Source organism: Stenotrophomonas sp. OVS01A, from assembly GCF_019969775.1.
GTDB classification, from domain to species: Bacteria; Pseudomonadota; Gammaproteobacteria; order Xanthomonadales; family Xanthomonadaceae; genus Stenotrophomonas; species Stenotrophomonas indicatrix.
Map to the genome: position 1 here is coordinate 111,667 of NZ_JAHXYV010000001.1, position 114,767 is coordinate 226,433.

Sequence of the window (114,767 nt, forward strand, 5' to 3'; positions counted from 1 at the left end):
GCGCAAGGTAGGGGGGGATTGCCGAACGCATCCTGAATCGTCCGGCTTGACATTCAGCTTTGGGGGCCGGTGACGGAAATCACATTCCGGCCCCCATTCAGGTGCTCATCAGAGCGCGGCGGCGAGTCGGCTGCCCTGATCGATCGCACGTTTTGCATCGAGTTCGGCGGCCACATCTGCACCACCGATCAAGTGTGCGGTGATGCCCGTGGCCTGCAGTTCGGCCTGCAGCGCGCGCTGCGGTTCCTGGCCGGCACAGATCACCACGTGGTCGACCGGCAGCAGCTGTTCGCTGCCGTCCACGCGGATGCGCAGGCCCGCATCGTCCACGCCCAGGTACTCGACACCACCCAGCATGCGCACGCCCTTGGCCTTCAGCGTGGCGCGGTGGATCCAGCCGGTGGTCTTGCCCAGGCGTGCACCGGGCTTGCCGGCACTGCGCTGCAGCAGCCACAGCCTGCGCGGCGACGCCTCCACAACCGGGCGGGCCAGTGCACCGCGGGCCTCGAAGGTGGCATCCACGCCCCATTGGGCCATCCAGCGTTGCGGGTCCAGCGATGGCGAGGGGCCGTCATGGGCAAGGAACTCGCCGACATCGAAGCCGATGCCACCGGCGCCGATGATGGCGGCGCTGGCACCCACCTCGACCCGGCCCAGCAGCACGTCCAGGTAGTTGACCACCTTGGCGTGGTCGGCACCGGGGAAGTCGACCTTGCGCGGCAGGATGCCGGTGGCCAGTACGACCTCGTCGAAGCCGGCCAGGCTGGCCGCGTCGGCACGGGTGCCCAGGCGCAGCTGCACGCCGGTCTCGCCCAGCTTGTGGCGGAAGTAGCGCAGTGTCTCGTGGAACTCTTCCTTGCCGGGAATGCGCTTGGCCACGTTGAACTGGCCACCGATCTCCTTGCTGGCGTCGAACAGGGTGACCTGGTGGCCGCGTTCGGCAGCGACCGTAGCGCAGGCCAGGCCGGCCGGGCCGGCGCCGACCACGGCCACCCGCTTCGGTGCGGTGGTCGGGGTGTAGACCAGCTCGGTCTCGTGGGCGGCACGCGGGTTGACCAGGCAACTGGCCAGCTTGTTTTCGAACACGTGGTCCAGGCAGGCCTGGTTGCAGGCGATGCAGGTGTTGATGGCCTCGGCACGGCCGGCGCGGGCCTTGTTCGGCCACTGCGGGTCGGCCAGCAGCGGGCGTGCCAAGGACACCATGTCGGCACCGCCATCGGCGAGGATGCGTTCGGCGACCTCGGGCATGTTGATGCGGTTGGTCGCCACCAGCGGCAATGACACATGCGGCTTGAGCTTGGCGGTGACCGCGGCGAATGCGCCACGCGGTACCGAGGTGGCAATGGTCGGAATGCGCGCTTCATGCCAGCCGATGCCGGAATTGAGGATCGTCGCACCGGCGGCCTCGATGGCCTGGGCCTGCTGCACGATCTCTTCCCAGTTGCTGCCGTCTTCGACCAGGTCGACCAGCGACAGGCGGTAGATGATGATGAAATCCGGGCCGCAGGCTTCGCGGATGCGGCGCACGATCTCCACCGCAAAGCGCATGCGCTGTGCGGCATCACCGCCCCAGCGGTCATCGCGCTTGTTGGTGCGCGGGGCGATGAACTCGTTGATGAGGTAACCCTCCGAGCCCATCACTTCCACGCCGTCGTAGCCGGCTTCGCGGGCCAGCTTCGCGCTGCGTGCATAGTCGGCGATGTGTCGCTCGACGCCGCTGGCCGACAAGGCGCGCGGGGTGAACGGATTGATCGGCGCCTTCAGCTTCGACGGCGCTACCGACAGCGGGTGATAGGCGTAGCGCCCGGCATGCAGCAGCTGCAGGCAGATCTTCGCGCCGTGCTGGTGCGCGGCGGCGGTCAACTGCCGATGCGGGCGCACTTCCCAAGGCCAGGACAGCTTGCCGCCGAACGGCTTGAGCCAGCCGACCACGTTCGGCGCGAAACCACCGGTGACGATCAGGCCGACGCCACCTTCGGCGCGCTCTGCGAAGTAGGCGGCCAGGCGCGGGAAGTCGCGTGCGCGGTCCTCCAGGCCGGTGTGCATCGAGCCCATCAGCACCCGGTTGCGCAGCTGGGTGAAGCCCAGGTCCAGCGGGGAGAACAGGTGGGGGTAGGCGCTTTCGTTGGCTGGCGACATGTCGATACGCTTGCGTACGGAAGCGCGAAGGGTGCCGCGAAACGGCGCCCGGGGCAAGGGCTGCCTCGCTCGGTAGCGCCGGGCCATGCCCGGCCTACCGGTCAGCTCAGGGCGATTGCGGTTGCCGGCCAGCGGCCGGCACTACCGGTGCGCGGCCGATCCCGAACCAGCCAAGCGTGACCCCGCACAACGGTCCGATCAGCAACGCGAAGGCGAGCGTGCCGACGCCGACATTGCCGCCCAGCCACCACCCCAGCAGCAGCACGCTGCCTTCAATCAGGCTGCGCACCTTCCAGATTGGCCAGCCGGTGCGCGCGTGCAGTCCGGTCATCAGGCCATCGCGCGGGCCAGGGCCGAGCTTGGCGCCGATGTACAGGCCGGTGGCCAGCGCCACCAGCAGCATGCCGGCGCAGAACATCGCCACTTGCCAGCCGAGGCCGACCGCCGGGGGCAGCAGCCATAGTCCGAACTGCGCCGAAGGACCGATCAGCATCACGTTGAGCACGGTACCGACACCTGGCTTCTGCCGCAGCGGCCACCACAGCAGCAGCACCAGCGCGCCGATCACGTTGGTGGCCAGGCCGAACGACAACGGCGTTTGCGCGGCGATGCCCTGCGACAGCACGTCCCACGGCGCGACACCGATGGCGGCGCGGATCATCAGCGAGGCGCCGAAGCCGTAGAGGAACAGGCCGATGATCAGTTGCAGCAGGCGCAGGGGCAGGGCGGAGGGCATGACGGGCTCGGGGGAGTGGGATCTGTTTCCACCCTAGTCCCGAAACGGAGCGTTCAATAGATACAGATGCCGGCCAATCCACTGCGACAGGCTGTGGGGGGTGAATCAGTCGTCCCAGCCGGCCAGCGCCAGCTTGCCGATGGTGCGGCCGCCGGCCAGACGCTGATGCGCGGCATCCAGGTTGGCCGCATTGATCGGGCCCAGCACTTCGCTCAGCGTGCCGCGCAACTGGCCCGCGTCGATCATGCTGGCGGCGCGGTTGAGGATGCGGTGCTGCTCAATGCGGTCGGCGGTGGCAAAGCGCGCGCGGGCGAACATGAATTCCCAATGGATGCCGATGCACTTGGCCTTGTAGGGATCGCCGATGCGCAGCGGGCCGCGGGGTTCCACGATCAGGCCTACATGTCCCTGTGGTGCCAGCAGCTGGCCCAGTTCGTCCCAGTAGTGATCGGTGTCGGCCAGGTTGAGTGCCACCTGCACTTCGTCGACGCCAAGCGCCTGCAGCTGCGGCAACAGGGGCTGGCGATGGTCGATGACATGCTGGGCGCCCATCCGCCGGCACCAGTCGATCGAGGCTTCACGCGAGGCGGTGGCAATGACCTCAAACCCCGCGTGGTGGGCCAGCTGGATCGCCATCGAGCCGACACCGCCGGCACCACCGATCACCAGCAGGCGCTGGCCGGCGTGGCGGCGATCATCAAGCTGCAGGGGCATGCGCTGGAACAGCAGTTCCCAGGCAGTAAGGGTGGTCAGCGGCAGTGCGGCTGCTTCGGCGAAATCGAGGGTGGTCGGTTTGCGTGCCACCAGCCGCTCATCCACCAGCTGATACTGTGCATTGCAGCCAGGGCGGGTGACATCTCCTGCGTAGTAGACCTCGTCACCGGAGGCGAACAGGCTGGCCTCCTCGCCCATCGCTTCGACCACCCCTGCCGCGTCCCAGCCGAGAATGCGCGGGGTATCCAGCGACGCGGCCGACGCGGCTGCACGCAGCTTCCCGTCGACGGGATTGACGGAAAGTGCTTCGACACGGATCAGCAGGTCACGGCCACGCGGCGGCTGCGGCGGTGGCAACACCAGGTCGCGCAGGGCAGGGGCGGAGTCACGGCACAGGGCGACGGCTTTCATTGCAGCTCCAGCTCGGTTCCTGTCTGCATCATAAGGTTCCTCACCTCGATGGGCGCGCGCTGAACCGCTTTGGGATAACCCGCGCCAAATCTGACGCATCTGGCCGTTAAACCCTTCCAAACCCTTGTGGTGCGTGGGTCTTGCGGATTTTCATCATCCTGTATAGGGTTTCAACGTCGGACCGGTGGCCGGTCGTGCGCGGCGCTTCACATGTTACGGGACTGTTAACATGACCTTCACCCGCCTGAGCATAATGTTCGCGGCGGTGGCGTGCTGAATCGGCTGTCTGAACATCGACGCAGTAGTGCTGGCCCATGCCTCTACCGGTTTCATACCCCCGAAATAGGAGCTGTACTCAATGAACAAGAAGATCCTTACTGCCGCGCTGCTGGGCGGTCTGGCTTTCGCCCAGGCTGCGTCGGCGCAGGAGTTCGATGACCGCTGGTACCTGACCGGTTCGGCCGGCTTCAACTTCCAGGACAACGACCGCCTGACCAACGACGCTCCGTTCGTGACCCTGGGTCTGGGCAAGTTCATCAGCCCGAACTGGTCGCTGGATGGTGAGCTGAACTACCAGAACCCGAACTTCGACGCCAACCAGGATCAGAACTGGTCGCAGTACGGCGTGTCGTTCGATCTGCGTCGCCACTTCATCAAGGAAGGCCGCGGCTGGAACCCCTACATCGTGGGCGGCCTGGGCTACCAGAAGTCGGAAGAAGAGTACCCGGCTCTGGACACCAACGGTCCGCGTGAGCGCAAGGACGGCAACCTGGCTGCCAAGCTCGGCGTCGGCCTGCAGACCACCTTCGACAAGCGCGTTGCTGTCCGCGCCGAAGTGGCCTACCGCGCTGACTTCGACGACCAGAGCATCGCCGCGCGCGACGAAAGCTGGTTCGGCGACGTGCTGGCTTCGGTCGGCGTCGTGATCCCGCTGGGCCCGGCCCCGGTGGCTGCTGCTCCGGCTCCGGCTCCGGTTGCCCCGAGCTGCGCCGACCTGGATGACGACGGTGACGGCGTCAACAACTGCGACGACAAGTGCCCGAACTCGCAGCCGGGTCAGACCATCGGTCCGGACGGTTGCCCGGTGCCGGTCTCGATCGACCTGAAGGGCGTGAACTTCGACTTCGACAAGTCGAACCTGCGTCCGGACGCTGTGGCCATCCTGAGCGAAGCCACCGAGATCCTGAAGCGTTACCCGGATCTGCGCGTTGAAGTTGCCGGTCACACCGACTCGAAGGGTACCGACGCTTACAACCAGAAGCTGTCGGAGCGTCGTGCTACCGCGGTGTACAACTACCTGACCAAGAACGGCGTCGACGCTGGCCGTCTGGCCGGTCCGATCGGCTACGGCGAGAGCCGTCCGATTGCGCCGAACACCAACCCGGATGGTTCGGACAATCCGGAAGGTCGCGCCAAGAACCGTCGTACCGAGCTGAACGTCCAGAACTAAGTTCTGACGCTCTGCCAGTAAGACACAGCAGGACCCGGCTTCGGCCGGGTCTTGTTGTTTGTGCGGTCCGCAATGATGAATCAGCGCTGGAATGGTGACCGTTCGTCGGTAATTTGCTTATTAAACCAATGAGTTGCCGTATTCATTGAAAGTGGCGCTTGAAAGATGACGCGGCATTGCTAAACTCGCCGCGTCACTTCCTTTCGTGGATGCCCTCATGCTGCGCTCTGCATCGGCTGCCGTTCTGGCGCTGGCCCTGGTTCCTGCTGCTCACGCTGCGGTCGATTGCTCGGTCAACACCAGCGCTTCGCCGCTGCCGTTGCCGGCCACGGCCGTCGCCCCGGTGGCCGACGAGCTGTACATCCGCAGCAGCCAGCTGGGCATGTCCAGCGGCGTGCTGGGCAGCAGCTACGATCCGTCGCAGTCGCTGGACCAGGTGCTGCAGCGCTTGCGCATCGATGGCTGCCAGAACATCGCCAAGGCGATTCCGAGCGCGCCGGCGGTGAAGCCGAATGATCCGGCCGCGTACAAGCCGCAGACCGAGTTCGACAACACGCCGTGGCGCTTTGACATGAGCCAGAACGGCAAGCGCATGACCGCCGAAGAGTTCGACGCCTGGATGAAGGCGCGCGGCGTACGCGTGGTCAAGGCGCGTCCGGTTCCGGCAGCCACCCCGGCCGCAGCCGAAGTGCCGGCTGAGACCAAGCCGGTCGACAAGAAGTAAGCGCGGCGGGGAGCAGAGGCTTGCGCACGCGCCGCCCACCTGCCGCCCCCGCTGCCCGCTCCCACGCTGCGCGTGGGCGTGCGAATCCCCCTGCGGTTTCCGCTGGCGTGCGCCATGGCCTGGCGCGCGTGCTGTCCAAGGCGGGTGTGTGCTCGCGCAGCGAGGCCGCGCGCTGGATCGCTGATGGCCGCGTTCGTGTCGCCGGGCGCATCGTCCGTGATCCGGAATTCCCGATTGCCAGCCCGGCGCCACCGATCGAGGTCGACGGCCAGCCGATGGGCGCACCGCAACGTCTGTACCTGATGCTCAACAAACCGCGCGGGGTGGTCACCACCGTGCAGGATGAGCGTGGCCGCGACACCGTGTACCGCTGCTTCGATGGTGCCGGCCTGCCGTGGATCGCGCCGGTCGGTCGCCTGGACAAGGCCAGTGAAGGCCTGTTGCTGTTCAGCAATGATCCGCAGTGGGCTGCGCGCCTGACTGATCCGCAGACCGGCCCGCACAAGACCTACCACGTGCAGGTGGATCGCCTGCCCGACGAGGACACCCTGGCCGCGCTGCGCGCCGGTGTCGAAGACGAGGGCGAGTTCCTGCTTGCCCTGGCCGTGCGCGTGCTGCGCAGCGGCGACAAGACCGCCTGGCTGGAGGTGGTCCTCGACGAGGGCCGCAACCGCCATATCCGTCGCCTGCTGGCGGCCTTCGACCTGCAGGTGCTGCGCCTGGTCCGCGTTGCGATCGGAGAGCTCACGCTCGGCGATCTCGGCAAGGGCCAGTGGCGGGCGCTGGAGGTCAGCGACCAGCAGCGGCTGGGGGCCGCTGCACCGGGCTGAGTGATGCCCACGGCCGGCGCTTGCCGGCCACCGTTCCAGGCGTAGGGGGCGCCTGGTTGTCGAATGTCCAGAACGGAGCCTGTCATGTATCACCCGACCCTCAAGCAAACCCTGCGCTGCGCCAGCCTGTTGTTGCCGATCGTGCTGTTGACGGCCTGCGGCGGCCACAAGAAGACGGCCAAGGCCGATCGCCCCGCCGAAACCCCGGTGGTTGAAGTGAAGACCCCGGAGCTGGATGGCCGCGGCAGCTATCGCTTCATGATGAGCAACGGCGACCAGAAGATGACCGCCGACCAGTTCGATGCCTGGATGAAAGCCAATGGCATCCGCGTTGCCAAGGGCAACGGGCAGGACGCTGCCGCCAAGCCGGTGGTGGTCGCCAGCAAGGACGAGCCCAAGGACAAGAAGAAAAAGAAGAAGTAAGGCCTGGCAGGTGCCGACCTTGGTCGGCACGTCCTGATGGGTAGCGCCGGGCCGTGCCCGGCCAGCGCATGGCGCGGCTATCGGGAAACCGCCGGGCATGGCCCGGCGTTATCCGTGGGTGATCAGCCCTTGATCACGCCCAGCTCGACACCGATGCGGGTGAATGCATCGATCGCGCGGTCCAGGTGCTCGCGGCCGTGCGCGGCGCTGATCTGGGTGCGGATGCGGGCCTGGCCCTTGGGCACCACCGGGAAGAAGAAGCCGATCGCATAGATGCCTTCTTCCAGCAGCCGCTCGGCGAATTTCTGCGCCAGCGGTGCGTCGTACAGCATCACCGGGCTGATCGGATGCACGCCGGGCTTCACGTCAAAGCCGGCAGCGGTCATCTTCTCGCGGAAGTAGGTGGTGTTGGCGGCCAGGGTGCTGCGCAGGTCATCGGCCGCGGCCAGCATCTCGAACGCCTTGATGCCGGCGGCGACCACGTGCGGCGGCAGCGAGTTGGAGAACAGGTACGGGCGCGAGCGCTGGCGCAGCAGCTCGATCACTTCGGCGCTGGCGCAGGTGAAGCCACCCAGTGCGCCGCCCATGGCCTTGCCCAGGGTGCCGGTGATGATGTCGATCTTCTCCAGCACGCCCTTGACCTCGGCCGAGCCGCGGCCCGTCGCGCCGAGGAAGCCGGTGGCATGGCATTCGTCGATGTGGACCAGCGCGTTGTACTTCTTCGCCAGCGCGGTGATTTCGTCCAGCGGCGCGATGAAGCCGTCCATCGAGAACACGCCGTCGGTGGTGATCAGCTTGGTCTTGCAGCCGGCCGCATCGGCGGCCTGCAGCTGCGCTTCCAGATCGGCCATGTCGCAGTTGGCGTAGCGGAAGCGCTTGGCCTTGCACAGGCGCACGCCGTCGATGATCGAGGCATGGTTCAGTGCATCGGAAATGATCGCGTCGTTCTCGCCCAGCAGCGGTTCGAACAGGCCGCCGTTGGCGTCGAAGCAGGCCGCGTACAGGATGGTGTCCTGCTTGCCGAAGAAGTCGGCGATCTGCTTCTCCAGCTGCTTGTGCAGGTCCTGGGTGCCGCAGATGAAGCGCACCGATGCCATGCCGAAACCGTGGCTGTCCAGCGCGTCCTTCGCGGCCTGGATCAGGTCAGGATGGTCGGCCAGGCCGAGATAGTTGTTGGCACAGAAGTTCAGCACCTTGCGGCCGTCCTCCAGGGTGATCTCGGCGGACTGCGGGCTGGTGATGATCCGCTCGGACTTGAACAGGCCCTGAGCGCGGATGGCGTCCAGTTCCTCAGCATAGTGGCGGGTCAGGGCGGAGGAGTCGGTCATGGCGTGGGCACGGCTCAGCACGGGGAAACCGCTGATTCTACCGGGCATCGACGGCTGCGGACCGGGCCGGATGGGGCACCGCCATGGCCGGCACATGTTGCATCGCAATAGCAAACGGGTTAAAAATTCGTGAACCGGGGCTGTCTGGCTCCGGTTGCTGCGCCCGCTGCAGATCCCCGCCTTCCACGCCACCGACCCCACCGGAGACGCTCATGAAGCACGCCCGTGCCTGCCTCGCCATTGCCGCCGCCCTGACCCTCGCGCCGTTCGCCGCCAGCGCCCAGGACAACGAATCTCCGTACAGCTGGAACGTCACCGCCGTCTCGGACTACCTGTTCCGTGGTGTGTCGCAGACCGATGAGGATCCGACCCTGCAGGCCGGCTTCACCTACACCAGCCCGGTTGGCCTGTATGCCGGTGTCTGGGGTTCGGGCGTGGACTTCGGTCCGGGCGATCCGAATACCGAGGTCGACTACCTTATCGGCTACGGCGTGGACGTGACCGAGCGCGTCAACTTCGACGTGCTGTTGAACCGTTACACCTACCTCAAGGCCAGCCACCAGAACTACAACGAGCTGATCACCACCACCACGCTGGACGACACCTACAAGCTGACGGTGGCCTACAGCAACGATGTGTGGAACAGCAGCACCGACGGCTGGTACTTCGGCCTGGGTGGCAGCTGGGGCCTGCCGAAGGACTTCACGCTCAACGCCAACGTCGGCCGCAGCACCTTCGAGGACGGTATCGCCAAGGACTACACCGACTGGAACGTCGGCGTCGCCCGCCAGTTCGGCCTGTTCAATGTCGGCCTGGGTTACTACGGCACCGATGGCAACGGCCGCGACAACTCCGGCAAGCTGGCCCACAGCCGGGTGATGCTGAGCGTGGCCGTAGGCAAGTAACGCCGCAGGCGTTACGGTAGGTGCCTGGCTTGCCTGGCACGCTTCACGAAAAAGGCGCCCAATGGGCGCCTTTTTCGATTCCGCAGCGTTCTTGATCCCATCTGGGGGAGAGCCCCCTTGTTGTTCAAGGGGGCGCGCCGACGGCGCGGGGATAAGGAAACCTGCGGGGGAATTGACCCGAAGGGTCAATTCCAGCTGAGGACCACCTTGCCGGCCTTGCCTTCTTCCATCAGGTCGAAGCCCTTCTGGAAGTCGTCGATCGGCAGCTGGTGGGTCATCACCTTGCCGAGCGGGAAGCCGGACAGCACCAGCTGGGTCATCTTGTACCAGGTCTCGTACATCTTGCGGCCGTAGATGCCCTGCACGGTCAGGCCCTTGAAGATGATCTTGTCCCAGTCGCAGCCGGCGCCCTTGGGCATGATGCCGAGCATGGCGATCTTGCCGCCGTGGTACATGCAGTCGAGCATGTCGTTGAACGCACGCGGGTTGCCGCTCATTTCCAGGCCCACGTCGAAGCCCTCCATGTGCAGTTCCTTCATCACGTCCTTCAGCGACGTGTTGGCGACGTTGACCACGCGGGTGGCGCCCATGTCGGCGGCCAGCTTCAGGCGGAAGTCGTTGACGTCGGTCACCACCACGTTGCGTGCACCGATGTGCTTGCAGATGCCCGCCGCGATGATGCCGATCGGGCCGGCGCCGGTGATCAGCACGTCTTCGCCGATGACGTTGAATTCCAGCGCGCAGTGCGCGGCATTGCCGTACGGGTCGAAGAAGGCGGCCAGCTCGGAGGGGATCTGGTCGGGGATCGGCCACAGGTTGCTGGCCGGCATCACCATGTATTCGGCGAACGCACCGTTGACGTTGACGCCGATGCCGACGGTGTTCGGGCACAGGTGCGGACGACCGCCGCGGCAGTTGCGGCAGTGGCCGCAGACGATGTGGCCTTCGGCCGACACGCGCTGGCCGATCTCGTAGCCGGTTACGCCCGGGCCGATCTCTGCGATGCGGCCGACGAACTCATGGCCGATTGTCAGGCCCGGCTTGATCGTGCGCTGGCTCCATTCGTCCCACAGGTAGATATGCAGGTCGGTGCCGCAGATCGCGGTCTTTTCCAGCTTGATCAGGACCTGGTTGGGGCCCGGAGTCGGCACCGGAACCTCTTCCATCCAGATGCCCTTGGCCGCTTCGCGCTTGACCAGGGCCTTCATCGTTTGCTGCGCCATCGGGGTGGAACTCATCAGGGGGAAAGCGCGGATTATAGGGCGCCACGCAGAATTCCCATGCTGCGCTGCGGGCGCAGCGGTGGAACGAAAGCTGTGCGCACGCGGGCGTTTCGAACAGCGCCACTGCGTTCGCCGGGCATGGCCCGGCGCTACCGGCAGATCGTGCGGGTAGCGCTGGGCCATGCCCGGCGGGCCGGGGGCCATGACTTCCGGGGTTCGGGCCGGGGCAGGGCGGCGGGCTACAATCGAGGGTTCCACTACCAGGGGCCGCTCCATGCGCTCGAACCTGCTTGCATTCTCCGTCGTCGCCAGCCTTGGGCTGGTCCAGGTCGCCCATGCCGCTGAAGGCATGTGGGTGCCGCAGCAGCTGCCGGAAATCGCCGGCCCGCTGCAGAAGGCCGGCCTCAAGCTGTCCCCGGAACAGCTGGCCAACCTGACCGGCGACCCGATGGGCGCGGTGGTCGCGCTGGGCGGCTGCACCGCCAGCTTCGTCTCCCCGCAGGGCCTGGTGGTCACCAACCACCACTGTGCCTATGGTGCGATCCAGCTGAACTCGACCGCACAGAAGAACCTGATCAAGGACGGCTTCAACGCGCCCAAGCTCAGCGATGAACTGAGTGCCGGCCCGAACGCCCGCGTGTTCGTGCTCGACCAGATCACCGACGTCACCGCCCAGGCCAAGGCGGCCATCGCCGGCGCCGGCAAGGACCCGCTGGCCCGCAGCCGTGCGCTGGACGCTTTCGACAAGGCCCAGGTCGCCGCGTGTGAAGCCGATGCCGGCTTCCGCTGCCGCCTGTATTCGTTCTCCGGCGGCAACACCTACCGCCTGTTCCGCAACCTGGAAATCAAGGACGTGCGCCTGGTCTATGCACCTCCGGGCAGCGTCGGCAAGTTCGGCGGTGACGTCGACAACTGGATGTGGCCGCGCCACACCGGTGATTTCTCGTTCTACCGTGCCTACGTCGGCAAGGATGGCAAGCCGGCCGCGTTCTCGGCCGACAACGTGCCCTACCAGCCCAAGCACTTCCTGAAGTTCGCCGATACGCCGCTGGGCGCCGACGACTTCGTGATGGTGGCCGGCTACCCGGGCCGCACCAACCGCTACGCGCTGGCCGGCGAGTTCAACGAGACCGCCAGCTTCACCTACCCGACCATCGCGCGCCACTACAACGCGGTGCTGAAGATGATCGCCGACGCCGGCAAGGCCGACGCCGACGTCAAGGTGAAGTACGCCGCCACCGCGGCCAGCATGAACAACGTGGCCAAGAACTACCTGGGCCAGCTGGAAGGCTTCAAGCGCATCGATGCCGCCGGCCAGAAGCAGGCCGAAGAAGCGGCGGTGCTGGCCTGGCTGAAGAAGCAGGGCGCTGCCGGCAAGCCGGCACTGGCTGCACACGCGCAGCTGCTGCAGCACCTGCATACCAGCAAGTCGACGCGCGAGCGCGACCTGTTCGTCGGCCAGTTCAACAACACCTCCGCGGTGGGCGCGGCCATCACCCTGTACCGCCTGTCGATCGAGCGCAGCAAGCCCGACGCCGAGCGCGAAGCGGGTTACCAGGACCGCGACCTGACCACCATCGAGGGCAGCCTGAAGCAGATGGATCGCCGCTACGTGGCGAAGATGGACCAGCAGCTGCAGACCTACTGGCTGGACCAGTACGTGGCCCTGCCAGCCGCCCAGCGCGACAACGAGGTGCTGAACACGTGGTTGGCCGGCAGCGATGCCACTGCGGTGAAGTCGCTGGTGACCAAGCTGGGCGGCACCGGACTGGGCAGCCTGGACAACCGCCTGAAGTGGTTCAAGGCCGATCGCGCTGCGTTTGAAGCCAGCAATGATCCGGCCATCCAGTACGCGGTGGCCGTCATGCCGGCGCTGCTGAAGCAGGAAGAGCAGAAGAAGATCCGCGAGGGCGAATCGCTGACCGCTCGTCCGCTGTACCTGCAGGCCGTGGCCGACTACAAGAAGAGCCAGGGCGAGTTCGTCTATCCCGATGCCAACCTGTCGCTGCGCATCACCTTCGGCAACGTGATGGGCTATGGCAAGGACGGCGTGAAGTACACCCCGTTCACCACCCTGGAAGGTGTGGCGGCGAAGGAAACCGGTGAGGATCCGTTCGACTCGCCGAAGGCCCTGCTCGATGCGGTCAAGGCCAAGCGTTACGGCGGTCTGGAAGACAAGCGGATCGGTTCGGTACCGGTGAACTTCCTGTCCAACCTGGACATCACCGGCGGCAACTCCGGTTCGCCGGTGCTCGATGCCAACGGCAAGCTGGTCGGCCTGGCCTTCGACGGCAACTGGGAATCGGTCAGTTCCAACTGGGTGTTCGACCCGGTGATGACCCGCATGATCGCCGTCGACAGCCGCTACATGCAGTGGATCATGCAGGAAGTGGCGCCGGCGCCGCAGCTGCTGAAGGAACTGAACCTGGCGAAATGAACCGGTTGCGGTAGTGCCGGCCGCTGGCCGGCAACCTCGACCAGATAGCCGGAGTTTCTGAAACCCCGCGACGTCTGTCGCGGGGTTTTTTCATGCCCCGACCGGCCGGGTCCGCCGAACAGGTATCATCCCTGTTCCGCGCACTTCACAGGATGTGAACAATGCGCCGGAACTCCTCCCCCAAGGACCCCTTGTTCGCATGCGCATCCTGCTTGCCCGTCACGGCGAAACGCCGTGGAACGCCGAAGGCCGCTACCAGGGCCAGATCGACATCCCGCTTTCGCCCATCGGTGAGGCCCAGGCCCAGGCGCTTGGCGCCCGCCTGGCTTCGGTGGACATCACCCGCGCGGTGGCCTCGCCGCTGTCACGCGCCCAACGCACCGCGCAACTGGCCCTGGGTGCTGCACGCGCCGACATGCTGCTGACCGAGCCGGAGCTGCAGGAAATCGCCCACGGTGAGTGGGAAGGCCTGCTGGCCAGCGAAATCAACGAAAAAGACCCGTCGCGCCTGCAGGCGTGGCGCAATGAACCGGACACCGTGCTGATGCCCGGTGGCGAATCGCTGCGCCTGGTGCTGGAGCGCAGCTGGCGCGGCCTGGCCCGCGCCGCCGAAGGCCTTGGCGAACACGACACCCTGCTGGTGGTCGCCCACGATGCAGTCAACCGGGTGATCCTGTGCAAGGTGCTGGGCCTGCCGTTGTCGCGGCTGTGGACCTTCCGCCAGGCACCGACCACGCTCAACCTGCTTGAAGGCGCCGACCTGGACAGCCTGGAAGTGGTGCGCCTGAACGACTGCGCCCACCACACGCCGTTCTTCGGTGAAGCCAAGCACCGCGCACTCTGAATCTTCTGCCCTGAACCACCTGCACCTGTTGGAAGCCTTGCCGTGAAGAACACCCCGACCACTCTGGCCGAATGGCTGGACTACATTGAACGCCAGCATCCAGCCAGCATCGACATGGGACTGGAGCGCGTGCGCACCGTGGCCACCGCGATGGGCCTGGGCACGCCGGCCAGGCACACCATCGTGGTCGGTGGTACCAACGGCAAGGGTTCCACCGTCGCCTTCATCGAGGCCATCGCGCGTGCTGCGGGCTGGAAGGTCGGCGCGTACACCTCGCCGCACCTGCTGCGCTACAACGAGCGCGTGCGCATCGATGGCCAGGATGTCGATGACGCCGCACTGGTGGCCGCGTTCAACACGGTCGAGGCAGCGCGCGGTGATGTGACGCTGACCTACTTCGAGTACGGAACGCTGGCCGCGCTGCAGTTGTTCGCCGATGCCGATCTTGATCTGGCCGTGCTGGAAGTGGGCCTCGGTGGCCGCCTGGATGCGGTCAACATCGTCGACGCCGACGTGGCGGTGATCACCACCGTGGACATCGATCACGCCGAATGGCTGGGCGAGGACCGCGAGGCCATCGGTGCCGAGAAGGCCGGCATCATCCGCGGCTGGAAGCCGGTGATCCTGGGCGAGACCGATCCGCCGTCGAGCGTGCTGGCGCGCGCCTACCTGGTGGGTGCCAATGCGATCCGCGGCGGCAGCGACTATTTCTACGAACCGATCGACGCGCAGCGTTGGCGCTGGCGCGATGTCGGCACCCGCCTGGAACTGCCGACGCCGACGCTGGCCGGGCCGATCCAGCTGGCCAACGCCGGTGCGGCGATCGCGGCGCTGCGCGCGTTGGACAAGCCGGTGCCGCGCGCGGCATGGGCCGCAGGCGTGGCAGCGGCGCGCATCGCCGGGCGCCTGCAGGCGTTCGAGCGCGATGGCGTGCAGGTTCGCGTCGATGTCGGCCACAACCCGCAGGCAGCCGGCCAGCTGGCGCGCGCGCTGAAGGCCGAGGCATCCCCCGGGCGCACCCTGGCGGTATACGCCGCGCTGCAGGACAAGGACGCCGTGGGCGTGGTGCAGGCCCTGCAGGAGGTGGTGAGCGACTGGACCCTGGCCGGGCTCGATGGCGCGCGTGGGCAGAGTGCGGCGGAACTGCAGGCACGGCTGGCAGATACTGCGGCAGCCACTGCGGCGCTGGCCGGCACGGTCGAACAGGCGATGGCGCAGGTGCTGGCCCGCGCCGAGCGCGGCGACCGGGTGCTGGTATTCGGTTCCTTCCATACCGCCGCCGCTGCGCTGCAATGGCTGCAGGCCCACGCCTGACCGCCGTTCAGCCATTACCGACGCCGTGCGGTCGCGCACCCGTATAATCGACCGCAACGTCCAGCCTGCCGCCTGCCCTACGTGGATACGCCCCTGAAACAGCGTCTGATTGGTGCCATCGTCCTGGTGGCCTTGGCCGTCATTTTCCTGCCGATGCTCGTCAAGGGCCCGGCCCCGGACAGCGGTGTCGCTTCTGTGCCGATCGCCGCGCCCGATGCGCCGGCCGATGGCCAGTTTGAAACCCGTGAACTGCCGCTGGTCGCACCGGCCGGTGGCGCCACCGGGTTGCAGAGTGGCCAGGCCCGTCCCGTCGAGGAGGCTGCCGCCCCGGCAACACCGCCGACCGTGGACACTTCGCCAGCCGTCGCCGCCGGTAACTACGCGGTGACGTTCGGCGCCTATGGCAGCCAGGCCGACGCCGATGCGGTGATCGCCTACCTCAAGCGTTCGCAGCTTCCGGGCTTCATCGAGACCGCATCGATCAACGGCCGCCCGGCCTGGCGCGTTCGCGTTGGGCCGTATGCCGACCGTGCCCAGGCCGAAGCGGCCCGGCTGCAGGCGGTGAAGGTGCGTGCCGACGTGAAGGCAGAAGTCATCACGCTCGATGCGAAGCCCTCGACCAGCGCACCGGTGGCAAGCACACCGACGCCCGCGCCGAGCGCCAGTACTCCCGTCGCGGCGGCCACGCCGTCGGCGACCGGCAACCCGGTGCGCAGTGAAAGCCTGCCGCCGAGTACGCCGACCGCAGCAGCGCCGCCGGCCGCCAAGCCGGAGCCGGTCAAGCCGGTGGCCAAGCCGGAACCGAAGCCCGAGCCCAAGCCGGAAGCGACCGCCAGCAAGCCGGCCACGCCGCCGACCACGCCGGCCGCACCGGCCGCCAGCGGAGTGGGTTTTGCCGTACAGCTCGGCGCATTCGGCCAGGCCAACGATGCCAACGCCCTGCGCGACAAGGTCCGCGCGGCAGGCTTCAGCGCCTTCGTCGAGCAGGTGCGTACCGAAAAGGGCAGCCTGCACCGTGTCCGTGTCGGGCCGGTCGCCAACCGCGCCGATGCTGAACAGTTGAAGGCGCAGGTCGCCGCCAAGGTCGGCGTGGCCGGCATGGTGCGACCGCACCCATGACCTGTACGCAGCCCCGTTGCCAGCGCCGCCGAAGGAGCGGGGCGCCATGATCGACGTGGTGCTGCTGATCGTGATCGCCGCCTCCACCCTGCTTGGGTTGCTGCGCGGCTTCGTGGGCATCGTCATCGGCACCGTATCGTGGCTGGTGGCCGCCTGGGCGGCCTTCGCCTTCGGCAATGACGCCGCACGCTGGTGGGCCGCACCGGCTGCGCCCGGCGGCGAGCATTTCATCGGCGGCTACCTCAGTGTCGGCATCGGCGTGATGGTCGTGGTCGCCGTGATCGGCATGGTCATCAAGGCCATCGTCCACCGCAACATGCTGGGCAGCCTGGACCGCCTGCTGGGCGGGGTCCTCGGTGCCGTGCGTGGCGGGCTGATCGCGGCCGTGCTGCTGTTGCTGGCCGGCTTCACCCCGCTTACCGCCGAACCCTCCTGGCGCGGCTCAGCGCTGCGCCCGGTGCTGAACCCGGCCGTGGCCTGGATGAACAGCAAGCTGCCGCAGTGGCAGGTGCCGGGCACCGACCTGCTGCCCAAGGCCTTGCCGATGGACGCGCTGTCCCCATCTGCGTTGATGGAGCTGGGCAAGAGCGCCGGCGCCGGAGTGGGCAAGCCGGGGGCGACAGGCGATAATGGCGTACTCGGTCAGATAGTGGCGGGCAGCGGATGGCTGCGGCCTGCGAAGGCGGAACAGGGTGAGGCATACGATCCGGCCGAAGTGCGCCCGGACGCCCCAGCACTACCGGGCAGCATCGAGCCGGACGACCCGGCCAATGTCGACCGCAGACGCGGCGACAACTCTGGCCAGGTACGGCCACCTTCCTTGTAACTGGGCACAGCCCAGCGGAGACCTCGCATCATGTGTGGCATCGTCGGAATCGTCGGCAACCAGAACGTCGCCGGGCAGTTGTATGACGGCTTGACCGTCCTCCAGCATCGCGGCCAGGACGCGGCGGGCATCGCCACCGTCAACGGCAGCCGCCTGCGGGTGCAGAAGGCCACCGGCCTGGTCCGCGATGTGTTCGATGCACGCACCATGTCCACCCTGGAAGGCAGCGTCGGCATCGCCCATGTGCGCTATCCGACCGCCGGTTCGGAAGGCATGGACGAGGCACAGCCGTTCTACGTCAATTCGCCGTACGGCATCGCGCTGGCCCACAACGGCAACCTGATCAACACCGAGGACCTGCGCCAGCAGGTGTTCGAGCAGGACCGCCGCAACGTCAATACCGATTCGGACAGCGAAGTGCTGTTGAACGTGTTCGCCTACGAACTGGAACAGCAGCGCCAGCTCAGCCCGGAAGCCGCCATCCGCGCGGTTGCCGGCGTGCACCGCCGCTGCAAGGGCGGCTATGCGGTGGTGAGCGTGGTGCTGGGCCTGGGCCTGGTCGCTTTCCGCGATCCGCATGGCATCCGCCCGCTGGTGCTGGGCAAGCGCAGCCATGCCGAGGGTGACGAATACATCGTTGCCTCCGAGTCGGCCGCGCTGGACGTGCTGGGCTTCCAGCGCGTGCGCGACGTGCAGCCGGGCGAAGCACTGGTGATCACCGCGCGCGGCGAGTTGTTCTCGGAAATCTGCGCCGAGCCGGCCGAACACACCCCGTGCATCTTCGAGTACGTGTATTTCGCACGCCCCGATTCGATGATCGACAACGTGTCGGTGCACAAGGCGCGCATGCGCATGGGCATCAAGCTGGGCGAGAAGATCCTGCGCCTGCGCCCGGACCACGACATCGACACCATCATCCCGATCCCGGACACCTCGCGCGATGCCGCGCTGGAGATCTCCAACGTGCTCGGGGTGAAGTACCGCGAAGGCTTCATCAAGAACCGTTACATCGGCCGCACGTTCATCATGCCGGGGCAGGGCGAACGGGTGAAGTCGGTGCGCCGCAAGCTCAACCCGATCCACCTGGAATTCCGCAACCGCGTGGTGCTGCTGGTGGACGACTCGATCGTGCGCGGCACCACCAGCCAGCAGATCGTGCAGATGGCGCGTGACGCCGGCGCACGCAAGGTCTACCTGGCCAGCGCCGCGCCGCCGGTGCGTTACCCCAACATCTACGGCATCGACATGCCGGCCGCTGAAGAGCTGGTCGCGCACAACCGCAGCATCGAGGAAATCGAAGCGCACCTAGGCTGTGACTGGCTGATCTACCAGGACATCGAAGACATGGAAGCGGCGGTGAGCGAGGGCAATCCGGCGCTGCGCAACTTCGATTCCTCGTGCTTCAACGGCCATTACCCGACGGGCATCGAGCCGGGCTACTTCGAACGCATCCAGCAGCTGCGTTCGGACGACGCCAAGCACAAGCGCCGCGCCTGAGGTCCATGCGGTGATCGACGTGCCTGACGTCGGCGGCAATCTGCTGCGCGCCGCGCAGCAGTGCCTGGCCGAAGCCGATCCGCTGCGCAAGGTCGCACTGACCCAGGCCTACGCTGCCGCGTTCCGCGCGGGCCGCTTGAACGTACCGGCCGATGCACCGCCGGCCGATCCGATCCGCATGCCGGGCCGGCCGCCGCAGCTGGTGATGGTGCATCCGCGTGAAGTGCCCCGGCGCGGCCTGGGCGGGGTGGAAGGGCGTGCGGCGTTCATCCATGCCATCGCCCATATCGAGCTCAATGCGATCGACCTGGCCTGGGACGCGGTGTACCGCTTCCGCGGTCTGCCGGCGGCGTTCCATGCCGACTGGGTGAGCTGCGCCGACGACGAATCGCGCCACTTCATGCTGCTGCGCGAGCGCCTGCTGGCACATGGCCATGAGTACGCCGATTTCCCGGCGCACAACGGCCTGTGGGAAATGTGCGAGAAGACCGCGCACGACGGCCTGGCGCGCATGGCGCTGGTGCCGCGCGTGCTGGAAGCGCGCGGGCTGGACGTGACGCCGGGCATGATCGACAAGCTGCGCAACGTCGGCGATGGCGAAACCGCCGACGTGCTGGAGGTGATCCTGCGGGAGGAAGTCGCACACGTTGCCGCTGGATCGCGCTGGTTCCGCTGGTACTGCGAGCGCGCCGGCGTCGAGCCACGAGCGCGTTTCAAGGAACTGCTGGTCGAGTATGCGGGTGGCTACCTGCACGGGCCGTTCAATATCGAGGCCCGCCTGCTGGCCGGGTTCGATGCGGATGAGCTCGCCAACCTGGTCGAACAGGCGGGTTGAAGGAAAAGGGGACGGAGGAAATCAAGTCGTTTGTGCCACAAACGGCTTGATTTCCTCCGTCCCCTTTTTGGTTCTCATGCGTTCGGCAACACCACGCGTCTGCCATCCACCGTCGGCCGGTTGATGTAGAACAGCCCCGGCCCGGGGCGATACGGCAGCTCGCTGACACCGGCGTCGGCAGTGTAGGTCAGGGCGGTATCGCCCAGCGCATCGAAATTCCAGTGTGCGGACTGCATCAGGTAACGGCGGCGCAGCAACGCTTCCTGCGTCGGGGTCAACGGCTGGCCGGCAATCAGGCGGCGCGCGATCGGCTGCAGCGCGCTGGGCAGTTCCCAACCCGCCACCTTGGCCGCGTCGGTAGTCCAGGTCACGCCGGCAGCGATGGCGTGCTGCTGCATCACCTGCAGCGCAACCAGCTGGTAGCGCCAATCGATGCGCCGGTGCAGCACCACCGCAGCTGTCACGTACAGCACCGGCGACATCAGCACGCTGCGGCTGCCCGCGCGTCGCTGCTGCTGCCACTGGTGCCAGACATCGACCCACACTTCCTTCGGGTTCAACCCCAGCTGCTGCCGCCAGCGTTCGGCGTCGGCCTGTGCTTCAGCGTACGCGGTGGTCGCCTGCAGTAGTGCCAGGGGCGGTGTCTGGTAGTCCTCCACGCCAGGCCGGCGCAGTTGCTGCCGCCGCGGCCGGCTGAGCAGCTTGGGCCCTTCTTCCACCTGGTCGTAGCCACCACCGATGTTGGCGTGCACGCCGGGCAGTGCGATTTCGGGATGGGCCGGTGCCACCGTGGTCAGCGCATAGTGCTGGCGATGCTCGTCGCGCGCACTGAGCTGCAGCACGGCCTCGGCGATGCCTGCGGGCAGGGCGATGCGGGGGTGTTCGTCGGCGCGGCCGCCGTTGACGGCGACCACCGTGTCGAACAGGCCGATGAAGCGCAGTATCGGCCGCGGCAGGGCGAAATCGGCGCTGCATGAAAACCCCGCCTGCTGCAGCAGCTGCCGCCAGCGCGCGCCGTCCCATCCGCGCAGATGGTTGGCCACATCACGCGCGGAGGCCGCGCCGCGCGAGTAGCCGAACAGATCCAGCTGCACGCTGTGCAGGGGCGCGCGCCACTGCGTCGCAAGCGCCGACAGTGCCGCCGGCAGCAGCACCTGCAACGCACGCTGCACCTTCGCCTGCACGCCACTGGCGCCGATACCGAAGGCCAGGCCGATCAGGTCGTCCTCGGCATCATCGCGGGTGCCGACGCCTTCCACGTAGATCGCCAGCGAAGGTGTACTGCCGGGCGTGCGCCGGCTGTCCGGATACAACTGATGCAGGCGCGCGATGTTGGTGGCGCCGTTGTCGTAGCTGCTGGTCAACCGGCTCTGGTAGGTCGAATCATCATCGGCACGGAGCAGGGCGGGGCGCGGTCGCGGCACCTGCCGGTGGCCCTGCGCCAGGTTGTGTGCGTTGTTGCGGGTGCCATCGAAGAACAGGCCGATCCGCAGCAGGCCCGGATCAGCCGTCGTGTCACCGCTGTGCTGCGCTGGCGCCATGTGCATCCCCTGTCGTGGCCACGTCACGGTAGCGCGAAAGCCGTGTGTTGGCGAAGTGTACTGACGCTTTTGACCTGACTGAACGCAGATGCGGTCGATCACAGATCCCGATTTCCATTCCTCTCGTCTATTGAATTCACACGCCCTGCGCAGGCCTGATGGCCGGACCCGGCACCCCGGGTCGTGCTGCATCAACGCTGTCCACTTCACTTCAAGGAGCGACAAGATGATGTCCAGATCGATAGGTAAAGCGACAGGTGGTCTGTTGTTGGGATTGTCGGTAGCGGCGGCCGCCCATGCGGCGCCGCTGTTCGAGCCGGTCACCGTGCTCAGCCGTGCATCGGCCACCAGCGAGCCGGCACTGGGGCGATTGCTGGCCACCCCGTCCACCGCCGCCGTACAGGAAGTGCGTGTCGATGCTGCCGCCACCGCGCAGCCGCAGCTGGAATTCGAGCTGCTCGGGCAGAAGGTGCAGGCCGTTCGCAGCAAGGTCGAGGCGCTGCCCGATGGTGGCAGCATCTGGTACGGCCAGTTGCGCGCGCCGTCCGATCGCCTGCAGGCGGCCACGTCCAATGGCCAGGACGATCCGGGCAATTCGCTGATCCTGGTGCGCTCGGGCAATACCCTCACCGGCTCGATCCGCAAGGACGGCAAACTCTATCGTCTGCGTCCGCTGGGCAATCGCCACGTGCTGGTCGAGGTGGATGAATCGCGGATGCCGGCCGATCATCCGGCCGACTACAACCAGTTGCCGAAGATCGCCATGCCTGCCAATGATCGCCTCGGCACTGCGCAGGCCTCCTCAGGCAGCCCGGCGACCATCCGCGTGCTGGTGGTGGCAACCAACGCTGCAGTGACCGCCTATGGTGGCAACATGCAGTCGCTGGTGCAGTTGGCGGTTGCCGAATCCAACCAGGGTTACACCAACAGCAACGTAGGCCTCACCCTGCAGCTGGCCGGTTATGAAACCACCAACTACACCGAGTCCGGCAATTTCACCACCGACCTGTCGCGCTTCCGTGGTACCAGCGACGGCTACATGGACAGCATCCACACCAGCCGCAACAACACCGCCGCCGACGTCGGCGTACTGCTGATCAACAACACCAGTTACTGCGGACTGGCGTCGGGCATCGGTTCCACCGCATCGACCGCGTTTGCTGCGGTGTACTGGGATTGCGCCACCGGCTACTACTCGTTCGCCCATGAAATCGGCCACCTGCAGAGCGCACGGCACGACATCGCCAGTGATCCGAGCACGTCGCCGTATGCCTATGGCCATGGCTATCGTTATGAGCCGGCCAGCGGATCGCGCTGGCGCACGATCATGGCCTATGACTGCTCGGCCGGCTGCCCGCGGCTGAACTACTGGTCCAATCCGAACATCAGCTACAACGGCGTGCCGATGGGCATCGCCAGCAGTGCCGACAACCAGCGCGTGCTGGTCAATACCAAGGCCACCATCGCGGCCTTCCGCTGAGTCCAGGCGCCGACCAGGGTCGGCGTCTACCAGGGCGCGTGCACCTGCTCTGGTAGATGCCAACCTTGGTTGGCATCCTGCGATCCATCATGCGCGGCTGAGCGTATCCAGGGTCCAGCCGTTGGCATCCACGCGCAGCACCGAACCCTGTTCGTACCAATCGCCCAGCACGATGCGGGTGCAGCTGCGTCCGCCGGCCTGCAGGGTGTGGATCGCCGGGCGATGGGTGTGGCCATGGATCATCGTGTCCACGCCATGGCGCACGTAAGTGGCTTCCACTTCGGCCGGGGCCACGTCGGTGACTGTCTCGAACTGCGCACGGTCGCCCTGCTTCATTTCCGACTGGCGCGCCTGGCTGGCATCACGCGCCTTCTGCGCGAAGGCGATACGCGCTTCCAGCGGCTGCGACAGGAACTGCGCCTGGAAGACCGGGTCGCGGGTCTGGGCACGGAACTGCTGGTAGGGGATGTCATCGGTGCACAGCAGGTCACCGTGCTGCAGCAGCACCGGGCGGCCGTACAGCTCGATCATGCACGGGTCCGGCAGGATGCGCAGGCCGGCGCGGCGGGCATAGTCTTCGCCCAGCAGGAAGTCACGGTTGCCGCGGATGAAGAAGACCGGCACGCCGCTGTCGGACAGTACCTTCAGCGCATCGGCCACCGCGTCGGCTGCGGCCGAGGGGGTGTCATCGCCGATCCAGGCTTCGAACAGATCGCCGAGGATGTACAGCGCATCGGCGCCAGGCGCTTCCTCGCGCAGGAAGCGCAGGAACAGGTCGGTGATGGCCGGACGGCTGGGGTCCAGATGCAGATCGGAGATGAACAGCGTGGTCATGCGGACATTCTAGGGCATCACACCGGCAACGGCAGCCAGGCCAGGCTGGCCGAGGCCAGCAGTGCAGCAATGCCGGTGGCAGCCAGAACGTCGCTTGGGTAGTGCAGGCCCAGCACTACGCGCGACAGGCCCACGCCGAAGGTGAACGGCACCAGCAGCGGCGCCAGCCAAGGGTAGTAGGCCAGCGCGACGATGGTGAACGACACCGCGTGCAGGGTATGGCCGGACGGGAAACTGAACTCATCCAGCGGCGCCACCCAGGCACGGATACGCAGGTCGGCCGCGTACGGCCGTGGCCGCCGGGTCCAGCGTTTCAGGCCCTTGTACAGCAGCAGCGCGGCCAGGCCGGTGGCGGCCATGTGCACTGATGCGCGCAGGCCGTCGAAGCCATCGATGAGCACCAGCGCGCCCATCAGCACATACCAGAACACGCCATCGCCGAGCCGGCTGATGATCGAAAAGACGCGCCGCACGCGGCGACGTCGGCAGTAGTGGTTGGCGCGGCGGCACAACCGGGCTTCGCGACCGGCCAGCAGCTCAAGCGGCGTGGTGCGCATGTCCGCTCCTCCGCGCGCTGGCCAGTTCCGCCAGCAGGCTTTCGAACTCCGCCACCACCTGCTGCGGGTGCAGCCGCTTCATCGCCCGTGCCGCGTTGCCACCCAACCCGCGGCGCTGGACATCATCGGCAGCCAGTTGCACCGCTGCCTGCACGAACTGCTCGTCGTCATCCACTGCGGCACCGTTCTCGCCGTTGCGCAGGTACTCGCGGGCCGCGCCGTAGTCGAAAGCGACCGTGGCCAGGCCGCTTGCCATGCTTTCCAGGGTCACGTTGCCGAAGGTCTCGCTGCGGCTGGGGAACAGGAACAGATCGCCACTGGCGAAGTGTCGGGCCAGGGCATCGCCGCGCTGGATGCCGCAGAAGATGAAATCGGGATTCTCATGCGCCAGTTTCTCGCGCGCCGGGCCATCGCCGACCCAGATGAAACGCGCTTTCGGGCGCACCTGCTGCAGCTTGCGGAAGGCCTTCACCGCCAAGCCGAGGTTCTTTTCGGCGGCGATGCGGCCAACGTAGATCGCCGCCAGGCCCGTGCCATCGATACCCCATTCCTCGCGCAATGCCGGGTCGCGGCGTGACGGGTCGAACTGCTGGCTGTCGACCGCACGGGCGAGCAGGCGCACGCGCTCGAAGCCCTGGTCGCTCAGGAATTCCTGCAGTTCGCGGGTGGGCACCAGGGTCGCGTCGGCCTGGTTGTGGAAACGGCGCATCCAGCGCATTGCCGCCGACTGCAGCCACGCCACGCCATAGTCGGGCAGGTATTCGTCGAAGCGGGTGTGGAATCCGGTAGCCACCGGAATGCCGAGGCGGCGCGCGGTGCGCAGTGCCGACCAGCCCAGCGGACCTTCGGTCGCCACGTAGACCGCATCGGGGCGCTGCTGTCGCCAGTGCCGGCCCAGCCGGATCGGTGCCGGCAGGCCGAAGCGCAGGCCGGGGTAGCGCGGCAAGGCCGCGCCCGGTACCAGCAGGGTGCCCGGCGCCGCATCCAGTGCTTCGCTGACCTGTCGCGGACGGATCAGGTCGACCTCGTGGCCGGCGGCGCGCAATCCCTGCTCCAGGCCCTGCACGGTCAGTGCGACGCCGTTGATCTCCGGCGGGTAGGTTTCGGTGACGATGGCATAGCGCATGGCGGGCCTCCGGTTTTACGCATGCTCGGGCCTGGGGATGTAGCCGACATGACCGCTTTGCGACAACGCGATGACGACCGGGCAAGGCGGTGCCTGCGCAGTTCAGCGGCACAAAAAAACCACGGCCCCGAAGGGCCGTGGTCGTGGTGTTGCGACAGCGCGAGGATCAGAAGCGCTGGGTGTACTTCATGTAGATGAAACGACCGATGTCATAGCCGCCGTAGTACGAGAAGACCGAGCGCGGCTTGGTGTACATGACCGGGCCCTGCTTGTCGAACACGTTGTTGGCGCCGACCGACACGGTGGCATCCCACGGCAGGTTGTAGCGGAACTGGACGTCGTGGAAGGTGACCGAACCACGCTCGTTGTAGTTGCGCGTGCCCTTGTACCAGGGAGCTGCAACGTTCAGGTCCGAGCACTCGTCGGCGTACTTGCCCGGGTTGACGCACTGTTCCTTGACGCTGGAATAGTAGCGTGCGGTCCAGCTGACGCCGAAGTTCTCCAGATCCCAGCCCACGGTCAGGTTCGAACGCACGCGGAAGCCGATGCCGGTGTTGGTGGCGATGCCGTTGTTGACGGTCGGCACGATCGTGCTGTCGTTGGACGAGCGGAAGACGTCCTTGGCCACGTAGGTGGTCGACCACGAGGTGCTCAGCTTGCCGTAGTCGGTATCCAGGCGGTACGTCAGGTCCATGTCGTAGCCTTCCGTTTCCATGAAGCCGGCATTGCGGTTGCCGAACTTCAGGCCGGTGACGATACCGGTGGTCGCGTTGCGGGTGAAGCGCGCGCAACGGTCGGCCAGGCCCTGCTCATAGCAGTCGATCAGGATCTGGTTCGGGCTGTCGTCGACGATGGTGTCGTCGATGCGGATCTTCCACCAGTCCAGCGAAACGTTGAAGTTGCTGATGAAGGTCGGGCTCCAGACCACGCCCAACGTGCGGCTGGTCGAGGTTTCCGGCTTCAGGTCCGGGTTCGAGCCGGAGGTGAACGGCGTCGGCGTAGCGGCGACGGAGCCTTCGGTCGGCTGGTTGCGGTTGTCCAGCTGGCGGAAGTTGGCCACATCGGCGATGTCACGTGCACAGCGGGCACGCACTTCGGCGCTGCTGCGGGCCGAGCCGTACTTGCTGTCACACGGGTCGGAGAAGTTGGCGAAGGTTTCCGAGCCACCGCCGTACAGGTCGGAAATGGTCGGAGCGCGGAAGCCCTGTGCCCAGGTGCCACGCACCAGCAGCTGGTCGATCGGCTTCCACTTGAAGCCGAACTTGCTGTTGAGCGTATTGCCGAAGGTGTTGTAGTCCGAGAAGCGGGTCGCCGCGTTCAAGCTCAGCTCACGCGCACCCGGCAGGTCGGCCAGCACCGGCACGTTCAACTCCAGGTAGGCTTCCTTCACCTTGTACGACCCACCGGTCGGGCCGGCGGCCAGGTTGGTGGTGGCACCGGTCTGCGCCAGCGGGTCCGGTACGAACTTGCCGGTTTCCTCGCGGTTTTCGACGCCGAAGGCGAAGCCCAGGTCGCCGGCCGGCAGGGTGAACAGGCTGCCGCTGATGGTGGCGAAGGCGTTCTTGGAGGTGGTGCGGCCGGTTGCGTTCTCCGGCGGGAACAGCCAGTCCTGCAGGGCCTGGTTGTTGGTCATGCCGTACGGGCTTTCCACGCCATAGGGAATCAACGGATTCCACGGCATGCAGTTGGCGATCGGCGCACCCGGCGCACCACACTCGACCTTGCCCGTTGCCGGGTTCAGGTAGGACTTGCCGGTAGCCTGTTCGACGCGGCCCTTGTGCAGGTTGCCGAAAGTGCTCTGGCGCAGTTCGTTCTTGTTGTACTGGTAGCCCACTTCCCAGTCGAAGTAGCGCTCACCGATGTCGAACGAGCCCTCGAACGCAGCCACGGCGCGGTAGGTCTTCAGCTCGCTGGTGCTGGTGCGCGGCACCTCCCACAGGCGGCGGTTCCAGCTCACCTCGGTGGGCTTGGCGTAACCGTGCTGGTTGCCGAACGGGTTGAAGTAGCTGTCCACCGACATGCCCTTGATCTTGGCGGTGGCGGTGTCGAACGGATAGCCGGCGGTGACGCGGGTCGAGGAGCGCTTGTTGTAGCCCAGCTCGGCCTTGAAACGGACGTTGTCGGTGATGTTGGCCGTGCCCGAGAAGTACAGCGAATCACGCTTGATCGGGTAGCTCAGGTGCATCTGTTCATTGGTGTTGCTGACATCACCGGTGAACGCGGTCGGATCGGTGAAGTGGTAGTTCGCCGGGTTGGTCGGGTCGGTGCCGCGGTTGAGCGCGTAGTCGCAACCGGCTGCCTTGGTGCAGCCCGGGCCGCCCTTCACGCCGTAGAACTGGCCCCACTGGCTGTTGGTGGTCCAGCCATCGGTCGGGTGGCGGTCAGTGTTGCCGTAACGGCTGAAGCCGCGGTCGCGCGCCCACACGGCCTTTTCTTCCGAGTGTTCGGCAGCGAAGGTGGCCGAGAAGCGGTCGTTGGACCAGCCGGCAACCACGTCGACGCGATCACGGGCGCCGTCGCCCTCGCTGTACTGGCCGTGGTAGACGTTGGCGGTGACGCCGTTGACGTTGGTGCGGGTGATGATGTTGATCACGCCGGCCATCGCGTCGGAACCGTAGATGGCCGAGGCGCCGTCCTTCAGTACTTCAATGCGTTCGACCGCAGACACAGGCAGGGTCGACACGTCCTGGTAGCCGGAGGTGCTGATGCCCAGGCGCTTGCCGTTGACCAGCACCAGCGTGCGCTGGGTGCCCAGGTTGCGCATGTTCACGTAGGTACCACCGGCATCCTCACCGGCCGACAGCACGTTGGCACGGCTGATGGTCGGGCTGCCCATCGCGGTCACGTTCTGCAGGATATCCGACACCGAGCTGAAGCCCTGGCGTTCGATGTCGGCGCGGGTCAGCGCCAGTACCGGCTGCGACGTTTCAACGTCCACCTGGCGGATACGCGAACCGGTGATCTCGATGCGGTCCAGGTTGGTCGGCGAAGCGGTGCTGCTGCTCTGGGCGAACGCCGGCAGCGCAGCCAGCGTCGCGGTGGTTGCCAGGGCGTAGCGGATGGCCTGCCCCAGTGCGGTGGTGCGTGAAGTCATGACGAGCTCTCTCTCTCTCGGGTCGTGCAAAGGACGCCAAAACGGGCGTCGAAGGAATCGGCCGGTCCATGACCGAGCCGATGACCCGATAGTAGTCTCGTTGGTTAATGCCCTGTAAAGAGCGTGTGTCGGTTTGTGTCGCTACACATCGCGTGGTTTCACGAAATGTGAACAAAAGCAGGGGTTTACGTGAAGACGCGGCAGGCACGACCACCGCCAGCTGCTGCGTTGCAGCAGAAATTGGCGGTCGATTGCGCGAACTGTAACGAAATGTAATCGGGCGCCGGCCGGCGATCGGACGGCGTCCCGTCGCCCTGCTCAGACCACGAACGGACGGAACTGGATGCCGAGTCCAGCGATGCCCTCGGTCTCGCCGATCAGATCGGCGCGCAGCAGCGGGCGCGCATCGATGAAGTCCTGCGGCACGATCAGCGACAGGCGGCTGTCGTCGGCAGTCAGTTCCAGCACCGGCAGCGGTGCGTCCTCATGCGCGCGGTTGAGCAGGACCGCCAGGCGCAGCAGGGCAGCCAGGCGCCGTGCGGTCAGCAGCAGGCGTTCGGGAATGGCATCGAAGGCGGTCTTGCTGATGCCGCGGCGGTGATTGCGCACCAGCGTCGCCAGCATCTGCTGTTCCTGCCGCGAGAAGCCGGCGATATCCGAGTTTTCCAGCACGTAGCTGCCATGCACGTGGTAACCGCTGTGGGCGATCATCAGCCCCAGCTCATGCAGGCGCGCGGCCCAGCCAAGCATGCGTGCGTCATCGGCATCCAGCTTCCAGCGCTCCTGCACCTGCTCCAGCAACGACAGTGCGGTGTCCTGCACGCGGCCGGCCTGCACCGTGTCGATGCCATAGCGATGGGTGAGCGCGGCCACCGATTCATCGCGCGGGTCGTTGTCGCCGGCACGGCCGAGGATGTCATAGAGGATGCCCTCGCGCATCGCGGCCTTGCTGACCAGCAGCTTCTGCAGGCCCAGCGCCTGGAAGGCGGCCTCCAGCACCAGGATGCCGCCGGCGATGATCGGGCGGCGATCGCTGGACAGGCCAGGCAGCACGATGTCGTCGATCTTCTTGGCCTTCAACAGCTCATCGCGGAGCTGCGGCAACGCCTCGGCGGTGATCGCACCCTTGCTCAGCTTCATCGTCGCGCAGATTTCGCTGATGGCCTTGTGGGTACCAGACGACCCCAGTGCCTCCTGCCAGCCGAGCGCGCGGTATTTGCTGGCGAAAGGCTGGAACTCCCGGCCAATCTCGGCCAGTGCGTCCTTCCAGCGCTTCTTGCTGAGTTTGCCGCCCGGGAAAAAGCGACGGGTGCTGGCGATGCAACCGGCCTGCAGGCTTTCGCGCTCCAGGGTCTGCATGCCCTTGCCGATGATGAACTCGGTAGAGCCGCCGCCGATGTCGATCACCAGGCGATGCTGGTCGGGCTTGGGCGGTTGCGCATGGGCCACGCCCAGGTAGATCAGACGCGCTTCCTCGCGGCCACTGACCACTTCGATGGCGTGCCCGAGCGCGGTTTCGGCCGGCATCAGGAACGCCTGCGGCGAGCGCAGCTGGCGCACGGTGTTGGTGGCCAGTGCACGCACGCGATGCGGCGGGACGTTGCGGATGCGCTGGCCGAAGCGGGCCAGGCACTCCAGCGCGCGCTGTCGCGCTGCTGCGGAGAGTCCGCCCTTGCCGTCCAGGCCGTCGGCCATGCGCACGGTTTCGCGCAGGCGGTCGATCACCCGCAGCTGGCCAAGCGTGTAACGCGCGATGACCATGTGGAAACTATTGGAGCCAAGGTCGATGGCGGCCAGCAGGTCGCCATCCTGCAATGCGGGCGGAGTCGTGGTGGTATGCGGCATGGGCGAATGTTAGCCGAAGGGGCGGTGAACTCGTCACCGCGCGGCCTTCACATTTTGGAGGGGGAGTGCGGCAGGGCTGCGCCCTGCACCCGCCGAAGCGGTAGTGCCGGCCGCTGGCCGGCAACCTCAACGTAACAGCAACAGCAACAGCAACAGCTGGCTTCCTGTGGGATGGCGGGGTGGGTCCGGTTGCGGGGGACGCCGTAAACCCGTCCATGGGGGCTTGACCGCGGCATCCATGCCGCGGACACCCCCGCAACCGGACCCACCCCGCCTTTGACAGTTTTTCGCGATCTGTCGGAATGGCATGGCCTGCGCATGGTGGGTGTCGACCTTGGTCAACAAGGTGGATCCACGCCATGCGTGGATGAATCCAAACGTGCCAACCGAGGTTGGCATCTATCGGATCAAAGGGCCTGCATATGTCGACCTTTGACAGGTTCACGCGGCTGTTGGTGGGTGTCGACCTTGGTCGACACGGTGGATCCACGCCATGCGTGGATGAATCCAAACGTGCCAACCAAGGTCGGCATCTACCGGATCAAAGGGCCTGCATATGTCGACCTTCGACAGGTTCACGCGGCTGTTGGTGGGTGTCGACCTTGGTCGACACGGTAGATCCACGCCATGCGTGGATGAATCCAAACGTGCCAACCAAGGTTGGCACCTACCTGGCCACCTACCGGGTCAGAGGCCCTGCATCAACGCCATCTGCGCCGAATGCGGGGCTTCGTCGTGGGCCGGTGCGCGCTTGTGGTAGATGCCTTCGGCATCCAGCTCCCAGGCGTTGAGGTTGTCGTCCAGGTAGTTCTGCAGCACTTCGCGGTACACCCGCTTGGCCAGCGCCGGGTCGAGGATCGGGAAGCAGGTTTCCACCCGGCGCAGCAGGTTGCGTTCCAGCCAGTCGGCGCTGGCGCAGTACAGCTCCGGTGCGCCGTCGTTGCCGAACCAGTAGACCCGGCTGTGTTCCAGGAAACGGCCGACGATCGAGCGCACGCGGATGTTGTCCGACACGCCCGGTACGCCCGGGCGCAGGGTGCAGGCGCCACGGATGATCAGGTCGATCTGCACACCCGCCTGCGAGGCGGCGTACAGCGCACGGATCACCTGCGCTTCGTTGAGGGCGTTCATCTTGGCGATGATCCGCGCCGGTCGCCCGGCGGCGGCGATGCGCGTCTCGCGCTCGATCCTCGCCAGGATCCCGGTGTGCAACGTGAAGGGCGACTGCAGCAGGCGCTTGAGCTTCATCTTCGACGCCAGCCCGGACAGCTGCTGGAACAGCAGGTGCACGTCGTTGCCGATGTCCGCATCGGCGGTGATCAGGCTCAGGTCGGTGTACGCGCGCGCGGTACCGCTGTGGTAGTTGCCGGTGCCCAGGTGCACGTAGCGGCGCAGCTTGCGGCCTTCGCGGCGCACGATCAGCAGCATCTTGGCGTGGGTCTTGTAGCCGACCACGCCGTACACCACCTGCACGCCGGCTTCCTGCAGCCGATCGGCCAGGCCCAGGTTGGCCTCTTCATCGAAGCGCGCGCGCAGCTCGACCACCACGGTCACGTCCTTGCCGGCGCGCGCCGCCTGGATCAGTGCATCGACGATCAATGAGTCCTTGCCGGTGCGATACAGGGTCTGCTTGATCGCCAGCACGTTCGGATCGAGCGCGGCCTGGCGGATCAGGTCCAGCACCGCCGCGAACGCGTCGAAGGGGTGGTGCAGCAGCAGGTCCTGGCGGGCCACGGTCTCGAAGATGCCGTCGCTGTCGCGCAGGGTGCGCGGGGTCATCGGCGGATACTTCAGGTCCGGCTGGGCGATCAGGTCGTACAGCTGGATGATGCGGTTGAGGTTGACCGGTCCGTCGATGCGGTACACCGCGTTCTCGGTCAGGCCGAAGTTCTGCAGCAGGGTGCGTACGATGTCGCGCGGCATGTCGTGGGCGATCTCCAGCCGCACTGCAGGCCGGTAGCCGCGGTCCACCAGCTCATCGCGCAGGGCCAGCGCCAGGTTTTCCACTTCCTCTTCATCCACCACCAGCTCGGAGTTGCGGGTGACACGGAACTGATAGGCGCCCAGCACTTCCAGCCCCGGGAACAACTCGTCCACGAAGGTGGACAGCACCGAGGACAGGAACACGAAATTCTGCGGGCCGCCGAGTTTTTCCGGCAGCTGGATGATCCGCGGCAGCGAACGCGGTGCGCGCACGATGGCCAGGTGGCCGCTGCGGCCGAACGCATCGGTGCCCTTCAGCACCACCACGATGTTCAGCGACTTGTTGAGGATCTTCGGGAACGGATGCACCGGATCCAGGCCCAGCGGCGACAGCACCGGCATGATCTCGTTGCGGAAATAGGCACGCAGCCAGCGCTTCTGGCGATGGGTCCAGGAGTTGCGGCCGAGCACGCCGATGCCGGCCTCCATCAGCGCCGGGCGCAGCGTCTGGTTCCAGCAGCGGTACTGCTGGTCCACCAGCTCGGCGGCGCGCTCGTGGATGGCATTGAGAATGGCCTGCGGGCTCATGCCGTCCGGCGCCGGCGGCAGGCCGAACTCCTGTGCATGACGGACCGCAGCGGCGCGGATCTCGAAGAATTCATCCAGGTTGGTGCAGGAGATGCACATGAAGCGCAGGCGCTCCAGCAGCGGCACCTGCGGATCCATCGCCTGCGCCAGCACGCGGAAGTTGAAATCCAGCTGCGACAGTTCGCGGTTGATGTACAGCGCCGGGTCGCGCAACGGATCGCTGTCCGTGCTCACGGGGAGGGGGAGGGATCCGAGGCTGCTCATGGCGTCATTCTTCGAAGGAGGTCAGGGGGGCGGACTCACGCGGTCGCACGTGGTCGGCATCGAAATGGCAGGCGAACACCGAGCCCTTGCCGACCTCGCTGTCGATTTCCAGGCGTGCGTGGTGCAGACCGAGGATGTGCTTGACGATCGACAGGCCCAGGCCGGTGCCGCCGCTTTCGCGCGAGCGGCTGCTGGAGACGCGGTAGAAGCGTTCGGTCAGGCGGGGCAGGTGGGTGGCCGGAATGCCGTAGCCGGTATCGCGTACCGCCAGCACCACGCCGTCGCCCTCGCGGCGGAACTCCACCGCGATGCGGCCACCGGCCGGGGTGTAGCGGACCGCGTTGGTGACCAGGTTGGAGAACGCGCTGTGCAGTTCCTTGGTCGAGCCCTGCAGGTCCACGCCGGCCAGGTCGTCGATGCTGATCTGGTGCCGGCCCTGGCTGTGCGCTTCGGCTTCGCGGCGCAGGGTGGCCAGCATGGGCTGCATCGCCACCGTCTCGGCCTCGCTGTGTTCCTGCGATTCCAGCCGCGACAGGGTCAGCAGGTCCTCCACCAGCTGGGCCATGCGCTGGCTCTGCTTGCGCATTTCCTCCAGCATCGGTCCGGTTCCCGGGAAGTCCTCCGGGTCCATCATGTCCAGGTAGCCGTGGACCACGGTGAGCGGGGTGCGCAGCTCATGTGAAACGTTGGCCACGAAGTCGCGGCGTACCTGTTCCAGGCGCAGCAGCTTGCTGACGTCACGGGCGATCAACAGCCAGTAGTCGGACGAATAGGGAATCAGGCGCAGGTTCAGGCGGATCGCAGGATCGACCGGCGAGGGCACGTCCAGGATCGGTTCGGCATTGCGGCCACCGGCCAGCCAGTGGGCCAGCGGCATCGGCTGCAGGCGTTCGACCAAGGCCTCACCCAGGTCGCCCGGATGATGCAGGCCGAGCAGGGCCGTGGCCGCTTCGTTGAACCACTGCACGCGCTGGCTGTTGCGGTCCAGCACCACCACGGCGTCGGGCAGCGCGGCCGCTGCAGCGCGATAGCTGCGCAGCATGTCCAGCAGTCGCCGCTTGCGCACGCGCATCTCGACCTGGTTGCGGTACAGCAGGCGGTCCAGCTCGTTCCAGACGCCGGTGCCTTCGGCGGCGGTGTCCCAGCGCTGGCGCGCGGTCAGCCGGCGCAGCACGCGGCGCAGCCGCCAGTAGTGCCAGACCAGCGTCGCCAGTGCCGCCAGCGCGATGCACAGCCACAGGTGGCCAGTGAACCAACCGACCAGACCGGCCAACAGCAACACGGTGGCCACGGTGGCCAGTGTCTTCAACCAGGCAGAGCGGATGTGGCGGGGCATTGCGGTCTCGTCGTGGGTTGCGGCGGTTCACGCAGGTGAACCGGAAGTTATAGCAGAGTTGCCGACGCCGGCACCGTGGGGTGCACGGCGCCGGCACGACGAGGCTCAGGTTGCGGTGGAGAAGCGGTAACCGGCGCCGCGCACGGTCTGCACCATGTTCTCGGCGTTGAACGGTTCCAGCGTCTTGCGCAGGCGGCGGATATGCACGTCGATGGTGCGTTCTTCCACATACACGCTGCCGCCCCACACGTGGTCCAGCAACTGCGCGCGGGTATACACGCGCTCGGGGTGGGTCATGAAGAAGTGCAGCAGGCGGTACTCGGTCGGGCCGATCGGCACCGGCTGGTCGTTGGCGAACACGCGATGGGCGGCACCGTCGATGCGGATCGCACCCACCGCCACGCTGCCGTCCTCGTCATCGTCGCGGGCGCGGCGCATGACCGCGCGGATACGCGCCAGCAGTTCGCGCGCCGAGAACGGCTTGACCACGTAGTCGTCGACACCGGCTTCGAGGCCGCCGACGCGGTCGTTCTCTTCGCCGCGCGCGGTCAGCATGATGATCGGCACTTCGCGGGTGAGGGTTTCCTTGCGCCAGCGCCGGGCCAGGTCCAGGCCGCTGGTGCCGGGCAGCATCCAGTCCAGCAGGATCAGGTCGGGGACGCGGTCGGCGATGGCGGTCTGGGCCTCGCGGGCGTCACCGGCGTGGACAGGTTCGTAATCGCCCTTGCGAAGGGCGAAAGCGACCATTTCGCGGATCGCGGGCTCGTCATCGACGATCAGGATGCGTTTCTGCACGAGGGCACCGTAGGGCTCAGTTACTGGAGTGGTGCCAGTAGACTACGGTTTGATGACATGTTTGTGACTGCCTGGCCGGCATCTGGCTTTGCTGCCATCTGCCGGTCATGCCGCACTCAGCGGCGGTCCAGATCCGGGTCCTGCACGCCCTGCCGGCGCAGCTCGAGCACGGTGGGCGTGATCGACTCGATCCGCGCATCCACCCGGGCCCGACCGACATAGTCCAGCGCGGGGTTGCGCTTGAGTGCCTGCAGCTGCATCAGGGCCTGTTCCGGGCGCCCGCCCAGGAACGCCGCCTCGGCATAGGCCTCGCTGGCGCGGACACTGTCGCCGGCAAGTTCACTGGCGCGGGCGTAGCGCTGCTGGAAGACCGGATCGTTACCGCTTTGCGACAGCAGGGGGCGCAGCATCGCCTGCGCGCGCTGGCCCGCGGCCTGGCCTCCCTGCTCGTTCAGGATCTCGGCGTAGGTCAGGGCCACCGGCCGGCTGTTGGGGTGTTCGTGCAGCAGCTGCTCGAAGCGCGCATTGGCCTGGGTGGATTGGCCGGTGCGCGACTCCGCTTCGGCCAGGGCCAGGGCGACCCACAGGCTGTCCGGGTGGATCTTCAGCAGGTCGGTGAGGGTCTGCCGGGCCTGGCTGGCACCGCTGCGGCCACCGCGCATCGTGGCCAGCGCCTGGCCATAGCGCTGGGCGTCATCCAGGCCGTCCTTCTGCCTGCGCGCAAGATCGGCGTACTCGCGTTGCAGGTCGGCCGGGCTGTCGGCGCTGAGCACGCGCAGGCGCTCACGGGCCCAGTTGAAATCGCCACTGGCGCCGCGGCTGAGCTGGCCGATCGGAACCCGCAGCACGCTACCGGGCAGCAGCGGGTTGATGGCGCGCAGCAGCGGATCGCCCAGGGTCGGGTCGGCGGGATCCACTCGCTCCTTGCGCTCGCCGCTGGGCGTGCGCGTGGTCAGCAGCACCGTGTCCTTCTTCATCTGTTCGGCGCGGGCCTTGGCCTCGCTGATGCGGGTGGTGTTGACCGGGTGGGTGCGCAGGAAGTCGGGAACGCTGTAGCCGCCATCGTTGCCGCGCATCGCCGAGGACATGCGTTCGAAGAAGCCGGCCATCGCATCCACGTCGTAGCCGCTGCGCGACAGCGTGCGGATGCCCAGCCGGTCGGCCTCCGATTCGTTGGAGCGGGTGTAGTCGATCTGCCGTTGCTGCATCAGGCCCATGCCCGAGCTGATCGCAGCCATGGTCGCATTGCCCGAGGACGAACTGTTGCTGGCCTGGGCGGCAACCACCGCCGCCAGCATCCCCAGCAGGATCGGGATCTGGTCGCGCTGGGCGCGCTCGACCCCGCGCAGCACGTGCTGCTGGGTGACGTGAGCGATTTCGTGCGACAGCACCGCCGCCACCTCGTCCTCGCGCTCGGCCGTCAGCACCAGGCCGGCATTGACGCCGATATAGCCGCCGAGGGTGGCGAAGGCATTGATCTGGCGGTCCTTCATCACGAAGAACGTGTAGGGCTGGCGTGGCTGGTCACTGTTGGATCCGAGGCGGGTGCCCATGGTCTGCAGCCAGTCGTTGACCAGGGGATCGTCCAGCAGGTAGCCATAGTTGCGCAGTTCGCGCAGCATCATCGCGCCGTACTCGGCCTGCCGGGCCGGGGTCAGCAGTTCGCCCGCCGAGGAGCCGATGTCCGGCAGCTTCTCCTGGGCCTGCGCCAGCGGGGCGGCCAGGGCCAGGGTCAGGGCAGCGGTGAGCAGCAGGGGTCGCAAGCGGTCGGTCCTCGGGCAGGGTCGGCCCAGCGTGGCAGGGCAGGGGGCAACCATTCGTTAATCAATCCACAGTGTTGCGGGCGTGGCGTGGAAATTCCAGCGCACCGGTACCATATATGGACCGTCGATCCATCGTGGAGTTTCCCGTGACAGCCCAGTCCGCCGGCGCTACCCCCGCCATCACCATCTATTCCACCGCCGTCTGCCCGTACTGCGTGGCCGCCAAGAACTTCCTCAAGAGCAAGGGCCAGCAATGGACCGAGGTCCGCATCGACCTGGACCCGGTCGAGCGCGAGAAGATGATGGCCAAGACCCGACGCACCAGCGTCCCGCAGATCTTCGTGGGCGACGTCCACGTGGGCGGCTACGACGACATGATGGCCCTGCATCGTGAAGGCAAGCTCGAGCCGCTGCTGGCCGGGCAGGGCCAGGCATGAGCGCGGCCGACGACGGCAGCAAGGACCGGATCGCCGAGTTCACCGACTTCCGCAAGCGCATGAATGAACGCATCCTGGGCGAGCCGAACCAGGTGGTGCGCCGCTTCTTCGCGCTGGATACGCAGACCTACCAGGCCGGCGCGCTGGACGTGAAGACCAAGGAGCTGCTGGGCCTGGTGGCCTCGATGGTGCTGCGCTGCGACGACTGCATCAGCTACCACGTGGCCCAGTGCAAGGACGCCGGCGTCACCCGTGAGGAGTTCTTCGAGACCTTCTCGGTAGGCCTGGTGGTCGGCGGCTCGATCGTGATCCCGCACCTGCGCCGCGCGGTGGACTTCCTCGACCAGCTGGAAGGTGGCGCCGCCGCCCCGGCAGCGCACGAGCACTGAGCCTGGCCGCTACCGCGAACCGGGCCCTCTGGTAGTGCCGGCCGCTGGCCGGCATCTGGTGGACCCAAATCGGCAGAGGTTGCCGGCCAGCGGCCAGCACTACCACGCATGCGCCGGGCCTCCCCGCGATCCCGCAGCCCAGGAGCCCCCTTGTTGTTAAAGGGGGCGCGCCGAAGGCGCGGGGATAAGGAGGAATGCGCGGGCAATTCTGCCTGAGCCGGGGACTGGGACCATGGTCTATTTGGGACCTCGGCCCCGGCTCAGGCATAATTGCGGGTGAAACTTCCTTTGCGCCGGCGTTTCCGGGCACGTCCGGACGGCGTTTTTCCCCCTGTTCGGAACATCGATCAATGACGCAGAAAATTACGGTCATCCGCGGCGACGGCATTGGCCCGGAAATCATGGACGCCACCCTGTTCGTGCTCGACCAGCTCAACACTGGCCTGGAGTACGAAGACGCCGACGCCGGCCTGGTGGCCCTGGAGAAGCACGGCGATCTGATGCCGGCGGTGACCCTGGAATCGATCGCGCGCAACAAGGTCGCGCTGAAGAGCCCGCTGACCACCCCGGTCGGTGGCGGTTTCACCTCGATCAACGTCAGCCTGCGCCGCCACTTCGACCTGTACGCCAACGTGCGTCCGGCCCACACCTTCCCGAACACCAAGTCGCGTTTCGACAACGTCGACCTGATCACCGTTCGTGAGAACACCGAAGGTGCGTACCTGGCCGAAGGCCAGGAAGTGTCTGCCGACGGCGAGACCGCTTTCTCCGGCACCCGCATCACCCGCAAGGGCTCCGAGCGCATCGTGCGTTACGCCTTCGAGCTGGCCCGCAGTGTCGGCCGCAAGAAGGTCACCGCCGTGCACAAGGCCAACATCATCAAGTCGACCTCGGGCCTGTTCCTGGCCGTGGCGCGCGAAGTCGCCGCGCAGTACCCGGACATCGAGTTCCAGGAAATGATCGTCGACAACTGCTGCATGCAGCTGGTGATGCGTCCGGAACAGTTCGATGTGATCGTCACCACCAACCTGTTCGGTGACATCATTTCCGACCTGTGCGCCGGTCTGGTCGGTGGCCTGGGCCTGGCCCCGGGCGCCAACATCGGCAAGGACGCGGCGATCTTCGAAGCCGTGCACGGCACCGCGCCGGACATCGCCGGCCAGGGCAAGGCCAATCCGTGCGCCCTGCTGCTGGCGGCGGCACAGATGCTCGACCACGTCGGCCAGCCGGAAAACGCCGAGCGCCTGCGCAAGGCCATCGTCGCCACAATGGAAGCCAAGGATTCGCTGACCGGCGACCTCGGCGGCACCGGCAACACGATGGGCTTCGCCAAGGCGATCGCCAGCCGCCTGTAAGCGGCGGCTCGACCCCGATTGGGTCCACAGCGGGGCGCCTTCGGGCGCCCCGCTGCGTTTCACCGGCCAGTAGATCCACGCCATGCGTGGATGGCGGCATCTCCAAGGAAAATGATCTGTGCGAAAGCCGCACAGATTGTGTGCTCAACGGCGGCTGGTTCGTGCATTCAATGCTCCTCATCCTGTGCCCACTTTCCACCGCACAGGAGTTTGACCATGAACCTCACTGCTTTCGGCCTGGCCGGCCTGATCGGCATGGCTGCCACCGTCCCGGTTGTCGCCGCCGAGCCGGTCCACCCCACCATTCGCCATATGGCCGGCGCTGCGGCTGCCACCTCGCTCGACGCAGCGAAGACAGCCGTGCTGGTGATCGACTTCCAGAACGAGTACTTCGACGCCAGCGCCGCGTCCGGTTTCGCCGGTGGTCGCATGGTCATTCCCGATGGCGTGGCGGCCCTGCGGCAGACGCGTCGCGTGGTCGACTTCGCTGATGCCAACGGCATCCGCGTGATCCATGTGCAGCACGTACTGCCGGCAGGCGCGCCGCTGTTTGCAGAAGGCAGTGTCAACGCGGCATTCCACCGTGACATGCAACCGCGCAAGGGCGAGACCGTGGTGCAGAAGGACAACGTCAGCGTGTTCGCCGGTGCCTCGGCAGCGGCACTGGAAAAGGTGCTGAAGGATGCCGGTATCGACACCCTCATCGTCACCGGGCTGCAGACCCATGCCTGCGTTGCCGGTGCTGCACGCGATGCTGCTGCGGCGCCGCGCGGCTACCGGGTGATCGTGGCTTCCGATGCCTCTGCCAGCCGTGATCTGGATCTGGCCAATGGCGGGACCATCGGCCATCGCGCATTGCATGAGGCGTCGCTGGCGCAGATCGAGGATGCCTTTGGCGATGTGATGACCACCTCCGCGATTCTGGCCCTGCCGGTGCGCAAGGCAGGCAACGGCACTTGATAAGCTGGCGGGGTCCGCAGCCTGCGGGCCCCGCCGACTGGAGCGCGCTGCCGATGGACCATTTCGCCGCCCTGCGAGCCCTGCGCGCGATCGTCGACGCCGGCAGTTTCACTGCCGCCGCCGAGCGGCTGGGTACTACCCATTCGGCGATGTCGCGGCAGCTGCGTCAACTTGAAGAGCACCTGCAGGTGCGGCTGCTGGATCGCAACAGCCGGCGGCTGTCGCTGACCGAGGCCGGGCGCGACTACTACCGCGAGGCGGTGGCGCTGCTTGACCGGCTGGAGGCCGCCGATGACCGCGCGCGAGCCGGCCAGGCCCAGCCCAGCGGGCGCGTGCGGGTCAGCGTGCCGCAGGTGGTCGCCAGCCAGGAGCTACCGCATTGGCTGCCTGGCTTCCTGGCGCGCTATCCGCAGGTTGCGCTCGAACTGTCGGCCGACGATCAGCTGGTCGATGTGGTCGGCGGGGGCTTCGACCTCGCCCTGCGCATCGCGCCGTCCTTGCCTGACAGTCAACTGGTCGCCCGTGAACTGGCGCGATGCCCGCGCATCCTGGTTGCGGCACCGGCGTACCTCGCCCGGCAGGGGCTGCCTCGACAGGTGGCCGACCTGCAGAACCACACCTTGTTGGGGTTCAACCCTGTTGCGGCGATGACGCCGTGGCAGCTGCACGGACCGCGCGGTGTCATCGCCAGCGTGGAAGCAGGCCAACGACTGCGCGTGGACGCCACGCCGGCACTGTATGCGGCCGTGCTGGCCGGCATGGGCATCAGTCTGTTCACCGCGCTTACGGTGCAGGAAGATCTTCGCGCCGGCCGCTTGATCCGCGTGCTTCCCAGCTGGCACGGTGGCACGCGCTGCTATTTCGCGCTGTATCCCCATGCGCGTGCGCTGGCGCCGAAGGTGCGCGCGCTGGTCGATCATCTCGCCACGCATTACGCTGCAGCGTCGGGTGCGGCAGGGTAAGTCGCACGGCAGTGGTGAGGAGTGGGGATGGAGCCGGTGTATCTGCTGGTCGCGCTGGGCGCGATCGTCGCGGGGTTCGTGCAGGGCCTGTCGGGATTCGCGTTCGGCATGGTCGCGATGTCGTTCTGGGCGTGGGGGCTGGATCCCCGGCTTGCGGCGACGCTGTCGGTGTTCGGCGCACTGGTCGGCCAGTTGCTGGCGGTATTCACCGTGCGCCGTGGCTTCAACCTGCGCCTGCTGCTGCCGTTCGTGCTCGGTGGGTTGGCGGGCATTCCGCTTGGCGTGCTGGTGCTGCCGCAGCTGGACATGGCCTGGTTCAAGGCGCTGCTGGGAGGTTTCCTGGCGCTGTGGTGCCCGGTGATGCTGATGGCGCGTTCGTTGCCACCGGTCACCGTTGGCGGCCGGTTCGGCGACGCGCTGGCCGGCATGGCCGGTGGTGTGCTCAGTGGCATCGGTGGCTTCGCCGGGCCGATACCGACCCTGTGGAGCACGCTGCGCGGCTTCGGCAAGGACGAGCAGCGCGCGGTCATCCAGAACTTCAACCTGGCGATGCTGGCGGTGACCATGGCCACCTATGTCGGTACCGGCATGGTCACCCGGCAGATGCTGCCGTACTTCGCCATTGTCGCGCCGGCGATGCTGGTACCCACGCTGCTGGGGGCGAAGCTGTATATCGGTATCAGTGAGGCGCGTTTCCGGCAGATTGTCCTCGGCCTGCTGACCGCTTCCGGCATGGCCATGCTGGCCTCGTCGCTGCCGATCCTGCTGTCCCGTGGGGCGGCGGGATGAGGGGTCAGGTGGGCCGCAGCATGCGGAAGCGTTGATCGGCGGTGATCCGGAAGTAGTCGGCCGGTCCGCCACCGCGCAGGATGGTGTCGCTCGCTGCGGTGTCGTAGACGCCGTCGACGAGCAACCGCGTATCGATATGCACGGCGACCACTTCTCCCAGTACCAGCCAGCCATTGGTGTCATTGCCGACCGCATCACGCAGACGCACGATCTGCGTGCAGCGGCACTCCATGCTCACCGGGCTCTGCGCAACGCGCGGCGGTGCCACCTGCTCCGAGGCCAGTGGTGTCAGCCCTGCCAGGACGAACTCGTCCACGTCGGGCGCGACTGCGCGGCAGCTTTCGTTCATTGCCTGGGCCAGATCGAATGTGGCGAGGTTCCAGACGAACTCGCCGGTGGCTTCGATGTTGCGCAGCGAGTCCTTGCGGCCCTGGCTGCTGAAACCAATGATCGGCGGCGTGTAGTTGAACGCGTTGAAGAAGCTGTAGGGCGCCAGGTTCACATTGCTGTCGGCATCACGACTGCAGATCCAACCGATGGGGCGGGGGCCGATGATGGCGTTGAACGGATCGTGTGGCAGGCGATGGCCATCGGCCGGGCGATAGCTGTGGAAGCGGGGAGGGAGGGTGTCTGCCATTGGGCGTGTTTCCGCGGGAGTCGAGCGTGCTCGACGCTACAAAAAAAGGCCGCGATCCCGACGGACCGCGGCCTTGTCGTTTACGGCATGGACTGGATCAGCGCTGCTGGATCTTCGACAGCAGGCGCAGGAACTCCACATACAGCCAGACCAGGGTCACCATCAGGCCGAATGCGCCATACCATTCCATGTACTTCGGCGCGCGCTGGGCCACGCCGGTTTCGATGAAGTCGAAATCCAGCACCAGGTTCAGCGCGGCCACGACCACCACGAACAGGCTGAAGGCGATGCCCAGCCAGCTGGCGTCATGGATCACCGGCACGTTGATGTTGAAGAAGCCCAGCACGAACGAGGCCAGGTACAGCAGGGCGATGCCGCCGGTGGCGGCGACCACGCCGAGCTTGAAGTTCTCGGTGGCCTTGATCAGGCCGCTGCGGTAGGCGAACAGCAGTGCGAACAGGGTGCCGAAGGTCAGCAGCACGGCCTGGAACACGATGCCCGGGAACTTCATGTTGAACACGGCCGAGATGGCACCCAGGAACAGGCCTTCCACCAGCGCATAGAGTGGTGCGGTGACCGGCGACCATTCCTTCTTGAACACGGTGATCAGGGCCAGCACCAGGCCACCGATCGCCCCGCCCATGGCGTACAGCTTGGCGCCGGCCATCACCTGGCCGTAGTCGTCCACGGTCTGGTTCCAGGCGAAGGCCGCGGTCAGCACGGTCAGCAGCAGCAGGAAGCCGGTCTTGTTGACGGTGCCATTGAGGGTCATGGCCTGGTCGGGGCTGGTCACCACCGAGCCACTGGCCAGATCGAGGAAGGTCGACTCGGAAAGAGCCGGGTTGCCGCTGCGCATGCGAAGTCTCCGTGCGAAAAGGGGGCGATTGGGCCATCCGGCCGCTGGCTGCGAGCATAGCCGATGACTGCGCAAGCCGTGATCATGGCGGGGCAGGGCTGGGATTGCGCGTTGACAGTTCGCAGGGCGCTTGGCCACAATGGCCAGCTCCCCGGGTCCATGCCCGAGGGGATTGCAACACCGGGGTATAGCGCAGTCTGGTAGCGCGCCTGCTTTGGGAGCAGGATGTCGGGGGTTCGAATCCCTCTACCCCGACCAATCCCACGTCACGTCGGATTGGACGCCGTTCCGGTTCGGGCGCCCGTAGCTCAACTGGATAGAGCACCGGCCTTCTAAGCCGGCGGTTACAGGTTCGATTCCTGTCGGGCGCGCCATTGGTGCGACACCGGAACGTAGCTGGCGGATGTGAAGAAGTGCTTGCAAAAGCATGCAGACTCCACCAGAATATCGGACTCGCTTCGGCGGACCTGAACTTCGGTGACAGTCCTCGGGCAACGTATCAAGCGTCAGCGTCGGCAGCATTGGCGGTGAAGCGAAAGTTTCAGTGGTGGCTGTAGCTCAGTTGGTTAGAGTACCGGATTGTGATTCCGGTGGTCGGGGGTTCGAATCCCCTCAGCCACCCCACTGATTCAACCGCATCGGCATCGCCGAAACGGTATTGCAATAAACGGGTCGCCGGCTATAATGTGCGCCTGAGTTTCAAGGGCTGTTAGCTCAGTTGGTAGAGCAGTTGACTCTTAATCAATAGGTCCAAGGTTCGAATCCTTGACAGCCCACCAAGACAGAAGCCATCGGGTCCGCTCGGTGGCTTTTTTCTTCAAGATGTAACCCTTCGCGATGGATCGCCGGTTGCAGTGCTTGTTTCAACGACGTTGAAGAAAGTGCTTGCAACGCCCTCGCGGATCGGGTCATAATTCGCCCCCCGATTTCGGGCTGTTAGCTCAGTTGGTAGAGCAGTTGACTCTTAATCAATAGGTCCAAGGTTCGAATCCTTGACAGCCCACCAGACGAAAGCCACTTGGTACGCCAAGTGGCTTTTTTTTTTATGTCTCCGCTGGCGTGGAGCCGGCTGGAGGATAGCCCCCTTGAGTCAAGGGGGCGCGGCGAAGCCGGGGGGATGTGGGCGTTGGTGAGAGGGGCCCGCGCGGTGCGCAGCAGCGCGTGGGGCGGCAGCGCGAATGCGCAGCCGCGTCCCCAAGGTTCGAATCCTTGACAGCCCACCAGACGAAAGCCACTTGGTCCGCCAAGTGGCTTTTTTCTTGCCTGCGGCAGCGTCGGCAGATCCCCGTCATGGGTGGATATCGCAGGCATTGATGGGTTCATCCACGCATGGCGTGGATCTACTGAAGCGTGGCTGAAATCAGCGTCACATGCGTCATCAGCATGTTCAATGCTGTGAGCTGCTTCTCACCGGTTGCTGCCGGCATCGCTCCCAATAGGTGTTCCGCGCCGAAGGCGCATGCATGAGGAGTGCTTCGATGACGTTCAACAAGAGCATGGGCGTGATGCTGACCGGCCTGGTGATGATCGCGCTGTCAGGCTGCAGGGCGGATGAGGCGGCCACCGCCGCTGCACCGGACTACGCGCGGACGGTCGAGCGATCTGCGGATGTCGACCACGTCGCTGCACAGCCGGTGGAGGGTCGCGACGCCACGCAGTCGACCGGGGCGACAGGGGAGGCGCTGCCTGCTGGCGCGGTTGAAGTGACCCACTCCGCCGATGGCGCCACGCTGGAAACACCCAGTGACGATGCGGCCGGCGTCCCTGCGGGCGAAACACCCGAGCCCGCGCCGGCCGCCCGCTGACCCGGATCGGTCTGTGGCGGGATGCGCCCAGGCCGACTCCAAAGGGCAATTTCCCTGTTCAGTTTTGTGGAAGCCTTCCGCTTTCCGCCCCCGCCTGCAACAATGAACACCTGAGCCGGCCACGCGAAAGTGGCGGAATTGGTAGACGCCCTGGATTTAGGTTCCAGTGCCGCAAGGCGTGGGGGTTCGAGTCCCCCCTTTCGCACCAGGCCGGCCCGTCCCCCGCCCAGTCGGGCATTCCGCGTCAACCCCTGCGCCCGGCCGTGCTGGCGGCGCCGCCCGAATTGGGCGAAACTAAAGGGCTGCGGCAAGCAGGCGCGTCATCGACGTCGTGTCCTTACAACCGTTTCATCCATCATCGAGCCGGGGGCCAGGGCGCCACCGGTGGCAGGAGTCAACATGCAAGCTTCGATTGAAACCATCGGCAACCTGGAACGCCGCCTGAGCTTCTCGCTGCCGGAAGACCGTCTGCAGAGCCACATCAACGGCCGCCTGGGCGAAATCGCCCGCACCACCCGCATCAAGGGTTTCCGTCCGGGCAAAGTGCCGGCCAAGGTGATCGAGCAGCGCTTCGGCGCGCAGGTCCGTGGCGAGGCGCTGGACGGCCTTCTGCGCGAAACCTTCGACGCCGCCGTGCGTGAGCACGACCTGCGCATCGTCGGCAGCCCGCGCATCGACAAGGGTGACGAGGGTGAGTTCTCCTTCGTGGCCACCGTCGAAGTGGTGCCGGACTTCGGTGACATCGACGTCAGCAAGCTGACCGTGGTGCGCCACACCGCCGAAATCACCGATGCCGACATCGACCAGATGATCGAAAACCTGCAGACGCAGCGTCGCAGCTGGTCGCCGGTCACCCGTGCCGCGCAGGACGGCGATCTGGTCGCACTGGAAACCTGGTCGCAGGCCGGTGACGAGCGCCTGCCGGCCGAAGGCACCGAGAAGGGCAGCATCGTGCTCGGCCAGGGCATGATGTTCGAGACCATCGAGCAGGGCCTGGTCGGCATGGCCAAGGACGAAGAGAAGACCCTGGACGTCGAGTTCCCGGCTGACTGGCGCGTGCCGGCGCTGGCGGGCAAGACCGTGCAGGTCACCGTGAAGGTCAGCGACGTGTCCGAGCCGGTCGTGCCGGCCGTCGATGAAGCCTTCATCAAGAGCTTCGGCGTCAAGGGTGGCGACGTCGAGCAGTTCCGCAGCGACATCCGCGCCAACCTCGAGCGTGAGCTGAAGGGCGCACTGATGAACCGCCTGCGTCGTGAAGTCGGCGAGCAGCTGATCGCGGCCTATTCGTCGGTGGAAATGCCGCCGCGCCTGGTCGAGAACGAAGCCCGTGCCATGCTGGCCCAGCAGGTCGAGCAGATCCGCCGCAGTGGCCGCAACCCGGGCGAGATCCCGGCCGACGCCCACGAAGGCTTCAAGGACGCTGCTGCCAAGCGCGTGCTGGTCGGCCTGGTGGTCGGCGAAGTGGCCCGCAGCAACGACCTGCGCCTGGAGCCGAAGCGTCTGAATGAAACGATGCGTCTGATCGCCTCGACCTACGAAGAGCCGGAACAGGTCATTGAGATGTACCGCAACGACCCCCAGCTGATGTCTGGCCTGCAGAACCGCGTGATGGAAGAGCAGGTGATCGACTGGATCGCCGAGCGCGCCCAGCACACTGAAGAAAAGCTGTCGTTCCAGGACGCGATCCGCCAGTAATCCCTGGCGGATTGCCGGATACCCCGCGCCAGCCCTGGCGCGGGGGTGTTTCCCCCCAAGATAGGTACCTCACGAAATGGACAACCGAACCAAAGCCCTGAACATGGTTCCCATGGTGGTCGAGCAGACCAGCCGCGGCGAGCGTGCCTACGACATCTATTCGCGCCTGTTGAAGGAGCGCCTGATCTTCCTGGTTGGCCCGATCGACGATCACATGGCCAACGTGGTGGTGGCGCAGCTGCTGTTCCTGGAAGCGGAAAACCCGGAAAAGGACATCAGCATCTACATCAACTCGCCGGGTGGCGTGGTCACCGCCGGCATGGCGATCTACGACACCATGCAGTACATCAAGCCGGACGTGAGCACCATCTGCGTTGGCCAGGCCGCCTCGATGGGCGCGCTGCTGCTGGCGTCCGGTGCGGCGGGCAAGCGCTATGCGCTGCCGAACTCGCGGGTGATGATCCACCAGCCGCTGGGTGGCTTCCAGGGCCAGGCCACCGACATCGACATCCACGCACGCGAGATCCTGACCCTGCGTGCGCGCCTGAACGAAGTGCTGGCCAAGCATACCGGCCAGTCGCTGGAGACCATCGCGCGCGATACCGAGCGCGACAACTTCAAGAGCGCGGTCGATGCGGTCGCCTACGGCCTGGTCGACCAGGTCCTGGAGCGTCGTCCGGAAGAGTCGATCCAGGCCGGCTGACCGGCACTCACGGGGCCATGGCAGGCCCCGTTCCTGCAGGGTCGGGTGGACTGATGTCCCTCCGGCCCTGTGTTATTCTCGAATCGAACCCCCGTTCAGCGGGTGGGGTAACTGGGTAAGCGAAGCATGAGCGAAGACCGCCAAGGTCGTTCCACGGACACCGGCAAGATCCTCTACTGCTCTTTCTGCGGCAAGAGCCAGCATGAAGTGCGCAAGCTGATTGCCGGTCCGAGCGTGTTCATCTGCGATGAGTGCGTGGAGCTGTGCAACGACATCATCCGAGAGGAGCTTGAGGAAAAGGCGCAGTCGGCGCGCAGTTCGCTGCCCAAGCCGCGCGAGATCCTCGAGGTGCTCGACCAGTACGTGATCGGACAGAACCGCGCCAAGCGGACCCTGGCCGTGGCCGTGTACAACCATTACAAGCGCATCGAGAGCCGCCAGAAGAACGACGAAGTCGAGCTGGCGAAGTCGAACATCCTGCTGGTCGGTCCGACCGGTTCGGGCAAGACCCTGCTGGCCGAGACCCTGGCCCGCCTGCTCAACGTGCCGTTCACCATGGCCGACGCCACCACGCTGACCGAAGCCGGTTACGTGGGCGAGGACGTGGAGAACATCATCCAGAAGCTGCTGCAGAAGTGCGACTACGACGTCGAGAAGGCACAACAGGGCATCGTCTACATCGATGAAATCGACAAGATCTCGCGCAAGAGCGAGAACCCGTCGATCACCCGCGATGTGTCCGGCGAAGGCGTGCAGCAGGCCCTGTTGAAGCTGATCGAAGGCACCGTGGCCAGCGTTCCGCCGCAGGGTGGGCGCAAGCATCCGCAGCAGGAATTCCTGCAGGTGGACACCAAGAACATCCTGTTCATCTGCGGCGGTGCGTTTGCCGGCCTGGACAAGGTGATCCAGCAGCGCTCCAACGACGCCGGTGGCATCGGTTTCGGCGCCAAGGTGAAGAGCAGCGAGCGCAAGCAGGAAGTGGGCAAGGTTCTGGCTGAAGTCGAGCCCGAAGACCTGATCAAGTTCGGCCTGATTCCCGAGTTCGTGGGCCGCCTGCCGGTGGTCGCGACCCTGGAAGAGCTGGACGAGCCGGCCCTGATCCGCATCCTGACCGAGCCGAAGAACGCCATCACCAAGCAGTTCAAGAAGCTGTTCGAGATGGAGAACGTCGAGCTGGAGTTCCGTCCGGACGCCTTGTCGGCCATCGCCAAGAAGGCGCTCAAGCGCAAGACCGGTGCCCGTGGCCTGCGCACCATCGTCGAATCGGTCCTGCTGGACACCATGTACGACCTGCCGTCGCAGGAAAACGTCAGCAAGGTTGTCGTGGATGAATCGGTGATCGAGCACAAGTCCGAGCCCTACCTGATCTACCAGACCCCGCCGGTCCCTGAACAGAAGGCCGCCGGCGCCGAATGATTCTTTCAACTTGTTGAATAGAAAGAATTTTCTCGGAACGTCTTGCATCTGAAAGCCGATGGCCCCATAACGGGGCCATCGGCTTTTTTTGTCTCCGGAAGATGCCCTCCCGGAGACGGTTTTCCCCTTCCCTGGAGCCCCCATGGCCCGTTCCCCAAGTGAGACCCTCGACCTGCCGGTCCTGCCGCTGCGCGACGTAGTGGTATTCCCGCACATGGTCATCCCGCTGTTCGTCGGCCGCGACAAGTCCATGCACGCGCTGGAACAGGCGATGGAAGCAGACAAGCGCATCCTGCTGCTGGCGCAGAAGTCGGCCGAGACCGATGACCCGCAGGCCGCCGACCTCTACCAGGTCGGCACGCTGGCGCAGGTGCTGCAGCTGCTGAAGCTGCCCGACGGCACCATCAAGGTGCTGGTCGAAGGCCTGTCGCGCGTGCAGGTGACCAGCGTCAGCGAACGCGATGGATCGCTGCACGGCCAGGCCGTGGAAATCGAGGCCGCCGATGCACGCGAGCCGCGCGAAATCGAGGCCATCGCCCGCTCGCTGATGTCGCTGTTCGAGCAGTACGTCAAGACCAACCGCAAGCTGCCGCCGGAACTGCTGCAGACCCTGGCCGGCATCGATGAGCCGACACGCCTGGCCGACACCATCGCCGCCCATATCAGCGTGCGGTTGTCGGACAAGCAGCGCCTGCTGGAAACGCTGGCGGTGGGCGAACGCCTGGAGATGCTGGTCGGCCTGGTCGACGGCGAGATCGACGTGCAGCAGATGGAAAAGCGCATCCGCGGCCGCGTGAAGTCGCAGATGGAAAAGAGCCAGCGCGAGTACTACCTCAACGAACAGATGAAGGCCATCCAGAAGGAACTGGGTGACCTGGACGATGCGCCGGGCGAACTGGAAGAGCTGGCGCGCAAGATCGCCGAAGCGGGCATGCCCAAGCCGGTGGAAGCCAAGGCGCGCAACGAGCTCAACAAGCTCAAGCAGATGTCGCCGATGTCTGCCGAAGCAGCGGTTGTGCGCAACTACCTGGAATGGCTGCTGGGCGTGCCGTGGAAGAAGCGCAGCAAGGTGCGCAAGGACCTGAAGGCCGCGCAGGACACCCTCGATGCCGATCACTACGGCCTGGAGAAGGTCAAGGAACGCATCCTTGAATACCTGGCGGTGCAGTCGCGGGTGAAGCAGATGAAGGGTCCGATCCTGTGCCTGGTCGGGCCGCCGGGCGTGGGCAAGACCTCGCTGGGCCAGTCCATCGCCAAGGCCACCAACCGCAAGTTCGTGCGCATGTCGCTGGGCGGCGTGCGCGATGAAGCCGAGATCCGTGGCCACCGTCGTACCTATGTCGGTTCGATGCCGGGCCGCATCGTGCAGAACCTCAACAAGGTCGGCAGCAAGAACCCGCTGTTCGTGCTGGACGAGATCGACAAGATGTCGATGGACTTCCGTGGCGATCCGTCCTCGGCGCTGCTGGAAGTGCTCGATCCCGAGCAGAACAACGCGTTCAACGATCACTACCTGGAAGTGGACCTGGACCTGTCCGAAGTGATGTTCGTGGCGACCTCCAACTCGCTCAACATCCCCGGCCCGCTGCTGGACCGCATGGAAGTGATCCGCATCCCCGGTTACACCGAGGATGAGAAGCTCAACATCGCCACCCGTTACCTGTCGCCCAAGCAGATCAAGGCCAACGGCCTGAAGCCGGAAGAACTGGAGATCGGCAGCGATGCGATCCAGGACATCGTGCGCTACTACACGCGCGAATCCGGCGTGCGCAACCTGGAACGCGAGATCGCCAAGATCTGCCGCAAGGTGGTGAAGGAAATCGCGCTGGGTGGGCCGCAGCCGGTGGCGAAGGCGAAGAAGGGCGCGCGCAAGTCCAAGGCGCTGGTGAGCGTGTCGAGCAAGAACCTGGACAAGTACCTGGGCGTGCGTCGCTTCGACTTCGGCCGTGCCGAAGAAGAGAACGAGATCGGCCTGGTCACGGGCCTGGCCTGGACCGAAGTCGGTGGCGATCTGCTGCAGATCGAATCGACGCTGGTACCGGGCAAGGGCCAGCTGATCCTGACCGGCCAGCTCGGCAACGTGATGAAGGAATCAGCGTCGGCGGCGTTGTCGGTGGTGCGTTCGCGTGCCGAGCGCTTCGGCATCGATGCGGACTTCCTGCAGAAGCACGACGTGCACCTGCATGTACCCGATGGTGCGACGCCGAAGGATGGCCCCAGTGCCGGTGCGGCAATGGTGACCTCGCTGGTGTCGATGCTGACCAAGGTCGCCGTGCGCGCCGATGTGGCGATGACCGGCGAAATCACCCTGCGTGGTCGCGTCACCGCGATCGGCGGCCTCAAGGAGAAACTGCTGGCGGCCCTGCGCGGCGGAATCCGCACGGTGATCATCCCCGATGAGAACCGCAAGGATCTTGCCGACATTCCGGCCAACGTCACCCGCGACCTGGAGATCGTGCCGGTGAAGTACATCGAGGAAGTGCTCGATCTGGCCCTGGAACGTCCGCTGGCACCGAAGAAGACGCGCAAGAGTGCGCAGCGCGTCACGGTGCGCAGCAAGGCCAAACCGAGTGGAAACGCGCGCGTCAAGCATTGATGCGTCCTGTCGAAATGCTTGAAACCCGCGTCGTTGCTGGCTTTCCAGCTTGCGTGGGGGTAGGGCCGCTGGTATAAAAGCAGCACTCGCGAATGAGTGATCGCAGTCAGCGCTCACTGAATTCGGCGAACCGTTTCCACATGGCAACCGCATGCAGACGTCGTGCGGTTGCTTCCCTGTCGAATACGCGGAACCCACCGCCAAAGGAGTTGTAAAGAATGAACAAGACCGAATTGATCGATGCCGTTGCTGAAGCTGCCGACCTGACCAAGGCCGAGTCCAGCCGCGCTGTCGATGCCGTCGTTGCTGCCGTCACCAAGGCGCTGAAGGACGGCGATGCGGTCACCCTGGTTGGCTTCGGTACCTTCCAGGTCCGCGACCGTGCTGCCCGCACCGGCCGCAACCCGAAGACCGGCGACACCATCAAGATCGCTGCTTCGAAGAATCCGTCGTTCAAGGCTGGTAAGGCCCTGAAGGATGCTGTAAACTAAGCGGCTCGCTGGGGTGCTTAGCTCAGCGGTAGAGCGTCTCCTTTACACGGAGAGGGTCGGGGGTTCGAAACCCTCAGCACCCACCACAGCACCGCGGTAAGTTTGAAATGTGGAGCGGTAGTTCAGCTGGTTAGAATGCTGGCCTGTCACGCCGGAGGTCGCGGGTTCGAGTCCCGTCCGCTCCGCCATTTTCAACGAGGCCCCCGGCCGAAAAGCTGGGGGCCTTGTTTTCTCTCCAACCAACCGGTTGTAGAGAAAACAAAGAGGTCTGCAATACGGAGCGGTAGTTCAGCTGGTTAGAATGCTGGCCTGTCACGCCGGAGGTCGCGGGTTCGAGTCCCGTCCGCTCCGCCATTGCAAAACTCTTAAATCCTCGTGAAAAAACTTTGAAAAAAGTGTTCAGCGGGGTAGGTTTTCAGAAAGTCTTCGGATATACTGAGCGCCTGCAAAGTTTCAAGCGCGGAGCGGTAGTTCAGCTGGTTAGAATGCTGGCCTGTCACGCCGGAGGTCGCGGGTTCGAGTCCCGTCCGCTCCGCCAACTCTAAGAGCCCTCGACGCAAGTCGGGGGCTTTTTCTTTGCGCCGTTTTCTTCATTCGATGCGCGCGAACCTGTAGATCGCCTGGGCGGGATGGCGCCAGGCCCTGCTGCCACTGCTTTTGGTCCACGCCGCGAAGCGGGTTACACTGCCGGGCTCGCCAATCAAGCCTTGTGATTCCTCACCATGCTGCAGAAACTCCGCGACAAGACCTCAGGCTGGATCGTTACCGTGATCCTGGGGCTGCTGATGATTCCGTTCCTGTTCGTGATCGACAACAGCTACCTCGGTGGCGTCGGCGCACAGAACGTCGCCAAGGTTTCGGCACCGCCGACCTGGTGGCGCTCGGCACCGTCCTGGTGGCCGGTGCGCATGATGTGGCAGCACCATGAGATCAGTGCACAGGACTTCCGCACCCGTTTCGAGCAGGAACGCATGCGCGAACGCCAGCAGCAGGGCGAGAACTTCGACCCGCGCGCGTTCGAAAGCACCGAGAACAAGCTGGCCGTGCTCGACCAGTTGATCGACGAGCAGGTCGTGCGCCTGGTCGGTGAGCAGGCCGGTGTCGTGATTGGCGACGGCGCTGTGCGCGAATACATCACCACCATTCCGGGCTTCCTGGGCGCCGATGGCAAGTTCAGCGAAAGCAATTACCGTCTGGCCCTGGCCGGTGGCAATCCGCCGCGCACGCCGACCCAGTTCCAGGAACTGGTGCGTGAGAGCCTGCAGCAGTCGGTGATCCCGTCGGGCCTGCAGAATTCCGGCTTTGTCACCCAGGCCGAGACCGAGCGTCTGTTGAAGCTGCTGGGCGAAACCCGCGATGTGGAACTGGCCGCACTGCCGGAAGTTCCGGTGGATACCGCGCCGGTGACCGACGCGCAGATCAAGCAGTGGTACGACAGCCATGGCAAGGATTTCCGCCAGGCCGAATCGGTGTCGCTGGAATATGTCGAGCTCAATGGTGCCAACCTGCCGGCGCCGACTGCGGCCGATGAAGCGGCCCTGCGCAAGCGCTATGAAGACGAGAAGGCCAAGTTCACCACGCCGGAACAGCGCCAGGCCGCGCACATCCTGATCACCGGCGACGGTGCTGAAGCCAAGGCCGCCAAGCTGGCTGTCGAAGCAAAGGCGGCAGGTGCCGACTTTGCCGCGCTGGCCAAGGCGAACTCGGAGGATCCTGGTTCCAAGGCACAGGGCGGTGACCTGGGCTGGGTGGAGCGGGGCGCGATGGTCAAGCCGTTCGAAGACGCACTGTTTGGTGCCAAGGCGGGTGAGGTGATCGGCCCGGTCAAGACCGACTTCGGTTACCACATCATCAAGGTCGCAGCGGTTCGTGGCGGCCAGGGCAAGTCCTTCGAAGAAGTACGCGACACCTTGGCTGCCGAGCAGTTGAAGGCCGACGGCGAGCGCGGCTTCAACGATCTGGCGGGCCGCCTGGTCGATGCCATCAACAAGAGCCCGAGCGACCTGGCCGCGGCCGCCAAGGCGGTCGGCCTGTCGATGCAGACGCTGGGCCCGATCACGCGCACGACCGCCACCGGTATTGCCGCTGATCCGGCCGTGCTGCGTGCCGCCTTCTCCGACGTCCTGGTGCAGGACGGTACCGCCAGCGATCCGATCGCCCTGGGCGGCAGCAGCAACCACAGCGTGGTGATCCGCGTTGCCGCGCATACCCCGGAGCAGGCGCTGCCGCTGGACAAGGCGCGTGAGCAGGTGATCGCCGCGATCCGTGCCGACCGTCAGCGCCAGGCCGGTGACAAGGCCGCCGATGCCCTGCTGGCCAAGCTGAAGGCCGGCGCGACCCTGCAGTCGCTGGCTGCCAGCGAGAAGCTGCAGCTGAGCCCGATGCCGGGCCTGCCGCGCAGCCAGCCGGTGCCGACCCCGGAGATCAACCGTGCGATCTTCAGTGCGCCGCTGCCTGCCGAGGGCAAGCCGAGCTACGGCAAGGTCGATGTCAACGGCCATGCGCTGGTCTTCGCGGTGAACAAGGTCAACCCGGGCGACATCAAGGAAGTGACCGCCGAACAGCAGAAGCAGTTGAAGGACCAGCTGAGCCAGATCGACGGCATGGCTGCTGCCAAGGCCTACATCGAGGCGATGCGCAAGAAATTCTTGATCCAGACCACCGAAGCGAACCTGTAAGCCCTCCGGCGAGCAGGAACGAAAAGGCCCGGCATTGCCGGGCCTTTTTTGTTGTCGCAACCCTGATCGATCCGTGACCTGCGCGATGAGTGCCGACCAAGGTCGGCCGCTACCAGAAGCGAAGCGACCTGCTCCTGCTCTTCATCTTCCAATCCGTGGGTGGTGCCACCGGAAACCATCAGGGGACGGGCGGGGTGGGCGCGCGGGGGTGTCCGCGGCGTGGATGCCGCGGCCAAGCCCCCAAGGATGGGTTCACGGCGTCCCCCGTGGGTCCACCTCGCTCGTCCCAACTCATGAATGCTGCTGCCGCCACCCGCGAGGGGCTTCGCCGTTGGCCGGAAACCGCGCGTCAGCGCCGCACCGACCTCAGTCTTCGACGCGCAGTACCGCGCCTGGCTTCAGCACGCTGCTGCCGCTCAAGCCGTTCAGGGACAACAGCGCCTTCACCGGCATGCCGTAGCGGCGGGCGATGGTCCAGGCCGATTCACCGTTGCGCACGGTGTGGCGACGGTTGCGCGGGCGATCGGCAGCCGAGGCGACCACCTTGGCCACCTGTGGGCTCGGCGCGGCGCTGGCGGTGCTGGCCACTGCGGTGGCAACGGCCGTGCTGGCGATGTCGGCAACGTCCGCGTTGGACGCCGAAACCGGGGCCAGTACGCGGGCCGTGCCCGACGGGCGGTTGCCGGCGGCCAGTGCCGGATTCAGGCGGGCGATCTTCGCCGGGTCCAGCGCGCGCTGGGCGGCCCACTGCTGGACGCTGGTGCCCGCCGGCAGGGTGTGGTCCTTCAGCACCGGCACGGTGCGGTCCAGCGAGGCCATCACGCCCGGCTGATCTTCCACGTCTTCCAGCACGCAGGCCAGGGCATGCAGCTTCTCGACGTAGGCATGGGTGACCGGCGACAGCCCGGGCAGGCCGGCCGGTTTGGCGTTCTGCGCATTCATGCCGGCCTTGCGCATGGACTGCAGCACGCGGTATTCACCGGCGTTGTAGGCCATCGTGGCCAGGCGCCAGTCACCGCCGAACATGCCATGCAGGGTCTTCAGGTAGCGCACGGCGGCCTGGGTGGACTCCACTGCCGACAGTCGGCCGTCGTAGTTGTTGCTCATCGGTACGCGATGGTTGCGTGCCGTGGTGGCGATGAACTGCCACAGGCCGGTCGGGCCGCTGCCGTTGCGGGCATTGGGCCGGTAGCCACTTTCGACGAAGGGAATCAGGGCGAATTCGGTGGGCAGGTTGGCTTTGCGCAGCTCTTCGACCACATAGCCGAACAGCACCAGCGCGTCGTCATCCTGGTTGGCCAACCGCGAAGGCGCATGGGCGAACTGCTTCTGCCAGCGCGGGCTGGTGGCTTCGGCGTCACAGGTAGGCTCTGCAAGGCCGTCGCGGAAGCTGGAGAAGATCTCCTGGCCGTTACGTACCGATGCGGCCGGCAGCGTTGACGGATCCAGCGGCAGGGCCGAGGCGGCGGTCAGGTTCTGGCTGATGCCGGCGCCCAGCGATTGTGCGCCGGCAGTTCCGGCCAACCCCAGGACGAGACCCAGGGCCAGCGGCAGACTTCGGCGACTCATGCGCGGAAGCCGTCTTTCCAGTGCCGGAGACCGGCCATGACGTCGACGTCGTCCACGACTTCGCGCCCCAGGTGCGCCGACACGGCCGCGCGGATGGGCGCCGTGTGGGTACGCAGGAACGGATTGCAGGCAATTTCATCGGCCAGGGACACTGGCAGGGTGGAACGGTCATCGCGGCGCATGGCCAAAGCCTCCTCTTGGCGCTGCAACAAGGCAGCGTTGGCGGGGTCGACATGCCGCGCGAAGACGGCATTTGACACGGTGTACTCGTGAGCGCAACACAGCAGCAGTTGCGCGGGCAGGGCACCCAGCTTGCGCATCGATGCCAGCAGCTGGGACGGCGTACCTTCGAACAGGCGTCCACAGCCCAGGCTGAACAACGAATCTCCGCTGAAAAGCTGTTCAGCGGTGTGAAACGCGATGTGGCTGCGAGTGTGCCCGGGGACGGATAGTACGTGGAACATCCGGCCCAGTGCCTGAACACGTTCACCTTCACCGACCCGCTCGGTGGCCATCGGGATGCGCTCGTCGACCGGTGCGACCACGCGCACGCCGGGGAAACGCGCCTGCAGCGCCGGTACCCCGCCGATGTGATCGTCGTGGTGATGGGTGAGCAGGATGGTGTCCACGCGCACGCCTTGGGCAGCCAGCGCCAGTACCGGCGCAGCGTCGCCGGGATCGACGACCACGGCAGCACCGTCGTCGGCGATCAGCATCCAGATGTAGTTGTCCGCAAATGCGGGCAGGGCAGTCAGTCGCATAGAATTGGACCATGCCCGCGCTGCAGAGCACCCGTCAAGCGAGCCAGGCCCCGTGGTTCGACAGTGAACCGGCGGAGGCCCTGCGCGTGCTCGAACGGCAGCTGCTGCTGCCGCAGCTGTCGCTGCTGCCGACCCGGCCCTGGTTGTGGATCGCCCCCAGCGCCGCCTGGCTGGCGGATGCGCAGCTGGGCGGTCGGGGCCTGCGCCTGCATCGCCAGGGCAGTGGTTACGCCGGCGATACCCGCTGTGCACTGCCGTTGCCGCTGCCCAACGAGAGCGTCAACGCCATCGTGCTGCAGCATGTGACCGTCGGCGATGCCGACCATCTGCTGGACGAATGCGAGCGCGTGCTGATGCCCGGCGGCCATCTGTGGCTGACCAGCCTCAACCCGTTCAGCCCGTTCCGCACGCGCTGGCGCCAGCACGGGCTGGTGGTGCGCACGCCGCAGCGGATCCGCCAGCTGCTTGAGCGCCATGGGCTGGAATGCGAGGACATGCGTTACCTGGGGCCGATGTGGCAGGGTGCCGGCAGCCGCCGTCGCGGCGGCTGGGCCCCCCTGCGCGCGGCCTGCCTGTTCCACGCTGAAAAACGCACGCTGGCCCTGCCCGGGCCGACCCCGTTGCCCGTGCGTTGGCACGGCACCGTTGCTACCTGATCTGGAGTTGTATTGAAAACCATCGAAATCCACACCGACGGTTCCTGCCTCGGCAATCCCGGCCCCGGTGGCTGGGCGGCGCTGTTGCGCTACAAGGGGCACGAGCGCGAACTGAGCGGTGGCGAAGCGCATACCACCAACAATCGGATGGAGCTGATGGCGGCCATTTCCGGCCTGGAGTCGTTGACCGAGCCCTGTGAGATCGTCCTCTACACCGATTCGCAGTACGTACGGCAGGGCCTGACCCAGTGGCTGCCGGGTTGGATCCGCAAGAACTGGAAGACCGCCGGCGGTGACCCGGTGAAGAACCGTGAACTGTGGGAGCGCCTGCAGGCCGCCACGCTGCGGCACCAGATCGACTGGCGCTGGGTGAAAGGCCATTCCGGCGACCCGGACAATGAACGTGTGGATACCCTGGCCCGCAACGCCGCGATCCAGATCCGCGACGGCAGCCCGGTAAACTGAGCCCATGCGTCAGATCATCCTTGATACCGAAACCACCGGCCTGGAGTGGAAGAAGGGCAACCGCGTCGTCGAAATCGGCTGCGTCGAGTTGTTCAAGCGCCGCCCGACCGGCAATACCTATCACCAGTACCTGAAGCCGGACTGCGAATTCGAACAGGGTGCGCAGGAAGTGACCGGCCTGACCCTGGAATTCCTCGCCGACAAGCCGGAGTTCGCGCAGGTCGTGGAGGAGTTCCTGGCCTTCATCGATGGCGCCGAGCTGATCATCCACAACGCCGCGTTCGACCTGGGCTTTCTCGACAATGAGCTTTCCCTGTTGGGAGAGCAGTACGGGAAGATCACCGACCGCTGCACGGTGATCGATACCCTGGCGCTGGCGCGCGAGCGCTTCCCGGGCCAGCGCAACTCGCTCGACGCCCTGTGCAAGCGACTGGGCGTGGACAACTCGCACCGGGCCCTGCATGGCGGTCTGCTGGATGCGCAGATCCTGGGTGATGTGTACATCGCGTTGACCTCGGGCCAGGAGGAGATTGGCTTCGGGCTGGGCGATGACGATGCCGGTGGCGCTGCGGCGTTGCAGGCGTTCGATGCGTCCAAGCTGCTGCCGCGGCCGCGCGTGGTGGCCACGCCGTCGGAGCAGGAAGCGCATGCGGCGCGTCTGGAACGGCTGCGCAAGAAGGCCGGCCACGCGTTGTGGGACGGCCCGAAGGTGGAAGAAGCCGCGAGCGCGTAGGCGCAGCGGTGGCGTGCGAAATGCAGCCACGCATGGCGTGGTGATGCGTGTGAAATGCAGCCACGCATGGCGTGGCTCTACTGTAGATCCACGCCATGCGTGGATGGCGTGGATCAGTGGCAGCGCACCAGGATCACGGTGATGTTGTCCGATGACGCGCCAGCGCAATCGCGCTGGCGCCCCACAATTTGCGCTACAAATCGTGGGCCCCGTCTCACCAGCACCCAGACCCCCGCCGCTTCGCGGCCGCCCCCTGACTCAGGGGGCTTGCCTCCAGCCGGCATCAGTGGCAGCGCACCAGGATCACGGTGATGTTGTCCGAGCCGCCGCCGTCGAGGGCGGAGGCGACCAGGCTGTCCACGCATTCCTGCGCGCTGGCGTCGTCGAAGGCGAGGGTGCGGGCGATGCCGCGGTCATCCACTTCCTCGGTCAGGCCATCACTGCACAGCAGCAACTGCATGCCCGGGCGCAGCTCGCCGCTGGTGGTCGCCACGTTCAGGTGTGCCGGGTCGGTGACGCCCAGTGCCTGGGTGACCACGTTGCGGTGGGGATGGGCGCGCGCCTGCTCGGCGGTCAGGTTGCCCTGCGCGACCAGTTCCTGCACCACACTGTGGTCCTGGCTGAGCTGGGCAAGCTGGCCATCGCGCCACAGATAGGCGCGGCTGTCGCCGACCCAGGCCACTTCGTAACGGTTGCCCTGCACCCGTGCAGCGACCACGGTGGTGCCCATCGGCAGGCTGTCGTTGCGCCGGCGCGAGGCGCGGATGATCTCTTCGTCGGCGGTGCGGATCGCCTGCGCCAACGGCGCGCCACGGCGGATCTCACGCACGATGGTCTCGCGCGCCAGTGCGCTGGCCACCTCGCCGCAGGCGTGCCCGCCCATGCCGTCGGCTACCAGCCACAGGGCCAGCTCGCCGTCACCGTAATAGGTGTCCTCATTGAGCTCGCGGCGCAGGCCGGGGTGGGTGAGATGTCCGAATTCGATCATGGTGGGTGCTGGGCGAGGGGGTAATGCCGGGGAGAACGGCATCATCACGGCCAAGCGGACATCCGGCAAGCCATGCAGTCAGGAAAATTTCACTTCATTGGGCGCAATGACTTGTCGTCAGCCGCGCTTCCTCGTATGATGCGCGTCCCCGGTTCGCCGGGGAACATCTGGAGAGGTGGCAGAGCGGTTGAATGTACCTGACTCGAAATCAGGCAGGCGTTTATAGCGCCTCGGGGGTTCGAATCCCCCCCTCTCCGCCAGATTAAAAAAGAAGGGCTGCCGAAAGGCAGCCCTTCTTTTTTAATCTGGCGCGGGGATGCGACGCTTCGCGCGTCGCCCAAACGTTGCACTGCAACGTTCGGGCCCCTCCCTTTGCCGGCCTTCCTGCGGATGCTTGAGTAGATCCACACCATGCGTGGATGCTGTTCGCGTGCGGCGGGTTACCATGTACGTCATCACCTGCTGGAGCCGCCACGATGACCGCTGAAATCCTCGTCCCCGTTTCATTCGGCGAGCTGCTGGACAAGATCTCGATCCTGCAGATCAAGTCCGAGCGCATCAGTGACGAAGGCAAGCTGGCCAACGTACGCAAGGAGCTGTCCGCGCTGGAAACCACGTGGATGGCGCACCCGGCGGCAGTGAAGGACATCGCCAAGCTGCGCGCCGAGCTGAAGGCGGTCAACGAGCAGCTGTGGGAGATCGAGGACGACATCCGCCTGAAGGACAAGGCGCAGGCGTTCGATCAGGGGTTCATCGACCTGGCGCGCAGCGTGTACCTGCGCAACGACGAACGCGCACGCATCAAGAAGGCGATCAACCTGGCGCTGGGTTCGGCGTACGTGGAAGAGAAGTCCTACCAGGATTACACGCAGCGCGCGTAATCCCGGGCGGCCCGACGCAGTAGATCCACGCCATGCGTGGATGGATCTCCCGGGTTGCGGGACGGTGCGGACCAAGGTCCGCACCCAGTAGACAGCGCTCAGCTGCCCGGCGTGCCACTCATCCCAGATGGTCGGCGACGTAACGCTCGAACGCGGCAATGCCGTCCTCGACGGTGATCAGTTCCATCACATCGTCGAATTCGATCTTGGTGCCCCACTTGAGGTCGGCTGCCTGCTTGCCCAGATACTTGCGCGCCGCGTCGTCGTAGCGGTCCGCGCAGTAGCGGCGGTCCGAATACGGGCCGCTGCGGTTCGGGTTGCTGGCCGCATGCAGGCCCAGCACCTTGGTACCCATTGCGTTGGCAATGTGCATCGGGCCAGAGTCCGGGGTCATCACCAGATTGGCGCGGGCCAGCAGGGCCGGCAACTGCTTGAGCGTGTCCTTGCCGACCAGGTCCAGCGCCGGAACATCCAGCTGGGCCTGGATGGCGTCGGCCATGCTGCGCTCCAGTTCGCTGCGGCCGCCGCACAGCACGACCCGCCAACCGCGCGTGACGGCATGGTTGGCGACCTCGGCATAGCGGTCGGCGTACCAGTTGCGGCGCACGTGGCTGGAGCAGGGCGAGATCATCAGCACCGGCCGGCCATCGTCCTGCCATTGCGCAGAGGCCCAGTCATAGGCTGCCTGCGGCACGGCCAGGTCCCAGCTGACATCGGTCTGGCGCAGGCCCAGCGGCTCGCAGAAGCTGCCGATGGCATCGAGCACATGGATGCCCGGACGATCAGGGATGCGTTCGTTGATGAAGAGGCCGTGCAGATCCTTGGAGCGGCTGCGGTCGTACCCGATGCGGCGCTCGGCAGGAATGAAGGCGGACAGCACGTTGGCGCGGAACGCCACCTGCATCTGCAGCAGGGCCTCGAAACGCCCGGGTGGCAACTGCTTGCGCAGCTCCTTCACTCCGGCCATGCCGGTCTTCTTGTCGTAGGCGTGGAAGGTGACGCCCGGCAGGCCATCGAGCAGCTTCTGCCCGACCTTGTCGATGATCCAGTGGATCGGCGTGTCCGGGCGCGCGGCCTGCAGGGTGCGCACCAGCGGCACTACGTGGGTCACATCGCCAAGAGCGGACAGGCGCAGAAGACACAAGGAGGAGGACGCTGATGCCATGTGTTGATAGACTCAAAGGAATGGTCGCATTCGACGCCAATGAAGCGCTGACGCCATGCCGCGAGGGTCGCGGCATCGGGGCCATTCTGTTCGACCGCGAGCGGCTGCGGCAAGCCGACATCGGTCTGTTCTCGCCACAGCACTGGGCCGGCAAGGCCCGGCCGGTGGGTGAGGGCGGCCGTGGCAGCGCCTGGTTCGTGGATGCGCCGTTCGGCGCCAGCGTACTGCGGCACTACCTGCGCGGGGGGCTGGCGGCCCGGATCAGCCACGACCAGTACATCTGGCGGGGGGCGGACCGGACCCGCAGCTTTGCCGAATTCCGGTTGATGCGCGCGCTGCGCGAGAAGAAGCTGCCGGTGCCCAGGCCGATTGCCGCCTTCTACATGCGTGAAGGCCTGCGCTACCGCGCCGCGATCCTGATGGAACGGATCGAAGGGGTGCGCTCGCTGGCCGACCGCGCACTGGTGGCCGGGCGCGGGGCGCCGTGGGAGGAAACCGGGCGGATGATCGCGCGCTTCCACCGTGCCGGGCTGGACCATGCCGATCTCAATGCGCACAACATCCTGTTCGATGGCAACGGCCATGGCTGGCTGATCGACTTCGATCGCGGGGTGATCCGCATCCCGGCCACGGCCTGGCGCGAGCGCAATCTCAAGCGCCTGCTGCGCTCGCTGATCAAGCTGCGCGGTGAGCGCAGCGTGGAAGACGTGGAAAAAGACTACGCGCGCCTGCGCCGCGCCTATGACATGGCCTGGAACCGGGGCACCTGATGGACTGGTCGTTGCGTTTCCTCGGCGTCGGCAATGCGTCGGCGGTCGAGCTGGGTTCGCCGATGTCGGTGATCGAGCGCGATGGCCGGCCGTGGCTGACCATCGACTGCGGCGGCGAAGGCCTGACTGCCTTCAAGGCCCATTACGGACATATGCCGCAGGCGCTGTTCGTCACCCATGTACACCTGGACCACGTGGCCGGTTTCGAACGGCTGTTCGTGGATACCTTCTTCAGCGCGCAGCGGCGCGGCAAGGTGCGCCTGTACGTGCCGGCCACGGTGGTGCCGCTGCTGCACAAGCGCATCGGCGATTACCCGAACGTGCTGGCCGAGGGCGGCGCCAACTTCTGGGATGCCTTCCAGCTGATCGTGGTGGGCGATGCGTTCTGGCACGAGGGTGTGCGCCTGGAGGTGTTCCCCGTGCGGCACCACTGGCCGGAGACGGCCTATGGCCTGCGCCTGCAGGGCGCGCTGACCTGGAGCGGCGATACCCGGCCGATTCCGGAAATGCTGGCGCGCTATGCCAGTGACAACGAACTGATCGCCCACGACTGCGGGTTGCATGGCAATCCTTCGCATACCGGGGTGGATGACCTGGAGCGCGAGTACAGCGCCGAGCTGCAGGCACGGATGATGCTGTACCACTACGCCAGCGTGGCCGATGGCCAGGCCCTGGCCGCGCGCGGGCACCGGGTGGCACAGCCGGGCCAGTGTGTTGTGCTGGCCGCGCCGACCGCCCCGCACGTGCTGGCGCAGGATCCGCCGTGAGCAGCGCTGGCGCCGCCGCCCCACCGGCGCTGGCCGCAGAACTGGTGGGGCTGGAACGCGCACTGCATTGCCCGCAGGTGCGCGCAGACCATGAGCGTCTGGCGGCATTGCTGGATGAGGATTTCAGTGAGATCGGCAGCTCCGGCCAGTGCTACGGCCGTGAGGCCGCGCTGGAAGAGATCCCGCTGGAGCGTGCGCAGGTGGTGATCGAGTCGGACCGGTACGCCGTGTGGATGCTGGCAGAGGGCTTGGCCCAGGTGCGTTACCGCAGTCGCTATCACGTCGATGACCAACCGCAGCGGTGGGTGCTGCGCAGCTCGCTGTGGCGTCAGCATTCAACGGGCTGGCGGATGGTGTTCCATCAGGGTACGCCTGAGGCGCGGTAGCGCCGGGACATGCCCGGCGAAGGGCGCCAACCAAGGTTGGCATCTACCGGAGCGGGGCTTCGCCGAAAAGGCGGTGGCCCCGCCGGCTGACCTCGGCGCCCGCGTCGATCGATACCGTTGCTGCCTTCCGGCCCTGGCGGAGTTTTCGACCTAGCGTCGCGAGGGGCCGACGGGGCCACCATAGAGACGTTGGCCCCCCGGAGGCGGCCGATTCACGGATCAGGGGAAGCAGCGCGTTGTGCGCCGGAGACCACAGCCGGACTGCACATCGGCTTACCGATGGCAGACGCGCATTCTAGCGCAGGCAGGTGCGTTGATGCCAGCTTCATGCACTGAATCCGATGTAACCCTGTGCCCCCAGCGTCGGTCGGTGGCTGCCGCCGTTGCTAGAATCCGGTCCCAGGAGGAACGACCTCCCCCACATCGGGATTCAATGACCAGGACGGCCTGGCCCTACCAAAGGAGGGCTGTCATGGCCTGGATCTATCTGTTGTTTGCCGGCCTGCTGGAAATCGTCTGGGCCGTGTCGATGAAGCAGTCTGAAGGCTTCACCAAACTCACCCCCACCGTCATCACCATCGTCGGCATGATCGCCAGCTTCTGGCTGCTGGCCGTCGCCATGCGCAGCCTGCCGCTGGGCACCGCCTATACGATCTGGACCGGTATCGGCGCGGTCGGTGCTTTCGTGGTCGGCATCGTGTTCCTGGGCGAGCAGGTCAGCCCGATGCGGATTGGCGCGGCGGTACTGATCGTCGCCGGCCTGGTGCTGATGAAACTCTCCAGCAGCTGAGGCCGGTTACGAATGCGGCGGGAATATGGATATTCCCGTTCTGCAGAAACAAGAGAATATGCATTTTCGGCAAAGTCGTGACGACTGCCGTGATTATTTGACGGCCATCATGAAAATAACGTGCCGGATTCACGTGGTGCTGGCGTTGACGGCCGCACAGTGCGCCCATTCGTCAAGCGAAACCGGGGAGTTTTCGCGCTGACGGACGTGCAGCGGCGCGCAGTTCCTGCAGCGCTTGCACGTGAAAGTGTGACTGTTTTTCAAGGTTGATACCGCAGGTCTTGTTCCCGGGTGGAGCAGGGCAGGACGACATCACCTCCAAAAAACCTGCCTGCTGTGCCACCGGTCATTTCATGGAGATTCACCGATGAACCGCATTTACCGTCTGGTTTTCAACCGTGCCCTGGGTGTGATGCAGGTGGCCTCGGAAATCACCCAGAATCCGACGGGAGGCGGTATCACGGCAACACGGCGCGGGATGAAACTACAGCGATTGGCAGTGGCGTTGGCGGCCACACTGGCCAGCGGCTCGGCGTTTGCAGCCTGCACCACGGCCGGTGCGGTGATTACTTGCGATGGCGCGACGGACCAGAACAATCTTTCCAGTACCGCCAATGGCGTGACCCTGAACATCGCCACCGGCGCGGTGCTGAGCGTGCCGCCGGTACTGGGGGGCACTGCGGTGACGCTGTCCGGCAACGGCATCACGGTGAACAACCAGGGCACGATCGATCCCACCATCAACGGCGGCTTGAGCCTTGCGGCGGCAGGCATGGTGCTGGGCAACAACACTGCCGGTGGCAATACCATCAACGTCAACAACCAGGCGGGCGGCAGCATCAAGGGCCTGGTCAACATCGGTTCGATTCTTGGGTTTGGTGGACAGGCACTGGTCACGCAGAACGCTGCCGGTGGTGTCACCAACATCACCAATGACGGCACCGTGGACATGTCCATCCTCGGGGCGGGGCTGTTCACCACTGCCGACGCCGCTGCCATCGTCAGCTACGGCGGTGCGCAGACCAACCTCACCAACAGCGGCAGCATCACCGGCCGCATAGGTCTGGGCGGATCAACAGCGGGCAACCATGTGATCAACGCCGGCAGCATCACCGGCAGCGTGCACCTGGGCAACTCCACGACGACGGGAAACACGTTCACCGCCGTGTCCGGTTCAAGCGTCAACCGCGGCGTGCTGGCAACGGGCATTGCGGGCGTTCTGGGCAGCGTAGGCGTGAATCTGGCCGCTGCCGGCATTGTCGATGGCGGTACCGGTGCCAGCGATCGCCTGCTGCTGCAGAACAGCGCTTCGGGCCCGGGCGCGGGTACCGGCGGGACGGTGACCAACCTCGTTTGGGGCAATTACGCTGGATTCGAGAACCTGACCGTCAACAGTGGTACCTGGAATCTGCAAGGTGCCTGGACCGGAACCAGTGCCACGATCAACGATGGCTTGGTCAACTTCAACAACGCGGCGTCATTCGGTACCGGTACCTTCAACGTCAACGGCGGCGCCATCGCGGCATCGGCGGGCGGGCTCACGCTTGCAAATTCCTTTGCGCTCAACACTGGCAGACTGACGTTGGGCGGCACCAACCCCTTCAGCTTGAGTGGTGTGCTGTCCGGTGCTGGCGGCCTGACCGTGACCAACACCGGTGTGGTCACGCTGGGCGGCGCGAACCTGTTCGGTGGTGGCGTCAACCTCAATGCTGGCGGATTGCTGCTGGGCAACGCAGGTGCGCTGGGCAGCGGCAACCTGACGGTAGGTGGTGCCGCGTCGTTGGATACCAGCGGGGCCTTCAATCTCGCCAACAACATCGTCGTCAACGGTGGTGGCAGTCTGAATCTGGTCGGCACCAATGCGTTGACGTTGAACGGTGCGCTGTCCGGTGCAGGCAACCTGGTGAAGAACGGCGCCGGCACGCTCACCCTGGGCGGTGCAAACACGCTTACCGGCAATGTCTCGATCGCGGGCGGCGCGTTGGCGCTCGGTGCAGGCGGCAGCCTGTCACCGACCGCTGCGATCTCGCTCACGGCAGGCACGTCGCTAGACCTCACTGCCGCAGCCAACCAGACCGTCGGCTCGCTGTCCGGGCTTGGTGGAACGGTCAGCCTGGGCACTCGCACACTTACTCTAGGCGGTCTCGGCAATACCTCCTTCGCCGGCAACTTCACTGGCACTTCCGGTGGCCTGGTCAAGGTCGGTACCGGAGTGCAGACACTGTCCGGCAGCAACAGCTTGACCGGTGGTTTTGCCCTGAATGGCGGCGGCCTGCTGCTCGGCAACAACGGTGCATTGGGAACGGGTGTGCTGAGCGTGGGCGGCGAGGTCACGCTGGATGGCACCACCGCAGCGCTCACCCTGGCCAACGACATCGCGCTCGGCGCCGGCGGCTCGCTCGCGCTGCAGGGCGGCCAGCCCGTGGTGTTGAACGGGGTGATCTCCGGCGTCGGCAACATTGGCAAGAACGGCGCATCTCTGCTCACGTTGAACGGCACCAACACGTTCAGTGGCGGCCTCGTCGTCAACGGTGGCGGCCTGCTGCTGGGCAACAGCAGTGCGCTCGGTACCGGCCTGCTGGACATCAACAACGCTGCGACGCTGGATATCTCTTCAGCCCTGACCCTGGGCAATGACGTGATCATCGGCGCGGCAGGTTCGTTGAACGTGCTGGGTGGCAACGCGCTGACACTGGGCGGTGCGATTTCCGGTGGTGGCGGCCTGATAAAGAGCGGGGCTTCGACACTGACACTCAACGGCGCCAATACCTTCACCGGTGGTTTGAACGTTGCTGCCGGCACGGTGGCGCTGGGCAGTGGTGGCAGCCTGGCCGCGACTGGCGCGGTCAGCCTGTCGGGGGCTGGGGCGGCGCTGGATCTTTCCCTGGGTGGTAACCAGACCATCGGTGCACTGTCCGGCGTGGCAGGTTCCACCGTGGCATTGGGCGGCAATACGCTCACCTTTGGTAGTGCGGCCGACCAGGTCTTCGCCGGTGTGATCAGTGGCGTCGGCGGAGGCCTGGTAAAGAACGGAAGTGGCGTACAGACGTTGACCGGCGCAAACACCTTCACCGGCGGCGTCGCGCTCAATGCTGGCGGTCTGCTGCTGGGCAACAGCGGTGCACTGGGCACCGGCGCGCTCAGCGTCAACGGTGCCGCGACGTTGGACGGCAGCTCTGCGCTGACCCTGGGCAACGCGGTCAACCTCGGTGCCGCGCTGACCCTGGGCGGCAGCAACAACATCACCCTGACCGGCGACATCTCCGGCGTCGGCAGCCTGACCAAGAACGGCGCCTCGCTGTTGACCTTGAACGGCACCAATGGCTTCAGCGGTGGCCTCAACCTCAATGCCGGCAGCGTGCTGCTGGGCAGCAGTGCGGCGGCCGGCACCGGCGCGCTGAACATCGGCGGCAACGTGTCGCTGGACGCGGCGGTTGCGCTGAACCTGAGCAACAACGTGGCCTTGGGTACCGGTGCGATTCTTACGCTCCCCGGCAGCCAGAACATCACGCTGGGCGGCGTGGTGTCCGGCGACGGTGGCCTGGCGAAGAACGGCGCCACGGTGTTGACGCTCAACGGTGCCAATACCTTCGGTGGCGGCCTGAACCTGGCGGGCGGCGGCCTGTTGCTGGGCAACAGTGGAGCGCTGGGAACCGGCGCGCTGAACGTTGCTGCGAATGCCAGCCTAGATAACAGCATTGCGCTTGACCTGACCAATGCGGTCAACCTTGGCGCCGGCTCGGCACTGACGCTGATCGGCAGCAACGCACTCACGCTCGATGGCGTGATTTCCGGCACCGGCAGTCTGGTCAAGAACGGCGCCGGCACGTTGACCCTCGGCAACGCCAACGGCTTCAGTGGCGGCCTGGCGTTGAATGGCGGCAACCTGCAGTTGGGCAACGCTGGCGCTCTGGGAACGGGTGCGCTCAACGTCGGCGGCAATGCAACGCTGGATACTGCCGCCGCCTACACCGTGGGCAACGCGATCAACCTGGCCTCGGGCACGACGCTTGCCCTGCAGGGCAGCAATGCGCTGACGCTCGGCGGCGTGGTGTCCGGCAATGGTGCACTGGTCAAGAACGGTGCAGCCACACTCACCCTGGCCAATGTGAACACCTACGCCGGCAGCACCACGATCAATGCCGGAACCCTGGCGCTTGGCGCAGGCGGCAGCCTGGCTGTCGGGGGTGACGTCACCCTCGGCGGCGCTGGCGCGGGCTTTGACCTATCGGCGGCAACCGGCAACCAGACCATCGGCGCGCTGAATGGCGTGGTCGGTTCGACGGTCGCGCTGGGAGGAAACTCGCTGACCTTTGGTACGGCAGCCGATGCGGTGTTCGATGGCGTGATCAGCGGAGGCGGTGGCCTGGTCAAGGTGGGCGCGGGCGTGCAGACGCTGTCCGCTGCCAACACCTTCGGCGGCGGCGTCAGCCTCAATGCCGGTGGCCTGCTGCTCGGCAATGACGCGGCACTGGGCAGTGGTGCGCTGACCGTGGGTGGCGCGGCCACCCTCGACACCAGCCTGGCGGCAACACTGGTCAACAACATCGCCCTCAATGCCGGCCTGACCGTGCTGGGCAGCAACGCGCTGACGCTCAACGGGGTGATCTCCGGCACCGGCAGCCTGACCAAGAATGGTGCTGCCACGCTGACCTTGAACGGCGTGAACACTTATACCGGCGGCACCAACGTCAATGCCGGCACGCTGGCCTTGGGAGCAGGTGCAAGCCTGGCCGCCAGCGGCATCGTCAACCTGGCAACCGGCGCTACGCTGGATCTCTCTGCGGGCAACGGTGCCCAGACCTTCGGCACCCTGACCGGTAGTGGCACGGTCAACCTGGGCGCGAACTCGATCACTGTCGGCGGACCGACCAACGGTGTCTTCAGCGGATCCATCGCCGGCACCGGCGGCCTGATCAAGGAGGGGACCGGTACTGAAACGCTGACCGGTACCAACACCTTCACCGGTGGCACCCTGATCAATGCGGGAACGCTGGCGATCGGTGCCGGTGGCAGCCTGGCGGCAACCGGTGCAGTCACGCTTTCCGCGCCGGGCACCGCCTTCGACATCTCCGCTGCTGGCAACCAGACCATCGGCGCGCTCAACGGCGTCGCTGGCAGCACCGTGGCGCTGGGCGGAAATACGCTGACCTTCGGCGGCGTTGGCAACGGGACCTTCGATGGCGTGATCGGTGGGACCGGCGGGCTGGTCAAGAACGGTACGGGCATCCAGACGTTGGGCGGCGCCAACGTCTTCGGTGGCGGGGTGGCACTCAATGGTGGCGGCCTGGTGGTGGGCAACAATGCCGCGCTGGGTACCGGCGCGCTGACCGTGGGCGCCAACGCATCGCTGGACAGCAGCATCGCTGCGAACCTCGGCAACGACATCGGCCTGCTGGCCGGTGCCACGCTCAACCTGCTTGGCAGCAATGCATTGACGCTGGGCGGGGCGGTCACCGGCGATGGTGGCCTGATCAAGAACGGCGCGGCGACGGTCACCCTGACCGGCAGCAACACCTTCACCGGCGGCACGGTCATCAACAGCGGCACGCTGGCGATCGGGGCGGGCGGCAGCCTGTCGCCGACCGGCGCGGTGAACCTGGCCGGTACCGGCACCTTCGACATCTCCGCCGGCGGCAACCAGAGCATCGGTTCGCTGGCGGGCGTGGCCGGCAGCACGGTGTCGTTGGGGGGCAACAGCCTGACGCTGGGAGGGACCACCGACGCGACCTTCAACGGTGCCCTGACCGGCAGCGGTGGGCTGGTCAAGAATGGCAGCGGCGTGCAGACCCTCAACGGTGCCAGCACGTTCGGTGGCGGCGTCACCCTCAATGCGGGTGGCCTGGTGGTGGGCAACAACGCTGCGCTGGGAACCGGCACGTTGACCGTTGGGGGCGCTTCCACGCTCGATTCCAGCGGTGCGGTGACCTTGGCCAACAACATGGTGCTCAACGCCGGCCTGACCGTACTTGGCAGCAACGATCTCACCCTCAACGGCAACCTGTCGGGGGCCGGCAGCTTGACCAAGGACGGCGTTGCTACCCTTACGTTGAACGGCACCAACACCTATACCGGCGGCACCTACATCAACGCGGGCACGCTCGCGCTCGGTGCCGGTGCCAGCCTCAGCGCAGGCGGTATCGTCAATCTGGCCACGGGTGCCACCTTCGATCTTTCGGCCGGCAGCGGCACGCAGGTATTCGGCACGCTGATCGGCAATGGCACGGTCAACCTCGGCGCGAACACGTTGACCATCGGCGATGCCACCAATGGTGTGTTCAGTGGTTCGATCGGCGGCACCGGTGGACTCATCAAGGAGGGCACCGGTACCGAAACATTGACCGGCACCAACACTTTCACGGGCGGCACCACCATCAACGCCGGCACGCTGGCGATCGGCGCCGGTGGCAGCCTGGCCGCAACCGGCGCAGTGAACCTGGCCAACGCCGGTACCGGTTTTGACATCTCCAGCGGTGGCAACCAGGCCATCGGTACATTGTCCGGCGTTGCCGGCAGCACGATCAGCCTTGGCGGCAACACACTGACCACCAACGCAGCGGGCAACAGCACCTTTGCCGGGGACATCAGTGGCGCCGGTGGCCTGGTCAAGAACGGTGCCGGCGTGCTCGGCCTGACCGGCAGCAACACCTTCGGTGGCGGAGTGGCGCTCAATGCCGGTGGTCTGTCGCTGGGCAGCAGTGGTGCCCTGGGCACCGGCACGCTGACCGTAGGCGGTGACGCCACGCTGGACGGCAGTGTGCCGCTGACCCTGGCCAACAACGTGCAGCTGGCAAGCGGCACGTTGACCCTGCTGGGGGGCACGCCGCTGACGCTGGACGGTGACATCGCCGGCAGTGGCAGCCTGCTCAAGGATGGTGCGGCGACGGTGACCCTGGGCGGCGCCAGCAGCTACACCGGCACCACGACGATCAACAGCGGCACCCTGGCGGTCGCCGCCGGTGGCAGCCTGTCCTCGGCCAGCACGGTGAACCTGGCCGGCGCCGGAACGCTGGACATCAGAGCGGCCGGCAACCAGGCCATTGGTGGCCTGGCCGGTGTTGCCAGCGGCAACGTGGTGCTCGGCGGTTCCACCCTGACCACCGGCGGCAGCAATGCCAGCACCACCTTCGGTGGCACCATCGGTGGCAGCGGTGGCCTGGTGCAGACCGGCACCGGCACGTTGACCCTGACCGGCAACAACACCTACACCGGTGGAACCACCATCAACGGTGGCAGCACGTTGCAGATCGGCAATGGCGGCGCGACCGGTGCGATCGTCGGCGACGTGACCAACAACGGCGCACTGGTGGTCAACCTGTCGGGCAACACGACACTCGGTGGCGCCGTCAGTGGCAGCGGTGGCCTGACCCAGGCCGGCAGCGGCACGCTTACGCTGACCGGCAACAATACCTATACCGGCGGCACCACCATCAATACCGGTGGCACCCTGCAGGTGGGCAATGGTGGTGCAACGGGGGCGATCATCGGCGACGTCGGCAACAACGGCAGCCTGGTGTTCAACGTGGGTGGCAACACTACGCTCGCGGGCGTGGTCAGCGGCAGCGGCGGTCTGACCCAGGCCGGTGCCGGTACGCTGACCCTGACCGGCAACAACACCTACACCGGCGGTACCACCATCAACACCGGCGGTACGTTGCAGGTGGGCAATGGTGGCGCCACGGGTGCGATCACCGGCAACGTCAGCAACAACGGCAGCCTGGTGTTCAACGTCGGCGGCAATACCACGCTTGGTGGCGTGGTCAGTGGCAGCGGCGGGTTGACCCAGGCCGGCAGCGGCACGCTGGTCCTTACCGGCAACAACACCTATACCGGTGGCACCACGATCAACACCGGCGGTACCGTGCAGATCGGCAACGGCGGCGCCAGCGGCGCGGTCACCGGCAACATCACCAACAACGGTGGCCTGGTGGTCAACACCGGCAGCACCACCACGCTGGGTGGCAGCATCAGTGGCGCGGGCAGCATCGTGCAGGCCGGCCCTGGCCTGCTCAACCTGGGCGGCGACAGTGGCGGATTCACCGGTACCGGTCAGGTCACCGGTGGTGGCCTGAATGTCACCGGCACCGTCGGTGGCCAATGGACCATCGGCAGCGGCACCACGTTGTCGGGTACCGGCACCATCGGCGGCAGCGCTGGTGGCGTCACCGTGAGCAGCGGCGGTGTGCTGTCGCCGGGCAACGGCCCGGGCAATGGCAGCAGTGGCGGCAACGGTACGGGCGCGATCACCGTGGGCGGCAACCTGACCTTGGCACCGGGCAGCACGCTGTCGGTCGACCTGGGCGCTACCGGCAGTGACGTGGTGCAGGTGGGCGGCAGCGCGAACATCGGTGGTGCATCGGTGGTGGTCAATGCCATCGACCCGAACACCAGCTACCAGCAGGGCCAGCAGTACACGATCATCAACGCAGGCGGCGGCGTCAGCGGGCAGTTCGTGCCCCCCACCACCACCTCGGCGTTCCTCTCACTGAGCCCGGTCTACACAGCGAATGCCGCGCAGCTGAAGATCGATGTGAAGCAGACAGCGGCCTTCGTCACGGCTGCGCAGACCCGCAACCAGCTGGGCGTGGCATCGGCGCTGGACAGCCTGCCGCAGACCGGCGCGGCGCTGGGCCTGTACAACACGCTGCTGGCCTACGACACCGCCACCGCGCGCAACGCGTTCAACCAGCTCTCCGGTGAAGTGCATGCGGCCAGCCGTGCAGTGCTGCTGTACGACAACTACCTGGAAGAGGGCATCCGCCAGCGTCTCGGCAGCGAGTTGCCGACGGTGCGTGGCGAGCGTGCTTCGGCATGGCTGGCGGGTAGCGGCAAGGTGTTCAAGCAGGACGGCGATGGCAACGGTGACGAGATCCGTGCCAACCGCAATGCACTGATGGCCGGCGTCGATTGGAAGCTCGGCGAGCATGTGGTGCTGGGTGCGGCGGCGGGCAGCGAGCGGCTGGATACGCGGCTGTACGATCGCCAGTCGCGTGCACGCCTGCGTGGCAACACCTATGGACTGTATGCGCAGGGCGAGTGGAACAACGGATTTGCGGTCGGTGGCAGTGTGTCGCGCGGCGATTACCGCACGCGCACCACGCGTGAAGTGCCGCTGCTGGCACAGACGCTGCACAGCCGCCAGGATTCGGATGTCACCATCGCCCAGATCGAAGGCAGCTGGACCTGGACCCATGGCAGGACGCAACTGCAACCGTATGTGCAGTTCACCAAGCACTGGGTGGACAGCGATCGCGCGGTGGAGCAGGGCGGCAGCGCGGCGCTGGTACTGGAGGGCGGCAAGGACACGCTCAATGTCAGCGCCGTCGGCGTACGCGGCCGCTGGGATGTGGGCAGCGGCGAGCGCTATCCGGCACAGCTGACGGTCGGGCTGGGCTGGCAGCATGCGTCCGGTGACACCGACGTGGCCAGCCGGCAGAGCTTCGCCGTCGGTGGCACTGCGTTCGATGCCTACAGTGCCGTGATGGCGCGCAACGCACTGGTCAGCCAGGTCGGTGTGGCCGTCGGCCTGGGACGCAGCAGCCAGCTGTCGCTGTTCGTGCAGGGCCAGCATGGCGACGGTCGCAACGATATCGGTGGCCAGTTGAACCTGCGCGTCGGGTTCTGAGCCAGCGCGTGTCTTGGACGGATCCACGCCATGCGTGGATCCGTCGAGAGCCGGGTTACAGCACCCGCTGCATCTCCACGGCGTCGATTCCGGCACCGTGGCCATCGGCTACCACGCGTACCACCTGGAAGCCGAGGCCGGCATAGAAGCCCTGCGTGTGCTGGCTGGTGCTGAGCGTGATGCGCTGGATCGATGGGTCTGCTTCAGCCTGATGCAGGCGGGCCACTGCCAGCGCGCGTCCCAGCCCCTGTCTGTGGCGACTTCGTTCGACCATGCCCCAGCACAAGCTGGCGCTGCCATCGCCGCAGTGCCAGAGGCCGCCGCAGGCCACCACCTGGCCCTCGACCTCGATCACCTGGAAGGCGCGTGGCACGGCGTGTTCGTGCAGGAAGCGCTCGAAGTCAACCCGCTCTGCCGGTGCGAAGTAGGTGGGCACGTTGCTGTCGAAGATCGACAGGCAGGCGGTGACGTCGGTGCAGCGGTAGGGGCGGGGTGTCATGAATGACTGTCATCGTGGTGGCGGGCACATTGTGCGCGAGGTCCGGACCATTGATGTCTGGATATGGCGAGCCCGGAAACCGGTCCGGACGCAGACTGCGGGTCCCCGTCATCAGGAGGTTCCATGTCCAACGTTCACCAGAACTTCGTTCAACTCCATCAACGCGCTGGTCTCTATGTGCTGCCCAACGTATGGGATGCCGGTGGCGCCCGCCTGGTCCAGCAGCTGGGAGCTGTCGCGGTGGGAACATCGAGTGCTGCCATGGCGTGGTCCTGCGGTTATGCCGATGGCGGTGCGCTGCCGGATACCGCGCTGCTGCAGCGGGTTTCGGAAATTGTTGGTGTGACTTCGCTGCCGGTCACGGTCGATATCGAGGACGGTTACAGCGATGTCCCCGATGCGGTCGCTGAGCGGGTGCTGCGCCTGGTGGAGGCGGGTGCGGTAGGGATCAACATCGAAGACGGTGCCGGCAGCCCTGCGGCGCTGGTGGGCAAGATCACAGCCATCCGTTCGGCGCTGAGCGGACGATCGCTGTTCATCAATGCGCGCACCGATGTGTATCTGCGCGGCCTGGCCGAACGGGACGAGGCGGTCAGGATGAGCATCGATCGGCTGCAGGCCTATGCACGTGCCGGTGCCGACGGCGGCTTCGTGCCCGGGCTTCACGCGCTGGACGAGGCTGCTGCAGTTGCCAGCGGCGTGTCGCTGCCTCTCAACCTGATGTGGCTGCCGGGGATGGCGCCGTTTGCTGCGCTGTCGCAGGCCGGTGTGCGGCGGCTCAGCGCTGGTCCGGCCTTGTTCATGCACGCATGGACAGCGATGGCTGCGGCGACCACGGATTTTCTCGGCGGTGTGATGGCGATGCCCGAGGGCGCACCGGGCTATGCGGCCTTGAACCAGCTGTTCAGCGAAAGGTGAGGGCGCCAAGGCGGGGCGCCGACAGGCTCGACCACGGGCGGGTAGTCGATGCGACCGGGCCGAGGCATCCACGCATGGCGTGGATCTACTGCCATAGCTGGAGGAACAAGCCCCTCTGTTGAGGGGCTGCCCCGACAGGGGCGGGGAGAGGCAGGCCAAGCGTGCGGAACGCGCGTCGCGTCCCCAGCCAGATAAATAAAAAGGGCTGCTGTCCGGCTCTATCCCTGCAGGCCGTCGAACCTGGGCGGACGCGGTTCCTTCGGTCATCCACGCATGGCGTGGATCTACTGCCGTATCTGGAGGAACAAGCCCCTCTGTTGAGGGGCTGCCCCGACAGGGGCGGGGAGAGGCCGGCGAAGGGAGGGGCCCGAACGTTGCGCAGCAACGTTTGGGGCGAAGCGTGCGCAGCGCACTTCGCGTCCCCCGCCAGATAAATAAAAAAGGGCTGCTGTCCGGCTCTACCCCTGCAGGCCGTCGAACCTGGGCGGACGCGGTTCCTTCGGTCATCCACGCATGGCGTGGATCTACTGCCGTATCTGGGGGAACAAGCCCCTCTGTTGAGGGGCTGCCCCGACAGGGGCGGGGAGAGGCCGGCGAAGGGAGGGGCCCGAACGTTGCGCAGCAACGTTTGGGGCGAAGCGCGCGCAGCGCACTTCGCGTCCCCAGCCAGATAAATAAAAAAGGCCGCCCGAAGGGCAGCCTTTTTTATTTATCTGGCGGAGAGAGGGGGATTCGAACCCCCGAAGCGCGGTTTAGACGCTTACACACTTTCCAGGCGTGCTCCTTCAACCACTCGGACACCTCTCCGGATCCCTGCCATCGGCAAACGCCTCAGCAGGGGCGCAGATTCTAGCGGGCGCAGCGGCAGGACACAAGCACTGGTTTGCAGGGCGAGAGGGCTGGACAGGCGTGGCACAATGGAACATCCGATGGAAGACGGTGGCCTGATGTCCTATCTCGTCCTTGCCCGCAAGTGGCGTCCGAAGCGTTTTGCCGAGCTGGTGGGCCAGGAACACGTGGTCCGTGCGCTCAGCAATGCGCTCGACAGCGGCCGGGTCCACCATGCGTTCCTGTTCACCGGTACCCGCGGCGTGGGCAAGACCACGATCGCGCGCATCTTCGCCAAGTCGCTGAACTGCGAGCAGGGCACCAGTGCCGATCCCTGCGGCCAGTGTGCGGCCTGCCTGGACATCGACGCCGGTCGCTACATCGACCTGCTGGAAATCGATGCTGCGTCCAATACCGGCGTGGACGATGTGCGCGAGGTGATCGAGAACGCCCAGTACATGCCCTCGCGTGGCAAGTACAAGGTGTACCTGATCGACGAAGTGCACATGCTGTCCAAGGCCGCGTTCAATGCGCTGCTGAAGACGCTGGAAGAACCGCCGGAACATGTGAAGTTCCTGCTGGCCACCACCGACCCGCAGAAGCTGCCGGTCACCGTGCTCAGCCGCTGCCTGCAGTTCAACCTCAAGCGCCTGGATGAAGACCAGATCCAGGGGCAGATGACCCGCATTCTCGCCGCCGAGGAGATCGAGTCGGACCCGACCGCCATCGTGCAGCTGGCCAAGGCTGCCGACGGCAGCCTGCGCGATGGCCTGTCGCTGCTCGACCAGGCCATTGCCTATGCCGGCGGTGCGCTGCGTGAGGACGTGGTGCGCACCATGCTGGGCACGGTCGACCGCACCCAGGTGGCGGCCATGCTCGATGCCCTGGCCGAGGGCGATGGCCCGCGCCTGCTGCAGGTGGTGGCGGCGCTGGCCGAGTTCTCGCCGGACTGGAGCGGGGTGCTCGATGCGCTGGCCGAGGGCCTGCACCGCATCCAGGTGCAGCAACTGGTGCCGGGCGCGTCCGCCGCTGCCGAGGGACTGGATGCCAGCGTGTTTGCTGAACGCCTGCGCCCGGAAGTGGTCCAGCTCTGGTATCAGATGGCCCTGAATGGTCGTCGCGATCTGCCATTGGCGCCCAGCCCGCGCGCCGGCTTTGAAATGGCCGTGCTGCGCATGCTGGCGTTCCGCCCTGCGGCTGCCGTGCCGTCGGTGCCGCGTACTCCGGAATCCTCCGGTGGCAGCGCACCGACCGGTACGGGCCAGACCGGGGGCGGCCTTGCTGGCGCTGGCAGCCACGAAGGAGCTGCACCGGCAACGGCTGCGGCGCCAGAAGCCGCAGCGGCCACCCAGGCAATTGCGGTGCCCGTGTTGGCGGCGGCAACCGCGCAGACGCCGAACCCGGCGCCACAGCGCGAACCCGAGCCGGAGCCCGAGCCGACCCCGGAACCAGATCCGACCCCGGAACCTGAACCGGCTCCGATCAAGGAACCCGGATCCCCGCTGCCGATGAAGGCGCAGTTGGCTCCCGAGGCGGCCACGCCCAAGGTACCTGCCGAGGCAGATGACCTGCCGCCGTGGGCGACCGACGCGGCTGGCGCGCGCGATGAAGCGCTGGCGGCCGAGATGGCAACGCCCGACGCGGCCATGGTCGCGCCGTGGCACGAGCCGCCGGCGCCGGCTTCACCGCCGGTTGCAGAGGCTGTTGCCGCGCCGGAGCGTTCGTTCCGTGCCGAGGGTATCGACATCGCCCCGGCACCGGTTGCGGCAAAGGAAAAAGCTTCGCCGGCAGGCAGCGTCAGTGACCTGGCCTGTGCCGAAGACTGGCTCGACCTGATCGCCAACAGTGGCCTCAGCGGTCCGTCGCGACAGCTTGCGGCCAATGCGGCCTTCATCAGTTGCCAGCATGGGGTCTTGAAACTGGGCCTTTCGCCCGGATTTGAATACCTGCGCTCCGAGCGCGCGCTGGCAGCGTTGGGCGAGGTGCTGGAAAAGTCCCTTGGCCACGCGCTGAAGATCGTGGTCGAAACCGTGGAAACCGAGCAGGTCCCGGCGGAGACCCTGCACCAGCGCGCCGACCGCCAGCGTGGCGAGCGGCAGCAGGCTGCCGAGGCCATTTTCATGGACGACCCGGAAGTCCAGGTGCTGATCCAGCAGCACGGCGCCCGGGTTGTTTCCGATTCCATCCGTTCTTTTGACGAGTAAGACGACATGCGCGGCAATATCGCCCAACTGATGCAGCAGGCCCAGAAGATGCAGGAAAACCTGCAGAAGGCCCAGGAAGAAATCGCCAAGATCGAAGTGACCGGCAGCGCCGGTGGTGGCATGGTCAGCGTTACCCTGACCGGCGCCAAGGAGTGCCGCAAGGTACGCATCGATCCGTCGCTGGCCAGTGATCCGGAAATGCTGGAAGACCTGATCGCCGCCGCCTTCAACGACGCATCGAACAAGATCGACGCCGAGTCGAAGTCGAAGATGGGTTCGGCCACTGCCGGCATGCAGCTGCCGCCGGGCATGAAGATGCCGTTCTGATGTCCGGCCTGGCACCCGCACTGCCGGGTGCCATGCACTGTGTAGCGTCGAGCGTGCTCGATTGCCCGCAATTTCCAGTCGAGCACGCTCGGCTCTACAGAACACGCCGCCGTGTCCGCACCCCTGCTTAAACAACTGATCGATGCACTGCGGGTGTTGCCTGGCGTAGGCCAGAAGACGGCACAGCGCATGGCTTACCACCTGCTCGAACGCGAGCGCGAAGGTGGCAAACGCCTTGCCGAGACGCTGGCGCAGGCGGTTGAACGCATCGGTCACTGTGCGCAGTGCCGCGACTTCAGCGAAACCGAGCTGTGCCCGACCTGCGCCAATGGCAGCCGCGAGCGCAGCCAGCTGTGCGTGGTGGAATCGCCGGCTGACCGCCTGGCGATCGAGAACGCCACCGGCTATCGCGGCGTTTACTTCGTGCTGCAGGGGCGCCTGTCGCCGCTGGATGGCATCGGCCCGCGCGAGCTGGGTCTGGAGCAGCTGGAACAGCGCCTGGCCGAGGCGGAGGTGCAGGAACTGATCATTGCCACCAGCGCCACCGTCGAAGGCGAAGCTACCGCGCACTATCTCGCGCAGCTGGCGCGTGCCCGCCAGGTGCGGCCGAGTCGACTGGCCCAGGGCCTGCCCCTCGGCGGTGAGCTGGAGTATGTCGATCGCGGCACGCTGTCGCACGCGTTCGGCACCCGTAGCGAAGTGCGCGATTGAGTCGATGCCGGGCATGCCCCGGCGTTACCGGCCTACAATGCGGAAAACACCCCGCCGAGGCCGACCATGAGCAGCGAAACCCTCTTCAGCAAGATCATCCGTCGCGAGATCCCGGCCACCATCGTCTATGAAGACGACGACGTGCTGGCGTTCAAGGACATCGCACCGCAGGCGCCGGTGCACGTGCTGTTCATTCCGAAGAACGAGATCATTCCAACCCTGGATGACCTGCAGCCGTCGCAGGCGCACCTGATCGGCAAGCTGGCCCTGGCCGCCGCCGAATACGCGCGACGGGAAGGTTTCGCGCAGGACGGCTACCGCATCGTGATGAACTGCCGTGAAGATGCCGGGCAGACCGTGTTCCATATCCACATGCATCTGCTGGCTGGTGCGCCGCTGGGTCACTTCGGTACGCCAGGGCGTTGAGGCGGCCATCCACGCATGGCGTGGATCTACTGTTGTTGGTGCGCTGTCGATCCACGCCATGCGTGGATGAAAAAAGGCCGCCCGATGGGCGGCCTTGTGCATCATGCGTACCGGGCCTGGACTACCACCAGCCCCAGCCGCGGTAACCGCCCCAGTACGGGCCATACGGGCCCGGGCCCCACGGTCCGTACGGGTAGGGCACCACATCAACCTGGCGCTGCTCCGGCCACAGGTAGATCACGTCGGCAGACAGCTTCGGCAGCCGGTAGTCGTAATCGCCGATACGGGTGTTGGCGTAGCCATCGATCTTGCCGATGAAGGTCACGTCGCGGCCGGCTTCGAACACGGCCGGATCGTAGAAGCCGGCGCGGCAGGCGATGAAGCGGCCGTCGCTGGCATCGGAAGAGGTGGTGTTCGGGCGGCCACTGCCGTTGAGCGGGCGCGAGATGATCTGGAAACAGGTCTCGCCCTGGCCGGGCTTGGTTTCGATGATCCGGCCACCCCAGCGCACCGGCGTGCCGACCTGCTGGGTGGCAACCGAGTCGCGCGGGGAAACCAGGCTGAACTGTCCCTGCAGCGGCTTGGGGGCCGTGGCGCAGGCCGACAAGGCCAGGGCGGCCACGGCGGTGAGGAGGAACTTGGTATTCATGGGGAGGCTCCGGAAGTCGGGCGATGCCTGCGCAGGTCCCGCAATAATGGGGCGAGCTCGGTACAAGTGCCAGCGTAGCGTGCATCAGCGAAACGCTGGCTGAGTGTGATGAGGGCCGGGTCGGGGCGCAGTGCGTGGACCCGGCGGGCCCAGTGCAGGGCCGGTTCGTGCGGTTCGCGGCCCAGACCCAGCCGCACATAGCGCTGCCCCATACGGTGCCAGGCGCGCAGCAGCGGGTCACGCTCGCGTTCGCCACGGGCGAGCAGCCATGCCATCCACGCCAGCGCCAGCAACGCGGCCATCACGAAGCCGGCCAGCAGCTGTCCAGGGCCGAGGTCGTCCAGTCCGAACGGTTGCAGCAACTGCTGCTGGCGGCGCGCGTCGAAGGACAGCACCAGTTCGTTCCAGCCCCTGCGCATCCAGTCGCCGACCTGGCCCAGCTGCAGCCAGCGGTGCTGCAGGCCGGTATCGGCCCCGGCCTGCAGGCGATCGTCGAGCGTGTCCAGGATGCGCTCGGGTGCTACTGCCGCTGTCGGATCGATGCGTACCCAGCCGCGTTGCGGCAGCCACACCTCAGCCCAGGCGTGGGCGTCCATCCGCCGCAGCACCCAGTAGTCGCCGATCCGGTTGCGCGTGCCGCCGGCGAACCCGGTGACCACCCGCGCGGGAATGCCGGCATTGCGCATCAGCACCACGAAGGCAGAGCTGAAATGCTGGCAGTAGCCGGCCTTGTACTCGAACAGGAATGCATCGACCGGATCGCGACCGGGGGCCGGTGTTGCCAGCGTGTACGAAAAGTCCGCGGTGATCCACGCCAGGGCGCGACGGACCACGGCGTCGTCGTCGGTGCCCGCTTCCTGCCGCCACTGTCGGGCCAGGCTTGCCGTGCGTGGGTTGAAGCCTTCCGGCAACTGCAGCGCAGCGCGACGCTGGTACGACGACAGCGTGGCATCGAAGCGCTGCGGCGGAGCCGAGTGCAGGCGCCACCGGCTCAGTGCGGACAATGCGCGGTCGCTGCTCAGGCTCAGGGCTGCATCCAGCCGGCTGCCCTCTGGTGCGGCAGTAGGGAGATCCAGCGCGACCAGCTGGCGACGGTCGGTGGGTTCGTAATCGATCTGATAGTCCCAGCCCTCCGTGCCGTGTTCCACGATGGCTGGCGGCAGACCTTCGGTACGGCGGTCGCGTCGCCAGACATGCCCATCGAACTGGGTCAGTACCGGCCCGCGCCAGTAGCGCTGTGCCGGCGCTGGAACCGCGCCGAAGAACTGCGCCCGCAGGGCCGGGGTGTCGTCGGCCATCAGGTCCAGCCACTTGTCCGGCTCCATCGTGTCCGACAGCCCCGGTGTGCCGACGGCGCGTTCGGGAATGCCCCACAGCGGCGTGGCCAACCGCGGGAACAGCCAGAAGCAGGCCAGCGCCAGCGGCAGGCCGATCAGCAGCAGGCGACCGACACCACGCAGCTGCGTGGTCAGCGGCGGCGGCGCACTGCGGCCTTCACCCTGCGCCAGGCGCTGCAGCGCAATCAGGGCGCTGACGCCGGCCAGCACCGCGAGCACGGTGGTCAGCGGCCCCTGGTCGAGCAGGAAGGCAGCAAACGGTGAAAACAGGGCAAAGCCGAGCAGGCTGCGTGCATCGCGCAGGGTACGCAGCTCGCTGGACTTGATCGCCAGCATCGCCGCCAGCAGCGCGCAACCGGTATCCCGACCGGGGCGCACCGCCCCCATCTGCCAGACGATGGCAGCAAGCATGCCCAGCACCAGCAGTACCCGCACCGGCATCGGCAGCACGCCGCGCTGTGACAGTGCTGCGGTGACGAGCGCCGCCACGGCGATCAACGCGGCCAATGCGGTGGGCAGCAGCAGCAGCAGCGGCAACAAGGCCAGTGCGGCGCTGGCCAGCGTCCACGTGCGGGTGTTGCGGTCCAGCAGCAGGGCAGGCTCAGTCATGGGGAAGCAATGCCAGCGCGCGCAGGCACAGATGGTGGTGGCTGGCTCCCTGGCCGGGGCCGAGCGGTGGCTGCATCGGCAGCAGCAGCGTATAGCGACGGCCTTCGCGCTCGGCGCTGTCCACCCAGCGTGCCAGCCGCGCGATGCGGGCCTCCTGGCCCAAGGGGGCCAGCGCGCGCCAGTCCAGCACGACCTCGATGCCTATCGGTTTTTCATACTCGCGTACCAGCAGCGTGTCGCGGCGCGCCGAGTGTTTCCAGGCAATGCTGCGGGGTGGATCCCCGGCGCGATACGAGCGCAGCTGGTGCAGTTCCTCGCCGTTGGCATGGGCGCGGGTGTGCAGCGGATCGCTGCCCTGCTGCGGCAGCGGCGGTGCCTTCGCTTCGGCCAGCGGGTAGACCAGCAGGGGTTCTTCCGGCCACACCCATGACCACGCCTTGACCAGGCCAAGCGGCTGGGTGCTGGACAGGCGGATGCGAGGCAGTTCCAGCCAGCCACGGCGTTCGCTGGGTACTTCCAGCTCGGCTTCACCGCGGCCGTGCGCGGGCAGGTCGAGCCACGCTTCGCTGTTCCCCAATTGCAGGTGCAGGCCGTGGCGCGCTCGCGGGTCGCGCAGCGACAGGTCCACGCGCAGGCGCAGCGGTTGCCCGGCCGGCACCGGCTCGGCGGAGATCGCATCGATCTGTACGCCCGACAGCTGCAGGTGTGCGGCGATGGTGCTGGCGATCGCGGCTGCGGTCAGCAGCAGTGCCAGCAACAGGGCCGGATTGTTGTTGTAATTCAGCGCGCCCAGCAGCATCGCGACCAGCAGGCAGGCCACAAACAGGCCGAAGCGGGTGGGCAGCACATAGATGCGCCGGCGGTCCAGCCGCTGCGGCAACGTCTCCGGCGTACGCGGGCGTGCCATCTGCAGCAGTCGCCGGGCATGCGATGCCATCTTCAATCGACCGCGACGGTCTGCAGGATCGCCCGTGCCAGCGCCGGCCCTGTGCTGGACTCGGCTTCGCCCACCAGGCGATGGCCCGCCACCGCCACGAACAGGGTCTGCACGTCTTCGGGCACGACGTGGCCACGGCCGAGCAGCAGCGCATGTGCCCTGGCGGCACGCAGCAGGGCCAGGCCGGCGCGCGGCGACAATCCCACGCGTACGCCGGCATGCTGGCGGCTGCGGGTCAGCAGGGCCTGCACGTAGTCCACCAGTGCGTCGCTGACATGCACCTGGCCGACCGCTTCGCGCAGGGCGCGTACCTGGTTGTCGTCCAGCTGCGGCAGCGCGCGGGCGATCAGGTCGCGACGATCGCTGCCGCGCAGCAGTTCACGCTCGGCCTGCGCGCTGGGATAGCCCATCGCCAGCCGCAGCAGGAATCGATCCAGTTGCGAGTCGGGCAACGGGAAGGTGCCCGACAGATCCACCGGGTTCTGCGTAGCGATCACGAAGAACGGATCGGGCAGGGCATGTGTCTGACCGTCGAGGGTGACCTGCTGCTCGGCCATCGCTTCCAGCAGGGCGCTCTGCGTGCGCGGCGGCGCCCGGTTGATCTCGTCGGCCAGCAGCACGTGGGTGAACACCGGCCCGGGATGGAACTGGAACTGGCGGCTGCCGGCGTCGTACACCGATACACCGAGCACGTCGGCAGGCAGCAGGTCGGAGGTGAACTGCACGCGCTGGAAGCTCAGTCCCAGGCTGCTGGCCAAGGCGTGGGCCAATGTGGTCTTGCCGAGACCAGGCAGGTCTTCGATCAGCAGATGGCCGCCAGAGAGCAGGGCCACGAAGGCCAACCGCACCTCATGCACCTTGCCCAGCACCAGCGCGTTGACCTGGTCCTGCGCATTGCGCAGGGACTGACGCAGTTGATCGGTTAGCATGCTGGGCATGGGGGACGAAGCTGTCATGGTCGTCTCAAGTTCGGTAACCGGTCGATTCTATCCATACATCAATGCAGGGCGAACAGCGCGCACGTACGATTTTTCTCTGGTTATGGACGCTCGTCACAGCGGCCAAACTGGTCGTGGCCGCACGCCTGCCGTTGTTCGTCGATGAGGCGTTCTATTGGCAGGAAGGCCAGCATCTGGCTGCGGCCTATTCGGATCTGCCGGGGCTGACGGCCTGGTTGACCCGGTTGGGTGTGGAGCTTGGCGGCCAGCATGTGCTTGCGCTGCGCCTGCCGTTCCTGGCCATCGGTGCACTGCTGCCGCTGCTGGTATCGCGCATTTCGGCGCGCTGGTTCGGCAATGTTGCCGGTTGGCAGGCCGGCAGCTTGACGCTGCTGATGCCGTTGTCGGCAACGCTGGGCCTGCTGGCCGTACCTGATGTGCCGATGGCACTGGCAGCCGTGCTGTGCCTGGACGCCGGCGCACGCCTGCTGCGCAGCGTCGACGCTTCCTCGGCGGTGAAGCTGGCGCTGGGCCTGCTGATCGGTGCGCTCAGCCACTATCGCTTCATCGGTGTGATCGGCGTCGGCTTCATTGCTCTGCTGGCGCTGCCGCAGGGCCGGCGCATGCTGGCCGATCCGCGCGTCTGGGTGGCCCTGGCCGTTGGCGTACTGGCATGGCTGCCGCTGTTGGCCTGGAATGCCGACAATCACGATGCGGGTCTGAAGTTCCAGGTAGTCGAGCGCCACCCGTGGGCATTCGAGTGGCGCGGCCTGTGGTTCCTGGTGATCCAGCCGATGCTGGTGACGCCCGTCCTGTGCATTGCGATGTGGAAAGTTGCGCTGGCCGGCACCCGCAACGGCGGCGGTGCACGCGTGCAGTGGCGCTATTTCGGCCTGGTCGGTGGCGTATCGACGCTGGGCATCTTCGCCCTGGGCTTCTTCACCGATGTCGAACGCATCAGCTTCCATTGGCCGCTGCCGGGTTACCTGGCCCTGCTGGTGGCGGTGCCGGTGATCCTCAACGGCTGGCCACGCTGGTTGCGGCGTACCGGCTGGTGGCTGGCCGGGCTGGGCATGGTGCTGGCCTTCGGCTATTACCTGATGGCGTCCTCGTCATCGCTGCGCGAGCAGTTGGCCGGCGACAAGTACTACCCGCGCAACTTCGCCGGCTGGCAGCCGCTGGCTGCTGCGGTCCGCGAAGAACTGCAGCAGATGCCGGAAGGCAGCCGCGTGCTGGCCGGCAACTTCAAGGTGGGCGCCGAACTGGGCTTCCAGTTGGGCCGGGGTGACATCGACGTGCTGCCGCATCCGCTCAACGACAAGCACGGCCGCACCGCGCAGTTGGCGCAATGGGGCCAGGTGCATGAAGGTGAGCGCGAGGTGCCGATGCTGCTGGTGCTGTCGCCCAGCGATCAGCGTTTCCGCGATCTGCTCACCCGCTATCACGCCATTTGCGAACAGGTCGGGCCGCTGCCGCCACCGCGCGTGGTCAGCAACGATCACGGATTCCAGCGCTTCCTGCTGTTCCGCCTGCCGGTGCAGCGCGCGCAGGGCGCGTGCGTGACGCCTGCGCTGGCCTACCTGGACTCGCCGGCCAATGGAGATGTGGTGAACGGGACGCTGGCGATCAAGGGCTGGGCGTTCAAGGAGGGCGTTGGCCTGTCGCGGGTTGAAGTGCTGGTGGATGGTCGTTCGATCGGCGACGCCACCTATGGACGGGTGTTCGATATCCGCCACGCCTGGCCGGACAGCACCGATCCGCAACATCCGGCTGTCGGCTTCGACGCAACACTCGATACCACGACGCTGGCACCGGGAAAGCACTGGCTGGGCCTGCGCCTGCACGGTCGCGATGGAAGCGTGGAGCAGTGGCAGGAGCAGCCATTCGTGGTGGGCAAGCGCTGAGGCAGCGTGCTTCGTGCCGGGGTTAGGGCACCGCGAATCCGGCCCTGCGCAGCAATCCGCACAGTGCGATCAGCGGCAGCCCGATCAGCGCCGTGGGGTCTTGGTTGTCGATGGCCTCGAACAGGCTGATGCCCAGGCCTTCGCACTTGAAGCTGCCGGCGCAGTCCAGTGGCTGCTCGATGGCCACGTAGCGGGCGATCTCGGCCGCCTGCAGCGCGCGGAAGCGCACCTGGGTCGTATCCATTGCCGAAAGTGATTCTCCGTCTCGGATGAGACTGATGGCCGTGTGGAAGCGCACCGTCTGCCCGGACATTGCCGCCAGCTGCGCGCAGGCCGCCTCGACCGTGCCCGGCTTGCCCAGCGGCTGACCGTTCAGGTCCGCCACCTGGTCCGAGCCGATCACCCAGCTGCCGGGGTGGCGGGCGGCCACCTCGGCCGCCTTCGCGCTGGCCAGGCGCGCCGCCAGCGCCAGCGGCGCCTCGTCGGCCTCCGCGGTCTCATCCACCTGCGGTCGTGCGCAGTCGAAGGGCAGGCCCAGCCGTTCCAGCAGGTCGCGGCGGTAGCGGGAGGTGGAGGCCAGGACCAAGGCAGGCATGCAGGAATTCCGGGGGCGGGGCGCGGCAGTCTGGCCCGGTACCGCCAGCTACAGCAAGCCTTTCATGGCAGTCATTTGACACACGACCTGCCGATCCTTAATATTCGGCGGCTTATGTCCGCGAACGTACCCGAAACGCTGGATGCCTGGCGGATGGTCGTAGCGCGAAGGCGCTTCGACGGTCAGGTTCCCCTGGCTGAATTGACTCGCCTGCAGGGGCTTGTCGCAGATACCGAAGGTGAGTGTAATTACTCGCTCGAATTCGGTCGCGACGAGATCTTGCGGGTATCCTATGTGGAACTGACCATCGATACCGCGTTGCCGCTGACCTGTCAGCGCAGCATGCAGCGTTTCCTGCTGCCGGTGAAGATGACCCAGAGGCTTGGCCTGATCCGCGAGGAAGACGAGGAATCGTCTTTGCCGGAGGAATACGAGCCGTTGCTGGTGCCGGAAGATGGCCAGCTGCGTCCGTTGGACCTGGTCGAGGACGAGTTGGTGCTGGCGGTGCCGGTGGTACCCCTGTCGCCGTACGGTGAGGCAGTCGACAAGGACTGGGCGCCGACCGAAGAAGAAATTGAAAAGGCCAACCCGTTCGCGGCGTTGGCGGCATTGAAGAAACAATAGCAGCCGGTTGTCGTCGGCGGCTGCGGCGAAAGCGAAAAGTGTGCTGGACGCTGGCGTCCTGTGCGACGAAACGACGAAGCAAAACGAACCGAGTTTGGAGCAATCCCATGGCTGTCCAGAAATCCCGTGTTACCCCGTCCCGTCGCGGCCAGCGTCGTTCGCATGACGCCCTGAGCGCCAAGCAGCTGTCGACCGACCCGACCACCGGCGAAGTGCATCTGCGTCACCACATCACTGCTGACGGTTTCTACCGCGGCAAGAAGGTCATCCAGACCAAGTCTTCGGCTGTCCAGGAAGACTGATGTGCCGGAAGGTCGCTGCCCGCTGGGCAGCGGCCTTCGCCTTCTTTCCCGGGCACGCCGGTGAACGGCGGCTCGTGCAACAGGAAACATGATGAGCAAGCGGATCTACTCGAGGATCGCGGGCACCGGTAGCTATTTGCCGGAAAAAGTCCTGACCAACGCCGACCTGGAAAAAATGGTCGAGACCTCGGACGAGTGGATCCAGACGCGCACCGGTATCCGTGAACGGCACATCGCTGCCGAAGGCGAAACCACCAGCGATCTCGGCTACCAGGCCGCGCTGCGTGCGATCGAAGCCGCTGGTATCGACGCTTCGCAGCTCGACATGATCGTGGTCGGTACGACCACTCCTGATCTGATCTTTCCCTCCACCGCGTGCCTGATCCAGGCCAAGCTCGGTGTGAGCGGCTGTCCCGCTTTCGACGTCAACGCGGCCTGTTCGGGCTTCGTGTTCGCGCTCAGCGTGGCTGACAAATTCATCCGCTCCGGTGATGCCCGCCATGTGCTGGTGATCGGCACGGAAACCCTGACCCGCATCGTCGACTGGGAAGACCGCACCACCTGCGTGCTGTTCGGTGATGGCGCGGGCGCCGTCGTGCTCAAGGCCGACGAAGAAACCGGCATCCTCAGCACCCACCTGCATTCGGACGGCAGCAAGAAAGAGCTGCTGTGGAATCCGGTCGGCGTTTCGGTCGGTTTCGGTGAAGGCAACAACGGTGGCGGCACCATCAACATGAAGGGCAACGACGTGTTCAAGTACGCCGTCAAGGCGCTGGACTCGGTCGTGGACGAAACCCTGGATGCCAACGGCCTGACCAAGTCCGACCTGGACTGGCTGATTCCGCACCAGGCCAACCTGCGCATCATCGAAGCCACCGCCAAGCGGCTGGAGATGTCGATGGATCAGGTCGTGGTCACCGTCGACAAGCATGGCAACACTTCGTCGGCCTCGGTGCCGCTGGCCCTGGATGCTGCTGTTCGTTCCGGCAGGGTCGAGCGCGGCCAGCTGTTGCTGCTGGAAGCGTTCGGCGGTGGCTTCACGTGGGGTTCGGCACTGCTGCGCTATTGATAGTGCCAGTTACGACAACGTGAAACCGTCGTTACGGCCCCTCTGGGGCCGTAATGCGTTAAAGGAGACTGTCATGGTTGAGCCCATCGTCATCGAAGGGCAGCGCGCCTGGCTGAAGCAGTACGGCGAAGGAAGCCGAGCAGTGGCCCTGGGCCTGCTCAATTTTGTTGCCCGCCGGTTCCATCTCGATGCCCTGCGCCCGCCGCCGCACCGCGGTGGCGACGCCGCGCGCGAAACCGAGGCCCGCCGGCTGGCGGAACTGCAGGCGCAGGGCGTGAACGTGCCCGCGGTGATCGGCAGCGGCCACGCCGCGCTGGTGATCGGCGACAACGGCAGCTCGTTCAATACCTGCCTGCGCGAAGCCGACGATGCAGGCCGCGATCGCCTCGTGACCGCGGCAATGCAGGCCATTGCCGAAGCACACGCACGTGGCGCCTATTTCGGCCAGCCGTTGCCGCGCAACCTCACCTGGGATGGCCAGAACGTCGGTTTCATCGACTTCGAAGAAGATCCGCTGGAAGTCATGGACCTTGCCGAAGCGCAGGCGCGTGACTGGCTGATGTTCGGCTACGGCGTGGCCAAGTACTACGCTGACCGCCCCGAAAGCCTGCAGGCGATGATGGCCGAGGCGATGAACGGGGTGCAGGCACCGGTGCGCGCGCATGTGCACGCCGTCAGCGGCCGTCTGCAGCGCCTGGCGCGGGTGTGCATGAAGCTGGGGCGCTCGGCGCGTGCGCTGGCCCACTCCATCTTCATCACCCATGGCGCCACCACGCTGGGCCTGCTGATGGTGGTCGGCCTGTGCATGGACTGGTTTGCCGACGGCGAGCTGGACATCCTGCAGCTGCTCTGCTGATCGCGGTCCGCCGGGCATGGCCCGGCGCTACCGGTAGTGCCGGGCCATGCCCGGCGGACCCCGTATCGCGGCACTGTCCATACGCCGTGCATACGCGCACGTACAGACGACACGGCATGTTCCCCCTTATCATGGCCCGCTTCGATTGCAACAAGCGGATGACCGCGTGACCGTATCCACCCTCGCTTTTGTCTTCCCCGGTCAGGGCTCGCAGTCTGTGGGCATGCTGGCCGAGCTGGCCGAACTGCACCCGCAGGTGCGTGAGGCCTTCACCGAGGCATCCGATGGTGCCGGCGTCGACCTGTGGGCGTTGTCCCAGGGCGGCCCGGAGGAAATGCTCAACCGTACCGAATACACCCAGCCTGCCCTGCTGGCCGCCAGCATCGGCGCGTGGCGCGCCTGGAACGCCGTGGGCGGTCCGCGTCCGTCGGTTCTGGCGGGCCACAGCCTGGGTGAGTACACCGCCCTGGTCGCCGCTGGCGCCCTCAGCCTGCACGACGGTGCGCACTTGGTGCGCCTGCGCGGCCAGCTGATGCAGGACGCCGCACCGGCGGGTGTGGGCGCCATGGCCGCCGTGCTCGGTGCCGAAGACCAGCTGGTGCTGGACGTCTGCGCGGAAGCCGCCGGCAGCCAGGTGGTCGTTCCGGCCAACTTCAACTCGCCGGGCCAGATCGTGATCGGCGGCGACGCTGCCGCGGTCGACCGGGCGCTGGCGCTGCTGGCCGAGAAGGGCGTGCGCAAGGCGGTCAAGCTGGCCGTCAGCGTGCCCTCGCACACCCCGCTGATGCGCGAAGCCGCCAACCGTCTGGCCGAAGTGATGGCCGGCCTGTCCTGGCAGCTGCCGCAGCTGCCGGTGGTGCAGAACGTCGACGCCAAGGTGCACGACGGTGTGGACGCGATCCGCGCCGCGCTGGTGCAGCAGCTGTACCAGCCCGTGCAGTGGACCGGCTGCGTGCAGGCGCTGGCCGCCCGTGGCGTCACCCGGATCGCCGAATGCGGCCCGGGCAAGGTGCTGACCGGTCTGGTCAAGCGCATCGACAAGGCCATCGACGGCCGTTCCCTGGCCACCCCGGGCGACTTCGAAACCGCCCGCGAGACGTGGTCGGCCTGATTGCCCCTGTTCCTGCCGACCGTGCCGGTGGCCGCTGCAAGCGGCGCGGGTGCGGCGGCCGCCCCAGCCTGAGGAAAACATCATGAGCAAGCCCCTGCAGGGTGAAATCGCACTGGTTACCGGTGCCAGCCGTGGCATTGGTGCCGCCATCGCCGATCTGCTGGCCGCCCAGGGCGCCACCGTCATCGGCACCGCCACCACCGATTCCGGCGCCGCCGCGATCGGCGAACGCCTGGCTGCCCACGGCGGTCACGGCCGCGCGCTGAACGTCACCGACGCCGCTGCGCTCGATGCCGTGCTTGACGGTATCGCCAAGGAATTCGGCCCGATCTCGATCCTGGTCAACAACGCCGGCATCACCCGCGACAACCTGCTGATGCGCATGAAGGAAGACGATTGGGCGTCGATCATCGACACCAACCTGACCAGCGTGTTCCGTACCAGCAAGGCCGTCATGCGCGGCATGATGAAGGCGCGCAAGGGCCGCATCATCAACATCGCCTCGGTGGTGGGGGTGACCGGCAACGCCGGCCAGGCCAACTATGCCGCCGCCAAGGCCGGCATCATCGGTTTCTCCAAGTCGCTGGCCAAGGAAATCGGCTCGCGCGGGGTCACCGTCAACGTGGTCGCGCCGGGCTTCATCGACACCGACATGACCAAGGCGCTGCCGGAAGAAGCGCGTACCGCGCTGATCGGCAACATCGCCCTCGAACGCCTGGGTTCGCCGGAGGACATCGCCCATGCGGTGGCCTTCCTGGCCAGCCCGGCTGCCGGCTACATCACCGGCGAAACTCTCCATGTGAACGGCGGCATGTACATGCCGTAAGCAAGGGGCGCAGGGATCGCGCCGCAAGTGGTTGATCTGCGAGGATTTTTGCTGCAATGCAAGGTCACGCCGGTTTCCACTACACTATCCCACGGCCATCGCCTTTGATGGCGACCACTTTTGAACCACTACTCCATCTGGAGCGATATCCCATGAGCACCATCGAAGAACGCGTCAAGAAAATCGTCATCGAACAGCTTGGCGTCAAGGAAGAAGAAGTCACCAACAGCGCATCGTTCGTCGATGACCTGGGCGCTGACTCGCTGGACACCGTCGAGCTGGTGATGGCGCTGGAAGAAGAATTCGAGTGCGAGATCCCGGACGAAGAAGCCGAGAAGATCAGCACCGTGCAGGCTGCGATCACCTACATCACGGCCCACGTCAAGGCCTGATGCAGGACGTCAGTGCGCGTGCGGGCGTTGAGTCCGGCGCGCACGACACCCCATGGGGCCGCTGTTTGCGGCCCCGTGTGTTTGCGCACCACACCGAAGTAAACCGCGTTACCCGCAAAGAACGTTCGGGTCAGGAGAATCAGCAATGAAGCGTCGCGTCGTCGTAACCGGCCTGGGTATGGTCTCGCCGTTGGGCAATGATCTGGCCAGCAGCTGGGAAGGCATCACCCACGGTCGTTCGGGCATCGGTCCGCTGACCAACGTTTCTGATGCCTACCTGGAACGGTTCACCACCAAGATCGCAGGTGAGGTCAAAGGCTTTGACATCACCGCCGACAACGAACTGTTCGGCAAGTACCGGGTCAGCGGCAAGGATGCCAAGAAGATGGACCCGTTCATCCATTACGGCCTCGGTGCCGCCTTCATGGCCCTGCATGATTCGGGCCTGGAGATCACCGACGCCAATGCCGACCGCATCGGCGCCATCGTTGGCGCTGGCATCGGCGGCCTGCTCGGCATCGAAGAGCAGACCATCGAATTCCACGAAGGGAAGAAGATCTCTCCCTTCTACGTGCCCAAGACCATCATCAACATGCTGCCGGGCCAGCTGAGCATCATCAGCGGCCTGAAGGGCCCGTCGTTCTCGGCGGTCTCGGCGTGCGCCACCTCCAACCATTCCATCGGCACCGCCATGCGCATGATCCAGTACGGCGATGCGGACGTGATGGTGGCCGGCGGTGCAGAGCGCGGCTCCTCGCCGACGGCGCTGGGCGGCTTCTGCGCGATGAAGGCGATGAGCACCCGCAACGATGCTCCGGAACAGGCCTCGCGCCCGTGGGACAAGGACCGTGACGGCTTCGTGCTGGGCGACGGCGCCGGCATCCTGATCCTGGAAGAGTACGAGCACGCCAAGGCGCGTGGCGCGAAGATCTATTGCGAGCTGGCCGGTTTCGGCGCCAGCTCCGACGCGTACCACATGACCGCGCCGAGCGAGAACGGCGAAGGCGCTGCGCGCTGCATGACCATGGCCATGAAGGACGCCGGTGTCACCCCGGAACAGGTCGGCTACCTCAACGCACATGGCACCTCGACCCCGCTGGGCGACCTCGGTGAGACCATGGCGATGAAGACCGCCTTCGGCGACCACGCCTACAAGATGATGGTCAGCTCCACCAAGTCGATGACCGGCCACCTGCTCGGCGCTGCCGGCGGCGTGGAAGCGATCTTCTCGGTGCTGGCAATGCGCGACAACGTGATTCCGCCGACCATCAACCTGCAGCAGCCGGGCGAAGGCTGCGACCTGGACTACGTGCCCAACGAAGCACGCCAGGCCAAGGTCGACGTGGTGATGTCGAATGGTTTTGGTTTCGGCGGCACCAACGGCACGCTGATCTTCAAGCGCGTCTGATCGCACCGGTAGGGTCGAGCCATGCTCGGCTCCGCCAACCACGAGGCCGCCGCAAGGCGGCTTCCGTGTATCCGTCTCCCGAACTGGCTGCCATGACCCACGCCCCGCTGATCCACCCGCTGCCGCACCCGATCGACCTGCTGGCCCTGCAGCAGCGCGACCCGGCGCGTTTCCCGCTGCTGATGGAGTCCACCGCCTCGGGCACTGCGCAGGGCCGCTGGAGCCTGCTGCTGGCCGCGCAGGGCGATACGCTGCAGCTGGACGCCGATGGCCAGGTGCGCGACCAGCACGGTGCGGTGCAGCCCGGCAGCTTCCTGCAGGCGCTGGACCGCGCATGGCAGGCACAGCGGTTGCCGCACGACGGCGGCCACGCGCTGCCGTTCCGCGGTGGCTGGGCGCTGATGCTCGATTACGAAGTGGCCAGCCAGGTCGAACCGGTGCTGCCGGCGCGCGCGCGCGATGACGGCCGACCGACCGCACTTGCCCTGCGCTGTCCGGCCGCCGTGCTGCATGACCACCAGGCCGACGCCAGCTTCCTCATTGCCGAAGCGGGCGAGCAAGCGCTGCTGGACTCGCTGGTCGCGCTGGTAGCGGGTGAACTGCCGCCGGCCGGGCAGGGCTGGCAGCCGCCGCAGTCGGTCAGCGAGGACGAGCCGCAGCGCTTCACCGAGGGTGTGCGCCGGGTGATCGACTACCTGCGCGCCGGCGACGTGTTCCAGGTGAACCTGTCGCGGCGCTGGAGCGCGCACTTCGCAGCACCGGTCAGCCCGCAGGCGCTGTACGCGCAGCTGCGGCGGGCCAATCCGGCGCCGTTTGCCGGCCTGTTCAGTGCGCACGGCCGGCATGTGGTCAGCTCGTCGCCGGAACGGCTGGTGTCGGTGCATGGCGGCCACGCACAGACCCGCCCGATCGCCGGCACCCGTCCGCGCTTCGAGGGCGACGACGATGCCGCGCGCATCCAGGAACTGGTCGGCCATCCCAAGGAGCGCGCCGAGCACGTGATGCTGATCGACCTGGAGCGCAACGATCTGGGCCGCATCTGCCTGCCCGGCACGGTCGTGGTGGACGAGCTGATGACCGTGGAAAGCTACGCCCACGTGCACCACATCGTCAGCAACGTCAGCGGCCAGCTGCGCGCGGACGTCACCCCGGGCGAGGTGATCGCCGCGACCTTCCCCGGCGGCACCATCACCGGCTGCCCGAAGGTGCGCTGCATGCAGATCATCAGCGAACTGGAGCAGGTGCCACGCGGCGCGTACACCGGTGCGTTCGGCTGGCTGAACCGCGATGGCGACCTGGACCTGAACATCCTGATCCGCACCGCCGAGGTGGACGGCAACGAGGTCAGCTTCCGCACCGGAGCCGGCATCGTGGTCGATTCGGACCCGGACAAGGAACTGGACGAAACCCGGGCCAAGGCCCGCGGCCTGCTGCGGGCGCTGGGGCAACAGGGCTGATCGATTGCCGCCACCGGGCATGGCTTGTGGGTGCCGACCGTTGGTCGGCACGGATGCCCCCATGGCCGTTCATCCACGCATGGCGTGGATCTACTGGAGATGGCGGGTGGGTGCCGACCGTTGCTCGGCACGGACGCGTGCCCCCGGTCATGACCCCGCCCCACCGGGCACGGTATCCTGCACGACGGAATCGAGTTCAGAGGTAGTCCATGGCGGGAGCCAAGCGCGGGTGTCTGTTGGTGGTAACGCTGCTGCTGGTGCTGGCCGCCATCGTGGCCGGCGCGGGCGCGTGGTTCTTCTACAAGCAGAGCCAGTTTGCCGACGTGCCGTTGACCCCCAGTGCGGACAGCGTGGTCATCGCCAGCGGCGATGGCATGAACAGCGTGCTGCGCAAGCTGCGCGAGGCCGGTGTGGACGAAGGGCAGGACACCCAATGGCAGCTGCTGGCCCGCCAGCTCGACGCCGCCGGCAAGCTGAAGGTGGGCGAGTACGCGCTGAGCAAGGACCTGACCCCGCGCGAGCTGCTGCTGCGCATGCGTGCGGGCAAGGTGCTGCAGCACCGCGTCACCATCATCGAAGGCTGGAACATCCGCCAGCTGCGTGCCGCGCTCAAACGCGCCGATCCGCTGCTGCACACCACCGACAACCTCGATGACGCAGCGCTGATGGATCGCCTCGGTTTCGCCGGCCAGCATCCGGAAGGCCGGTTCCTGCCGGAAACCTACGTCTACCAGCGCGGCGACAGCGACCTGGACGTGCTCAAGCGTGCCCACGGCGCGATGGAGAAGGCGCTGGACGAAGCCTGGGAAAGCCGTGCGCCGGACCTGCCGATCAACACGCCCTACGAGCTGCTGACGCTGGCGTCGATCATCGAAAAGGAAACCGCGCTGGCCAGCGAGCGACCGCAGATTGCCGGCGTGTTCATGCGCCGCCTGAAGATCGGCATGCGCCTGCAGACCGATCCGACCGTGATCTACGGCATCGGCGCGGCGTACGACGGCAACATCCGCCGCCGCGATCTGACCACCGATACGCCCTACAACACCTACACCCGCTCTGGCCTGACCCCGACCCCGATCGCCATGCCCAGCCGCGATGCGCTGATGGCCGCTGCACAACCGGCACCGGGCGATGCGCTGTACTTCGTCGCGGTGGGCGATGGCAGTGGCGCACACGTGTTCTCGCCCAGCCTGGACAAACACAACGCCGCCGTAGCCCGCTACCTGCAGCAGCTGCGCCAGCAACGCACCCAGGAGACTCCGGCGCAATGAGTTCCGCGCTGCTTCGCCATCCCCGTTTCGTCAGCCTGGAAGGCGGCGAGGGCGCGGGCAAGACCACCGCCATCAACGCCATCCGCGAGTGTCTGCGCCGCCACGGCCATGAGGTCGTGTTGACCCGCGAGCCCGGTGGCACGCCGCTGGCCGAGCGCATCCGCGGCCTGGTGCTGAAGCCCGATGCCGAGATTGCTGCCGAGCCGCTCAGTGCCGAGGCTGAGCTGCTGCTGGTGTTTGCCGCACGCGCGCAGCATGTGCGTCAGGTGATCCAGCCGGCGCTGCAGCGCGGCGCCTATGTGCTCAGCGATCGTTTCACCGATTCCAGCTATGCCTACCAGGGCGGTGGCCGCGGCCTCGACCCGCAGTGGATCGCCGACCTGGAGCGCCGCGCCGTGGGCCTGCTGCCCGGTTTGACCCTGTTGTTGGACGTGGACGTGGCCGTCGGCCGCGCGCGTGCCAACGGCCGCGACCTGTGGCCGGACCGCATCGAAAGCGAGCAGGACGATTTCTTCCAGCGCGTGCGCGAAGTGTTCCGCGGCCGCGCACAGCAGGACCCGCAGCGTTTCGCGCTGGTTGATGCAGGCCAGGTGCAGGAGCGCGTGGCTGCTGATGTGGTTGCGCGTGTCGAGCGCTGGCTGCAGCAAGGGGAGGGCGCATGAGTACGTTCTCGCCCTGGCAGCAGCGCGCGTTCGACCAGACCGTGGCTGCACTGGATGCAGATCGGCTGGGCCATGGCCTGCTGATCTGTGGCCCGGCCGGGCTGGGCAAGCGGGAGGTGGCCTTGGCGCTGGCCGACCACGTGCTGGCACGCGGGGATGCCACGCATGCCACCCGCACCCGGCAGCTGATTGCCGCCGGCACGCATCCCGACCTGCAGCTGATCAGCTTCATTCCGAACAAGAGCGGCGACAAGCTGCGCACCGAGATCGTGATCGAGCAGGTGCGCGAGATCACCAACAAGCTGGCGCTGACCCCGCAGTACGGCGTGGCGCAGGTGGTGATCGTCGACCCGGCCGATGCCATCAACCGTTCGGCGGCCAATGCGCTGCTGAAGACCCTGGAAGAACCGCAGCCCGGGCGTTACCTGTGGTTGATCAGCAGTGACCCGGCGCGCCTGCCGCAGACCGTGCGCAGCCGCTGCCAGCGCCTGGAATTCAAGCTGCCGCCGCGCGAGGAAGCGCTGGCCTGGCTGCAGCAGCAGGGCCACAGCGAAGCGGCCGCGCATGAGGCACTGGATGCAGCACGCGGCCATCCCGGGCAGGCCGACAACTGGCTGCGCGAAGATGGCCTGAGCCTGCGTCGCGAGGTCGGCCGTGAGCTGGAACAGCTGGCCGCCGGCAAGACCGGCGCGGTGGAGCTGGCGCAGAAGTGGTGCGCCGATGACAACGCTGCGCTGCGCCTGCGCTTTGCTGCCGATCTGGCGCTGGCCCAGGCCAGCACCGATGCCTTGACCACGCCGGAGCGATTGCACAAGCTTGCAGCCTGGTTCGATGCGGCCAACCGCACCCGAGACCTGCTGCGCACCACCGTGCGCGCAGACCTTGCGGTGGTCGAGTTGCTGCTGGCCTGGAACAAGGTGAACGAGCGGCCTGCCGCAAGGGGAAATCGATGAGTGCCAGCAACGCCCGCCAGGGCATCCTGTCCCTGGCAGTGAAGGACAAGGCCGCGCTGTACAGCGCGTACATGCCGTTCGTGAAGAATGGCGGCATCTTCGTGCCCACGCCCAAGCGTTATTTCCTGGGCGATGAGGTATTCCTGCTGCTGACCCTGCCCGATTCCAGCGAGCGCCTGCCGGTGGCCGGCAAGGTGATCTGGGTGACCCCGGCCGGTGCGCAGGGCAACCGCACCGCCGGCATCGGCGTGCAGCTGGCCGATGGCCAGGAAGGCGAGACGGTGCGCCACAAGATCGAAACGATCCTGGCCGGCCTGACCGGTTCGGACAAGCCGACGCATACGATGTGATTCCGGTAGCGCCGGGCCATGCCCGGCGGCCCCTGGAAACGCGCGTGAACACGAATGTGAAAACTGTTGACGGTCTCTGAAAAGCCCCTATAATGAGCGGCTCAGCAACACACCGGGCGGTTAGCTCAGCGGTAGAGCATTGCCTTCACACGGCAAGGGTCACAGGTTCGATCCCTGTACCGCCCACCATATAAGACCCTGATTTTAGAGGGTTAACGTTAAAGCCGGCCTTGAGCCGGCTTTTTCGTAAGTGCAAGGTAAGTGCACTCCGCCGGAATTACACAGCCTTTTCGAGTATGGAGTAGGACCATGGAAGCGCATGATCGTAATGAAGCGGTATTCGGAGAAGTCCTGGCCCTTAAGCTGATGATGGGCGTAGCTTTCTCGATGGCAACTCGAGACAAGGAAGACGCTCGTTCTGCTCTGGCCGAAGTACTGCAGGCTTGCTCGCAACAGATTCAAGATGGCATCGCTGCTGCAAAAGCTCAATTGCAGGCCGATGAGCTTGATACATCCAAAGTGTCGGATGCAGCCTTGGCGACAGTTGATTTTGTATCCGGGGTTGCGGACAGCCTGCTTGCGTCAATGGGGCGTTAAGCCCAATCACTGCGCGTTGATTGCTTCCCTCAACGCGCTACTGCTGGTGGTGCGTACACCCTGTGTCGTCACAGCCTCCAGACGCTCCAACCGATCAACGGCCTGCGTGAGCAGAAGCATTGCTTTGCAGCGCCGCCACGGTGGCGCGGGCTTAGACGACGCCGGCCGGCCCATGCCGGCCCTGTGCATGTCTTCCATCTTCATGCCGTCTATCAGACAAGTGACATGGCTGCAGAGCGGAAGCGGTTCTTGCTGCGGACATAGAGGTCACGGCCAAGACTGAAGGACGGGGGCGGTCCTTGGGCCGGCACTCCTCGCCAGGGATAAACAGCAGCCATCGCCAGTTCAAGGGCCTGAGCCCACATCGTCACTACGGTTTCTGCTGACAACGACGACATCCGTACCCAATCGATACTACTAATCGTCTGGTAGAGAGTTGATCCAAGGCGCAACGGTCGCAGAGATTTCTCTTTCGAGGACGGCAGACAGTCTTGATAGCACCAGTTGCGCGAGCTCGATTGCCGATTTCATACGATCAGATCCCCATCCGCTTGCTTGGGAAACCCGATGAACAATGAGGTCGCGCTCATCAAAGAGCGCGTTCCATTCATTGATTAGGATAGTGGTCGCGCGCTCTCTGTCCGTCTCTCCTCCAAGTAGATTGGTCACTGCAGGCCCTTCAGCGATTAGCTTCCAGATCTCATTTATGCCCAGATATTTCGAGATCTCAGTTAGCTGGCTACTTCGGAAATTCCCTTTGTTGTCGGTCAGTTCGGTCGTCGCTAGCTTATAACCGGGCTCGGAATTTAGGCACCTGCTCAGTCCGCGTAGCGCCAAAGATGCGTCTGCTTTCTTCCCGTCCTTGAGCAGTCTCCTAATTAGATCGACTGACTTTTCGCTGTTTGCCTTCTTCAGCTGATTGTTCAGATGGTCGTGCGTAGGAACGTACTGCTCCAAGATGTTGAGACCTTCAACGAACAACTCTCGGAAGGCTTCTTCCGCAGTGGATAGTGCAGAGACGATAACGCTGTTGGTCATAGTCACTCGAAGATCTGGGGGCGGTCGGTTCTCCTCAATGAACTGGAGTATTGAAATAAGCCGAGAGAGAGCCTCCATTCCCTCGCGCTCCGATGCTGCTAGTCGATCTCGAACGGTCACTGTGCGACCGAATCGAGAGTCTGGCCGACAGTAGCGATGCGTTCGGTGATGGACGCCGCTGTGTTGGCACGTCCCGTCATCAGTCCCGGGTTCTCCGCCGAGAGGCGATCGATCGCAGTCACGACTTCTTGCTTGTGAGCAATAAGATGCTCGTAGTGATCCGCTCTAGTGGCCAGCGACACCATCACTGCATCGTACAGTGCCGCGGAGGTTCGTCTTACGCCATTTGAGTTAGCGGGCAGGGTGAAAATTTCGTCGCCGAAAATAGAGGTTGCGGCGGCCAAGGCTGATTGGAATTTATCACTGAGTGCGGCCAGGTCGGCCGTTGATGAGGAGGCGAACCGCTCCATCGTTTTGTCAAGTATTGAGCGTACTGATCCCCGGATGTTGTCAGGATCCAAGAAGGCAAAGAACCTTAGGACAAGCTGGCAGTCGTCCATGCGCTTGTAGAGGCTATTGCCTCTTCTGCTCGGATTCTCGTAATACTCGTTTTCGTCTGTTTCTGTGTAGCGAGGAATGCCAAATGCGTCGCAGAAGTTTTGGATCCGCGTCAGGCGGACAATCAAGTCATTGAACGGGCCGCTGTAGAAACTATTCCGTATTTCCTGTGGGTTTAGTGCCTTTCCGCCGGTATTGAGGCGCTGGAAAACATATCTCCTCACAGCGGAGGCATCGCCGTCCTGTGATTGAGATTCATGCAGCAGAACAACAGCACTGATGGATGCTCTAGCTAAGCCGCGACGAATTCGAGGCGGCAGTTCCCTGTAGCGCTTCCCGCGCAGGAAGCCCAGGTTTTCAAGTCCACTAAGGGCGAATTCATTGGAAAGATACTCGCTCACGGTACTTAATCGCTGCTGCCCGTCCATCACTTCGTAACGGGCTAAGTCACTCTCATAGAGGAACACGGGCGGGATAGGTACGTTCAAAAGGAGGGATTCGATGAGCAGTGACTTCTGCTTTACGGTCCATCGGAGGCGGCGCTGATACTCGGGCCGGAGGTTTATGATTTCCCTACCCTCAATTAGCATCTGAATTTGAGGGAGAAGGAAGTTGTTAGATTGATAAATGACTCGAAACGAGGAGCTGGAGTAGAGGTCCTCGATCTCGGCATCGGAGGCTTGGGTTGAGCTCGAAGATTCGGCCGACTCCTCTTCGACCAAATCCTGCTCAATAAGTACTTTGTTGGTCACGTTTGTCCTTTTATCTGATCGGAGTCGCGGCAGCGGCGCTCCCAAGCTCGCTTTATACCCCTATGCCCTGCTAGCGTACAGACTGGCGAGTGCGGATAAGAAAAATTCTCAGCAAGTCGGGATTGCCCAAGATCTCAAGTTCCGGCATTGCACCCGCAGCGCAGACACCTGAGGCTCTCAGCTGTCCTCCGTGATTTTGGTCGGCAGTTGTGTTGGTGCCGCGGCCAATGGGGAATCTGCCTCGGGCTTGCTCTTCGCGTGCCGCCGCGGGTTCCGCTTATCTTCACCCTTGAGCCTTGCCAGTTCGGCGGGCTGCTTGTGCCTGGCTATCGCCGGTCAGCTCCAAATCCGAAATTCAAATTCTGTAGACGCGGGAAGAAAAGGGGGCGCGCGTATCGGACTGAGCCACTCCCAACCTTCGGCGCGCCCTTCATGCCCGCGCAGTCCTTGGCGGCTTAGTGGAAGAAGCGTTCGTCGTGGTCTGCTTCATCCTGTGGGTGACTGACCTTCGACTCATCGGTTGGCGTGGCCCCGAGCTTGGAGAGCATCGCACTAAGCGCGTGCGTGGATGACACGCTGAGCTCTTCGCCGGTCTCCATGCGCCCGGCCAAGATGCACACTTGGCGCAGCAGCAGGCGGTGAGCGGCATTGAGCCAAGGCATGTTTGAGACGCACTCCTTCCAGACCCTGACCTGTGCCGCGGTCATGCCTTTGTACGGCGTGCCGACGGGGGCCGGATTGGCCGGCTCCGAACGGTTCTTGTACCGGCCCGGATCTTTGATGGCGGCGCCCGATACGCGGGCCTTCTTGGTGGGGGTTCGTGGCTTTGCCATAGGGTTTCCTTGGTATCTGTGGGTCGTATTTCCAATTGCGGATGTGCGAAGAAAGGGGGGGGCGCACGTATCGCCAGCGGGATCGACCAAAACTTTTCGCCTCCCCATACGGCCCATGCATTCATCCGTATGGTTGTAGCCGAAGAACGAGAAAGGCCCGTTGCCGGGCCTGCTCGGGACGCTCAGTGGGCTAAGAGTTCCACCGCGTCCTGCCGGTGTTGTTGTGGACACCGCCGGCTGGTCCTTCCCGCTCAGTCCGCAGCCGGTCGCACGCCAGTGATGACGGTGAACTGCTGCGGGTAGTTGATGACCACATCAGCGCGCATGTGGCACAGAAAGCCAATCTCGCCGGTCTTGGCGTACGCCTCGCGCAGCAGTTGGACGGACAGCGCTTCGCGCATCAGGAAGTACAGACCGTTGAAGTTGCCAACGAAGATCTCGCTAGCGTCTTCGGACGTGCCAGCGTCCACATCGGTGGGCAGCTGGCTGGTCGGGACGAACGACATGTCATCGATCAGGCGCAGGCGCCGGAGCGGCTGGCCGGTGGTGTCGGTCAGGCCTTCGAAGTCCATCAGCGTCCGGGTGGCCATGATCGCGGCGGTTGGCGCCGGGGCGTTCACGTCGATGATCGAACCGTAGGCATTGAGCAGCGGGCGGAAGCTGGCCAGGGCTGCGCCATTGGCACCCCCCACTGCGGCACCGTCGACTGGAAAGCTGTTGGAGTGGTTCGAAAGCCGGCTGCCAGAGGTTGGCCCGCTGCCGCATTCCGCTATGCGCTGGAGCAGGGGGCACCGCCGCTAAGCGCAAGGGTGACGGCGTTGTGGTTCCGGTGCCAGACATCGGTGGGGCGAGCGCGGGCGAGTTCCGGCCCACGAAGCAGACGAAGTGTCTTCACAAAGCTTGCTGCCATGAATGCAGTTGCGCACTACGACTCACGTCGAAGTGGTTGGAAGTTGGCACGCCGCATTGCCCGGCCCATGGCCCGATGACCGTGTGCGACTAGATACGGGGTTGCGCTGGATCGCGTATCGGTATACGATACACTCGCGCTGACAAAGGAGGTGCCGATGATTAAGACGTATGCGGATAAGGACACGGAGAAGATTGCCCAAGGCAAGCGCGTCAGGGCTTGGGCGAGCATCGAGAGGCAGATTCAAAGACGCCTTGAATACCTGAAAGCGGCGGTGGAACTTGGGGACTTGCGAGCCCCGCCCGGCAACAGGCTGGAACAGTTGCAGGGTGGTCGCCAAGGGCAGTACAGCATCAGGATCAACGACCAGTATCGAATCTGTTTCAGGTGGGAGGGCGGTGACGCCTACGATGTAGAAGTCACCGATTACCACTGAGAGATGCGGCGGCGCCGGGCGGCAACCCGGCGCCGCCGAAGGGCTTAGCGGCCCAATCCACGCACCGGCCGGATAGCTCCGGCCAATTCCACACCCCGGCCGGGTAGCCTCGGCCACTGATAGGAGACGCTGCAGGGCTCACCCTTGCGGCAAAACAATGATGAAGAACGCTATCGCGAACAAGAATGTCGCCAACGCGCTCCCGCCGGTTCACCCTGGCGAAATCCTGGGCGAGGACTTCCTGTCCCCACTAGGCATGTCCGCCCGCGCCTTGGCTGCGGCAATTGAGGTAACACCCGCCCGTGTGTCGGACATCATCGCCGGCCGTCGCGGCATCACCGCTGATACAGCACTACGCCTTGGGCGCTACTTCGGAACAACGGCGCAGCTTTGGCTGAACCTGCAGACGAACTTTGACCTGGAAACTGCCCGTCGCGAACTGGCTGATTCCATTGAGCACATCCGCCCTCGGGCGGCTTAACCTGAAACCTCGTCGGCGGAAGTCAGCGCTTCCCGTCATGGAACGACAATGCCCCCGCCAGTTGGCGGGGGCATTTTGTTGGGTTATCGAAAGATCTACAGGAAGGACAGGCCCGCCCGTTTGTCGCGTGCCGCGCTGTGTCAGGGGGCCGTAGTGCTTCTAGTTCATTTCAAGCGAGGCTCCGACAAGCCGCACAACCGTGAGCGGGTCCATATCCCCGACAAAGGCATCTGTAATCCAGCAGTGCCGCAGGGTGTGCCTGCGCATGTGGGCCACGTAATCGGCGCGCACATCGCGCACGGTGTCGATCGTCCCCGACAATGAGGCTTTTCTGTTGCCTGCGATTTTAGCCGGGCTTGTTTGCCACGGCTGTGATCGCGTCGCCGAGACCTGTCAGCGCGGCATGCGCGATCTGGCGCGCGGCCAGCAGCAGACCATCTCGATGGAAGTCGCCGATCTGCTCGTCAGTATTTCCGTCCACGCGTGCGCGCTCTGCCGCGTGCAGAAGATCGAGCACGGCGGTCAGTGCGGACAGTGAACGGCTGAGGGAGGCGAGGGTCTGTGCGTTGAGCATCTGCGTGGTGCACGGCTGGCCGTCTTCGCCATCTCCCCTGCGGATCGCATCCAGGAAGGTGAAGAACATCGGCTGCGCGGGAGGGAACTGCTGCTCCTTCAGTGCGCACTCGATCTCGCGTGCGAGGTCTTTGGGAACGTCGCTGGCGATGTCGCCGATCAGGGCATGCAGGCGCGGGAAGAGGACGGTGTTGTTGGTCATGGCGGAACCCTCACTGGCATAGAGCCACCTTCCAAAGAGAAGGTGGCGGACGGTGCGGGTTGGCGTACCAAGGCAGAAAGGCTCACAGGGAGAAAAGGCCTGGCGGATCCTGCGATCCCCACGCACCGCCCGCCATTGAAGGCAGTCGTGCATTCTCTTTGCTGCGATTGAAATCGCAACTTCCTGTGAGCCTGTTCGTTTATTCGAGACGCCAATCCCGACCAAGGCGTCTTGCCTCGGCGTGGCGATCATCAAGCCAAGCAATCACATCGGTCTGTAAGAAAAGTTCTCAACTGTCCCTAGGCGGGCCAGGCGTTTCCCGTTGTGTGCCGTCCAACACCCGCGAGTAGTGTGGCCCGTCACTGATGGCGCAAATCACCGCCAACGCCGACCGTGTAAATGGCAACTCCGGAGCGGCATTGCCACGGCGATCACGTCACTCCGCGCGGCGCATGCCATCGATGGAAGCAGAGGGTTCCATCCATGCGCTGTCCCGCCGCCCTCGGCGGGCGTAATCTCGGCCCATTGCCGCGTCCCCCTCCCATCCCTGGAGTGCCACCATGCCGCTCGCCCGTATCGATCTTCGCAAAGGCAAATCCGTCGAGTATCGCCAGCGTGTCGGCGAAGCGATCTACCAGGCCATGCGCGCCGTCGGCGTGCCGGAAAACGATCGCTTCCAGATCTTCCAGGAGCACGACGCCGGCACGCTGGTGTACGACCCGGGTTACCTGGGCATCGCTCGCACCGATGATTTCATCTGCGTCCAGATCACTTGGAACGAGGGGCGCACGCTGGAGCAGAAGAAGGCGCTGTATGCCGGTATTGCCGATGGACTGCACGCGGCGGTGGGTATTCGCCGCGAGGATGTGTTCATCAACCTGGTGGAAGTGAAGCGGGAGAACTGGTCGTTCGGTAATGGCCAAGCGCAGTACGTGAGTTGATGCGCGAAGAGCATCCACGCATGGCGTGGATCTACTGGGGAATCCGTGATGTGGGCGGTGCCAGAACCCTGCGTCACCGTGTCCAGGGGCCAAACCCTGAACGTGGTCCAAGGTTGGCCCCGGGCTCGTAGAATGGCTGGGTGCGCCGCTCCGTTCTCCACCGCCGGTTCCAGACCCTGGCATGGCTTGCCATGCTGTTGGTGCTGTTCGCGCCTCTGGTGAGCCGCTGGCTGGCGCACGGTCATGTGGCGGCCGCTGCGCCGGTGGCGGCCATGGACCACACCCTGCACACCCAGCACGCGATGGAAGGGCATCACGACCACCACGCGATGGCAATGCAGCATGGCGAAGCGACACCGAAGCCGCCGGCCGATCCACACGCCGACCACGAGATGGGCGTGGACTGCGATTACTGCCTGATTGCCGCCAGGCTGATCACGCTGTTGGTGGCAGCGCTGCTGCTGATGATTCCGCTGGCACCGGTGTGCCGTGCGCTGCGCGGTGCGGTGCAGACGTTGCCGCAGCGGATCTGCGGCACGTTGGGCGCGCGTGGGCCGCCGGTGCTGCTGGCCGTCTGAGCGCTTTGCGCACGCGCTGATTGATTTTCCCGGGTTGCCAGGCGTGGCCTGGCACTACCGCGTGCGCCTTTCTTTCTGCTGCCTCGCAGTGCGGGGCGGCCTTGCATGCCGTGAACACATGAAAACCACCCCCAACTTCGCCCCGCTGCGCTGGACGATGCTGCCTGCGTTGTGCGCATCCTTCCTGCAGGCGACGCCTGCGCTTGCTGCAGATGCCGTGCTGCCGACAACCCTGGATACCGTCCGCGTGGTCGATACCCGCAGCGGTTCGCTGTCCTCCACCGCCAATACCGGTTCGGCGCTCGGGCTGAGCGTGCTGCAGACGCCGGCCAGCCTGACGGTGATTTCACGCGAGCAGCTGGAGCAGCGCGGCGATTCCAATCTCAACGACGCGATCACCCGCGCTGGCGCGATCAGTGCCATGCCCCATCCCGGCAACGGCCTGAGTGCGCTGTCCAGCCGTGGTTTCACCGATGGCGCCTCGGTGATGCGCCTGTACGACGGCCTGCGCCAGTACGGTGGTGTGGGCATCACCTTTCCGTTCGATACCTGGTCGATCGAGCGCATCGAGGTGCTGCGCGGGCCGGCCTCGGTCATCCACGGCGATGGCGCCATCGGCGGCGTGGTCAACATCGTGCCGAAGAAGCCTTCGCGCGGCGCCATCGAGAACGAGGTCAGCGTAACCCTGGGCAGTGAGGACACTGCGCGCCTGGGCTTCGGCAGCGGTGGCGCACTTACGCCCGTGTTGGCCTACCGCGTGGATGTCAGCGGCAACTACAGCAGCGGGTGGGTCGATCGCGGCCAGAACGGCGATGCCACGTTCTCTGCTGCGCTGCTATGGCAGCCACGGACGAACCTGCAGTTCACGCTGACCCATGCGCAGGGCTACCAGAAGCCGATGCGCTACTTCGGTACGCCATTGATCGATGGGCGGCAGCTGGACGCGCTGCGCCACGAGAACTACAACGTGGCCGACAGCGTGATCCGTTTCCGCGACCGCTGGACCCAGCTCGATGCGGCTTGGACGCCGAACGACACCGTGGAATGGCGCGCGCGCGTCTACCAGATCGACAGCCAGCGTGACTGGCGCAATGCCGAGGCCTATGTCTACAACGGGCGCACCGGCCTGATCGACCGTTCCGGCAACACCCAGATCACCCACAACCAGGACCAGACCGGACTGACTTCCACGCTGCGCCTGCTGGGCAATGCGGGTGGGCTGCCGAACAGTTTCGCCGTCGGTTTCGATGCCAACCGTGCGCATTTCAAGCACACCAACAACACCTATGCGGGCAGCTCGGGGCCGGTGGATCCTTTCAACCCGGTGCCCGGTGGGTTCAGCAGCGATGCCCCCAACCTGCCGCGCTACCGCAACAGCGCCGAACAGGTCGCGTTGTTCGTGGAAGACCGGCTGGAACTGAGCGAGCGCTGGTCGGTGCTCGCGGGCTTGCGCCACGATCGCGCCACGATCGACCGCAGTGACCTGGTCAGCGGCCAGCGTGCGTTCTCCAGGACCTACAACAGCACCGGCTGGCGCGCGGGCACGGTCTTCGCGCTGCAACCAACATTGACCCTCTATGCGCAGTACTCGCAGGCGGCCGACCCGGTCAGTGGTCTGTTGATGATCAGCCCGGCCAACGGCGCGTTCGATCTGGCCAAGGGCAAGCAGATCGAGGTTGGCATGAAGCAGGCCTTTGACGGAGGCGAGTGGACGCTGGCTGCCTATCGCATCCGCAAGACCGGCCTGCTCAGCCGTGACCCGTTGCAGCCCGACCGGCGGGTGCAGGTGGGGGCACAGACCTCAAAGGGAATTGAAGCTTCGTTGAACTGGAACTTCGCCCCGCAGTGGTCGCTGGATGCCAACGCGACCGTGCTCAAGGCCGGGTTCGAGGATTTCCTGGAAGCCACCGGCACGCCGGTGGTGATCGTCTCGCGTGATGGCAACGTGCCGCCGAACGTGGCCGAGCGCCTGGCCAACGTCTGGTTGAGCTGGCATTTCCAGCCCGACTGGAGCGTGGCCAGTGGCGTGCGTTACGTGGGCAAGCGCTATGCCGACAACGCCAACACGGTGCAGCTTCCGGGTTACGCCACCACCGACCTGGCCCTGACCTGGCAGGCCGCGCCGCGCACACGGCTGACCGCGCGCGTGTTCAACGTGTTCGACAAGGCGTACTACGCCACGGCGTACTACACCAGCACGCAGTGGCTGCTGGGCGCAGACCGGCGCGTCGAGTTCAGCCTCGACCATCGCTTCTGAGGACGCACGTCATGTCGTTGCGATCCACCGCCAAACGCTGGACCTACCTGACGCATCGCTGGCTGGGCATCGGCGGGTGCCTGCTGATGCTGCTGTGGTTCGTCAGCGGCATGGTGATGCTGTTCGTCGGCTACCCGAAGCTGACGCCAGCGGAGCGGTTGGCCGCGCTGCCCGCATTGGTCGACGCGCGCGGTTGGCAGGCACTTTCCGTGTTGCCGGAAGCCGTTCGACAGGCGCCTGAGCGGGTCGTGTTGACGACGCTGCGTGGCGAGCCCGCCTACGTGGTGCGCTCCGGCGCGAACGTGGGCGCGTGGTCGGCGCTTACCGGACAGGCATTGCCGCCGGTATCGGCGCAGTTGGCCGAGGTTTCCGCCGCGCAGTTCGCCGGCGGCCCTGCCTTCGTTGGCGCCATGCCGCTGGACGAAGATCGCTGGACGCATTCGCGCGCGCTGGATCCGCATCGACCGTTGTACCGCGTCGGCGTCGGTGGTGCACAGCCCGGAGATGTCTACGTGTCCTCGCGGACCGGCGAAGTCGTGCTGGATGCGCCGCGTCTGCAGCAGCGCTGGAGCTATGTGGGTGCGTGGTTGCACTGGCTGTACTTCCTGCGCATGCAGTCGGTGGACCCGGTATGGACCTGGACGGTGATCGTGCTGTCGGCGCTGTGCACCGTGGCCGCGATCAGCGGGGTCGTGGTCGGCATCTGGCGCTGGCGGTTTCGCGGACAATACCGGTCGGGGTCGAAGACGCCGTACCAGGAGCCGTGGATGCGCTGGCATCACCTGAACGGCTTGATGGCGAGTGCATTCGTGTTCACCTGGATCTTCAGTGGATTGATGTCGATGAATCCGCTGGGAGTGTTCAGCAGCACGGGCGTGGTGATCGACACCGCGCACTATCGAGGTGGCGTGGTGACGGGGGAGGGCGCACTGGCCGAGCCCGGCCGGCTGCTGGCTGCATCGACGGACGTTGGCTTCGTGCCGGTGGAGATCCAGTGGCGACGTATCGGTGGCGAACTGTTCGCCGTGCTGCTGGACGGGCAGGGCGATACCCGCATCGTGTCGGCCGTCGAAGGGCGCCTGCGTGTCGCACGGCTGCTGCCGGAGGCATGGCTGAAGCAGAAGGTGCAGGCGATGTCCGCTGCGCCGATTCAGGGTTTCACGATCCGGCATGCGCCGGATGCGTACTTCTATGCGCGCGCGCCGGAGGCCATGAACGGTGCGGCGGTGCGGCGCTTCCCGGTGGCGGTGGCGTGGTTCGGCGATGCCGAGGCCACGCGCGTTTACATCGATCTGGCGACCGGCGATCCGCTGTTGACGATGGGGCATCGCGAGCGGGCCGGGCGCTGGCTGTTCTCTTTCCTGCACAGCTGGGACCTGCCTGCCGCGCTGCGTCAGCAGAACACGCGGCTGGGCGTGCTGCTGTTGCTGAGCGTGGCTGGCACGGCACTGTGTACCACCGCTGCGGTGATCGGTTACCGGCGTCTGCGGATGAAGGTGCGGCGTCGGCGGCCGTAGCACCCTGACGTTGGCCTGGCGCGTATGAGACTATCGGGAGTTCCTGGCCATGAAGGCTGCGGCCCGATGTCGATGGCCAGGGAAGTGCAGGGGCTCAATGCTTGCAAGGGTGCAACGGTAGTCCCTGGATAGGATTTCCACACAACGTAAATGGAGCAAGGATGAATTACGTTTCGATGGGTGTTCTCGCAATTGGAATTGCAGCGGCGTCTTCAAGCGTTCAGGCCAAATCGTTGCCGCGCCTGTACAGCTTTCCAACCACAACGACCGCGTCTGTTTCCAATGCGCTGCCGGCACCGGGGCAGGTGATCCAGTTGTCTGCGCAGGTCGATGGCCAGGCACTCGGGCTGTATCACATTCCAGGCAATGAGCAGATCGGCGGCTTCGTCGAATTCAAGGTCAATGGCCAAGCGGTGGGCAAGGTGCAGGTCAGTACCGTCAACACGCCGTTCCTCGGTACGGTTTCCGACCTGGACAAGGGGTGCTGGGATGCCATCCGTGACGTCCAGGCCTGTACGCACAAGTACGCCTACGGCCGTCCGGCCAGGGTTGCGATCAACTACACCGTTCCGGCAGGCTTCACTACCGCGTCGATCACGGCGACGTTCAGTGGCGATGGTCAGTTCACGCAAGGGTCGGTGTCGGCCCCCGTCAACCTGCGCAACATTCCGACCTTTGGTGAGATCCGCGGCATGGGCAACAAGTGCCTGGATGCCGAGGGCGCCAACACCGCGCCAGGCACGGCCATCCAGGTGTGGGATTGCACACCGGGCACCGCGCAGCAGCTTTGGACCGTGAAGCCCAATACGTCGACCATCACGGGCGTGCCCAGCAATCGCGTGCTTGACATCGTGGGCTATGGCACAAGCAACGGAAGCCGGATCCAGCTCTACGACGCCCATGGTGACTGGAATCAGTCGTGGAAGTTCACCAACACATCCATCGTCGGCGTGGCCAACAAGGTGTTGGATGCCATTGGTGCGTCCAGCGCCAACGGCACCAAGATCCAGCTGTACAGCAATGCGCTGACCAGCAACCAGAAGTGGGAGTTCAATCCCGCCAACGGGTCGATTGTCGGTGTCGGTGGCAAGTGCCTGGATGTTGAAGGGGCCAATTCTGCGGATGGCACCCGCGTCCAGTTGTGGGACTGCACGGGCGTGCCGCAGCAGCGCTTCGAACTGGGCGCGGACGGGTCCATCCGTGGGCTGGGCGGCAAATGCCTGGAAGCGGCTGACGGTGCGAGCCACGATGGGAATCCGATCCGCATGTGGTCCTGCAATGGTGGCGCGCACCAGTCCTGGCGGCTGGTAGGCGAGATCCGCAACCCGCAGACCAACATGTGCCTGGATGACCCGGGCATGGGTAATGCCAATGGCTCGAAGGTGCACATGTGGATGTGCCAGGGCACAGAGAACCAGCGCTGGGAATTCTCCTCCTACTGAGTTTTCGGCCCGATGCAGTGTTGTGGAACCGTGCGCCTTCGCGCGCACGGTTCTTTGCAGGGACAGGTCAACGGCCTGCCATGCAGATCTACATCCGCAGCCAGCGCGTCGACACTGCCACCAGCAACAGTGCAATCGCCACGCCGACAAAGGCGGCGATGAGGCCGAAGTGATTGGCGGCGAAACCGATCAGCGCCGGGCCAGCAAGAATGCCGGCAAAGCCGAGGGTGGACACGGCGGTGATGGCGATCGCCTGCGGCATCCGGTTCTGGCTGCCAGCCAGCGAGAACAGCGCCGGTGCGATGTTGGCGCAGCCCAGGCCGACCAGCACATAGCCGACCAACGACACCTGCCATGGCGTGACCAGGGTGAGCACCAGCACGCCGGCGCAGGCCAGCAGCGCACCGGCCACAATCGCCTTCTGCCGGCCGATGCGCTCCACCAGGCTGTCACCGAACAGGCGCGCCCCGGTCATGGTCAGGGTGAAGGTCACGTAGCCGATGCCGGCATGGCTGGCATCGACCTGGCGGATGTCGGTGAGGAACACCGCGCTCCAGTCCAGCATCGCGCCCTCGGCCAGGAACGCGATGAAGGCCAGCACGCCGATGAACATGACGATGCCACGTGGCCAGGCCAGCAACGGCATGTCGTGCGCGATGCGCTCGCTGCGCCATTGGCGTGCCGACAGCAGCGCGACCACCGCCATCATCAACACGCCCGGCAGCACCGCAGCAACCGGCGCCATGCGTGCGCTCAGCAACAGGGTCATGGTCGCCGCGCCGAGGAATCCCCCGATGCTGAAGAACGCGTGGAAGCCGGACATCATCACCCGCTGCGCTTCGCGTTCCACCACCACGGCCTGTACGTTCATCGTGCAATCCATCGCGCCTACGCCGGCACCGAAGACGAACAGCACCAGGCCCAGCAACCACGCCGAGTCGGCCAGCGCCAGGCCGGGCACCGTCGCGCAGATGATCAGCGTGGTAGCCAGCATTACCCGGCGGCAGCCCAGCCGTGCGGCCAGCACGCCCGACAGCGGCATGGCCAGCAGCGAGCCCGCGCCCAGGCACAGCAGCACCAGCCCGAGTGTTGCATCGTTGATGTCGGTGCGCGTCTTGGCGAAGGGCACCAGCGTGGCCCACAGCGCGGTAGCGAAGCCGGGAATGAAGAATGCAGCGCGGGTCGCGTGCTGTTGGGCACGCGGTCGGTTGACGAGGGACATGGGCGATCCGGTCAGGGAGGTGTTGGATGCACGGTGATGCCGGCGGCGCGGAAGCGGGCGGCCAGGGCAGGCGGTGCAGACGTGGTCAGTACCAGGTCGTCGATGTCATCCAGGCTGGCGATCTGCCAGTTGCCCCGCGCGCCCAGTTTTTCGCTGGTGGCAGCGACGATGATGCGGCTGCTGCAGGCGACCATCGCGCGCTTGAGCGTGGCCTCCTCGGCATCCATCGCCCACACGCCGGTGTCCACGTCCACGGCGCAGGGGCCGGGCAGATAGACATCCGCGCGCAGGCGCTGCACCTGGGCCAGCGCCTCGGCGCCAACCGCGCCGCCGCCGGCAGCCAGTCGCCCACCGATCAGCTGTACGGTGGTGCCCTCCCGCCACGCTGCGGCGGTGGCGATCTGCGGCGCGTTGGTGATCACCGTCAGCCCCAGCGCGCCCGGCAATTGCTGGGCAATGGCCAGGTTGGTCGAGCCGGCATCGATCAGCAGGACCTGGCCGGGCTGCAGCAGCGTACAGACACGGGCGGCCAGCTCGTCCTTGCCGGTGCGGTCCTGGGTCATCCGTTCGCGCAGTGGCACGGCTTTCGGGGCTGGCAGCACCGCACCCCCATAGACGCGCTGGCACAGGCCCTGGGCAGCCAGTTCACGCAGATCCCGGCGGATCGAATCTTCGGAAACCGCGTAACGGCGGGCCAGTTCGGCGGCGACCACGCGTCCCTGCTGGCGCAACTCCTGCAGGATCAACTGGGTACGTTCGGCGGGTAGTGTCGGGTCGGAGGTCATGCCTGAATTGTGCACAATCATGCATCAACGTGCAAGATCGGGTATTGGCGGTGGCGCGTAAGGGTGGGATGTACACACTTCGGCTGCAGCGCTGGTGAATCCCACGCGAGCGCGTCCTGCCCATCGCCTTTCCAGCGCGGCATCATGGCAAGGCACCCGGCACGGAACCCTGCATGTCCTCCACTGTTCACCACAAGCTGCGCATCGGCGCCGATCAGTTCACCGGCCAGAAGGTGGTCGACCAGCAGTTCCTGGAATGCGATTTCTCCGGCGCTGACCTCACCGCCACCGAGTTCGTGAACTGCGTTTTCTACGATGCCGACACGCGCACCGGGTGCCGTTTCAGTGGTGCCACGTTGAAGGAAGCCAGCTTCCGCCAGTGCGACATCAGCATGTGCAACTTCAACTTCATCAAGGCGCTGGGGCTGGAAATCAGCGAATGCCGCGCACAGGGTGCCGATTTCAGCAACGCCAGTTTCATGAACCAGATCACCACGCGCAGCTGGTTCTGCAGTGCCTTCATCAAGAAGAGCAACCTGCGCTATGCCAACTTCTCGCGGGTGACGCTGGAGAAGTGCGAGCTGTGGGAGAACCGCTGGGACGGTGCCAACGTGAGCGGCGCCAGTTTTGCAGGGTCGGACCTGTCCGGCGGCCAGTTCGATGGCGTCGACTGGAATTCCGCCAACTTCACCGATTGCGACCTGACCAACTCCGAACTGGGCGAACTGGACCTGCGCAGCACCAACCTGCGTGGCGCCACGCTCGATGTGCAGCAGGTCGCGCTGCTGATGCAGCGGATCGGCATCACCGTGGTGCCATGAGCGTGCGTCGCGGCGCTATACCGGTGCGGCCGGCGCATGTGCCACCCAGCCCCTGAAGCTGAAGCCGGCGTAGAACAGTTCCACGCTCTCGAAGCCGGCCTCCTGCAGCAGCGCCACTTCCTGTTCGGGTGAGAGCAGCGGCAGGCGCTCGGCAATCGCCTCGATCGCGCGCTGTGTATCGGCACGTGGAATGCCGGAAGCCTCGGCGAACGCGGCGTAGCGCTGGAGCCAGCGATGCTTGCCGGCCGCGTCCTGCGGCACGCTGTGGTGCGCCACCACCAACGGCGCACCTGCGCGCAGCCGTTGCCGCAGTTCGCGCAGGGTGTGCAGGCGCTGTTCAACGGTGAGGAAGTGCAGGGTCAGCAGGCAGGTGGCGCCGTCGAAGACGGTGCGCGGGGCATCGTCGATGTAGCCTTCCAGCAGCGTCACCTGGGC

General features: G+C 65.8%; 98 protein-coding genes, 13 tRNA genes and 1 other RNA gene (1 of these 112 running past the window's edge). 75 read left to right on the top strand and 37 right to left on the bottom strand.

Translation table 11 applies throughout. The features are described 5' to 3' along the window. Positions 1-108: 108 nt before the first annotated feature. From LC407_RS00555 to LC407_RS00565, 3 genes are all read right to left on the bottom strand, one after another. A complete protein-coding gene (locus LC407_RS00555; RefSeq protein ID WP_223482001.1) occupies positions 109-2,139 on the bottom strand; it encodes an NADPH-dependent 2,4-dienoyl-CoA reductase in 2,031 nt (676 codons plus the stop codon). Positions 2,140-2,245: 106 nt separating this feature from the next. Then, positions 2,246-2,875: a membrane protein gene (locus LC407_RS00560; protein ID WP_033830442.1), complete on the bottom strand. Its 630-nt coding sequence runs from the start codon at positions 2,873-2,875 to the stop codon at positions 2,246-2,248. A 105-nt stretch (positions 2,876-2,980) separates the two neighbouring features. Continuing rightward, a complete protein-coding gene (locus LC407_RS00565) occupies positions 2,981-4,000 on the bottom strand; it encodes a zinc-binding alcohol dehydrogenase family protein (RefSeq protein WP_223482002.1) in 1,020 nt (339 codons plus the stop codon). Positions 4,001-4,358: 358 nt separating this feature from the next. On the opposite strand from LC407_RS00565, the gene LC407_RS00570 reads away from it, so the two are divergent. The 4 genes from LC407_RS00570 (at position 4,359) to LC407_RS00585 (ending at position 7,427) form a co-directional block, all read left to right on the top strand. After that, positions 4,359-5,450 (top strand): OmpA family protein, encoded by a 1,092-nt coding sequence (locus LC407_RS00570; protein WP_025878092.1) that lies wholly within the window; start codon positions 4,359-4,361, stop codon positions 5,448-5,450. Between the two features lie 217 nt (positions 5,451-5,667). After that, positions 5,668-6,174, top strand: a complete 507-nt coding sequence (locus tag LC407_RS00575; protein WP_025878093.1) for a hypothetical protein — start codon at positions 5,668-5,670, stop codon at positions 6,172-6,174. A gap of 20 nt (positions 6,175-6,194) precedes the next feature. Further along, entirely contained in the window at positions 6,195-7,004 is an 810-nt protein-coding gene (locus LC407_RS00580) for a pseudouridine synthase (RefSeq protein ID WP_025878094.1), read from the top strand. 84 nt (positions 7,005-7,088) lie between these two features. Then, complete coding sequence (locus LC407_RS00585) at positions 7,089-7,427, top strand: hypothetical protein (RefSeq protein WP_025878095.1); 339 nt, start codon at positions 7,089-7,091, stop codon at positions 7,425-7,427. Between the two features lie 122 nt (positions 7,428-7,549). Here the strand turns inward: LC407_RS00585 and kbl are convergent, their stop codons facing one another. Beyond that, complete coding sequence (gene kbl, locus LC407_RS00590; RefSeq protein ID WP_025878096.1) at positions 7,550-8,755, bottom strand: glycine C-acetyltransferase; 1,206 nt, start codon at positions 8,753-8,755, stop codon at positions 7,550-7,552. Positions 8,756-8,967: 212 nt separating this feature from the next. On the opposite strand from kbl, the gene LC407_RS00595 reads away from it, so the two are divergent. After that, on the top strand, positions 8,968-9,660 hold the full coding sequence (locus LC407_RS00595; protein ID WP_025878097.1) for a TorF family putative porin: 693 nt from the start codon (positions 8,968-8,970) through the stop codon (positions 9,658-9,660). Positions 9,661-9,845: 185 nt separating this feature from the next. Here LC407_RS00595 and tdh read toward each other — a convergent pair whose 3' ends face one another. Beyond that, a complete protein-coding gene (tdh, locus tag LC407_RS00600) occupies positions 9,846-10,868 on the bottom strand; it encodes an L-threonine 3-dehydrogenase (protein WP_032952044.1) in 1,023 nt (340 codons plus the stop codon). A 289-nt stretch (positions 10,869-11,157) separates the two neighbouring features. On the opposite strand from tdh, the gene LC407_RS00605 reads away from it, so the two are divergent. The 7 genes from LC407_RS00605 to LC407_RS00635 all read left to right on the top strand — a co-directional run bounded on the left by LC407_RS00605 (position 11,158) and on the right by LC407_RS00635 (position 19,755). Beyond that, a complete protein-coding gene (locus LC407_RS00605; RefSeq protein ID WP_223482003.1) occupies positions 11,158-13,320 on the top strand; it encodes a S46 family peptidase in 2,163 nt (720 codons plus the stop codon). Between the two features lie 199 nt (positions 13,321-13,519). Then, a complete protein-coding gene (locus tag LC407_RS00610; protein ID WP_025878100.1) occupies positions 13,520-14,164 on the top strand; it encodes a histidine phosphatase family protein in 645 nt (214 codons plus the stop codon). A 42-nt stretch (positions 14,165-14,206) separates the two neighbouring features. Continuing rightward, entirely contained in the window at positions 14,207-15,478 is a 1,272-nt protein-coding gene (gene folC, locus LC407_RS00615) for a bifunctional tetrahydrofolate synthase/dihydrofolate synthase (protein ID WP_223482004.1), read from the top strand. A gap of 81 nt (positions 15,479-15,559) precedes the next feature. Beyond that, positions 15,560-16,597: an SPOR domain-containing protein gene (locus tag LC407_RS00620; RefSeq protein WP_218788780.1), complete on the top strand. Its 1,038-nt coding sequence runs from the start codon at positions 15,560-15,562 to the stop codon at positions 16,595-16,597. Between the two features lie 46 nt (positions 16,598-16,643). Continuing rightward, positions 16,644-17,423, top strand: coding sequence for a CvpA family protein (locus LC407_RS00625; protein WP_033830450.1), 780 nt, complete (start codon positions 16,644-16,646; stop codon positions 17,421-17,423). 30 nt (positions 17,424-17,453) lie between these two features. Beyond that, positions 17,454-18,920 carry an amidophosphoribosyltransferase gene (gene purF / locus LC407_RS00630; RefSeq protein ID WP_025878104.1) on the top strand — a complete coding sequence of 489 codons (1,467 nt, stop codon included), beginning with the start codon at positions 17,454-17,456 and terminating at the stop codon, positions 18,918-18,920. A gap of 10 nt (positions 18,921-18,930) precedes the next feature. Then, positions 18,931-19,755: a ferritin-like domain-containing protein gene (locus tag LC407_RS00635; RefSeq protein WP_032977403.1), complete on the top strand. Its 825-nt coding sequence runs from the start codon at positions 18,931-18,933 to the stop codon at positions 19,753-19,755. 74 nt (positions 19,756-19,829) lie between these two features. Here LC407_RS00635 and LC407_RS00640 read toward each other — a convergent pair whose 3' ends face one another. After that, positions 19,830-21,296 (bottom strand): DUF2235 domain-containing protein, encoded by a 1,467-nt coding sequence (locus tag LC407_RS00640; RefSeq protein WP_223482005.1) that lies wholly within the window; start codon positions 21,294-21,296, stop codon positions 19,830-19,832. 226 nt (positions 21,297-21,522) lie between these two features. Here LC407_RS00640 and LC407_RS00645 point away from each other — a divergent pair, with 226 nt between their 5' ends. Beyond that, the gene (locus LC407_RS00645; RefSeq protein WP_025878107.1) at positions 21,523-22,776 is read left to right on the top strand and encodes a zinc-dependent metalloprotease; all 1,254 of its coding nucleotides are present in this window, start codon (positions 21,523-21,525) and stop codon (positions 22,774-22,776) included. An 87-nt stretch (positions 22,777-22,863) separates the two neighbouring features. Here the strand turns inward: LC407_RS00645 and lpxH are convergent, their stop codons facing one another. The 9 genes from lpxH to LC407_RS00690 all read right to left on the bottom strand — a co-directional run bounded on the left by lpxH (position 22,864) and on the right by LC407_RS00690 (position 36,955). Continuing rightward, complete coding sequence (lpxH, locus tag LC407_RS00650) at positions 22,864-23,610, bottom strand: UDP-2,3-diacylglucosamine diphosphatase (RefSeq protein WP_025878109.1); 747 nt, start codon at positions 23,608-23,610, stop codon at positions 22,864-22,866. A gap of 17 nt (positions 23,611-23,627) precedes the next feature. Continuing rightward, positions 23,628-24,167: a phosphatase PAP2 family protein gene (locus LC407_RS00655; protein WP_025878111.1), complete on the bottom strand. Its 540-nt coding sequence runs from the start codon at positions 24,165-24,167 to the stop codon at positions 23,628-23,630. Beyond that, positions 24,148-25,293 carry a glycosyltransferase family 1 protein gene (locus LC407_RS00660; RefSeq protein WP_033830452.1) on the bottom strand — a complete coding sequence of 382 codons (1,146 nt, stop codon included), beginning with the start codon at positions 25,291-25,293 and terminating at the stop codon, positions 24,148-24,150. Before LC407_RS00660 ends, LC407_RS00655 begins: the two co-directional genes overlap by 20 nt. A 166-nt stretch (positions 25,294-25,459) precedes the next feature. Then, positions 25,460-28,387: a TonB-dependent receptor gene (locus LC407_RS00665; RefSeq protein WP_032977399.1), complete on the bottom strand. Its 2,928-nt coding sequence runs from the start codon at positions 28,385-28,387 to the stop codon at positions 25,460-25,462. Positions 28,388-28,705: 318 nt separating this feature from the next. Further along, complete coding sequence (ppx, locus tag LC407_RS00670) at positions 28,706-30,232, bottom strand: exopolyphosphatase (protein ID WP_025878116.1); 1,527 nt, start codon at positions 30,230-30,232, stop codon at positions 28,706-28,708. A 687-nt stretch (positions 30,233-30,919) separates the two neighbouring features. Beyond that, positions 30,920-33,007 (bottom strand): polyphosphate kinase 1, encoded by a 2,088-nt coding sequence (gene ppk1, locus LC407_RS00675; protein WP_025878118.1) that lies wholly within the window; start codon positions 33,005-33,007, stop codon positions 30,920-30,922. 4 nt (positions 33,008-33,011) lie between these two features. Continuing rightward, positions 33,012-34,343, bottom strand: a complete 1,332-nt coding sequence (gene phoR, locus LC407_RS00680) for a phosphate regulon sensor histidine kinase PhoR (protein WP_025878120.1) — start codon at positions 34,341-34,343, stop codon at positions 33,012-33,014. Between the two features lie 105 nt (positions 34,344-34,448). After that, positions 34,449-35,138 (bottom strand): phosphate regulon transcriptional regulator PhoB, encoded by a 690-nt coding sequence (phoB, locus tag LC407_RS00685; protein WP_025878121.1) that lies wholly within the window; start codon positions 35,136-35,138, stop codon positions 34,449-34,451. A gap of 116 nt (positions 35,139-35,254) precedes the next feature. Next, a complete protein-coding gene (locus LC407_RS00690) occupies positions 35,255-36,955 on the bottom strand; it encodes a M48 family metalloprotease (protein ID WP_223482006.1) in 1,701 nt (566 codons plus the stop codon). A gap of 92 nt (positions 36,956-37,047) precedes the next feature. Here LC407_RS00690 and grxC point away from each other — a divergent pair, with 92 nt between their 5' ends. The 6 genes from grxC (at position 37,048) to LC407_RS00720 (ending at position 41,793) form a co-directional block, all read left to right on the top strand. After that, on the top strand, positions 37,048-37,338 hold the full coding sequence (grxC, locus tag LC407_RS00695) for a glutaredoxin 3 (protein WP_025878124.1): 291 nt from the start codon (positions 37,048-37,050) through the stop codon (positions 37,336-37,338). Beyond that, positions 37,335-37,727, top strand: coding sequence for a carboxymuconolactone decarboxylase family protein (locus LC407_RS00700; protein WP_005408260.1), 393 nt, complete (start codon positions 37,335-37,337; stop codon positions 37,725-37,727). Before grxC ends, LC407_RS00700 begins: the two co-directional genes overlap by 4 nt. Positions 37,728-38,077: 350 nt before the next feature. Beyond that, entirely contained in the window at positions 38,078-39,082 is a 1,005-nt protein-coding gene (locus LC407_RS00705; RefSeq protein ID WP_033830456.1) for an isocitrate dehydrogenase, read from the top strand. Between the two features lie 216 nt (positions 39,083-39,298). After that, a complete protein-coding gene (locus tag LC407_RS00710) occupies positions 39,299-40,042 on the top strand; it encodes a cysteine hydrolase (RefSeq protein WP_223482007.1) in 744 nt (247 codons plus the stop codon). A gap of 53 nt (positions 40,043-40,095) precedes the next feature. Then, positions 40,096-41,004: a LysR family transcriptional regulator gene (locus LC407_RS00715; RefSeq protein ID WP_025878130.1), complete on the top strand. Its 909-nt coding sequence runs from the start codon at positions 40,096-40,098 to the stop codon at positions 41,002-41,004. A 27-nt stretch (positions 41,005-41,031) separates the two neighbouring features. Beyond that, the gene (locus tag LC407_RS00720) at positions 41,032-41,793 is read left to right on the top strand and encodes a sulfite exporter TauE/SafE family protein (RefSeq protein WP_105163514.1); all 762 of its coding nucleotides are present in this window, start codon (positions 41,032-41,034) and stop codon (positions 41,791-41,793) included. Positions 41,794-41,797: 4 nt separating this feature from the next. Here the strand turns inward: LC407_RS00720 and LC407_RS00725 are convergent, their stop codons facing one another. Beyond that, complete coding sequence (locus tag LC407_RS00725) at positions 41,798-42,430, bottom strand: flavin reductase family protein (protein ID WP_223482008.1); 633 nt, start codon at positions 42,428-42,430, stop codon at positions 41,798-41,800. Positions 42,431-42,527: 97 nt separating this feature from the next. Beyond that, positions 42,528-43,286: a Bax inhibitor-1/YccA family protein gene (locus LC407_RS00730; protein ID WP_025878135.1), complete on the bottom strand. Its 759-nt coding sequence runs from the start codon at positions 43,284-43,286 to the stop codon at positions 42,528-42,530. Positions 43,287-43,467: 181 nt separating this feature from the next. On the opposite strand from LC407_RS00730, the gene LC407_RS00735 reads away from it, so the two are divergent. The 17 genes from LC407_RS00735 to LC407_RS00815 all read left to right on the top strand — a co-directional run bounded on the left by LC407_RS00735 (position 43,468) and on the right by LC407_RS00815 (position 54,670). Beyond that, positions 43,468-43,544, top strand: a tRNA-Pro gene (locus tag LC407_RS00735). Positions 43,545-43,583: 39 nt separating this feature from the next. Continuing rightward, positions 43,584-43,660, top strand: a tRNA-Arg gene (locus LC407_RS00740). Positions 43,661-43,833: 173 nt separating this feature from the next. Next, positions 43,834-43,910 (top strand) — tRNA-His (locus LC407_RS00745). Between the two features lie 79 nt (positions 43,911-43,989). Next, positions 43,990-44,065 (top strand) — tRNA-Lys (locus tag LC407_RS00750). A 151-nt stretch (positions 44,066-44,216) separates the two neighbouring features. Next, positions 44,217-44,292 (top strand) — tRNA-Lys (locus LC407_RS00755). 472 nt (positions 44,293-44,764) lie between these two features. Then, positions 44,765-45,091, top strand: coding sequence for a hypothetical protein (locus tag LC407_RS00760; protein ID WP_223482009.1), 327 nt, complete (start codon positions 44,765-44,767; stop codon positions 45,089-45,091). Between the two features lie 123 nt (positions 45,092-45,214). Continuing rightward, positions 45,215-45,299: transfer RNA gene (locus LC407_RS00765), tRNA-Leu, on the top strand. A 191-nt stretch (positions 45,300-45,490) separates the two neighbouring features. Further along, positions 45,491-46,786: a trigger factor gene (gene tig, locus LC407_RS00770; protein WP_025878140.1), complete on the top strand. Its 1,296-nt coding sequence runs from the start codon at positions 45,491-45,493 to the stop codon at positions 46,784-46,786. A gap of 76 nt (positions 46,787-46,862) precedes the next feature. Next, positions 46,863-47,489, top strand: coding sequence for an ATP-dependent Clp endopeptidase proteolytic subunit ClpP (gene clpP / locus LC407_RS00775; protein WP_025878142.1), 627 nt, complete (start codon positions 46,863-46,865; stop codon positions 47,487-47,489). Positions 47,490-47,615: 126 nt separating this feature from the next. Next, the gene (gene clpX / locus LC407_RS00780; RefSeq protein WP_025878143.1) at positions 47,616-48,905 is read left to right on the top strand and encodes an ATP-dependent Clp protease ATP-binding subunit ClpX; all 1,290 of its coding nucleotides are present in this window, start codon (positions 47,616-47,618) and stop codon (positions 48,903-48,905) included. 142 nt (positions 48,906-49,047) lie between these two features. Next, positions 49,048-51,501: an endopeptidase La gene (lon, locus tag LC407_RS00785; protein WP_025878144.1), complete on the top strand. Its 2,454-nt coding sequence runs from the start codon at positions 49,048-49,050 to the stop codon at positions 51,499-51,501. Between the two features lie 218 nt (positions 51,502-51,719). Further along, positions 51,720-51,992 (top strand): HU family DNA-binding protein, encoded by a 273-nt coding sequence (locus LC407_RS00790; protein ID WP_004146343.1) that lies wholly within the window; start codon positions 51,720-51,722, stop codon positions 51,990-51,992. Positions 51,993-52,003: 11 nt separating this feature from the next. Then, positions 52,004-52,078: transfer RNA gene (locus tag LC407_RS00795), tRNA-Val, on the top strand. A gap of 25 nt (positions 52,079-52,103) precedes the next feature. Then, positions 52,104-52,180: transfer RNA gene (locus LC407_RS00800), tRNA-Asp, on the top strand. An 89-nt stretch (positions 52,181-52,269) separates the two neighbouring features. Beyond that, positions 52,270-52,346, top strand: a tRNA-Asp gene (locus tag LC407_RS00805). 107 nt (positions 52,347-52,453) lie between these two features. Then, a tRNA-Asp gene (locus LC407_RS00810) sits at positions 52,454-52,530 on the top strand. A gap of 184 nt (positions 52,531-52,714) precedes the next feature. Then, positions 52,715-54,670 carry a peptidyl-prolyl cis-trans isomerase gene (locus LC407_RS00815; protein WP_223482010.1) on the top strand — a complete coding sequence of 652 codons (1,956 nt, stop codon included), beginning with the start codon at positions 52,715-52,717 and terminating at the stop codon, positions 54,668-54,670. Between the two features lie 366 nt (positions 54,671-55,036). Here the strand turns inward: LC407_RS00815 and LC407_RS00820 are convergent, their stop codons facing one another. Continuing rightward, positions 55,037-56,239 (bottom strand): lytic transglycosylase domain-containing protein, encoded by a 1,203-nt coding sequence (locus LC407_RS00820; RefSeq protein ID WP_032977383.1) that lies wholly within the window; start codon positions 56,237-56,239, stop codon positions 55,037-55,039. Next, entirely contained in the window at positions 56,236-57,000 is a 765-nt protein-coding gene (gene gloB, locus LC407_RS00825) for a hydroxyacylglutathione hydrolase (protein WP_033830463.1), read from the bottom strand. The genes LC407_RS00820 and gloB overlap by 4 nt, the downstream gene beginning before the upstream one ends. Positions 57,001-57,011: 11 nt before the next feature. Between gloB and LC407_RS00830 the strand changes: the two genes are divergently transcribed. The 3 genes from LC407_RS00830 to dnaQ are packed head-to-tail and all read left to right on the top strand — an operon-like array spanning position 57,012 to position 58,854. After that, positions 57,012-57,656, top strand: a complete 645-nt coding sequence (locus LC407_RS00830) for a methyltransferase domain-containing protein (RefSeq protein ID WP_025878154.1) — start codon at positions 57,012-57,014, stop codon at positions 57,654-57,656. A 12-nt stretch (positions 57,657-57,668) separates the two neighbouring features. Further along, positions 57,669-58,121 (top strand): ribonuclease HI, encoded by a 453-nt coding sequence (gene rnhA / locus LC407_RS00835; RefSeq protein ID WP_025878155.1) that lies wholly within the window; start codon positions 57,669-57,671, stop codon positions 58,119-58,121. 4 nt (positions 58,122-58,125) lie between these two features. After that, entirely contained in the window at positions 58,126-58,854 is a 729-nt protein-coding gene (gene dnaQ, locus LC407_RS00840) for a DNA polymerase III subunit epsilon (protein ID WP_025878156.1), read from the top strand. A gap of 283 nt (positions 58,855-59,137) precedes the next feature. On the opposite strand, the gene LC407_RS00845 is transcribed toward dnaQ, so the two are convergent. Next, complete coding sequence (locus LC407_RS00845) at positions 59,138-59,842, bottom strand: protein phosphatase 2C domain-containing protein (protein ID WP_025878157.1); 705 nt, start codon at positions 59,840-59,842, stop codon at positions 59,138-59,140. 169 nt (positions 59,843-60,011) lie between these two features. On the opposite strand from LC407_RS00845, the gene LC407_RS00850 reads away from it, so the two are divergent. Both LC407_RS00850 and LC407_RS00855 read left to right on the top strand, forming a co-directional pair. Continuing rightward, positions 60,012-60,102: transfer RNA gene (locus LC407_RS00850), tRNA-Ser, on the top strand. A gap of 216 nt (positions 60,103-60,318) precedes the next feature. Beyond that, positions 60,319-60,723: a DUF6165 family protein gene (locus tag LC407_RS00855; protein WP_032977378.1), complete on the top strand. Its 405-nt coding sequence runs from the start codon at positions 60,319-60,321 to the stop codon at positions 60,721-60,723. Positions 60,724-60,841: 118 nt separating this feature from the next. On the opposite strand, the gene LC407_RS00860 is transcribed toward LC407_RS00855, so the two are convergent. Further along, positions 60,842-61,888, bottom strand: coding sequence for a glycosyltransferase family 9 protein (locus LC407_RS00860; RefSeq protein WP_223482011.1), 1,047 nt, complete (start codon positions 61,886-61,888; stop codon positions 60,842-60,844). Positions 61,889-61,908: 20 nt separating this feature from the next. Between LC407_RS00860 and LC407_RS00865 the strand changes: the two genes are divergently transcribed. From LC407_RS00865 to LC407_RS00875, 3 genes are read left to right on the top strand one after another with little or no spacing between them, the layout of a single operon-like run. Next, positions 61,909-62,658 (top strand): 3-deoxy-D-manno-octulosonic acid kinase, encoded by a 750-nt coding sequence (locus LC407_RS00865; protein ID WP_025878162.1) that lies wholly within the window; start codon positions 61,909-61,911, stop codon positions 62,656-62,658. Beyond that, positions 62,658-63,425, top strand: coding sequence for an MBL fold metallo-hydrolase (locus LC407_RS00870; protein ID WP_025878163.1), 768 nt, complete (start codon positions 62,658-62,660; stop codon positions 63,423-63,425). Before LC407_RS00865 ends, LC407_RS00870 begins: the two co-directional genes overlap by 1 nt. Next, complete coding sequence (locus LC407_RS00875; RefSeq protein WP_223482012.1) at positions 63,422-63,811, top strand: DUF4440 domain-containing protein; 390 nt, start codon at positions 63,422-63,424, stop codon at positions 63,809-63,811. Before LC407_RS00870 ends, LC407_RS00875 begins: the two co-directional genes overlap by 4 nt. Positions 63,812-63,887: 76 nt before the next feature. Here LC407_RS00875 and ffs read toward each other — a convergent pair. Further along, positions 63,888-63,984, bottom strand: an RNA gene (gene ffs / locus LC407_RS00880) — signal recognition particle sRNA small type. 299 nt (positions 63,985-64,283) lie between these two features. Here ffs and sugE point away from each other — a divergent pair. Beyond that, positions 64,284-64,601 (top strand): quaternary ammonium compound efflux SMR transporter SugE, encoded by a 318-nt coding sequence (gene sugE, locus LC407_RS00885; protein WP_032977375.1) that lies wholly within the window; start codon positions 64,284-64,286, stop codon positions 64,599-64,601. 367 nt (positions 64,602-64,968) lie between these two features. Beyond that, the gene (locus LC407_RS00890; protein WP_223482013.1) at positions 64,969-74,226 is read left to right on the top strand and encodes an autotransporter-associated beta strand repeat-containing protein; all 9,258 of its coding nucleotides are present in this window, start codon (positions 64,969-64,971) and stop codon (positions 74,224-74,226) included. 55 nt (positions 74,227-74,281) lie between these two features. Here LC407_RS00890 and LC407_RS00895 read toward each other — a convergent pair whose 3' ends face one another. Beyond that, positions 74,282-74,725, bottom strand: coding sequence for a GNAT family N-acetyltransferase (locus tag LC407_RS00895; RefSeq protein WP_223482014.1), 444 nt, complete (start codon positions 74,723-74,725; stop codon positions 74,282-74,284). A 123-nt stretch (positions 74,726-74,848) separates the two neighbouring features. Here LC407_RS00895 and LC407_RS00900 point away from each other — a divergent pair, with 123 nt between their 5' ends. Then, positions 74,849-75,643 (top strand): isocitrate lyase/phosphoenolpyruvate mutase family protein, encoded by a 795-nt coding sequence (locus LC407_RS00900; RefSeq protein WP_223482015.1) that lies wholly within the window; start codon positions 74,849-74,851, stop codon positions 75,641-75,643. 714 nt (positions 75,644-76,357) lie between these two features. Here LC407_RS00900 and LC407_RS00905 read toward each other — a convergent pair. Next, positions 76,358-76,450, bottom strand: a tRNA-Ser gene (locus tag LC407_RS00905). A gap of 122 nt (positions 76,451-76,572) precedes the next feature. Between LC407_RS00905 and dnaX the strand changes: the two genes are divergently transcribed. The 4 genes from dnaX to LC407_RS00925 all read left to right on the top strand — a co-directional run bounded on the left by dnaX (position 76,573) and on the right by LC407_RS00925 (position 80,139). Next, a complete protein-coding gene (dnaX, locus tag LC407_RS00910) occupies positions 76,573-78,675 on the top strand; it encodes a DNA polymerase III subunit gamma/tau (RefSeq protein ID WP_223482663.1) in 2,103 nt (700 codons plus the stop codon). 6 nt (positions 78,676-78,681) lie between these two features. Beyond that, positions 78,682-79,002, top strand: coding sequence for a YbaB/EbfC family nucleoid-associated protein (locus LC407_RS00915; RefSeq protein ID WP_025879376.1), 321 nt, complete (start codon positions 78,682-78,684; stop codon positions 79,000-79,002). A gap of 111 nt (positions 79,003-79,113) precedes the next feature. Beyond that, the gene (recR, locus tag LC407_RS00920) at positions 79,114-79,713 is read left to right on the top strand and encodes a recombination mediator RecR (protein ID WP_223482016.1); all 600 of its coding nucleotides are present in this window, start codon (positions 79,114-79,116) and stop codon (positions 79,711-79,713) included. Positions 79,714-79,779: 66 nt separating this feature from the next. Further along, positions 79,780-80,139 carry a histidine triad nucleotide-binding protein gene (locus tag LC407_RS00925; RefSeq protein WP_032977365.1) on the top strand — a complete coding sequence of 120 codons (360 nt, stop codon included), beginning with the start codon at positions 79,780-79,782 and terminating at the stop codon, positions 80,137-80,139. A gap of 121 nt (positions 80,140-80,260) precedes the next feature. Here LC407_RS00925 and LC407_RS00930 read toward each other — a convergent pair whose 3' ends face one another. Genes LC407_RS00930 through LC407_RS00945 form a run of 4 tightly spaced genes read right to left on the bottom strand, consistent with a single transcriptional unit; the run spans position 80,261 to position 84,627 of the window. Further along, positions 80,261-80,788, bottom strand: a complete 528-nt coding sequence (locus LC407_RS00930) for a Slp family lipoprotein (protein WP_025879379.1) — start codon at positions 80,786-80,788, stop codon at positions 80,261-80,263. After that, on the bottom strand, positions 80,785-82,734 hold the full coding sequence (locus tag LC407_RS00935) for a DUF3488 and transglutaminase-like domain-containing protein (RefSeq protein WP_223482017.1): 1,950 nt from the start codon (positions 82,732-82,734) through the stop codon (positions 80,785-80,787). The genes LC407_RS00930 and LC407_RS00935 overlap by 4 nt, the downstream gene beginning before the upstream one ends. Further along, on the bottom strand, positions 82,727-83,671 hold the full coding sequence (locus LC407_RS00940) for a DUF58 domain-containing protein (RefSeq protein WP_223482018.1): 945 nt from the start codon (positions 83,669-83,671) through the stop codon (positions 82,727-82,729). Before LC407_RS00940 ends, LC407_RS00935 begins: the two co-directional genes overlap by 8 nt. Before the next feature lie 2 nt (positions 83,672-83,673). Further along, complete coding sequence (locus LC407_RS00945) at positions 83,674-84,627, bottom strand: AAA family ATPase (RefSeq protein ID WP_025879382.1); 954 nt, start codon at positions 84,625-84,627, stop codon at positions 83,674-83,676. A 44-nt stretch (positions 84,628-84,671) separates the two neighbouring features. On the opposite strand from LC407_RS00945, the gene LC407_RS00950 reads away from it, so the two are divergent. Beyond that, a complete protein-coding gene (locus LC407_RS00950) occupies positions 84,672-86,513 on the top strand; it encodes a glycosyltransferase family 39 protein (RefSeq protein WP_223482019.1) in 1,842 nt (613 codons plus the stop codon). A gap of 22 nt (positions 86,514-86,535) precedes the next feature. On the opposite strand, the gene LC407_RS00955 is transcribed toward LC407_RS00950, so the two are convergent. Continuing rightward, positions 86,536-87,108, bottom strand: coding sequence for a Maf family nucleotide pyrophosphatase (locus tag LC407_RS00955; protein ID WP_223482020.1), 573 nt, complete (start codon positions 87,106-87,108; stop codon positions 86,536-86,538). 114 nt (positions 87,109-87,222) lie between these two features. Between LC407_RS00955 and LC407_RS00960 the strand changes: the two genes are divergently transcribed. From LC407_RS00960 to LC407_RS01030, 15 genes are all read left to right on the top strand, one after another. Further along, the gene (locus LC407_RS00960) at positions 87,223-87,732 is read left to right on the top strand and encodes a YceD family protein (RefSeq protein ID WP_025879385.1); all 510 of its coding nucleotides are present in this window, start codon (positions 87,223-87,225) and stop codon (positions 87,730-87,732) included. A gap of 107 nt (positions 87,733-87,839) precedes the next feature. Next, entirely contained in the window at positions 87,840-88,034 is a 195-nt protein-coding gene (rpmF, locus tag LC407_RS00965) for a 50S ribosomal protein L32 (RefSeq protein WP_025879386.1), read from the top strand. A 91-nt stretch (positions 88,035-88,125) separates the two neighbouring features. After that, a complete protein-coding gene (locus LC407_RS00970) occupies positions 88,126-89,103 on the top strand; it encodes a beta-ketoacyl-ACP synthase III (RefSeq protein ID WP_025879387.1) in 978 nt (325 codons plus the stop codon). Between the two features lie 73 nt (positions 89,104-89,176). Then, positions 89,177-89,959, top strand: a complete 783-nt coding sequence (locus LC407_RS00975; RefSeq protein ID WP_025879388.1) for a serine/threonine protein phosphatase — start codon at positions 89,177-89,179, stop codon at positions 89,957-89,959. A 166-nt stretch (positions 89,960-90,125) separates the two neighbouring features. After that, positions 90,126-91,070 (top strand): ACP S-malonyltransferase, encoded by a 945-nt coding sequence (gene fabD, locus LC407_RS00980; protein ID WP_025874079.1) that lies wholly within the window; start codon positions 90,126-90,128, stop codon positions 91,068-91,070. 82 nt (positions 91,071-91,152) lie between these two features. After that, complete coding sequence (gene fabG / locus LC407_RS00985; RefSeq protein WP_223482021.1) at positions 91,153-91,896, top strand: 3-oxoacyl-ACP reductase FabG; 744 nt, start codon at positions 91,153-91,155, stop codon at positions 91,894-91,896. A gap of 152 nt (positions 91,897-92,048) precedes the next feature. Further along, positions 92,049-92,288 (top strand): acyl carrier protein, encoded by a 240-nt coding sequence (gene acpP / locus LC407_RS00990; protein ID WP_025874077.1) that lies wholly within the window; start codon positions 92,049-92,051, stop codon positions 92,286-92,288. A gap of 145 nt (positions 92,289-92,433) precedes the next feature. Continuing rightward, the gene (gene fabF, locus LC407_RS00995; protein ID WP_025874076.1) at positions 92,434-93,696 is read left to right on the top strand and encodes a beta-ketoacyl-ACP synthase II; all 1,263 of its coding nucleotides are present in this window, start codon (positions 92,434-92,436) and stop codon (positions 93,694-93,696) included. A 92-nt stretch (positions 93,697-93,788) separates the two neighbouring features. Then, positions 93,789-95,153: an aminodeoxychorismate synthase component I gene (locus LC407_RS01000; protein ID WP_099783014.1), complete on the top strand. Its 1,365-nt coding sequence runs from the start codon at positions 93,789-93,791 to the stop codon at positions 95,151-95,153. Between the two features lie 209 nt (positions 95,154-95,362). Beyond that, entirely contained in the window at positions 95,363-96,424 is a 1,062-nt protein-coding gene (mltG, locus tag LC407_RS01005; RefSeq protein ID WP_032977352.1) for an endolytic transglycosylase MltG, read from the top strand. After that, complete coding sequence (gene tmk, locus LC407_RS01010; protein ID WP_032977350.1) at positions 96,421-97,086, top strand: dTMP kinase; 666 nt, start codon at positions 96,421-96,423, stop codon at positions 97,084-97,086. Before mltG ends, tmk begins: the two co-directional genes overlap by 4 nt. Beyond that, positions 97,083-98,039 (top strand): DNA polymerase III subunit delta', encoded by a 957-nt coding sequence (locus tag LC407_RS01015; RefSeq protein ID WP_140228414.1) that lies wholly within the window; start codon positions 97,083-97,085, stop codon positions 98,037-98,039. Before tmk ends, LC407_RS01015 begins: the two co-directional genes overlap by 4 nt. Further along, on the top strand, positions 98,036-98,389 hold the full coding sequence (locus tag LC407_RS01020; RefSeq protein ID WP_025874071.1) for a PilZ domain-containing protein: 354 nt from the start codon (positions 98,036-98,038) through the stop codon (positions 98,387-98,389). Before LC407_RS01015 ends, LC407_RS01020 begins: the two co-directional genes overlap by 4 nt. Before the next feature lie 114 nt (positions 98,390-98,503). Beyond that, positions 98,504-98,578, top strand: a tRNA-Val gene (locus LC407_RS01025). A gap of 120 nt (positions 98,579-98,698) precedes the next feature. Continuing rightward, entirely contained in the window at positions 98,699-98,986 is a 288-nt protein-coding gene (locus LC407_RS01030) for a hypothetical protein (RefSeq protein WP_223482022.1), read from the top strand. 417 nt (positions 98,987-99,403) lie between these two features. Here LC407_RS01030 and LC407_RS01035 read toward each other — a convergent pair whose 3' ends face one another. The 4 genes from LC407_RS01035 to LC407_RS01050 form a co-directional block, all read right to left on the bottom strand. Then, positions 99,404-100,102, bottom strand: coding sequence for a HEPN domain-containing protein (locus tag LC407_RS01035; RefSeq protein ID WP_223482023.1), 699 nt, complete (start codon positions 100,100-100,102; stop codon positions 99,404-99,406). Between the two features lie 38 nt (positions 100,103-100,140). After that, positions 100,141-101,334 (bottom strand): DUF262 domain-containing protein, encoded by a 1,194-nt coding sequence (locus tag LC407_RS01040; RefSeq protein WP_223482024.1) that lies wholly within the window; start codon positions 101,332-101,334, stop codon positions 100,141-100,143. Positions 101,335-101,789: 455 nt separating this feature from the next. After that, positions 101,790-102,167 (bottom strand): hypothetical protein, encoded by a 378-nt coding sequence (locus LC407_RS01045; protein WP_223482025.1) that lies wholly within the window; start codon positions 102,165-102,167, stop codon positions 101,790-101,792. Positions 102,168-102,418: 251 nt separating this feature from the next. Then, the gene (locus LC407_RS01050; protein ID WP_223482026.1) at positions 102,419-102,859 is read right to left on the bottom strand and encodes a phage major capsid protein; all 441 of its coding nucleotides are present in this window, start codon (positions 102,857-102,859) and stop codon (positions 102,419-102,421) included. A 375-nt stretch (positions 102,860-103,234) separates the two neighbouring features. Here LC407_RS01050 and LC407_RS01055 point away from each other — a divergent pair, with 375 nt between their 5' ends. Together LC407_RS01055 and LC407_RS01060 are read left to right on the top strand one after the other, a co-directional pair. Further along, positions 103,235-103,513, top strand: coding sequence for a type II toxin-antitoxin system RelE/ParE family toxin (locus tag LC407_RS01055; RefSeq protein ID WP_223482027.1), 279 nt, complete (start codon positions 103,235-103,237; stop codon positions 103,511-103,513). A 160-nt stretch (positions 103,514-103,673) separates the two neighbouring features. Next, the gene (locus LC407_RS01060; RefSeq protein ID WP_059063310.1) at positions 103,674-103,994 is read left to right on the top strand and encodes a HigA family addiction module antitoxin; all 321 of its coding nucleotides are present in this window, start codon (positions 103,674-103,676) and stop codon (positions 103,992-103,994) included. A 346-nt stretch (positions 103,995-104,340) separates the two neighbouring features. Here the strand turns inward: LC407_RS01060 and LC407_RS01065 are convergent, their stop codons facing one another. Further along, positions 104,341-104,769, bottom strand: coding sequence for a hypothetical protein (locus tag LC407_RS01065; RefSeq protein ID WP_223482028.1), 429 nt, complete (start codon positions 104,767-104,769; stop codon positions 104,341-104,343). Between the two features lie 560 nt (positions 104,770-105,329). Between LC407_RS01065 and LC407_RS01070 the strand changes: the two genes are divergently transcribed. The 5 genes from LC407_RS01070 to LC407_RS01090 all read left to right on the top strand — a co-directional run bounded on the left by LC407_RS01070 (position 105,330) and on the right by LC407_RS01090 (position 111,504). Next, the gene (locus LC407_RS01070) at positions 105,330-105,710 is read left to right on the top strand and encodes a tautomerase family protein (protein ID WP_223482029.1); all 381 of its coding nucleotides are present in this window, start codon (positions 105,330-105,332) and stop codon (positions 105,708-105,710) included. 191 nt (positions 105,711-105,901) lie between these two features. Continuing rightward, the gene (locus LC407_RS01075; RefSeq protein WP_223482030.1) at positions 105,902-106,288 is read left to right on the top strand and encodes a DUF2946 family protein; all 387 of its coding nucleotides are present in this window, start codon (positions 105,902-105,904) and stop codon (positions 106,286-106,288) included. A gap of 118 nt (positions 106,289-106,406) precedes the next feature. Beyond that, positions 106,407-108,545, top strand: a complete 2,139-nt coding sequence (locus tag LC407_RS01080) for a TonB-dependent receptor (protein ID WP_223482031.1) — start codon at positions 106,407-106,409, stop codon at positions 108,543-108,545. 11 nt (positions 108,546-108,556) lie between these two features. After that, positions 108,557-110,062 carry a PepSY domain-containing protein gene (locus LC407_RS01085; protein ID WP_223482032.1) on the top strand — a complete coding sequence of 502 codons (1,506 nt, stop codon included), beginning with the start codon at positions 108,557-108,559 and terminating at the stop codon, positions 110,060-110,062. A 101-nt stretch (positions 110,063-110,163) separates the two neighbouring features. After that, positions 110,164-111,504 (top strand): RICIN domain-containing protein, encoded by a 1,341-nt coding sequence (locus LC407_RS01090; RefSeq protein ID WP_223482033.1) that lies wholly within the window; start codon positions 110,164-110,166, stop codon positions 111,502-111,504. An 88-nt stretch (positions 111,505-111,592) separates the two neighbouring features. Here the strand turns inward: LC407_RS01090 and LC407_RS01095 are convergent, their stop codons facing one another. Both LC407_RS01095 and LC407_RS01100 read right to left on the bottom strand, forming a co-directional pair. Beyond that, on the bottom strand, positions 111,593-112,726 hold the full coding sequence (locus LC407_RS01095) for an MFS transporter (protein ID WP_223482034.1): 1,134 nt from the start codon (positions 112,724-112,726) through the stop codon (positions 111,593-111,595). 11 nt (positions 112,727-112,737) lie between these two features. Then, positions 112,738-113,511: a DeoR/GlpR family DNA-binding transcription regulator gene (locus LC407_RS01100; protein ID WP_033832060.1), complete on the bottom strand. Its 774-nt coding sequence runs from the start codon at positions 113,509-113,511 to the stop codon at positions 112,738-112,740. Positions 113,512-113,684: 173 nt separating this feature from the next. On the opposite strand from LC407_RS01100, the gene smqnr reads away from it, so the two are divergent. Further along, a complete protein-coding gene (smqnr, locus tag LC407_RS01105; RefSeq protein WP_033830499.1) occupies positions 113,685-114,332 on the top strand; it encodes a SmQnr family pentapeptide repeat protein in 648 nt (215 codons plus the stop codon). Between the two features lie 15 nt (positions 114,333-114,347). Here smqnr and LC407_RS01110 read toward each other — a convergent pair whose 3' ends face one another. Beyond that, positions 114,348-114,767: the 3' portion of a class I SAM-dependent methyltransferase gene (locus LC407_RS01110; protein ID WP_223482035.1), read on the bottom strand. The gene runs 264 nt beyond the window's last position; the window shows 420 of its 684 coding nt (coding positions 265-684); its start codon lies off the right edge, out of view; its stop codon occupies positions 114,348-114,350.

Coding starts and splice junctions, on each gene's coding strand:
- LC407_RS00960 (WP_025879385.1), top strand. CDS start 87,223: ATGTCCGCGAACGTACCCGAAACGCTGGATGCCTGGCGGATGGTCGTA.
- LC407_RS00625 (WP_033830450.1), top strand. CDS start 16,644: ATGATCGACGTGGTGCTGCTGATCGTGATCGCCGCCTCCACCCTGCTT.
- LC407_RS00585 (WP_025878095.1), top strand. CDS start 7,089: ATGTATCACCCGACCCTCAAGCAAACCCTGCGCTGCGCCAGCCTGTTG.
- fabG (WP_223482021.1), top strand. CDS start 91,153: ATGAGCAAGCCCCTGCAGGGTGAAATCGCACTGGTTACCGGTGCCAGC.
- LC407_RS00700 (WP_005408260.1), top strand. CDS start 37,335: ATGAGCGCGGCCGACGACGGCAGCAAGGACCGGATCGCCGAGTTCACC.
- LC407_RS00555 (WP_223482001.1), bottom strand. CDS start 2,139: ATGTCGCCAGCCAACGAAAGCGCCTACCCCCACCTGTTCTCCCCGCTG.
- tmk (WP_032977350.1), top strand. CDS start 96,421: ATGAGTTCCGCGCTGCTTCGCCATCCCCGTTTCGTCAGCCTGGAAGGC.
- LC407_RS00845 (WP_025878157.1), bottom strand. CDS start 59,842: ATGATCGAATTCGGACATCTCACCCACCCCGGCCTGCGCCGCGAGCTC.
- rpmF (WP_025879386.1), top strand. CDS start 87,840: ATGGCTGTCCAGAAATCCCGTGTTACCCCGTCCCGTCGCGGCCAGCGT.
- LC407_RS01100 (WP_033832060.1), bottom strand. CDS start 113,511: ATGACCTCCGACCCGACACTACCCGCCGAACGTACCCAGTTGATCCTG.
- LC407_RS00690 (WP_223482006.1), bottom strand. CDS start 36,955: ATGGTTGCCCCCTGCCCTGCCACGCTGGGCCGACCCTGCCCGAGGACC.
- LC407_RS00605 (WP_223482003.1), top strand. CDS start 11,158: ATGCGCTCGAACCTGCTTGCATTCTCCGTCGTCGCCAGCCTTGGGCTG.
- clpX (WP_025878143.1), top strand. CDS start 47,616: ATGAGCGAAGACCGCCAAGGTCGTTCCACGGACACCGGCAAGATCCTC.
- lon (WP_025878144.1), top strand. CDS start 49,048: ATGGCCCGTTCCCCAAGTGAGACCCTCGACCTGCCGGTCCTGCCGCTG.
- LC407_RS01070 (WP_223482029.1), top strand. CDS start 105,330: ATGCCGCTCGCCCGTATCGATCTTCGCAAAGGCAAATCCGTCGAGTAT.
- LC407_RS00790 (WP_004146343.1), top strand. CDS start 51,720: ATGAACAAGACCGAATTGATCGATGCCGTTGCTGAAGCTGCCGACCTG.
- sugE (WP_032977375.1), top strand. CDS start 64,284: ATGGCCTGGATCTATCTGTTGTTTGCCGGCCTGCTGGAAATCGTCTGG.
- LC407_RS00925 (WP_032977365.1), top strand. CDS start 79,780: ATGAGCAGCGAAACCCTCTTCAGCAAGATCATCCGTCGCGAGATCCCG.
- LC407_RS00890 (WP_223482013.1), top strand. CDS start 64,969: ATGAACCGCATTTACCGTCTGGTTTTCAACCGTGCCCTGGGTGTGATG.
- gloB (WP_033830463.1), bottom strand. CDS start 57,000: ATGCGACTGACTGCCCTGCCCGCATTTGCGGACAACTACATCTGGATG.
- LC407_RS00595 (WP_025878097.1), top strand. CDS start 8,968: ATGAAGCACGCCCGTGCCTGCCTCGCCATTGCCGCCGCCCTGACCCTC.
- LC407_RS00575 (WP_025878093.1), top strand. CDS start 5,668: ATGCTGCGCTCTGCATCGGCTGCCGTTCTGGCGCTGGCCCTGGTTCCT.
- LC407_RS01015 (WP_140228414.1), top strand. CDS start 97,083: ATGAGTACGTTCTCGCCCTGGCAGCAGCGCGCGTTCGACCAGACCGTG.
- LC407_RS00945 (WP_025879382.1), bottom strand. CDS start 84,627: ATGACAGCTTCGTCCCCCATGCCCAGCATGCTAACCGATCAACTGCGT.
- LC407_RS01035 (WP_223482023.1), bottom strand. CDS start 100,102: ATGGAGGCTCTCTCTCGGCTTATTTCAATACTCCAGTTCATTGAGGAG.
- clpP (WP_025878142.1), top strand. CDS start 46,863: ATGGACAACCGAACCAAAGCCCTGAACATGGTTCCCATGGTGGTCGAG.
- LC407_RS00815 (WP_223482010.1), top strand. CDS start 52,715: ATGCTGCAGAAACTCCGCGACAAGACCTCAGGCTGGATCGTTACCGTG.
- LC407_RS00720 (WP_105163514.1), top strand. CDS start 41,032: ATGGAGCCGGTGTATCTGCTGGTCGCGCTGGGCGCGATCGTCGCGGGG.
- purF (WP_025878104.1), top strand. CDS start 17,454: ATGTGTGGCATCGTCGGAATCGTCGGCAACCAGAACGTCGCCGGGCAG.
- LC407_RS01020 (WP_025874071.1), top strand. CDS start 98,036: ATGAGTGCCAGCAACGCCCGCCAGGGCATCCTGTCCCTGGCAGTGAAG.
- LC407_RS00610 (WP_025878100.1), top strand. CDS start 13,520: ATGCGCATCCTGCTTGCCCGTCACGGCGAAACGCCGTGGAACGCCGAA.
- smqnr (WP_033830499.1), top strand. CDS start 113,685: ATGTCCTCCACTGTTCACCACAAGCTGCGCATCGGCGCCGATCAGTTC.
- LC407_RS00640 (WP_223482005.1), bottom strand. CDS start 21,296: ATGGCGCCAGCGCAGCACAGCGGTGACACGACGGCTGATCCGGGCCTG.
- LC407_RS01000 (WP_099783014.1), top strand. CDS start 93,789: ATGACCCACGCCCCGCTGATCCACCCGCTGCCGCACCCGATCGACCTG.
- LC407_RS00955 (WP_223482020.1), bottom strand. CDS start 87,108: ATGCCTGCCTTGGTCCTGGCCTCCACCTCCCGCTACCGCCGCGACCTG.
- phoR (WP_025878120.1), bottom strand. CDS start 34,343: ATGCCCCGCCACATCCGCTCTGCCTGGTTGAAGACACTGGCCACCGTG.
- LC407_RS00950 (WP_223482019.1), top strand. CDS start 84,672: ATGCAGGGCGAACAGCGCGCACGTACGATTTTTCTCTGGTTATGGACG.
- LC407_RS00915 (WP_025879376.1), top strand. CDS start 78,682: ATGCGCGGCAATATCGCCCAACTGATGCAGCAGGCCCAGAAGATGCAG.
- LC407_RS00710 (WP_223482007.1), top strand. CDS start 39,299: ATGAACCTCACTGCTTTCGGCCTGGCCGGCCTGATCGGCATGGCTGCC.
- LC407_RS00830 (WP_025878154.1), top strand. CDS start 57,012: ATGCCCGCGCTGCAGAGCACCCGTCAAGCGAGCCAGGCCCCGTGGTTC.
- LC407_RS00655 (WP_025878111.1), bottom strand. CDS start 24,167: ATGCGCACCACGCCGCTTGAGCTGCTGGCCGGTCGCGAAGCCCGGTTG.
- LC407_RS00560 (WP_033830442.1), bottom strand. CDS start 2,875: ATGCCCTCCGCCCTGCCCCTGCGCCTGCTGCAACTGATCATCGGCCTG.
- LC407_RS00705 (WP_033830456.1), top strand. CDS start 38,078: ATGACGCAGAAAATTACGGTCATCCGCGGCGACGGCATTGGCCCGGAA.
- ppk1 (WP_025878118.1), bottom strand. CDS start 33,007: ATGAGCAGCCTCGGATCCCTCCCCCTCCCCGTGAGCACGGACAGCGAT.
- LC407_RS00900 (WP_223482015.1), top strand. CDS start 74,849: ATGTCCAACGTTCACCAGAACTTCGTTCAACTCCATCAACGCGCTGGT.
- LC407_RS00935 (WP_223482017.1), bottom strand. CDS start 82,734: ATGACTGAGCCTGCCCTGCTGCTGGACCGCAACACCCGCACGTGGACG.
- LC407_RS01055 (WP_223482027.1), top strand. CDS start 103,235: ATGATTAAGACGTATGCGGATAAGGACACGGAGAAGATTGCCCAAGGC.
- kbl (WP_025878096.1), bottom strand. CDS start 8,755: ATGACCGACTCCTCCGCCCTGACCCGCCACTATGCTGAGGAACTGGAC.
- LC407_RS00865 (WP_025878162.1), top strand. CDS start 61,909: ATGGTCGCATTCGACGCCAATGAAGCGCTGACGCCATGCCGCGAGGGT.
- LC407_RS01065 (WP_223482028.1), bottom strand. CDS start 104,769: ATGACCAACAACACCGTCCTCTTCCCGCGCCTGCATGCCCTGATCGGC.
- LC407_RS01045 (WP_223482025.1), bottom strand. CDS start 102,167: ATGGCAAAGCCACGAACCCCCACCAAGAAGGCCCGCGTATCGGGCGCC.
- fabF (WP_025874076.1), top strand. CDS start 92,434: ATGAAGCGTCGCGTCGTCGTAACCGGCCTGGGTATGGTCTCGCCGTTG.
- LC407_RS00760 (WP_223482009.1), top strand. CDS start 44,765: ATGACGTTCAACAAGAGCATGGGCGTGATGCTGACCGGCCTGGTGATG.
- LC407_RS00645 (WP_025878107.1), top strand. CDS start 21,523: ATGATGTCCAGATCGATAGGTAAAGCGACAGGTGGTCTGTTGTTGGGA.
- dnaX (WP_223482663.1), top strand. CDS start 76,573: ATGGAAGACGGTGGCCTGATGTCCTATCTCGTCCTTGCCCGCAAGTGG.
- LC407_RS00870 (WP_025878163.1), top strand. CDS start 62,658: ATGGACTGGTCGTTGCGTTTCCTCGGCGTCGGCAATGCGTCGGCGGTC.
- LC407_RS01095 (WP_223482034.1), bottom strand. CDS start 112,726: ATGTCCCTCGTCAACCGACCGCGTGCCCAACAGCACGCGACCCGCGCT.
- LC407_RS00970 (WP_025879387.1), top strand. CDS start 88,126: ATGAGCAAGCGGATCTACTCGAGGATCGCGGGCACCGGTAGCTATTTG.
- LC407_RS00930 (WP_025879379.1), bottom strand. CDS start 80,788: ATGAATACCAAGTTCCTCCTCACCGCCGTGGCCGCCCTGGCCTTGTCG.
- LC407_RS00725 (WP_223482008.1), bottom strand. CDS start 42,430: ATGGCAGACACCCTCCCTCCCCGCTTCCACAGCTATCGCCCGGCCGAT.
- LC407_RS00665 (WP_032977399.1), bottom strand. CDS start 28,387: ATGACTTCACGCACCACCGCACTGGGGCAGGCCATCCGCTACGCCCTG.
- LC407_RS00570 (WP_025878092.1), top strand. CDS start 4,359: ATGAACAAGAAGATCCTTACTGCCGCGCTGCTGGGCGGTCTGGCTTTC.
- LC407_RS01060 (WP_059063310.1), top strand. CDS start 103,674: ATGAAGAACGCTATCGCGAACAAGAATGTCGCCAACGCGCTCCCGCCG.
- ppx (WP_025878116.1), bottom strand. CDS start 30,232: ATGCCGCATACCACCACGACTCCGCCCGCATTGCAGGATGGCGACCTG.
- tdh (WP_032952044.1), bottom strand. CDS start 10,868: ATGAAGGCCCTGGTCAAGCGCGAAGCGGCCAAGGGCATCTGGATGGAA.
- dnaQ (WP_025878156.1), top strand. CDS start 58,126: ATGCGTCAGATCATCCTTGATACCGAAACCACCGGCCTGGAGTGGAAG.
- LC407_RS00565 (WP_223482002.1), bottom strand. CDS start 4,000: ATGAAAGCCGTCGCCCTGTGCCGTGACTCCGCCCCTGCCCTGCGCGAC.
- tig (WP_025878140.1), top strand. CDS start 45,491: ATGCAAGCTTCGATTGAAACCATCGGCAACCTGGAACGCCGCCTGAGC.
- LC407_RS00820 (WP_032977383.1), bottom strand. CDS start 56,239: ATGAGTCGCCGAAGTCTGCCGCTGGCCCTGGGTCTCGTCCTGGGGTTG.
- mltG (WP_032977352.1), top strand. CDS start 95,363: ATGGCGGGAGCCAAGCGCGGGTGTCTGTTGGTGGTAACGCTGCTGCTG.
- acpP (WP_025874077.1), top strand. CDS start 92,049: ATGAGCACCATCGAAGAACGCGTCAAGAAAATCGTCATCGAACAGCTT.
- LC407_RS01080 (WP_223482031.1), top strand. CDS start 106,407: ATGAAAACCACCCCCAACTTCGCCCCGCTGCGCTGGACGATGCTGCCT.
- LC407_RS00895 (WP_223482014.1), bottom strand. CDS start 74,725: ATGACACCCCGCCCCTACCGCTGCACCGACGTCACCGCCTGCCTGTCG.
- LC407_RS01030 (WP_223482022.1), top strand. CDS start 98,699: ATGGAAGCGCATGATCGTAATGAAGCGGTATTCGGAGAAGTCCTGGCC.
- LC407_RS00855 (WP_032977378.1), top strand. CDS start 60,319: ATGACCGCTGAAATCCTCGTCCCCGTTTCATTCGGCGAGCTGCTGGAC.
- LC407_RS00975 (WP_025879388.1), top strand. CDS start 89,177: ATGGTTGAGCCCATCGTCATCGAAGGGCAGCGCGCCTGGCTGAAGCAG.
- LC407_RS00940 (WP_223482018.1), bottom strand. CDS start 83,671: ATGGCATCGCATGCCCGGCGACTGCTGCAGATGGCACGCCCGCGTACG.
- LC407_RS01085 (WP_223482032.1), top strand. CDS start 108,557: ATGTCGTTGCGATCCACCGCCAAACGCTGGACCTACCTGACGCATCGC.
- LC407_RS00730 (WP_025878135.1), bottom strand. CDS start 43,286: ATGCGCAGCGGCAACCCGGCTCTTTCCGAGTCGACCTTCCTCGATCTG.
- LC407_RS00860 (WP_223482011.1), bottom strand. CDS start 61,888: ATGGCATCAGCGTCCTCCTCCTTGTGTCTTCTGCGCCTGTCCGCTCTT.
- LC407_RS01075 (WP_223482030.1), top strand. CDS start 105,902: ATGCTGTTGGTGCTGTTCGCGCCTCTGGTGAGCCGCTGGCTGGCGCAC.
- lpxH (WP_025878109.1), bottom strand. CDS start 23,610: ATGACCACGCTGTTCATCTCCGATCTGCATCTGGACCCCAGCCGTCCG.
- LC407_RS00660 (WP_033830452.1), bottom strand. CDS start 25,293: ATGCGCTATGCCATCGTCACCGAAACCTACCCGCCGGAGATCAACGGC.
- LC407_RS00715 (WP_025878130.1), top strand. CDS start 40,096: ATGGACCATTTCGCCGCCCTGCGAGCCCTGCGCGCGATCGTCGACGCC.